Source organism: Pseudoclavibacter sp. RFBI5 (assembly GCF_002931395.1).
Taxonomy (GTDB): Bacteria; Actinomycetota; Actinomycetes; order Actinomycetales; family Microbacteriaceae; genus Pseudoclavibacter.
Map to the genome: position 1 here is coordinate 1,021,025 of NZ_PSYA01000010.1, position 113,163 is coordinate 1,134,187.

At 68.7% G+C, this 113,163-nt stretch carries 107 protein-coding genes and 1 tRNA gene (2 of these 108 only partly in view); 32 read left to right on the forward strand and 76 right to left on the reverse strand.

The window, feature by feature from the left end; translation table 11 throughout:
* Window positions 1-700 carry the 3' end of a DEAD/DEAH box helicase gene (locus C5E06_RS11660; protein ID WP_104306948.1) on the forward strand. 812 nt of this gene lie to the left of the window's left edge, so 700 of the gene's 1,512 nt are visible here — the last part of the coding sequence; its start codon lies beyond the left edge, outside the window; the stop codon is at window positions 698-700.
* A gap of 106 nt (window positions 701-806) precedes the next feature.
* Here the strand turns inward: C5E06_RS11660 and C5E06_RS11665 are convergent, their stop codons facing one another.
* On the reverse strand, window positions 807-1,676 hold the full coding sequence (locus tag C5E06_RS11665; protein WP_104306949.1) for a PHP domain-containing protein: 870 nt from the start codon (window positions 1,674-1,676) through the stop codon (window positions 807-809).
* A gap of 86 nt (window positions 1,677-1,762) precedes the next feature.
* Between C5E06_RS11665 and C5E06_RS11670 the strand changes: the two genes are divergently transcribed.
* Window positions 1,763-2,818, forward strand: a complete 1,056-nt coding sequence (locus tag C5E06_RS11670; protein ID WP_104307279.1) for an endonuclease/exonuclease/phosphatase family protein — start codon at window positions 1,763-1,765, stop codon at window positions 2,816-2,818.
* Between the two features lie 67 nt (window positions 2,819-2,885).
* Complete coding sequence (locus C5E06_RS11675; RefSeq protein ID WP_374953234.1) at window positions 2,886-4,466, forward strand: aminopeptidase P family protein; 1,581 nt, start codon at window positions 2,886-2,888, stop codon at window positions 4,464-4,466.
* Window positions 4,467-4,487: 21 nt separating this feature from the next.
* Here the strand turns inward: C5E06_RS11675 and C5E06_RS11680 are convergent, their stop codons facing one another.
* Window positions 4,488-5,261: a general stress protein gene (locus C5E06_RS11680; protein WP_146081376.1), complete on the reverse strand. Its 774-nt coding sequence runs from the start codon at window positions 5,259-5,261 to the stop codon at window positions 4,488-4,490.
* Between the two features lie 96 nt (window positions 5,262-5,357).
* Here C5E06_RS11680 and C5E06_RS11685 point away from each other — a divergent pair, with 96 nt between their 5' ends.
* From C5E06_RS11685 to C5E06_RS11695, 3 genes are read left to right on the forward strand one after another with little or no spacing between them, the layout of a single operon-like run.
* Window positions 5,358-6,698, forward strand: a complete 1,341-nt coding sequence (locus C5E06_RS11685) for a magnesium transporter MgtE N-terminal domain-containing protein (RefSeq protein ID WP_104307281.1) — start codon at window positions 5,358-5,360, stop codon at window positions 6,696-6,698.
* Window positions 6,685-7,362 carry a DUF1003 domain-containing protein gene (locus C5E06_RS11690; protein ID WP_104306951.1) on the forward strand — a complete coding sequence of 226 codons (678 nt, stop codon included), beginning with the start codon at window positions 6,685-6,687 and terminating at the stop codon, window positions 7,360-7,362. The genes C5E06_RS11685 and C5E06_RS11690 overlap by 14 nt, the downstream gene beginning before the upstream one ends.
* Window positions 7,363-7,367: 5 nt before the next feature.
* Entirely contained in the window at window positions 7,368-8,492 is a 1,125-nt protein-coding gene (locus tag C5E06_RS11695) for an Mrp/NBP35 family ATP-binding protein (protein WP_104307282.1), read from the forward strand.
* Window positions 8,493-8,557: 65 nt separating this feature from the next.
* Here the strand turns inward: C5E06_RS11695 and C5E06_RS11700 are convergent, their stop codons facing one another.
* The gene (locus C5E06_RS11700) at window positions 8,558-8,977 is read right to left on the reverse strand and encodes a Sec-independent protein translocase TatB (RefSeq protein WP_374953235.1); all 420 of its coding nucleotides are present in this window, start codon (window positions 8,975-8,977) and stop codon (window positions 8,558-8,560) included.
* Between the two features lie 135 nt (window positions 8,978-9,112).
* Between C5E06_RS11700 and C5E06_RS11705 the strand changes: the two genes are divergently transcribed.
* Window positions 9,113-9,742 (forward strand): O-methyltransferase, encoded by a 630-nt coding sequence (locus C5E06_RS11705; protein WP_104298557.1) that lies wholly within the window; start codon window positions 9,113-9,115, stop codon window positions 9,740-9,742.
* A 101-nt stretch (window positions 9,743-9,843) separates the two neighbouring features.
* Here C5E06_RS11705 and C5E06_RS11710 read toward each other — a convergent pair whose 3' ends face one another.
* Complete coding sequence (locus tag C5E06_RS11710) at window positions 9,844-10,014, reverse strand: DUF3117 domain-containing protein (protein WP_082775374.1); 171 nt, start codon at window positions 10,012-10,014, stop codon at window positions 9,844-9,846.
* A 217-nt stretch (window positions 10,015-10,231) separates the two neighbouring features.
* On the opposite strand from C5E06_RS11710, the gene C5E06_RS11715 reads away from it, so the two are divergent.
* A complete protein-coding gene (locus C5E06_RS11715; protein WP_104298556.1) occupies window positions 10,232-10,828 on the forward strand; it encodes a superoxide dismutase in 597 nt (198 codons plus the stop codon).
* A gap of 92 nt (window positions 10,829-10,920) precedes the next feature.
* Here the strand turns inward: C5E06_RS11715 and C5E06_RS11720 are convergent, their stop codons facing one another.
* Window positions 10,921-12,183, reverse strand: coding sequence for a hypothetical protein (locus C5E06_RS11720; protein WP_104306953.1), 1,263 nt, complete (start codon window positions 12,181-12,183; stop codon window positions 10,921-10,923).
* Window positions 12,165-13,295 carry a succinyl-diaminopimelate desuccinylase gene (dapE, locus tag C5E06_RS11725; protein WP_104306954.1) on the reverse strand — a complete coding sequence of 377 codons (1,131 nt, stop codon included), beginning with the start codon at window positions 13,293-13,295 and terminating at the stop codon, window positions 12,165-12,167. Before dapE ends, C5E06_RS11720 begins: the two co-directional genes overlap by 19 nt.
* 75 nt (window positions 13,296-13,370) lie before the next feature.
* On the opposite strand from dapE, the gene dapD reads away from it, so the two are divergent.
* Entirely contained in the window at window positions 13,371-14,354 is a 984-nt protein-coding gene (gene dapD, locus C5E06_RS11730; protein WP_104306955.1) for a 2,3,4,5-tetrahydropyridine-2,6-dicarboxylate N-succinyltransferase, read from the forward strand.
* A gap of 191 nt (window positions 14,355-14,545) precedes the next feature.
* On the opposite strand, the gene C5E06_RS11735 is transcribed toward dapD, so the two are convergent.
* The 6 genes from C5E06_RS11735 to C5E06_RS11760 form a co-directional block, all read right to left on the reverse strand.
* Window positions 14,546-15,880 carry a citrate synthase gene (locus C5E06_RS11735; RefSeq protein ID WP_104241601.1) on the reverse strand — a complete coding sequence of 445 codons (1,335 nt, stop codon included), beginning with the start codon at window positions 15,878-15,880 and terminating at the stop codon, window positions 14,546-14,548.
* Window positions 15,881-16,010: 130 nt separating this feature from the next.
* Window positions 16,011-17,141 carry a succinyldiaminopimelate transaminase gene (gene dapC / locus C5E06_RS11740; RefSeq protein WP_104306956.1) on the reverse strand — a complete coding sequence of 377 codons (1,131 nt, stop codon included), beginning with the start codon at window positions 17,139-17,141 and terminating at the stop codon, window positions 16,011-16,013.
* Window positions 17,138-17,464, reverse strand: a complete 327-nt coding sequence (gene fdxA, locus C5E06_RS19625; protein WP_104241603.1) for a ferredoxin — start codon at window positions 17,462-17,464, stop codon at window positions 17,138-17,140. Before fdxA ends, dapC begins: the two co-directional genes overlap by 4 nt.
* Before the next feature lie 14 nt (window positions 17,465-17,478).
* Window positions 17,479-17,931 (reverse strand): hypothetical protein, encoded by a 453-nt coding sequence (locus C5E06_RS11750; RefSeq protein ID WP_104306957.1) that lies wholly within the window; start codon window positions 17,929-17,931, stop codon window positions 17,479-17,481.
* Window positions 17,932-17,976: 45 nt separating this feature from the next.
* A complete protein-coding gene (gene typA / locus C5E06_RS11755; RefSeq protein WP_104241605.1) occupies window positions 17,977-19,893 on the reverse strand; it encodes a translational GTPase TypA in 1,917 nt (638 codons plus the stop codon).
* A gap of 107 nt (window positions 19,894-20,000) precedes the next feature.
* Window positions 20,001-21,794 carry an ABC transporter ATP-binding protein gene (locus C5E06_RS11760; protein WP_104306958.1) on the reverse strand — a complete coding sequence of 598 codons (1,794 nt, stop codon included), beginning with the start codon at window positions 21,792-21,794 and terminating at the stop codon, window positions 20,001-20,003.
* A gap of 80 nt (window positions 21,795-21,874) precedes the next feature.
* Between C5E06_RS11760 and C5E06_RS11765 the strand changes: the two genes are divergently transcribed.
* Window positions 21,875-22,480, forward strand: a complete 606-nt coding sequence (locus C5E06_RS11765) for a hypothetical protein (RefSeq protein ID WP_146081377.1) — start codon at window positions 21,875-21,877, stop codon at window positions 22,478-22,480.
* A 44-nt stretch (window positions 22,481-22,524) separates the two neighbouring features.
* Here the strand turns inward: C5E06_RS11765 and C5E06_RS11770 are convergent, their stop codons facing one another.
* The 3 genes from C5E06_RS11770 to C5E06_RS11780 form a co-directional block, all read right to left on the reverse strand.
* Window positions 22,525-23,664: an ABC transporter permease gene (locus C5E06_RS11770; protein WP_104306960.1), complete on the reverse strand. Its 1,140-nt coding sequence runs from the start codon at window positions 23,662-23,664 to the stop codon at window positions 22,525-22,527.
* A 14-nt stretch (window positions 23,665-23,678) separates the two neighbouring features.
* Complete coding sequence (locus C5E06_RS11775) at window positions 23,679-25,253, reverse strand: ABC transporter permease (RefSeq protein ID WP_104241609.1); 1,575 nt, start codon at window positions 25,251-25,253, stop codon at window positions 23,679-23,681.
* Window positions 25,254-25,406: 153 nt separating this feature from the next.
* On the reverse strand, window positions 25,407-27,275 hold the full coding sequence (locus C5E06_RS11780; RefSeq protein ID WP_104241610.1) for an ABC transporter family substrate-binding protein: 1,869 nt from the start codon (window positions 27,273-27,275) through the stop codon (window positions 25,407-25,409).
* Between the two features lie 189 nt (window positions 27,276-27,464).
* Here C5E06_RS11780 and C5E06_RS11785 point away from each other — a divergent pair, with 189 nt between their 5' ends.
* Window positions 27,465-28,271, forward strand: coding sequence for a CPBP family intramembrane glutamic endopeptidase (locus tag C5E06_RS11785; protein ID WP_104306961.1), 807 nt, complete (start codon window positions 27,465-27,467; stop codon window positions 28,269-28,271).
* Window positions 28,272-28,332: 61 nt separating this feature from the next.
* Here the strand turns inward: C5E06_RS11785 and C5E06_RS11790 are convergent, their stop codons facing one another.
* The 7 genes from C5E06_RS11790 to C5E06_RS11820 all read right to left on the reverse strand — a co-directional run bounded on the left by C5E06_RS11790 (window position 28,333) and on the right by C5E06_RS11820 (window position 36,607).
* Complete coding sequence (locus C5E06_RS11790; protein ID WP_146081378.1) at window positions 28,333-29,019, reverse strand: hypothetical protein; 687 nt, start codon at window positions 29,017-29,019, stop codon at window positions 28,333-28,335.
* Between the two features lie 5 nt (window positions 29,020-29,024).
* On the reverse strand, window positions 29,025-31,163 hold the full coding sequence (gene malQ, locus C5E06_RS11795) for a 4-alpha-glucanotransferase (RefSeq protein ID WP_104306963.1): 2,139 nt from the start codon (window positions 31,161-31,163) through the stop codon (window positions 29,025-29,027).
* The gene (locus C5E06_RS11800; RefSeq protein ID WP_104306964.1) at window positions 31,160-31,585 is read right to left on the reverse strand and encodes a Rieske (2Fe-2S) protein; all 426 of its coding nucleotides are present in this window, start codon (window positions 31,583-31,585) and stop codon (window positions 31,160-31,162) included. Before C5E06_RS11800 ends, malQ begins: the two co-directional genes overlap by 4 nt.
* An 80-nt stretch (window positions 31,586-31,665) precedes the next feature.
* Window positions 31,666-33,066, reverse strand: a complete 1,401-nt coding sequence (locus C5E06_RS11805) for an MFS transporter (protein ID WP_104306965.1) — start codon at window positions 33,064-33,066, stop codon at window positions 31,666-31,668.
* 160 nt (window positions 33,067-33,226) lie between these two features.
* On the reverse strand, window positions 33,227-33,637 hold the full coding sequence (locus tag C5E06_RS11810; protein ID WP_104306966.1) for a VOC family protein: 411 nt from the start codon (window positions 33,635-33,637) through the stop codon (window positions 33,227-33,229).
* A gap of 122 nt (window positions 33,638-33,759) precedes the next feature.
* Window positions 33,760-35,325, reverse strand: a complete 1,566-nt coding sequence (locus C5E06_RS11815) for a cryptochrome/photolyase family protein (protein ID WP_258067585.1) — start codon at window positions 35,323-35,325, stop codon at window positions 33,760-33,762.
* A gap of 31 nt (window positions 35,326-35,356) precedes the next feature.
* Window positions 35,357-36,607 (reverse strand): NAD(P)/FAD-dependent oxidoreductase, encoded by a 1,251-nt coding sequence (locus C5E06_RS11820; RefSeq protein ID WP_104306967.1) that lies wholly within the window; start codon window positions 36,605-36,607, stop codon window positions 35,357-35,359.
* 129 nt (window positions 36,608-36,736) lie between these two features.
* On the opposite strand from C5E06_RS11820, the gene C5E06_RS11825 reads away from it, so the two are divergent.
* On the forward strand, window positions 36,737-37,099 hold the full coding sequence (locus C5E06_RS11825) for a TraR/DksA C4-type zinc finger protein (protein WP_104306968.1): 363 nt from the start codon (window positions 36,737-36,739) through the stop codon (window positions 37,097-37,099).
* Between the two features lie 6 nt (window positions 37,100-37,105).
* Here C5E06_RS11825 and C5E06_RS11830 read toward each other — a convergent pair whose 3' ends face one another.
* Together C5E06_RS11830 and C5E06_RS11835 are read right to left on the reverse strand one after the other, a co-directional pair.
* On the reverse strand, window positions 37,106-37,465 hold the full coding sequence (locus tag C5E06_RS11830) for a DUF2695 domain-containing protein (protein WP_104241620.1): 360 nt from the start codon (window positions 37,463-37,465) through the stop codon (window positions 37,106-37,108).
* A gap of 69 nt (window positions 37,466-37,534) precedes the next feature.
* Complete coding sequence (locus tag C5E06_RS11835) at window positions 37,535-37,933, reverse strand: VOC family protein (RefSeq protein WP_104306969.1); 399 nt, start codon at window positions 37,931-37,933, stop codon at window positions 37,535-37,537.
* Window positions 37,934-38,112: 179 nt separating this feature from the next.
* Between C5E06_RS11835 and C5E06_RS11840 the strand changes: the two genes are divergently transcribed.
* Window positions 38,113-38,547, forward strand: coding sequence for a hypothetical protein (locus C5E06_RS11840; RefSeq protein ID WP_104306970.1), 435 nt, complete (start codon window positions 38,113-38,115; stop codon window positions 38,545-38,547).
* 52 nt (window positions 38,548-38,599) lie between these two features.
* On the opposite strand, the gene C5E06_RS11845 is transcribed toward C5E06_RS11840, so the two are convergent.
* The 3 genes from C5E06_RS11845 to C5E06_RS11855 all read right to left on the reverse strand — a co-directional run bounded on the left by C5E06_RS11845 (window position 38,600) and on the right by C5E06_RS11855 (window position 43,285).
* Window positions 38,600-39,211: a dihydrofolate reductase family protein gene (locus C5E06_RS11845; protein ID WP_104306971.1), complete on the reverse strand. Its 612-nt coding sequence runs from the start codon at window positions 39,209-39,211 to the stop codon at window positions 38,600-38,602.
* A gap of 67 nt (window positions 39,212-39,278) precedes the next feature.
* Window positions 39,279-41,051 carry an HSP90 family protein gene (locus tag C5E06_RS11850; RefSeq protein ID WP_181062964.1) on the reverse strand — a complete coding sequence of 591 codons (1,773 nt, stop codon included), beginning with the start codon at window positions 41,049-41,051 and terminating at the stop codon, window positions 39,279-39,281.
* Window positions 41,048-43,285: a hypothetical protein gene (locus C5E06_RS11855; protein ID WP_104306973.1), complete on the reverse strand. Its 2,238-nt coding sequence runs from the start codon at window positions 43,283-43,285 to the stop codon at window positions 41,048-41,050. The genes C5E06_RS11850 and C5E06_RS11855 overlap by 4 nt, the downstream gene beginning before the upstream one ends.
* Window positions 43,286-43,437: 152 nt before the next feature.
* On the opposite strand from C5E06_RS11855, the gene C5E06_RS11860 reads away from it, so the two are divergent.
* Window positions 43,438-44,631 carry a N(5)-(carboxyethyl)ornithine synthase gene (locus C5E06_RS11860; protein WP_104306974.1) on the forward strand — a complete coding sequence of 398 codons (1,194 nt, stop codon included), beginning with the start codon at window positions 43,438-43,440 and terminating at the stop codon, window positions 44,629-44,631.
* Window positions 44,632-44,671: 40 nt separating this feature from the next.
* On the opposite strand, the gene C5E06_RS11865 is transcribed toward C5E06_RS11860, so the two are convergent.
* From C5E06_RS11865 to ychF, 4 genes are read right to left on the reverse strand one after another with little or no spacing between them, the layout of a single operon-like run.
* A complete protein-coding gene (locus C5E06_RS11865; protein WP_104306975.1) occupies window positions 44,672-45,412 on the reverse strand; it encodes a mismatch-specific DNA-glycosylase in 741 nt (246 codons plus the stop codon).
* A gap of 49 nt (window positions 45,413-45,461) precedes the next feature.
* The gene (locus C5E06_RS11870) at window positions 45,462-45,782 is read right to left on the reverse strand and encodes a HigA family addiction module antitoxin (protein WP_104298535.1); all 321 of its coding nucleotides are present in this window, start codon (window positions 45,780-45,782) and stop codon (window positions 45,462-45,464) included.
* Window positions 45,757-46,038 carry a type II toxin-antitoxin system RelE/ParE family toxin gene (locus C5E06_RS11875; RefSeq protein WP_104241628.1) on the reverse strand — a complete coding sequence of 94 codons (282 nt, stop codon included), beginning with the start codon at window positions 46,036-46,038 and terminating at the stop codon, window positions 45,757-45,759. The genes C5E06_RS11870 and C5E06_RS11875 overlap by 26 nt, the downstream gene beginning before the upstream one ends.
* Window positions 46,039-46,071: 33 nt before the next feature.
* Complete coding sequence (gene ychF / locus C5E06_RS11880) at window positions 46,072-47,145, reverse strand: redox-regulated ATPase YchF (protein WP_104242123.1); 1,074 nt, start codon at window positions 47,143-47,145, stop codon at window positions 46,072-46,074.
* Between the two features lie 68 nt (window positions 47,146-47,213).
* Between ychF and C5E06_RS11885 the strand changes: the two genes are divergently transcribed.
* A complete protein-coding gene (locus tag C5E06_RS11885) occupies window positions 47,214-47,843 on the forward strand; it encodes a 3'-5' exonuclease (RefSeq protein ID WP_258067587.1) in 630 nt (209 codons plus the stop codon).
* Between the two features lie 30 nt (window positions 47,844-47,873).
* Window positions 47,874-49,097, forward strand: coding sequence for a DNA recombination protein RmuC (locus C5E06_RS11890; protein ID WP_104306976.1), 1,224 nt, complete (start codon window positions 47,874-47,876; stop codon window positions 49,095-49,097).
* A gap of 167 nt (window positions 49,098-49,264) precedes the next feature.
* Here the strand turns inward: C5E06_RS11890 and glpX are convergent, their stop codons facing one another.
* Window positions 49,265-50,197, reverse strand: coding sequence for a class II fructose-bisphosphatase (glpX, locus tag C5E06_RS11895; RefSeq protein ID WP_228496858.1), 933 nt, complete (start codon window positions 50,195-50,197; stop codon window positions 49,265-49,267).
* Window positions 50,198-50,429: 232 nt separating this feature from the next.
* Between glpX and fbaA the strand changes: the two genes are divergently transcribed.
* From fbaA to C5E06_RS11925, 6 genes are all read left to right on the forward strand, one after another.
* Entirely contained in the window at window positions 50,430-51,455 is a 1,026-nt protein-coding gene (fbaA, locus tag C5E06_RS11900; protein WP_104241631.1) for a class II fructose-bisphosphate aldolase, read from the forward strand.
* Window positions 51,452-51,898: a DUF6264 family protein gene (locus C5E06_RS11905; protein WP_146080500.1), complete on the forward strand. Its 447-nt coding sequence runs from the start codon at window positions 51,452-51,454 to the stop codon at window positions 51,896-51,898. The genes fbaA and C5E06_RS11905 overlap by 4 nt, the downstream gene beginning before the upstream one ends.
* 219 nt (window positions 51,899-52,117) lie before the next feature.
* Window positions 52,118-53,389 (forward strand): exodeoxyribonuclease VII large subunit, encoded by a 1,272-nt coding sequence (xseA, locus tag C5E06_RS11910; RefSeq protein WP_194678057.1) that lies wholly within the window; start codon window positions 52,118-52,120, stop codon window positions 53,387-53,389.
* Complete coding sequence (locus C5E06_RS11915; RefSeq protein ID WP_104241634.1) at window positions 53,386-53,622, forward strand: exodeoxyribonuclease VII small subunit; 237 nt, start codon at window positions 53,386-53,388, stop codon at window positions 53,620-53,622. The genes xseA and C5E06_RS11915 overlap by 4 nt, the downstream gene beginning before the upstream one ends.
* Window positions 53,622-54,269 (forward strand): DUF4245 family protein, encoded by a 648-nt coding sequence (locus tag C5E06_RS11920; protein ID WP_104306978.1) that lies wholly within the window; start codon window positions 53,622-53,624, stop codon window positions 54,267-54,269. The genes C5E06_RS11915 and C5E06_RS11920 overlap by 1 nt, the downstream gene beginning before the upstream one ends.
* A 62-nt stretch (window positions 54,270-54,331) precedes the next feature.
* Window positions 54,332-55,732, forward strand: coding sequence for an aspartate ammonia-lyase (locus C5E06_RS11925; protein WP_104306979.1), 1,401 nt, complete (start codon window positions 54,332-54,334; stop codon window positions 55,730-55,732).
* 98 nt (window positions 55,733-55,830) lie between these two features.
* Here the strand turns inward: C5E06_RS11925 and C5E06_RS11930 are convergent, their stop codons facing one another.
* The 3 genes from C5E06_RS11930 to C5E06_RS11940 form a co-directional block, all read right to left on the reverse strand.
* A complete protein-coding gene (locus C5E06_RS11930) occupies window positions 55,831-56,457 on the reverse strand; it encodes a prepilin peptidase (RefSeq protein ID WP_104306980.1) in 627 nt (208 codons plus the stop codon).
* Between the two features lie 102 nt (window positions 56,458-56,559).
* Complete coding sequence (locus C5E06_RS11935) at window positions 56,560-57,879, reverse strand: PhoH family protein (RefSeq protein WP_258063787.1); 1,320 nt, start codon at window positions 57,877-57,879, stop codon at window positions 56,560-56,562.
* 258 nt (window positions 57,880-58,137) lie between these two features.
* Window positions 58,138-58,914: an isoprenyl transferase gene (locus C5E06_RS11940; RefSeq protein ID WP_374953192.1), complete on the reverse strand. Its 777-nt coding sequence runs from the start codon at window positions 58,912-58,914 to the stop codon at window positions 58,138-58,140.
* A gap of 70 nt (window positions 58,915-58,984) precedes the next feature.
* Here C5E06_RS11940 and C5E06_RS11945 point away from each other — a divergent pair, with 70 nt between their 5' ends.
* Complete coding sequence (locus C5E06_RS11945; RefSeq protein ID WP_258063140.1) at window positions 58,985-59,725, forward strand: hemolysin III family protein; 741 nt, start codon at window positions 58,985-58,987, stop codon at window positions 59,723-59,725.
* On the opposite strand, the gene C5E06_RS11950 is transcribed toward C5E06_RS11945, so the two are convergent.
* Together C5E06_RS11950 and mca are read right to left on the reverse strand one after the other, a co-directional pair.
* Window positions 59,722-60,075, reverse strand: coding sequence for a hypothetical protein (locus C5E06_RS11950; RefSeq protein WP_181062965.1), 354 nt, complete (start codon window positions 60,073-60,075; stop codon window positions 59,722-59,724). The genes C5E06_RS11945 and C5E06_RS11950 overlap by 4 nt on opposite strands.
* On the reverse strand, window positions 60,072-60,953 hold the full coding sequence (mca, locus tag C5E06_RS11955; RefSeq protein WP_104241640.1) for a mycothiol conjugate amidase Mca: 882 nt from the start codon (window positions 60,951-60,953) through the stop codon (window positions 60,072-60,074). The genes C5E06_RS11950 and mca overlap by 4 nt, the downstream gene beginning before the upstream one ends.
* Before the next feature lie 109 nt (window positions 60,954-61,062).
* Here mca and C5E06_RS11960 point away from each other — a divergent pair, with 109 nt between their 5' ends.
* Both C5E06_RS11960 and greA read left to right on the forward strand, forming a co-directional pair.
* Window positions 61,063-61,503: a DUF4307 domain-containing protein gene (locus tag C5E06_RS11960; RefSeq protein WP_104241641.1), complete on the forward strand. Its 441-nt coding sequence runs from the start codon at window positions 61,063-61,065 to the stop codon at window positions 61,501-61,503.
* Between the two features lie 67 nt (window positions 61,504-61,570).
* A complete protein-coding gene (gene greA, locus C5E06_RS11965; RefSeq protein ID WP_104241642.1) occupies window positions 61,571-62,056 on the forward strand; it encodes a transcription elongation factor GreA in 486 nt (161 codons plus the stop codon).
* Window positions 62,057-62,143: 87 nt separating this feature from the next.
* Here greA and ilvA read toward each other — a convergent pair whose 3' ends face one another.
* From ilvA to C5E06_RS11995, 6 genes are all read right to left on the reverse strand, one after another.
* The gene (gene ilvA, locus C5E06_RS11970; protein ID WP_104241643.1) at window positions 62,144-63,391 is read right to left on the reverse strand and encodes a threonine ammonia-lyase; all 1,248 of its coding nucleotides are present in this window, start codon (window positions 63,389-63,391) and stop codon (window positions 62,144-62,146) included.
* Window positions 63,388-64,620: an AI-2E family transporter gene (locus C5E06_RS11975; RefSeq protein WP_104241644.1), complete on the reverse strand. Its 1,233-nt coding sequence runs from the start codon at window positions 64,618-64,620 to the stop codon at window positions 63,388-63,390. The genes ilvA and C5E06_RS11975 overlap by 4 nt, the downstream gene beginning before the upstream one ends.
* A gap of 40 nt (window positions 64,621-64,660) precedes the next feature.
* Window positions 64,661-65,230 (reverse strand): LemA family protein, encoded by a 570-nt coding sequence (locus C5E06_RS11980; protein ID WP_104241645.1) that lies wholly within the window; start codon window positions 65,228-65,230, stop codon window positions 64,661-64,663.
* 39 nt (window positions 65,231-65,269) lie between these two features.
* A complete protein-coding gene (gene lipA / locus C5E06_RS11985; RefSeq protein WP_104241646.1) occupies window positions 65,270-66,262 on the reverse strand; it encodes a lipoyl synthase in 993 nt (330 codons plus the stop codon).
* A complete protein-coding gene (gene lipB / locus C5E06_RS11990; protein ID WP_104298526.1) occupies window positions 66,259-66,906 on the reverse strand; it encodes a lipoyl(octanoyl) transferase LipB in 648 nt (215 codons plus the stop codon). Before lipB ends, lipA begins: the two co-directional genes overlap by 4 nt.
* A 99-nt stretch (window positions 66,907-67,005) precedes the next feature.
* Window positions 67,006-67,374 (reverse strand): hypothetical protein, encoded by a 369-nt coding sequence (locus C5E06_RS11995; protein WP_104241648.1) that lies wholly within the window; start codon window positions 67,372-67,374, stop codon window positions 67,006-67,008.
* A 478-nt stretch (window positions 67,375-67,852) separates the two neighbouring features.
* Between C5E06_RS11995 and C5E06_RS12000 the strand changes: the two genes are divergently transcribed.
* Complete coding sequence (locus C5E06_RS12000; RefSeq protein ID WP_104241649.1) at window positions 67,853-69,349, forward strand: ATP-binding cassette domain-containing protein; 1,497 nt, start codon at window positions 67,853-67,855, stop codon at window positions 69,347-69,349.
* A gap of 49 nt (window positions 69,350-69,398) precedes the next feature.
* On the opposite strand, the gene C5E06_RS12005 is transcribed toward C5E06_RS12000, so the two are convergent.
* The 7 genes from C5E06_RS12005 to hisS form a co-directional block, all read right to left on the reverse strand.
* Complete coding sequence (locus C5E06_RS12005; protein ID WP_104306981.1) at window positions 69,399-70,214, reverse strand: shikimate 5-dehydrogenase; 816 nt, start codon at window positions 70,212-70,214, stop codon at window positions 69,399-69,401.
* Window positions 70,215-70,358: 144 nt separating this feature from the next.
* Window positions 70,359-70,436: transfer RNA gene (locus tag C5E06_RS12015), tRNA-Leu, on the reverse strand.
* A gap of 52 nt (window positions 70,437-70,488) precedes the next feature.
* Window positions 70,489-72,015 carry an NAD(P)/FAD-dependent oxidoreductase gene (locus tag C5E06_RS12020; RefSeq protein ID WP_104241651.1) on the reverse strand — a complete coding sequence of 509 codons (1,527 nt, stop codon included), beginning with the start codon at window positions 72,013-72,015 and terminating at the stop codon, window positions 70,489-70,491.
* A 51-nt stretch (window positions 72,016-72,066) separates the two neighbouring features.
* A complete protein-coding gene (locus C5E06_RS12025) occupies window positions 72,067-72,597 on the reverse strand; it encodes a DUF501 domain-containing protein (RefSeq protein ID WP_258063141.1) in 531 nt (176 codons plus the stop codon).
* Between the two features lie 70 nt (window positions 72,598-72,667).
* Window positions 72,668-73,378, reverse strand: coding sequence for a septum formation initiator family protein (locus C5E06_RS12030; RefSeq protein WP_146081379.1), 711 nt, complete (start codon window positions 73,376-73,378; stop codon window positions 72,668-72,670).
* Between the two features lie 119 nt (window positions 73,379-73,497).
* Complete coding sequence (eno, locus tag C5E06_RS12035; protein ID WP_104241653.1) at window positions 73,498-74,778, reverse strand: phosphopyruvate hydratase; 1,281 nt, start codon at window positions 74,776-74,778, stop codon at window positions 73,498-73,500.
* A 188-nt stretch (window positions 74,779-74,966) separates the two neighbouring features.
* The gene (hisS, locus tag C5E06_RS12040; protein WP_104241654.1) at window positions 74,967-76,283 is read right to left on the reverse strand and encodes a histidine--tRNA ligase; all 1,317 of its coding nucleotides are present in this window, start codon (window positions 76,281-76,283) and stop codon (window positions 74,967-74,969) included.
* Between the two features lie 25 nt (window positions 76,284-76,308).
* On the opposite strand from hisS, the gene C5E06_RS12045 reads away from it, so the two are divergent.
* A complete protein-coding gene (locus C5E06_RS12045) occupies window positions 76,309-77,559 on the forward strand; it encodes a winged helix-turn-helix domain-containing protein (RefSeq protein WP_104306983.1) in 1,251 nt (416 codons plus the stop codon).
* Window positions 77,560-77,681: 122 nt separating this feature from the next.
* Here C5E06_RS12045 and C5E06_RS19630 read toward each other — a convergent pair whose 3' ends face one another.
* The 6 genes from C5E06_RS19630 to C5E06_RS12075 all read right to left on the reverse strand — a co-directional run bounded on the left by C5E06_RS19630 (window position 77,682) and on the right by C5E06_RS12075 (window position 84,987).
* The gene (locus tag C5E06_RS19630) at window positions 77,682-78,530 is read right to left on the reverse strand and encodes a MazG nucleotide pyrophosphohydrolase domain-containing protein (RefSeq protein WP_104306984.1); all 849 of its coding nucleotides are present in this window, start codon (window positions 78,528-78,530) and stop codon (window positions 77,682-77,684) included.
* Window positions 78,531-78,532: 2 nt separating this feature from the next.
* The gene (mfd, locus tag C5E06_RS12055) at window positions 78,533-82,147 is read right to left on the reverse strand and encodes a transcription-repair coupling factor (protein WP_374953236.1); all 3,615 of its coding nucleotides are present in this window, start codon (window positions 82,145-82,147) and stop codon (window positions 78,533-78,535) included.
* Window positions 82,148-82,219: 72 nt separating this feature from the next.
* Window positions 82,220-82,657 (reverse strand): D-aminoacyl-tRNA deacylase, encoded by a 438-nt coding sequence (gene dtd, locus C5E06_RS12060; RefSeq protein WP_104306985.1) that lies wholly within the window; start codon window positions 82,655-82,657, stop codon window positions 82,220-82,222.
* Entirely contained in the window at window positions 82,654-83,247 is a 594-nt protein-coding gene (pth, locus tag C5E06_RS12065) for an aminoacyl-tRNA hydrolase (RefSeq protein WP_104306986.1), read from the reverse strand. Before pth ends, dtd begins: the two co-directional genes overlap by 4 nt.
* A gap of 131 nt (window positions 83,248-83,378) precedes the next feature.
* Window positions 83,379-83,978 (reverse strand): 50S ribosomal protein L25/general stress protein Ctc, encoded by a 600-nt coding sequence (locus C5E06_RS12070; RefSeq protein WP_104241659.1) that lies wholly within the window; start codon window positions 83,976-83,978, stop codon window positions 83,379-83,381.
* A gap of 175 nt (window positions 83,979-84,153) precedes the next feature.
* Window positions 84,154-84,987, reverse strand: a complete 834-nt coding sequence (locus tag C5E06_RS12075) for a hypothetical protein (RefSeq protein WP_104241660.1) — start codon at window positions 84,985-84,987, stop codon at window positions 84,154-84,156.
* A gap of 212 nt (window positions 84,988-85,199) precedes the next feature.
* Between C5E06_RS12075 and gndA the strand changes: the two genes are divergently transcribed.
* Window positions 85,200-86,672, forward strand: coding sequence for an NADP-dependent phosphogluconate dehydrogenase (gene gndA / locus C5E06_RS12080; protein WP_104306987.1), 1,473 nt, complete (start codon window positions 85,200-85,202; stop codon window positions 86,670-86,672).
* A gap of 252 nt (window positions 86,673-86,924) precedes the next feature.
* On the opposite strand, the gene C5E06_RS12085 is transcribed toward gndA, so the two are convergent.
* The 7 genes from C5E06_RS12085 to C5E06_RS12115 form a co-directional block, all read right to left on the reverse strand.
* A complete protein-coding gene (locus C5E06_RS12085) occupies window positions 86,925-87,779 on the reverse strand; it encodes a formate/nitrite transporter family protein (RefSeq protein WP_104241662.1) in 855 nt (284 codons plus the stop codon).
* Window positions 87,780-87,928: 149 nt separating this feature from the next.
* On the reverse strand, window positions 87,929-88,642 hold the full coding sequence (locus C5E06_RS12090) for a sirohydrochlorin chelatase (protein WP_104307287.1): 714 nt from the start codon (window positions 88,640-88,642) through the stop codon (window positions 87,929-87,931).
* A gap of 27 nt (window positions 88,643-88,669) precedes the next feature.
* Window positions 88,670-89,851, reverse strand: a complete 1,182-nt coding sequence (locus C5E06_RS12095) for a uroporphyrinogen-III synthase (protein ID WP_104306988.1) — start codon at window positions 89,849-89,851, stop codon at window positions 88,670-88,672.
* Window positions 89,848-91,083, reverse strand: coding sequence for a uroporphyrinogen-III C-methyltransferase (cobA, locus tag C5E06_RS12100; protein WP_104306989.1), 1,236 nt, complete (start codon window positions 91,081-91,083; stop codon window positions 89,848-89,850). Before cobA ends, C5E06_RS12095 begins: the two co-directional genes overlap by 4 nt.
* Window positions 91,080-91,469 carry a nitrite reductase small subunit NirD gene (gene nirD / locus C5E06_RS12105; protein WP_104301068.1) on the reverse strand — a complete coding sequence of 130 codons (390 nt, stop codon included), beginning with the start codon at window positions 91,467-91,469 and terminating at the stop codon, window positions 91,080-91,082. Before nirD ends, cobA begins: the two co-directional genes overlap by 4 nt.
* Complete coding sequence (gene nirB, locus C5E06_RS12110; RefSeq protein WP_104307288.1) at window positions 91,466-94,051, reverse strand: nitrite reductase large subunit NirB; 2,586 nt, start codon at window positions 94,049-94,051, stop codon at window positions 91,466-91,468. The genes nirD and nirB overlap by 4 nt, the downstream gene beginning before the upstream one ends.
* Window positions 94,052-94,341: 290 nt before the next feature.
* Window positions 94,342-95,286, reverse strand: coding sequence for a GlxA family transcriptional regulator (locus C5E06_RS12115; RefSeq protein WP_104306990.1), 945 nt, complete (start codon window positions 95,284-95,286; stop codon window positions 94,342-94,344).
* 140 nt (window positions 95,287-95,426) lie between these two features.
* On the opposite strand from C5E06_RS12115, the gene C5E06_RS12120 reads away from it, so the two are divergent.
* A complete protein-coding gene (locus C5E06_RS12120; protein ID WP_104306991.1) occupies window positions 95,427-96,074 on the forward strand; it encodes an isochorismatase family protein in 648 nt (215 codons plus the stop codon).
* Between the two features lie 4 nt (window positions 96,075-96,078).
* Window positions 96,079-96,930, forward strand: coding sequence for a Cof-type HAD-IIB family hydrolase (locus C5E06_RS12125; protein WP_181062966.1), 852 nt, complete (start codon window positions 96,079-96,081; stop codon window positions 96,928-96,930).
* Window positions 96,931-96,967: 37 nt separating this feature from the next.
* Here C5E06_RS12125 and C5E06_RS12130 read toward each other — a convergent pair whose 3' ends face one another.
* The 5 genes from C5E06_RS12130 to C5E06_RS12150 all read right to left on the reverse strand — a co-directional run bounded on the left by C5E06_RS12130 (window position 96,968) and on the right by C5E06_RS12150 (window position 101,796).
* Complete coding sequence (locus C5E06_RS12130) at window positions 96,968-98,026, reverse strand: magnesium and cobalt transport protein CorA (RefSeq protein ID WP_104241670.1); 1,059 nt, start codon at window positions 98,024-98,026, stop codon at window positions 96,968-96,970.
* A gap of 149 nt (window positions 98,027-98,175) precedes the next feature.
* Complete coding sequence (locus tag C5E06_RS12135; protein ID WP_104306993.1) at window positions 98,176-99,117, reverse strand: alpha/beta hydrolase; 942 nt, start codon at window positions 99,115-99,117, stop codon at window positions 98,176-98,178.
* A gap of 206 nt (window positions 99,118-99,323) precedes the next feature.
* Window positions 99,324-99,506 (reverse strand): hypothetical protein, encoded by a 183-nt coding sequence (locus C5E06_RS12140; protein WP_104241672.1) that lies wholly within the window; start codon window positions 99,504-99,506, stop codon window positions 99,324-99,326.
* 126 nt (window positions 99,507-99,632) lie between these two features.
* Window positions 99,633-100,130 (reverse strand): Asp23/Gls24 family envelope stress response protein, encoded by a 498-nt coding sequence (locus C5E06_RS12145; RefSeq protein ID WP_104306994.1) that lies wholly within the window; start codon window positions 100,128-100,130, stop codon window positions 99,633-99,635.
* Window positions 100,131-100,257: 127 nt separating this feature from the next.
* The gene (locus C5E06_RS12150; RefSeq protein WP_219820201.1) at window positions 100,258-101,796 is read right to left on the reverse strand and encodes a GMC family oxidoreductase; all 1,539 of its coding nucleotides are present in this window, start codon (window positions 101,794-101,796) and stop codon (window positions 100,258-100,260) included.
* A 368-nt stretch (window positions 101,797-102,164) separates the two neighbouring features.
* On the opposite strand from C5E06_RS12150, the gene C5E06_RS12155 reads away from it, so the two are divergent.
* The gene (locus C5E06_RS12155; protein WP_104306996.1) at window positions 102,165-103,601 is read left to right on the forward strand and encodes a cytosine permease; all 1,437 of its coding nucleotides are present in this window, start codon (window positions 102,165-102,167) and stop codon (window positions 103,599-103,601) included.
* A 218-nt stretch (window positions 103,602-103,819) separates the two neighbouring features.
* Here the strand turns inward: C5E06_RS12155 and C5E06_RS12160 are convergent, their stop codons facing one another.
* The 7 genes from C5E06_RS12160 to C5E06_RS12190 all read right to left on the reverse strand — a co-directional run bounded on the left by C5E06_RS12160 (window position 103,820) and on the right by C5E06_RS12190 (window position 111,673).
* Window positions 103,820-105,826: a primary-amine oxidase gene (locus C5E06_RS12160; RefSeq protein ID WP_104306997.1), complete on the reverse strand. Its 2,007-nt coding sequence runs from the start codon at window positions 105,824-105,826 to the stop codon at window positions 103,820-103,822.
* Window positions 105,827-105,918: 92 nt separating this feature from the next.
* On the reverse strand, window positions 105,919-107,412 hold the full coding sequence (locus C5E06_RS12165; RefSeq protein WP_104306998.1) for an aldehyde dehydrogenase family protein: 1,494 nt from the start codon (window positions 107,410-107,412) through the stop codon (window positions 105,919-105,921).
* Window positions 107,413-107,603: 191 nt separating this feature from the next.
* Entirely contained in the window at window positions 107,604-108,086 is a 483-nt protein-coding gene (locus C5E06_RS12170) for a hypothetical protein (protein WP_146081380.1), read from the reverse strand.
* 15 nt (window positions 108,087-108,101) lie between these two features.
* Window positions 108,102-109,283, reverse strand: a complete 1,182-nt coding sequence (locus tag C5E06_RS12175) for a M20 family metallopeptidase (RefSeq protein ID WP_104306999.1) — start codon at window positions 109,281-109,283, stop codon at window positions 108,102-108,104.
* Window positions 109,276-109,947: a DUF1028 domain-containing protein gene (locus tag C5E06_RS12180; RefSeq protein ID WP_104307000.1), complete on the reverse strand. Its 672-nt coding sequence runs from the start codon at window positions 109,945-109,947 to the stop codon at window positions 109,276-109,278. The genes C5E06_RS12175 and C5E06_RS12180 overlap by 8 nt, the downstream gene beginning before the upstream one ends.
* A complete protein-coding gene (locus tag C5E06_RS12185) occupies window positions 109,944-110,378 on the reverse strand; it encodes a RidA family protein (RefSeq protein ID WP_104241681.1) in 435 nt (144 codons plus the stop codon). Before C5E06_RS12185 ends, C5E06_RS12180 begins: the two co-directional genes overlap by 4 nt.
* Window positions 110,375-111,673, reverse strand: coding sequence for an NAD(P)/FAD-dependent oxidoreductase (locus C5E06_RS12190; RefSeq protein WP_104307001.1), 1,299 nt, complete (start codon window positions 111,671-111,673; stop codon window positions 110,375-110,377). Before C5E06_RS12190 ends, C5E06_RS12185 begins: the two co-directional genes overlap by 4 nt.
* A 289-nt stretch (window positions 111,674-111,962) precedes the next feature.
* On the opposite strand from C5E06_RS12190, the gene C5E06_RS12195 reads away from it, so the two are divergent.
* A complete protein-coding gene (locus C5E06_RS12195; protein WP_228496611.1) occupies window positions 111,963-112,892 on the forward strand; it encodes a LysR substrate-binding domain-containing protein in 930 nt (309 codons plus the stop codon).
* Window positions 112,893-112,918: 26 nt separating this feature from the next.
* Here C5E06_RS12195 and C5E06_RS12200 read toward each other — a convergent pair whose 3' ends face one another.
* Window positions 112,919-113,163 carry the 3' end of an aldo/keto reductase gene (locus tag C5E06_RS12200; RefSeq protein ID WP_104241683.1) on the reverse strand. 775 nt of this gene lie beyond the right edge of the window, so the window shows 245 of its 1,020 coding nt (coding positions 776-1,020); the start codon falls outside the window, past its right edge — the gene reads right to left on this strand; the stop codon is at window positions 112,919-112,921.

Genomic DNA, 113,163 nt, shown 5'->3' on the forward strand with positions numbered 1-113,163 from the left:
CGTGCACGGCGACCTCAACCAGGAGCAGCGCGAGCGTGCCATGGCCGCGTTCAAGGCCGGCAAGAAGGACGTGCTCATCGCGACCGACGTCGCGGCCCGCGGCATCGATGTCGACGATGTCTCGCACGTCATCAACCACACCATCCCGGAAGACGAGAAGGCCTACCTCCACCGAGTCGGCCGCACGGGGCGCGCCGGCAACACGGGCATCGCCGTGACCTTCATCGACTGGGACGACCTGCACAAGTGGGCGCTCATCTCGAAGGCACTCGAGCTCGGTGCAGAGGAGCCCGTCGAGACGTACTCGTCCTCGCCGCACTTCTACGCCGACATGCGCATCCCCGAGGGCACGAAGGGACGCATCGCTGCGCCGAAGCGCGAGGTGCAGTCGCCCGGCAGCCGTCACACCGGAGAACGCGGCGGAGAACGCAGCGGAGAACGCGGCGGAGAACGCAGCGACCGTGGCTCCAGCTCACGAGGCTCCGCCGATCGTCCGGCTCGCTCGCGCTCGCGTCGCCGCAGCGACGACGCAGCTGCGGCTCCGGCCGAGACCGCGCCGCGCACGGAGTCGACGGCCGCCGGCGAGCAGCCTGCTGGCGAGGCCGGGGCAGAGCGTCCGGCTCGGCGCCGTCGCCGCCGTCGTGGCGGGTCCGGCAGCGAGTCCGGCGCCCCGCGCCAGGGGTCCCAGGCCAGCGAGTAGCGTTCGAGGCACGAACCGCGCAAACGGCGCCGAGCATCCGCTCGGCGCCGTTTGCCGTCTCGCACGGAGGGTCGTCGTGTCCGGCCGGCGGAAGGCGAGTCGGCGGCTACAGCCCCGCGCCGCGCACGGGTTCACTCCCCGTGGCCTGCTCGATGATGCGCCGCAGCTGCCCGAGCTCGGTCGTGTTCTCTCCGAGCCGGTTGGGCTTTCCGGTCCCGTGGTAGTCGCTGGATCCGGTGATGATCAGATCGTGCCGCTCGGCGACCTCGAGGAGGATCGCTCTGCTGGCTGCGTCGTTCTCGCGGTGCCCGACCTCGAGGCCGCCGAGGCCCGCCTCGATCAGGCCCTCGAGGGTCTCCGTGTCCATGCCGCGCCTCCCCCTCGATCCCGGGTGCGCGAGGACGGGTACGCCGCCCGCACGGCGAATGAGCTTGACCGCGTCGAAGGGGCTCGGGGCGTAGTGCGCCACGTAGTAGCCGCCGCGCCAGTGGAGGATCGTCTCGAAGGCGGCGACTCGGCTCTCGACGAGGCCCTTCGCGACCAGCGCGTCGGCGATATGCGGCCGACCCACCGTCGCGCCAGGCTCCGTGACGGCGAGGACGTCGTCCCAGCTGAGGTCGTGGTCACCGCCGATCATCTGCACCATGCGCTCGGCTCGCGAGACACGCGACTCGCGGACCTGCTGCATCTCGGCGAGCATGACCTCGTCTGCGGGATCGATGAGGTAGCCGAGCACGTGCACGCTGGCGTGGTTGAGCTGCGAGGAGAACTCGATGCCCGGGATGAAGGTGATGCCCACGTCGAGCGCGGCGGCCCGGGCCTGTGCCCAGCCTGCCGTCGTGTCGTGGTCGGTGAGCGCGACTGCCTCGAGGCCGGCTCTCGCCGCCTGCCGGATGACCTCCCCTGGCGCCTCGGTCCCGTCGGAGACCACCGAGTGGGTGTGGAGGTCGATGCCTGGCTTGTCGAAGGTGGTCATGCTCCGATCAAAGCACAGGGCTCGGATGGGCAATCGCCATGCGCCTCCCAGCCTCCCCTGTCGACGCAGACTACGCTGGGGCGGTCATGCCGAGTACCTCACCACCACGCAGAAGATCCTCGATCGCCGGTTACCGGGCGGCGGGGCTCGTCCTCGGGCTCATCGCGCTCGCGGCGGCGGTCGTGCTCGGCTGGCCCCAGCTCCTGGACCTGCAGCGGTCGCCGCTTGTGGCCCAGGCGATCTCCTTCAGGCTTCCCGTGGCGATCGGCGCGACGGCGATCATGCTGCTGCTCCTCATCCCGGTCCTGGCTTCCCGCAAGGCACGTGCGGTGCTCGGGATGACGACCCTCGTCATCGCGATCTTCGTCGCGTCGACGGCGGCGGTGCTCGTCGACCGGGGTCTCGGCTCCCCCGTCGCGGGGAGCGATTCGCCGGGGAGCATCAACATCCTCAGCTGGAACACCCGCGGCGATGCGCCCGGATCTCCTTCGATCGCCGAGCTGGCCGTCGAGGTCGGCGCCGATGTCGTGGTGCTGCCCGAGACGACGGAGGAGCTCGGCGTGGAGATCGCGGCCCAGATGTCCGAGGCGGGTTCCCCGATGTGGGTGCACACGCACACGGTCGACGAGGACTACAAGGCGACCTCCACGACGCTGCTCATCTCCCCTGACCTCGGCGACTACGAGGTCGTGACCGATCGGGGCGACACGAGCACGCTGCCGACCGTCATCGCGGTGCCCGTGGATGGCGACGGGCCGACGATCATCGCGGCGCATCCGGTCTCCCCGACTCCCGGCAACATGAACGCGTGGAACGCCGACCTCGAGTGGCTCGCCCAGCAGTGCTCGAGCAACACGATCATGGCGGGCGACTTCAACTCGACCCTCGATCACCTCTCCGGCCTCGGGGTCGACGATTCGAGCCAGCTCGGTGCCTGCGCTGACGCAGCGCTCGCGACCGGCAATGGGTCCGTCGGCACGTGGACGGCAGGTGTGCCGCCGCTGCTGGGCGCGAACATCGACCGCGTCATGGCGACGAGCGAGTGGAGCGTCACGGGCTTCGAGGTCCTGCTCTCCCGTGACACGGCGGGCAGCGACCACCGTCCCGTCTTCGCGCAGCTGACCCCCTCCTCCTCGGGCTGAGCCTGTCTGCTCTCGTGGTTCGGTCCTGCTGACCGCGCCACCCAGTTTTCCGCGCGAGAATGTGGGGGTGACTACTTCCGACCGCGCCAGCACACTGTCCGCCGCAGCCTCCCCCGCCGTCGCTCCAGCGACCGATGAGGCTGCCGAGACCGCAGAAGGCGTCAAGCCCGGCGAAGCGCCAGCGAACGAGAACGAGAACCGCAGCACGACTCCGAAGAGCGACGCCTTCCGCGCGCAGATCATGCGCGGCTGGGCAGACCGAGACGAGCCCCTTCCGGAGGCTCGGGTCTCCGTCCCGACTGCCGCCGGCCACCGCGAGGCGATCTCGGCCCGGCACCGCGGGGCGCGACTCGTCGTGCCTGCGGGAAGCCTCAAGCAGCGCTCCAATGACACCGACTACCGCTTCCGCGCTCACTCGGCCTTCTCGCAGCTGACCGGATGGGGTTCCGACGCGGAGCCCGGGGCCGTCCTGGTCCTCGATCCGGTCGACGACGGGCACGAGGCCACGGTCTACTTCCGGGAGCGTGCCGGCCGCGACAGCGATGAGTTCTACGCGAACTCCGAGATCGGCGAGTTCTGGATCGGGCCGCGCCCGTCGCTCGCGCAGACCGCAGCCGACCTCGACGTAGCTGCCCGCGATCTCAGCGAGTTCTCCGAGCTCGGCCTCGTGACGGACGCCCGCACCCTGGTGCTTCGCGAGGCGGACCCGGACCTGACAGGGCGCGTCGACGAGGCTCGGCGCACCATGTCGCTGCCCGACGCCGAGTTCGACGCCCTGCTCGCGGAGGACGCGCTCCTGGCTCAGGACCTCAGCGAGCTGCGGCTCGTCAAGGACTCCTACGAGGTCGCCCAGATGCGAGAGGCCGTCGCCGCGACCGCTGCCGGCTTCGACGACATCGTCGGCTCCCTGGCGAGGGCGGCTCAGCACCCGCGTGGCGAGCGCATCGTCGAAGGCGTCTTCCAGGCGAGAGCCCGCCTCGAGGGCAACGACGTGGGCTACGACACGATCGCCGCCTGTGGCAGCCACGCGTGCATCCTGCACTGGACGAAGAACTCGGGAGCCGTGAACGCGGGCGAGCTGATCCTGGTGGATGCGGGAGTCGAGGTCGACTCGCTCTTCACCGCGGACATCACGCGCACGATCCCCGTCGCTGGCCGCTTCTCCGAAGAGCAGCGCCTGGTCTACGAGATCGTGCTCGAGGCCGCTGACGCGGCGCTGGCGATCGTCCGCCCTGGCATCACCTTCCGCACCATCCACGACACCGCGATGGAGGTCATCGCGGCGCGGACGCAGGAGCTCGGGATGCCGCTGGGCGTCGAGGGCATCGACCCCGCTGAGCAGCTCTACCGCCGCTACATGGTGCACGGCACGAGCCACCACCTCGGCATCGACGTGCACGACTGCGCGAAGGCGCGGCGCGAGCTCTACCTGGACGGCGTGCTCGAGGCCGGCATGGTGTTCACGATCGAACCGGGACTCTACCTGCAGCCCGACGACCTGACGGTGCCCGAGCAGCTCAGGGGCATCGGCGTGCGCATCGAGGACGACATCCTCGTGACCGCCGACGGAGCGGAGAACCTCTCGCGCGGCATCCCGCGCACCGTCGACGAGGTCGAGGCCTGGTTCGCGAGTCGCAACTCCGACTAGCTCAGGTCCGGGCCGCCCGGTTCAGGACTGCGCGCTCGGACCGGAGCGGTCTTCCGCGGCCTGCTTGGCTCGCCGCTCGCGCTCGAGGCGACGCATCTCCGCCTGCGCCTCCGAGTAGGTGCGACGGGGTGCCGCCGGCTCCTGCGTCTCGGGAGTCGGTGCATCCTGACCGGCCGGTGCCGGCTCTGCACCGGGAGTGTGCGCGGCGGCGGGGGCCTGCTGAGATGCCCCCGGGGCGAGCGGCGCTGGACGCGCAGCAGAGGCGGGCTCACCTGGTGCCTGCTGGGCTGGCGTCACGCCGACTGCCCCCTGCGGCGTTCCAACGAGGCCACGCGCCTTCGCCGCGTGCTCACGGGGAACGACGACGTCGAAGTGGGTCGCGACGACCTGCATGACCGACGTGAACTGCCTGCGCTGCGGGTTGAGCGCGTAGCCGATGACGCTCCAGATCACGGAGAAGCCGATCGCGACCGGGAGGATCGCGATGAGCGTCTCGAAGCCGACCCCCGGCGTGATGATGAGCACGAGGAGCCCGACGAAGAGGCCGAGCATCACGCCCGTGCCGACGGCGCCGAGCGCGGCCTTGCCGAACGACATGCGGCCCGTGACGCGTTCGACGGTGCGCAGGTGGCTGCCCAGGATGGAGACGGTCGAGACCGGGAAGTCCTGCTTCGCGAGACCGTCCACGACGGCGCGGGCAGCCTCGTAGCTGTCGAGGCTGGCGATCACGTCTCCCTCGGGAACCTTGGGGAACCGGCTGCGGGCGCCACGTGTCGTCGTGCCTGGGGTTGTCATGCCGTCATTCTCTCAGGACGTGCCTTGGAATGGCGGCGGACCGGACACATGTTCGCTGTTGGCTGGCGAGCCGCCCGCGGCGACTACCATTGGCCCGTGAGCGTCTCCAAGGTCTTTACAGCGCGTCTTTCCGCGTGCCCCGTCTTCGACGAAGACGGCGACCGGATCGGCAAGGTCCGCGATGTCATCGTCGAGTACCGCGCGGCACATTCTCCGCGCGTCAACGGGCTCGTCGTCGAGACGAAGGGCAAGCGCCTGATCTTCATCCCCATCCGCCAGGTGGAGTCGATCGGGTCCGGTCAGATCGTCGTGAGCGGCGAGATCGACTCCCGGCCCTTCGTGCAGCACGGGCAGGAGGTGCGTGTCCTCGCGGACCTCGCCGACCGCGCCGTCACGTTCAACGACGGCACGGCATCCGGGACCATCGAGGACGTGCAGATCGAGGAGGACGCGCAGGGGAACTGGAGCGTCGGCCAGCTCTTCGTGCGCCTGCCCCGCAAGAGCAAGCAGCTGTTCGGGACGGGTCCGACCCGTTTCGCGCCATGGGGAGAGGTCACTCCTGAGCTCACGATCGGCGAGCAGCAGGCGGCGACGCAGTTCCTCACCGCCCACTCCGACATGAAGCCGAGCGACTTCGCCACCGCGCTCCTCGACCTGCCGGATGCACGCCTCAAGGAGGTCGTCAGCATGCTGCCAGACGAGCGGCTCGCGGACGTGCTCGAGGAGATGCGCGAGTCCGACCAGGTCACGATCATCGAGTGGCTCGACGAGGAGCACGCGGCCGACGTGCTCGACCGCATGCAGCCAGACGACGCCGCCGACCTCGTCGCGAAGCTCGACGCGGTCAAGAGCGAGGCGCTCCTGCAGCGCATGGACCCGGAGGAGGCCGAAGAGGTTCGCATGCTCCTCGAGTTCGCCCCCGACACCGCTGGCGGGCTGATGACGACGGACCCGGTCATCCTGCCCGGCGACGCGACGGTCGCCGAGGCGCTGGTGCTCATCCGCCGCAAAGACCTCCCCGCGGCACTCGCGACGAGCGTCTTCGTGACCCTCTCCCCCTACGAGCCGCCAACGGGCCGTTACCTGGGCCTCGTCCACTTCCAACGGCTCCTCAGATATCCCCCGCACGAGCGACTCGACACGATCCTGGACCGCGAGATGGAACCTGCTCCCACGACGATGCGCGACGCCGAGGTGGCGCGTGTCCTCGCGAGCTACGACCTCGTCGCGCTTCCCGTCATCGACGACGCGCACCGCCTCGTCGGCGTCGTGACGATCGACGACGTCCTCGACCACCTCCTGCCGGAGGACTGGCGTCAGGTCGACGCCGAGGGCGAGGTCGTCCCCAGTCGCGTCTCGCAGCGCGTCGGCACCAAGCGTGTCGTCACCGCCCCCGCCAACTCTCCAGCCGCCCGGAGGACTCATGGCACGTCGTGAAGACGGTCTCGAGCGCCCCAAGGTGAAGGGCCTCCATCTCCGACGCCCTCGGCCGAAGCCGCGGCGGGACTCCCGAGACTCGCGCGATTCGCGCGGGGATGACTCGGAGAAACGCGACCACGACCGGAGCGACGCATTCGGCCGGGGGATGGAGGCGTTCGCGCGTGCCATGGGCACGCCGGCCTTCCTCGTTGGCCTCTCGCTCTTCGTCGTGTTCTGGGTGGTGTGGAACTCGATGGCCCCCATCGAGCTGCGCTTCGACTCCGCTGACCTCGGCTTCATCGCCTTGACCCTCATGCTGTCGCTGCAGGCCTCCTACGCTGCCCCCATGCTGCTGCTCGCGCAGAACCGGCAGGACGACCGCGACCGAGTGCAGATCGCCCAGGACCGGCAGCGGGCGGAGCGCAACTCCGCCGACCTCGAGTACCTGGCGCGCGAGATCGTGGCCCTCCGAGTGCTCACGAAGGACCTGGCGTCGAAGGACTTCATCCGTGCCGAGCTGCGTGCCCTGCTGGAGGACATCGAGGACCTCGACGACCCAGACGAAGAGGGCTCCGAGACCATCTCGCGCGAGCAGCAGCGGGTGAGCGACTCGGCGAGGCGCCGCGCCGAGGCGATCCGAGACAGGAAGCGCGCAGCCAAGTCGGCAGAAGAGTCGGTGTGAGCGACGTGACGACCGCCGACGGCATCTGGAGCGCGCTCGCTGGCGTCAACGACCCCGAGCTTCGCAGACCGGTCACCGAGCTCGGGATGATCGAGCGCGTCGACGAGCGCCCAGACGGGTCCTTCGAGGTCGAGCTGCGGCTCACGATCGTCGGGTGCCCGGCGGCGCGTCAGATCGAGCGGGAGGTGCGCTCCGCGATCGAGTCGGTCGTCGACGACACCGGATACGATCTCGAGATCGGCGTCATGACGCGCGAGCAGCGGACGGCCCTCACCGAACGGCTGCGGGGCTCCCGCGCTGGCCGCGTGCATCCCTTCGGTCGCGACTCGCTGACGCGCGTCATCGCCGTCACGAGCGGCAAGGGGGGCGTCGGCAAGTCCACGGTCACCGCGAACCTCGCCGCCGCCTTCGCACGGCGCGGACTCAACGTCGGCCTCATCGACGCCGACGTCCACGGCTACTCCATCCCCGGCCTCTTCGGGCTGGGGCACGACGTGGCACCGACGCGGATCGGGGACATGATCGTGCCCCCTGAGTCGCACGGCGTGAAGCTCATCTCGATCGGCATGTTCCTCGGCGACGATGCTCAGGTCGTCGCGTGGCGCGGCCCGATGCTGCATCGAACGATCGAGCAGTTCCTCACCGACGTCTACTTCGGGGATCTCGACGTGCTGCTGCTCGACCTGCCGCCTGGTACCGGCGACATCGCGATCTCGCTCGGCCAGCTCCTCCCGAGCGCCGAGGTCCTCGTCGTCACGACTCCGCAGGCGGCTGCCGCCGACGTCGCCTGGCGCTCCGGGGCGCTGGCCAGGAAGACCGGGCAGCGGGTCGTCGGCGTCATCGAGACGATGTCGCCGTTCGCCTCGCCGGACGGGGGCCGGGTCGCGCTCTTCGGCGAAGGCGGAGGGCTGGCCGTCGCAGAGCGCCTCAGCGCGGAGGGCGACGCGGTCGCCTTGCTCGCCGAGGTGCCGGTGAGCCAGACGCTCCGCGAGTCTGGCGACGCCGGCACTCCCCTGCTGCGGGCCGAACCGACGGAACCTGCAGGCGAGGCGCTCCAGCGCGCGGCGGACGCCCTGCTCGCTCAGCCTCGCGGACTCAGCGGTCGAAGGCTCCCAGTCTCGCTCGTCTAGGCTCCCGAGCTCGTCCGTCTCCTGGTCGAGTGGCCGGTGCCTCGGCGTCTCGGATGGGACTCAGATCAGGTGGCTTCGGCGTCGAACGGCACGGGACCGACGATCGATGCGGACGGCTGTGCGCTCGAAGCCCAGCTCGGTCGCGAGGCGCTCCCCGGCGCGGCGGCGGCCGCGGCTGCTCCGGCTGCGAGAGTCGCGGCGCTCGCAGCGGCAGACGCAGAAGCGCCATTCACGGGGGAAGGCTGAGGCGCAGCAGGCTCATCCTCGGCGAGAAGCGCGTCGCGGATGATGCGGCGAGGGTCGTACTGGCGAGGATCGAGCTTGCGCCAGTCGACATCGGCGAAATCGTCGCCCATCTCCTCTTTCATGCGCGACTTCGCGTTCGTGGACGCGCCACGAAGCCACTTGACCGCATCAGCGAGACGCTCGGCAGCTTTCGGGAGCTTGTCGGGACCGATGATGAAGGCCGCGATAATGCCGATCAACAGCAACTTCTCAAACGTCAGCCCAAACACCGTCCCATCATAGGGTCTGCGATGCGCCGACACCTCACCCCGGGAGCCCAGAACCCGGATGCGGGAATCGGACTCCGGGACCTCGCCCGCCGCTAGTCTTGAAGAATGTCTGAACTGGAGCTCAGCTCGCGCTACATCAACGAGCGAATCGTGGACGATGCCCTCGTCCGGGATGCTCGTCAGCTGACGCTCGAGCTGGGACTGCCGCTCCCCTCTGCCGCAACCGCGGCTCACCTGACGTTCCTCGCGGCCGCGACGGGAGCCGCCACGATCATCGAGATCGGGACCGGCGCGGGGGTGCTCACGCACGCGGTCTGGCGCGGGGCGCCGAGCTCGACGATCACCTGCATCGACGCCGAGCCCGAGTACCTCGGGCACGCGCGGCGTCTGCTGATCTCGGCGGGGGCGCGTGGCGCGAGCCTCCGCTTCATCACGGGTCACCCACAGGACGTGCTGCCTCGGATGACCGAGGGCGGCTACGACCTGGTCGTCATCGGAGGCGACATCGCGCACATCGGCGCGCATCTGCAGCATGGGCTGCGCCTCATCCGCCCCGGCGGCACGATCGTCGCCCTCGGTGCGCTCAACGGCGGGAAGGTCGCTTCACCGGCCCGACGCGACGCGCTGACGAGTGGCCTGCGCGCCCTCTACTCCGAGTTCGATCTCCAGGAGGATCTGCGCCTGGCTCTGCTGCCGCTCGACGGTGGCATCCTCCAGCTCACGAAGCTGCGCTGAGCGCGGCACGCTGCACGCCAAGGCGCTGGATTCAGACACGAGGAACGAAGAAGAAGGGCGCCGACCATGGTGGTCGACGCCCTTCTCTCCGTGCGAATCGGCTATTCGCCGACGACTGCGCTCAGCGCGTCGCGAAGCTCGCGGGCCTCGTCGTCGTTGACGGACACCACGAGGCGCCCGCCACCCTCTAGGGGTACACGAACGATGATCAGCCGTGTTTCGCGGATGGCTTCCATAGGTCCGTCACCAGTACGCGGTTTCATCGCGGCCATAATTGCGCCTCCAAGATTTGTGCAGTGTCTCCCTAGTATCCCAAATTCGCGGACCGAGTGTGCATTCGGCCCTCCGGAATGCGCAAAGTCGTGGATCAAATTCGGTCCGACTTGCGAGGAAACGGCGAGGGGAACGGCCAGAACCGAGGTGTAGCGTCGAATTTCGTTGGCGTCGATGGCGCCTTCTGTCCTGGCCAGATGATCGAAAGGACCTCACGTGGCTGAATACACGCTTCCCGACCTCCCCTACGACTACGCGGCACTCGAGCCCCACATCTCGGCACGCATCATGGAGCTGCATCACGACAAGCACCACGCGACCTACGTGAAGGGCGCCAACACGGCACTCGAGCAGATCGCCGAGGCGCGCGACAGCGGCAACCTCGCGAACATCAACAAGCTCGAGAAGGATCTCGCCTTCAACCTGGGCGGACACGTCAACCACAGCGTCTTCTGGACCAACCTCTCGCCGGAAGGCGGGGAGCCCGCTGGTGGCATCAAGGATGCGATCGACGAGCAGTTCGGCGGTCTCGAGAAGTTCCAGGCGCAGTTCACCGCCGTGGCGCTCGGCGTGCAGGGCTCCGGCTGGGCCGTGCTCGGCTACGACCAGACGGGTGGCAACCTCACCACGTTCCAGCTCTTCGACCAGCAGGGCAACATCCCGTTCGGGGTCACCCCGCTGCTGCAGCTCGATGTGTGGGAGCACGCCTACTACCTCGACTACCAGAACGTTCGGGCCGACTACATCAAGGCCTTCTGGAACATCGTGAACTGGGAGAACGTGGGCCAGCGCCTCGACGCGGCACGCGGCTGACGCGACTGACGCGACCCCAGCGCTCAGCACAGACGGCGATCGCCGCATCCGGTGATGGATGCGGCGATCGCTGCGTGTGGGGGCCGGACCGACTACGCGGGGGTCCAGTCGCCCTCCACGGTGTACCAGCAGACGTAGAGCCAGAGGAGCTGCCCGACGAGCATGAGCACGACGACGCTCACCCGGTAGAGCGGCGACTTGGGGATCGCGACGGCGCCGAGGATCGGGAACATCGGCATGAGCAGCCGGAACGTGCTCGACTGGGGGAAGAACACGGCGAAGAGGTACGTGAAGTAGCTGAAGAGCCAGATGCGGATCTCGATGCCGAGCCTGCGCATGATCGGAAGCGCGATGGCGCCGACCACGACGATGACGAAGAGCACCACGATGATCGCCCCGATCGGCTGGCCGAACCAGAACGTCGAGCCGTGGAACCACCCCGTGAACGGCTCCAGCTCGATGGGCCCCGTGTAGTGGATGCGCCAGGCGAGCTCCGTGTCGATGTACGCGGATGGGACTCCGGTCACGGCCCAGGCGATGAGTAGCCAGCCGAAGCCCGCGACCGCAGAGAGCAGCCCGGCGGCCATGACCTTGATGACCTCAGGGCGTGGGAACGCCTCGCGACCCTTGGCGTGCATCCACCAGCGTGCCAGGAAGTAGAGCCCCAGCGTCATGGCCCACGCGAGCCCAGTCGGGCGTGTGAACGAGGCGAGCACGATGACGGGAAGCATGACCAGCCACTGGCGCTTGATGAGCAGGTACAGCAGCAGCGCGACGAAGAAGCTCTGCGCGCTCTCCGCATAGCCGAGCTGGAGCAGGGGGCTCGTCGGAGCGATGCAGAAGAGCAGCGTCGCGAACGCGGTGGTGCTCTTGTCGACCACAAGCGCGAGGGTCCGGTTGAAGACCCAGGCCGCCGCGAACCCGAACGCCGTCGCGACGAGCACGGACGCCACTTCCCACGGCAGCGTCGTCGCCACCATGAGCCCACGGACCAGGACCGGGTAGAGCGGCATGAAGGCCCACGCGTTCTCGGTGACCTGCCCCTCGTCGTTTCGGGGCAGCTCGCTCGAGTAGCCGAACGGCCCACCGGTTCCGATGCGCTCGAACCAGGCCGAGTCCCACAGGTTCGAGAAGGTCCACAGGTCGGGGTTCGCCGGCGACTGCCAGGTCTCCTGCTGCTGGGATGCGAAGGCCAGCAGGAAGACGGTCGTCACGACCCGCGTTCCGAAGAAGATGATGGCGACCTGCGCCAGGGCCGGGAGGCGGCTCCAGTAGTACGAGAAGTACGTCGGCCTGGTGTCCGCGGCGATCGTGAACTCCTCGCGGCCCGTCCTCGCTAGCGTGAGGTCAGCCATGTCCGCAGCCCCTCCTCGACTCGCGTGATCTCGGAGAGCAGCACACGTTCGTCGTCGGCGTGCGCCTTGAGCGGGTCGCCAGGGCCGTAGTTCACCGCTGGGATGCCGAGCGCCGAGAACCTGGCCACGTCCGTCCACCCGTACTTGGGCTTCGCCTCGGCACCGACCGCCTCGAGGAATCCGCGCGCCAGAGGGGCGTCGAGTCCCGGCCTGGCTGCGGGAGAGCGGTCGACGAAGTCGAGCTCGAAGTCACCGAACCACGCTCTCAGCTTCGCCTCGGCTTCATCGAGCGTCTTGTCCGGGGCGAAGCGGTAGTTGACGTGCACGACGCACTCGTCGGGGATCACGTTGCCGGCGACCCCGCCAGAGATGCGGACGGCATTGAGCCCTTCCCGATACTCGAGGCCCTCGACGGGCACCGTCGCAGGCTCGAATGCCGCGAGCCGCTCGAGGATGGGCGCCGCCTTGTGGATGGCGTTCTCCCCCACCCACGCGCGTGCCGAGTGGGCGCGCTTCCCTCTGGTCCGGATGTCGACGCGGATGGTGCCGTTGCAGCCGCCCTCGACCTCGCCCTTCGTGGGTTCGCCCAGGATCGCGAAGTCGGCGGCCAGGAGCTCCGGCCGAGCATCCGCGAGCAGCCCCAGCCCGTTCAGCTCGGACGCGACCTCCTCGTTGTCGTACCAGATCCAGGTCACGTCGACGGCGGGCTCCACGAGCTCGGCTGCGAGCCTCAGCTGCACGGCGACGCCGGCCTTCATGTCGACCGTGCCACGCCCCCAGAGGTACTCCCCAGACGGCGTATCCGGCACATCTGCCGCGGCCTGCTCGGGCGAGAGGACCTCGAGCCGCGTCGGGAGGTTCTCGTTGATCGGCACGGTGTCGATGTGCCCCGCGATCGCGACCCGCTGAGCGCGCCCGAGCGAGGTGCGCGCCACGATGGTGTTGCCGAGCCGCTGCACCTCGAGATGCGCGAACGGCGCCAGCGCGGCCTCGATGGCGTCGGCGATCGTCGCCTCGTCTCCGGAGACAGAGGGAATGTCACACAGCAGGCGCGTGAGCTCGGTGGAGGGTCGCGTCAGGTCGAGGGCGTCGCCACTCGCGAAGGAAGACATGGGTTCAAGCCTAAGTGCTCGGCAAGAGCACAGCGCGGTGCCCGCGCGGGCCCTTCCCTGGGTAGCCTGGAGCGCATGACCAACGATGCACCCACCTCCCACGACCAGCGGACAGCTTGGGGCGACGGCCTCGCCACGATGACGAACGACGGACAGGTGCTCGATGCCTGGTTCCCGACCCCCGCGCTCGGCCCGCTGCCAGAGGGCCGCGACCCGCACATCTCTCCCGCCAGCTTCGCGGCGCTCTCCTACGACGACGAGCGTCGCCAGGTGCAGGTCAGCCCGGTCACCGTGACGGTGCGGCTCGATGAGCCCGTCGAGAGCGTCGTCGACGCCTACCTCCGCCTGCACCTCCTGAGCCACCTCATCGTCGAGCCGAACAGCATCAACCTCGATGGCATCTTCGGCCACCTGCCGACCAACGCCTGGACCAACGTCGGCCCCATGCGACCCGACCTCGCCGCCTCGTCGCGCGCGATCCTCCAGCGCGAGGGCATCCAGGTCTACGCGATCGACAAGTTCCCACGCCTCCTCGACTACGTGATGCCGGCGGACGTGCGCATCGCCGACGGCGGACGGGTCCGTCTCGGCGCGCACCTGGCACCAGGCACGGTTGTCATGCACGAGGGCTTCGTGAATTTCAACGCCGGCACCCTCGGCCGCTCGATGGTGGAAGGGCGCGTCTCGCAGGGCGTGATCCTCGGAGCAGGCAGCGACATCGGCGGCGGGGCATCCATCATGGGCACGCTCTCCGGCGGCGGCAAGGAGCGCATCCGCATCGGCGAGCGCGCCCTGCTCGGCGCGAACTCCGGGATCGGCATCTCGCTGGGCGACGACTCGATCGTCGAGGCCGGCCTCTACGTGACCGCCGGAACCAAGGTCTCGCTCATCGGCCAGAGCGACCCCGATGGCCAGATCGGCGAGCCGCAGTCGGTCAAGGCGTCGGCGCTCTCCGGTGTGCCGAACCTGCTGTTCCGACGGAACTCGGTCAATGGCGCGGTCGAGGCCCTGGCGCGGACCGGGGCTGGCATCCAGCTCAACGACGCCCTGCACGCCTGACCCGAATGCCTTCGGACTGACCCTGTGGTCAGCAGCCCGGAGACAGAACAACACTCCCCGCTGGCCACCTGTCGTGCGGCTCGAGCGGGGAGTGTCTTGTTCGATCAGCGTAGAACGCGTGCCGTCGCAGCGGAACCCCTCACAGGGGATTCCAGGCTGCGGCGGCACGCGTCACCTGCGCGGGTCTGACGTCAGAGCAGCTGGAAGCCGCGGTTCTCCGGGTAGTGGCGCTCGGCCTCACCCGTGTAGAGCTGCTGCGGGCGCCCGATCTTGGTCTTGGCATCCGCGTTCGCCTCACGCCAGTGCGCGAGCCAGCCGGGGAGGCGCCCAATGGCGAACAGCACCGTGAACATGCGCGTCGGGAAGCCCATCGCCTTGTAGATGAGGCCCGTGTAGAAGTCGACGTTCGGATACAGGCTTCGCTCTTTGAAGTAGTCGTCGTTCAAGGCGACCTGCTCGAGCTGCGTCGCGAGCTCCAGAAGCGGGTCGTTGACGCCGAGCGCGGCGAGCACCTCGTCCGCAGACTCCTTGACGAGCTTCGCACGGGGGTCGTAGCTCTTGTACACCCGGTGCCCGAAGCCCATGAGGCGCACGCCGTCTTCCTTGTTCTTGACTCGCTCGACGAAGCGGTCGACGCCCTCGCCGGATTCCTGGATCTGCGCGAGCATCTTGAGGACGGCCTCGTTGGCGCCACCGTGCAGCGGGCCATTGAGGGCGCTGATGCCAGCGGAGATCGAGGAGTACATGTTCGCCTCGGTCGAGCCGACGAGACGCACGGTCGAGGTCGACGCGTTCTGCTCGTGGTCGGCGTGCAGGATGAGGAGGCGCTCGAGCGCCTTCGAGAGCACGGGGTTGACCTCGTAGGGCTCCGCGAGGTTGCCGAAGTTGAGCTTGAGGAAGTTGTCGACGAAGTCGAGCGAGTTGTCCGGGTACAGGAACGCCTGGCCGATGCTCTTCTTGTGCGCGTAGGCGGCGATGACCGGGATCTTCGCGAGGAGGCGGATGGTCGACTGCTCGACCATCTCGGGGTTGTGGACGTCGAGGGAATCCTCGTAGTACGTCGAGAGCGCGTTGACGGCGCTCGACAGCACGGACATCGGGTGCGCGTGCGGCGGCAGTGCCGTGAAGAAGCGCTTGAGGTCCTCGTGGAGGAGCGTGTGGTGGCGGATGCGGTCGGTGAAGTTCTCGTACTCCGACTCGGTCGGCAGCTGGCCGTAGAGCAGCAGGTACGCGACCTCGAGGAAGCTCGACTTGGAGGCGAGCTCCTCGATCGGATACCCGCGGTAGCGGAGGATGCCGTTGGCACCATCGATGTACGTGATCGCCGACTTGGTCGACGAGGTGTTGACGAAGCCCTGGTCGAGCGTGGTGTACCCGGTCTGCTTCATGAACGTCGAGATGTCGACCGCGTCAGCGCCCTCGGTGGCGCGCAGAACCGGGAACTCAGCAGTCCTGTCGCCGATCCTGAAGGTGGCTGAGTCCGCCTCATTCCGGTGGGCCTCAGCCTGCTTGTGCTGTTCAGTCACAGATCCTCCTCGAGCGGGTGGGGGATGCTCCCCGGCGAGCACGCAGAACGCGCAGTGTTCTCATAGCCTAATCGGTCGACCAGGTGACTATGCGAATCCACAATGAAACTCGCGATGTGCTGTTCGATACCTACTGAGCTTGCGCGGAATGGTCAGGACTGGCCGCGATGAGGCGCCGCGCGGCCTCGTCGACGTGCGCATCCGTGGCCGTCAGGGAGACTCGGACGTGCCGTCCGCCGGCCTCGCCGTAGAAGACCCCGGGACCCGCGATGATGCCGAGCTCTGCGAGCTCCTCGATCGTTGCCCAGGAGTCGTCGCCCTTGGTGCCCCACAGGTAGAGTCCCGCCTCGCTGTGCTCGATGCGCAGCCCCCACGCTTGGAGCGCGGGAAGGAGCACCTCTCGGCGACGGAGGTAGCGGTTGTACTGCTCGACGGCATGCTCGTCGTCGCCGAGCGCAGCCACGACGGCCGCCTGCACCGGGGCCGGGACGATGAGCCCCGCGTGCTTGCGTGCCGTGAGCAGGCGCGAGATGAGCTGCGGGTCACCCGCGACGTAGGCCGCCCGGTAGCCCGCCAGATTCGACCGCTTCGAGAGGGACGAGCACGCGAGGATGTTGCTGAGATCTCCACCCGTGACCCGCTCGTCGAGGATGCTCGGGATGCGCTCCCCCGACCAGTCCCCCCAGCCGAGTTCCGCGTAGCACTCGTCGTTGATGATGACGGCGCCCAGCTCGCGAGCACGGGCGACGGCTGCCGCGAGTTCCTCGACGCCGAGCACTCGGCCGTCGGGGTTGCCTGGGCTGTTGAGCCAGATGAGCCTCGTCGATTCCGGCCAGGCTGCGGGGTCGTCGCCCGCGAAGCCCTGGGCTCCGGCGAAGACCGCGCCGATCTCGTACGTCGGGTAGGCCCGGGCAGGGTAGACGACCGTGTCGCCCTCGCCGAGTCGCAGGAAGAAGGCCGTCGTCGCGACGAACTCCTTCGAGCCGACCGTGAGCATCGCGTTCGAGCGCAGCAGGCCGCTCACGCCACGGCACCGCGCGAACCAGGCGACGACGGCGTCCCTGGCTTCCGGTGTGCCGATCGTGGTCGGGTAGGAGTGCGCGTCTGCGTGCTCCCGCAGCGCCGCGCGGACCACCTCAGGCGTCGGGTCGACGGGAGAGCCGATCGAGAGGTCGAGGGCACCATCCGGGTGCGCGTTCGCCTGGTCGATGTAGGGCGCCAGCTGGTCCCAGGGGTAGTCGGGCAGCTCGCCGAGCGTCACGCGCCCTCTCCCTGCGGTTCGAGCGCCGCGATGACCGGGTGGTCGTGGTGGATGACGCCGACCTTCGCCGCTCCCCCTGGCGAGCCGATCTCGGAGAAGAAGTCGACGTTCGCGGTGTAGTACTCGCTCCACTCCTCGGGCAGGTCGTCCTCGTAGTAGATGGCCTCGACGGGGCAGACGGGTTCGCAGGCACCGCAGTCGACGCATTCGTCGGGGTGGATGTAGAGCATCCGATCGCCCTCGTAGATGCAGTCGACGGGGCACTCATCGATGCAGGCCCGGTCCTTCACGTCGACACAGGGAAGGGCGATGACGTAGGTCACTGAGGTGACTCCTCCTAGCTCGGTTGCGATCTCTCATCGTACTCGCCGCCGCCGGTCGCCGTTCGCGATCGGCGGCTCGGCAGGGCCGGCCAGAACGCGCAGCCCGCCGCGACGAGGGACGCAAGGGCGAGCCAGGCGAGGCCGACCACGTCGCCGACCACGACGACGCTCGAGCCCGGATTCCAGACGCCCAGGCCGACGACCGCGACGATGACCCCGACAGCGAACCCGGTGCTCATCCACCGGTCGACGAGGTACAGGCGCAGGCCGATGCCGAGGCACAGGATGCAGGCGAGGCCGAGCACGATGCCCACCCAGAGCGTCGTCTCGAAGAGCTCGACGCGGCCACGGTGGAGGAACGTGGTCACGGTGCCGACGATGAGGCCGAAAAGCGCGTAGAGCAGCGCCCCGAGGATGCGTTCCCCGGTTCGCTGCTCTGCGGCAGGCTGTTCGATGACTTCCGTCATACGACCTTACTGTTCACGTGTTGCCGTGCGAGGGCGCACGCGCAACTACTGCTTCTTGGCGCGCGAGGTGGCACGCGCACGCGCGTTGCCGTCGAGGAGCAGCTTGCGGATGCGGATCTTCTCGGGCGTGACCTCGACGCACTCGTCCTCGCGGGCGAACTCGAGGCACTCCTCGAGCGTGAGCTGGCGAGAAGGCGTCATCGACTCGAACGTGTCCGCGTTGGCGGAACGCATGTTCGTGAGCTTCTTCTCCTTGGTCACGTTGACGTCCATGTCGTCGGCGCGCGAGTTCTCGCCGATGACCATGCCCTCGTAGACCTCTTCGGTCGGCTGCACGAAGAACGACATGCGCTCCTGCAGTGCCTGCATCGCGAACGGCGTCGCGACTCCCGCGCGGTCGGCGACGATCGAACCCGAGATACGGGTCGTGATCTGGCCGGCCCACGGCTCGTAGCCGTGCGAGATGGCGTTCGCGATACCGGTTCCACGCGTGCTCGTCATGAACTCGCTGCGGAAGCCGATGAGGCCTCGCGACGGGATGATGAACTCCATGCGGACCCAGCCCGTGCCGTGGTTCGACATCGACTCCATGCGGCCCTTGCGCGCGGCGAGGAGCTGCGTGATGGCGCCGAGGTGCTCCTCCGGCGAGTCGATCGTGAGGTGCTCGAACGGCTCGTGGGTCTTGCCGTCGACGATCTTCGTGACCACCTGCGGCTTGCCGGCGGTGAGCTCGAAGCCCTCGCGGCGCATGTTCTCGATGAGGACGGAGAGCGCGAGCTCGCCACGGCCCTGGACTTCCCAGGCGTCCGGGCGTCCGATGTCGAGGACGCGGATCGAGACGTTGCCGATGAGCTCGCGGTCGAGGCGGTCCTTGACCATGCGCGAGGTGAGCTTGTGGCCCTTGACCTTGCCCATGATGGGCGAGGTGTTCGTGCCGATCGTCATCGAGATGGCGGGCTCGTCGACCGTGATGCCGGGAAGCGGACGGATGTCCTCCGGGTCGGCGATCGTCTCGCCGATCATGATCTCGGGGATGCCGGCGACGGCGACGATGTCACCGGGGCCAGCGGAGTCGGTGGGGACGCGGTCGAGCGCCTTCGTCTCGAGCAGCTCCGTGATGCGCACGTTGTGCACCGAGCCGTCGTTCTTCACCCAGGCCACGTTCTGGCCCTTCTTGAGCGTGCCGTTGAAGACGCGCAGCAGAGCGAGACGACCGAGGAACGGCGAGCTGTCCAGGTTCGTCACGTGCGCCTGCAGCGGCGCCTCCGGGTCGAAGGCCGGCGGCTGGATGTGCTTGAGGATCGTCTCGAAGAGCGGCTCGAGGTCGTCGTTGTCCGGCAGCTCGCCGTCGGCGGGCTGGTTGTGCGAAGCGGCACCAGCACGGCCCGAGGCGTAGAGGACGGGCAGGTCGAGGAGCGCGTCGATGTCGAGATCGGGCGCCTCATCGGCCATGTCGGAGGCGAGACCGAGGAGCAGGTCCTGGCTCTCGGCGACGACCTCGTCGATGCGCGCGTCCGGACGGTCGGTCTTGTTGACGCACAGGATGACCGGGAGGTTCGCGGCGAGCGCCTTGCGGAGCACGAAGCGGGTCTGCGGGAGGGGCCCCTCGGAGGCGTCGACGAGGAGGACGACACCGTCGACCATGGACAGGCCGCGCTCGACCTCGCCACCGAAGTCGGCGTGGCCAGGGGTGTCGATCACGTTGATCGTGATCGGGCCATCCGTGGCGTGCTTCCCCTTGTAGGAGATCGCCGTGTTCTTGGCGAGGATGGTGATGCCCTTTTCACGCTCGAGGTCGTTCGAGTCCATGACTCGGGCTTCGGTCGAGTTGCTGTCGTGCTCGCCAAACGAGCCCGTCTGCTTCAGCATGGCGTCGACGAGGGTCGTCTTGCCGTGGTCGACGTGCGCCACGATGGCGACGTTACGGAGTTCAGAACGGTGGGCGACAGGCACAGCAGTCATTCAAGGGTGCTTTCATTTGAGAAAAGGGCAGTTCATCCTACGTCACGGAGGACACGCCTCCCGACCAGCGTGAGATCGCCCCCACGCTGGCCGAAGTTTCTATCGAGTCACTGGCCGGATTCCCGCTCCTCCGCCTCGGCGCGCAGGATGTCCTCCTGCTGCGCCGAAGGAGCATCCGAGGCCACGATGTCGTCGCCGAGGACCTCGGCCGTGACCGCGCCCTCGGTTGCGCGCTTGAGCGCGGCCCGCTCGGCTCGGCGGATCGCCTGCTCGTCGGGGTCCGGCACCGGCACGGCGGCGACGAGGCGCTGCGTGTACGGGTCCTGCGGAGCACGGAGGATCTGGTCCGTCGGCCCCTGCTCCACGATCTTGCCGTGGTTCATGACGATGACCCGGTTCGCCAGCTGGTCGACGACGGCCAGGTCGTGCGTCACGAACAGCACGGCGAACTGCAGCCGCTGCTGGATCTCGACGAGCAGCTCGAGCACGCGCTTCTGCACCGACACGTCCAGGGCGGAGGTGGGCTCATCGGCGACGAGGAGCTTCGGCTCGAGCGCCAGAGCGCGGGCGATGCCGATGCGCTGACGCTGTCCGCCGGACAGCTCGTTCGGGTAGCGGTTGCGGAACGAGCGGGGAAGCTCGACCTGGTCGAGCAACTCGCCGACTCGCGCCTCGATCTCCGCCTTCGTCAGCTTCTTCTCGAGGATGAGCGGCTCCGCGATCGACTGCCCGACGGGCCACCTCGGGTTGAGCGACGAGCCCGGGTCCTGGAAGACGATGCCGATATCGCGGCGCACCTTCGCGAGGTCGTGCCTCGAGACCCCGTTCAGCTCGACGCCGTTGAGCTTCATCGAGCCGGCCGCGACCGGCAGCAGTCCGACGACCGCGCGAGCGACCGTGGTCTTCCCCGATCCCGACTCTCCGACGACGCTCACGATCTCGCCCGGGTAGATCTCGAAGGTCGCGTCCTCGACGGCCTTGAACGCGGGGACGCGGCCCTGCTTCGGGTACTCGATGTCGGCGTTCTGCACGACGAGCGCCGGCTCGCCCGTGAACTCGCGCGCATCCAGCCCGCTCGCCTCTCCTGTGCCCAGGTGCGGAACCGCGTCGAGCAGCGTCTTGGTGTAGGCGTGCTGCGGGTTCTTGAAGATCTCTCGCACGGTGCCGCGCTCGACGATCTCGCCGCCCTTCATCACGATGACGTTGTCGGCGATGTCGGCGACCACGCCCATGTCGTGCGTGATGATGACGATCGCCGAGTTGAGGCGCTCGTGCAGCGACCGCATGAGCTCGAGGATCTCGGCCTGGATCGTCACGTCGAGGGCCGTCGTCGGCTCATCCGCGATGAGGAGGTCCGGGTCGCAGCTGAGCGACTGCGCGATCATGGCCCGCTGGCGCTGTCCGCCGGAGAGCTGGTGCGGGTACGAGTCGAACGCCTTCGCCGGGTTGGGCATCTCGACGAGACGGAGGAGCTCGAGCGCGCGCTCCTTGGCGGCGTTCGGCGTCATCGTGGGGTTGTGGATGCGCAGCGCCTCGGAGATCTGGAACCCGATCGTCAGCACCGGGTTGAGCGCCGTCATGGGCTCCTGGAAGATCACCGCGATGTCGTTGCCTCGAGCGCGGCGCAGCGTCGACTGCGGCGCCCCGATGAGCTCGGTGCCGTTGAGCTTCGCGCTGCCGGAGGTGCGCCCGTTCTTCGGGAGGAGGTCGAGGAGCGTCATGGACGACACGGACTTGCCGGAACCCGACTCGCCGACGATGGCGAGCACCTCGCCCGGCCGGACCACGTAGTTGATGTCCTTCGCGGCGGTGACCCAGTCGCCGCCGACCCAGAACTCGACGCTCAGATCCTGGACCTCGAGGATCGGCGTCGCGTCGTCTTTGCGTGAAGTCGTGCTCATGAGCGTGCCTCCCGGTGGGCTGCGGTTGCAGCGCGTGCTGTCTGGGGTGTGGGCCGTGCGGCCTCTGCGAGAATGGGCGGGTGTCCGAGCGAACCGTTCTCCGCCCCCGTATGGGTCTTGTCGTCTACGGCGTCATCGCCGCGATGGCGCTCGTCGCCGTCATCTCCGTGATGATCACTCCGGGAGCCGAGCGGCACCTGCTCTCGGTGCTGCCGCTGCCCATCCTGGCCCTCGGCCTCGGATGGATCACCCTGGTGAGCCCGAGCGTCGTCTTCACGGACGATGCGCTCGAGGTGAACAACCCGCTCAAGAAGACGGTCGTGCCCTACGGGCAGATCGAGCTCGTCGAGACGACGCGCGGCTTCACCGTCACGACGCAGGAGGGCAAGGTCAGCGCGTGGGCCGCTCCCCCGCCCGACCGACTCAGCGCTGAGCGCATGGACCCGCGCGATCCGCTCCTGTGGAAGGACCCGCGCCGGCTCACGGACGAGTCCCAGAGCATCCGCACGAGCGCGGCTCCCGGAACCTACTCCGGCGACGCCGCCGTGAACCTCACGCATCGCCGGGCTCAGCAGCAGCGAGACGCTGGAACGCCGATCGGTCCGGTCGTGCGCACCCAGAACGTGCTGAACACGGTGGTGCTCATCACGACGGTGCTCGTGGTCGGCGCGCTCATCGCCATCTAGCCCGGCGAGGACCAGGCGAGGGGCGCGCTCTGCGACGAGGCGCGTCACGCATCCGCCTTGCTCGCGTCACCCGTGCTCGTGTCGCCCTTGGTGGGGCGGCCGTCGCGCGAGGTGAGCGTGCGCCACATGCGCGACCAGGTGCCGTTGCCGGGGATCTTGCGCTGGCGCGGGTCGAACGCGTCGCGCAGTCCGTCGCCGATGAAGTTGATGCACAGCGCGATGGCGACGATGAAGGCACCCGGGAACCAGAACAGCCACGGGCGAGTGGCGAACGCACCCTGGTACTCCTGCACGATCTGGCCGAGCGAGACGTCTGGCGGCTGGATGCCGAAGCCCAGGAACGACAGGTTGGCTTCGAGGATGATCGCCGCGCTCATGAGCAGGGTCGTGGAGACGATGACCACGCCGAGGGCGTTCGGCAGGATGTGGCGGAAGATGATGCGGCGCCCCGATGCACCGGCGACCCGCGCGGCGTCGACGAACTCGCGCTCTCGGAGCGTGAGGAACTCTCCGCGCACGAGGCGGGCGAGCGACATCCAGCCGACGAGACCCAGCACGACGGCGAGCGAGACGGCACCGTAGGCCCGGAGGACCTCGTTCTGGCCGGCGAGCTGGCCGAGGACGGCCGCGAAGACGAGCGTCGGGATGACGAGGAAGAGGTCGGTGACGCGCATGAGCAGGTTGTCGACCCAACCGCGGTAGTAGCCCGCGATGCCGCCGACGATGATGCCGATGACCGCGGCGAGGATGCCGTAGATGAACATGACCGTGAGCGACTGCTGCGTTCCGCGCATGACGCGGGCGAAGATGTCGCGGCCGATCTCGTCCTGACCGAACGGGTGCGAGCCCCAGTCGAACAGGCTCACGAAGGTCGGGTTGCCGCCGTTCTCGATGGGGGCGATGGAGTTCCAGTCGTAGGCCCACCAGCCGGGGACCTGGATCTGCGTGAACTTGCCCTCGGAGAAGTCCCACCACGGCACGACGATGCCGACGGAGGTGAAGACGAGCAGCACGATGACCAGGAGGACGGCGGTCGAGACCATCGCTCCCGTGTGGCGCACGAACCGGCGCCAGACGATCTGGCCCTGGCTCAGGCCGATGGTCTCTCGCTGCTCGATGGTCAGCTCGTCCCCGGGGCCGTGCGGCTGGGGTGAGGTGATCTCAGTGAAGTTCGGAGTCGTCATAGCTCAGCCCTCTCTCAGCTCAGGCGGATTCGCGGGTCGAGGACGGAGTACAGGATGTCGGCGATCAGGTTGAAGATCACCGTGAGGGCGGCGGTCACGAGGACGTAGCCCATGAGCGGGTTGAGGTCGACGTTGCGCAGCGACTCCGAGAAGATCGAGCCCATCGCCCTCCAGCCGAAGATCTGCTCGGTCACGATCGCGCCGGAGATGATGGCTCCGACGTCGGCCGCGACGATCGTGGTGATCGGGATGAGCGAGTTGCGCAGTGCGTGGCGCATGACCACCGTGCGCTCCGGCAGGCCCTTCGCGCGAGCGGTCCGCACGTAGTCCTGGTTCATGATCTCGAGCAGGCTCGACCGGGAGTACCGGCTGTAGCTCGCGATGGAGATGACCATGATCGCGATGGTCGGCAGCAGCAGGTGCGTGAAGCCGTCGAGCATCTGCAGCCAGATGGACGGGTCGGAGCCGAGCTGCGGGCTGGATGCGCCGACCGTCGCGATCGGTCGCCCGCCGGTCTGGTCGTAGTAGCCGGACCAGGTCTGCATGACGCGGTCGATGACGAGCAGCAGCGAGACGACGAAGCCGACGATCGCCGCATTGCCTGCGACGTTGCGCTTGTCGAGGCCGCCGAAGAACTTGCCGGCGAAGTAGGCGATGGCGGTGAAGGCGACGATGAGGACGATCGGGAACCAGGCGCCGATCTCGTTCGTCATCGCGAACTGCAGCGGGTACCAGAGCGCTCCCCCGACGACCGCGACCGCACCGGTGACGATGAGGTTGCGGCGGTGCGAGAGGCCGACGGTCAGCGCCGCGGTGATGAGCACCGTCGCGAGCCCGAGGAAGATGATCAGCACCGTGCCGAGGCCCGGGTTGCGGAACCAATCGAGCAGCTCCATCCCGAACAGGATCGCGATGCTGCCAGCGGTGCCGGCGCCGAACACGATGGCTCGCGTCTTTGCGGGCCCCCCGATGATCGACATGAAGATGAAGCCGATGACCACGCCGATGAGCAGCAGCATCGGTATCGGTATCTGCGGGGCCTGCAGGAAGTCGTTGAAGCCGATGGCCATGTACTGCTTCAGCAGCACGGCGACGAAGAAGATCGGCAGCGAGTACGTGAGGAACGACAGGAACGTCACCGTGTAGTCGTAGCCCGAGTACTGGCGCAGAGCGGTCGTCACGCCGACGGCGACGCCGATCACGACGGCGATGAGCGTCGCGGCGGTGACGAGCTGCAGGGTCTGGCCGACCGCCGAGGCGATGAGCGGTCCAACGTCCTGGCCGACGATGTTGACGCCCATGGAGAAGTTGTTGCCGAGGAAGCCGAACAGTCCGTTCGGGTCATCGAAGGTCGGGATGAAGAACCCGAGGATGCCACCGAGCCAGAGGAAGAAGCGGGCTGGGGCGGGCACATCCAGTTGCAGGAGCTCCACGCGCGCGGCGATGAGCTGCTCCTTGTTGGGAGCCGTGGACTCCAAGATGTCCGCGAGCGGGTCCTTCGAGATCGCGACGAGGTTGTACACGATGAAGAGCGCGCCAAGCAGGATGAAGATCGACACGAAGAGGCGTCGGAGGGTGAATCTCAGCACAGAGGTGTCCTGTTCTGGAGGAGGCATTCGGCCGGGGTGTGGCCGCGAACAGACGAGGCGGGAGTCCCGCAGTCGAGAAGACTACGGTACTCCCGCCGTCGCTTGGTCTGACCGCGCGGCGGTCAGCGCGTCGAGAGCTCGACGCTGGTGTGACTACTCAGCGGCTTCCACGGGTGCCCACTCCCAGGCGTTCCAGAAGTACTGCGGGGAGAGGAATCCGGGCTTGACGTTCGCGACCTGGTCGCTCCAGGCGACCACGCCGGGGAACTGGAAGATCGGCACGGACCAGGACTTGTCCATGATGATCTTCTCGGCGTCGACGAGCTTGCCCTGAGCCTCAGCCGGGTCGAGGGTGACCTCGACGTCCTTGAGGATCTGGTCGAGCTCGGGGTCGCTCCAGCCGTAGTAGTTGTTGATGCCGCCCGTGATGTAGTTCGGGGACGGCTCGCCGACACCGAGACCCTCGGACTGCCATCCGAAGAGGGCTGCGTCGTAGGCGTCGGTCTGCGTCGTGAGCACGGTGGACCAGTCCTCGGCGCTCGCGTCGACGATCGTGAAGCCGGCCTTCTCAGCCGAGGCCTTGATGAGCTGCAGCTCCTGCTGGCGGCGCGGGTTCGACGATGCCGTCATGAAGCGGACGGACGGGTTGGCAACGCCGGCCTGCGCGAGGAGGCCCTTGGCCTCTTCGATGGCCGCGTCGTCGCCCGAGTAGCGGTCGACGCCGCTGGCGGCGACGGAATCCTCGTAGCCGTCGGCTCCGGGGAGGAACACGAGCGAGTCGCGGGTGGTCGCATCCGGTGCGATCGGCGTGATGAGCTTCTCGACGATCTCCTGGCGCGGGATCGTGAGCAGGAAGGCCTCGCGGATCTGCTGGGCCTTGGCCTCGTCGCCGCCGTAGGTTGCGGGGTCGAAGACGCCGCCGTTGGCGACCTGGAGGTCGACGTGCTCGTAGGTGCCCTCGAGCGAGGACTCCCACTCGATGCCCTCGGTGGCCTCGAGCTGCTGCAGGAGGTCGGTCGTCGGCTGGCCGGAGACGATCTGGACTTCACCGTTCTGGAGCGCCTGCACCTGTGCCTGCGGGTCCGGGATGAAGCGGATCGTGATGGTCTCGTAGTGCGGCAGCGGGCCCCACGTGTAGTCCTCGCGGGCCGTGAGCGTCACGTACTGGTTCTCGACGAGATCCGTGATCGTGTACGGGCCGTTGGAGAGCGTCTTCTGCGGCTCCTCGGGCATCGAGGTGTAGTCGTAGCCCGTGCGGTACTCGGACGCGACCTTGCCGAGGAAGGCGGTGTCGTTGTCGTTGACGGCCGTGATGAAGGCATCCTTGGCGGCCTGCGCGTCGTCGTACTCGCCCGGGTAGGCGAGCTGGACGGTGCCGTGTGCCGAGATCGCCGTCGTGTCCGGCGCGAACATGGTCTTCCAGTCGGCGTACGGCTGGTCGTAGACGACCGTGAACGACTTGTTGTCGTCGGCCAGCGTCGGAACTGCCGATGCGAGATCGAGCTGGAGGCCGGGAGCCGGGTCGGTTCCCCAGTAGACGCCAGCGTCTGCGGCCGCGTCGATCGCGTCCTGGTTGGTGACGTTGCCCTCGTCGTCGTACTCGGCCTCTGGGACCTCGCCGGCGGAGCGGTGCGTCGTGTTGGCAGCCCAGGTGAGGAGCAGGTCGGCGCCGTCGAACGGCGTCCCGTCGCTCCAGGTCACCGCGTCGTTGACCGTGTACTTGATGGTGAGCGGGTCGCTCGAGACCTCTTCGACCGTGCCGAACTCAGTGTTCTCCACGAGCTCAGGGGTCGGGTCGTAGTCGATGAAGCCGTCCGACGTGACGTGGACGATGTTGGCGTTCGCCGCGGCGTTGTTGGCCGAGGTGTTGACGTTGAACGCGAAGAACGGATCGTTCCAGGCAACCGTGATGGCGGAGCCACCGACGATCTCCGGATCGCGGTTCGGGGCGGAGCAGCCAGCGAGCACCAACGCGCTTGTGGCGACAATGGCTCCCGTGGCGATAACTCGTGATGTCCTCATAGGACCTCCTTGGGGGAAACATGGGGGTGTGAGCGTCGAAGATCCACGGACTCTGTGAATTCTCGACAAATACCCGTTGAACCTACGCCCCCGCGCGCGCGCCCTCTTGCCAATTCAGAAGATTGTTACGCACACGAAACGGGTCTTGTTCATCTCACACAAGCCCTTCGGCGTTCGTAGACTGCCGACATGTCACATTCGCGCATTGACGTCACGGTCAGTGAAGGCCCCTCACTCCTGGACCGTTCCGCGCGCATCCGCACGCGGTGGGAGATCTGGATCGTCCTCGCGCTGGCGATCCTCCCGTCCAGCCTCTACGCCATCATTTCGCTCGCCGAGCGGGCCACCCGCGACACAGCCATCGCCGACCAGACCACCACGCTGAACGCCTCCCGCGACGCCAGGCCGCTCTTCGACGCGCTCCTGCAGCTCATGAGCGTCGCCACCGACCTCGTCCCCGTGGCGCTCGTTATCTGGCTGCTCTGGACACCCACGGTCTCCGGCTTCCGGAGGCTCGGTCTGGATGCGCGCCAGCCGGTCCGCGACGTGGGCCATGGTCTCCTGCTCGCCGCCTGCATCGGCATCCCCGGCATCCTGTTCTACCTGGCGACGCGGGCCCTCGGCCTCACGCTCTCGGTCGAGGCGAGCGCCCAGGAGATCACCTGGTGGACCGTGATCCTGCTGCTGCTCGCCGCGCTGCGAGCGGCACTGCTCGAGGAGGTCGTCGTCGTCGGCTACCTCGTGACGAGACTGCGTGAACTCGGGTGGGCGACGTGGCAGATCATCGTCGCCTCGTCGCTGCTGCGCGGTTCCTACCACCTGTACCAGGGGCCGGGAATGGCCATCGGGAACGTGGCCATGGGCGCGCTGTTCTCGTGGTGGTTCCTGCGCAGGGGGCGCGTGGGTGGGCTCGTGGTCGCCCACTTCATCCTCGATGCCGTCTCGTTCCTCGGCTATCCCCTGGCGGCGGCACTCCTCCCCCAGCTCTTCACCTGAGCCCGCGGTTGGAGCGATTCGCAGGCATCCCTTGCGTCCCCTCGTCAGAGCGTGAGGGGCGTCACTGCATGAGGTTGACGTAGCGGAACGTCTGCTCGCCGTACTCCCAGACGACGTCGAACTTCTTCTCGGGCACGTCGAAGACGAGGTAGCCGGATTCCGTACCGACCCCGTACTCGCGCTGCTCCACCGACCCGTCCATGCAGTCCTCTGCGATGGAACCGCCGAGACGCGACTCGGAGTTCTGCTCGAGGAGCTGCAGGTCGTTCAACCCGAAGACGGGCCCGTAGCCCCCGCCGTCATGCTCTGCCCCCAACGCGCCGTAGCCTTCGACCTGCAGCTGGATGGCCACGTAGCTCCCCTTCGCCTTCGGCGCGTCCGCAGCGAGGCATTTCACGCCGAAGGAGACCCCCGTCACCGTGAAGCGGCCGACGGGCTCTCCGCTCGCGCCGAGGACGGTCGCCCACTGCCCACGGGTGAAGCGCAGCTCGCCGTCGACCGGCTTGGGGTTCTCGTTCTCGGCCACGCGCGGCGCCGCCACGACCTGCACGTTCACGGGGCTCGAAGTGGCCGTGGGAACCGGCGTCGCCCCCGGGGTGGCGATCACGTCGACCGCCTCAGCCGGGCCGGGAGAGGGCTCGGGCCACGCCGGCGAGCAGGCGGAGAGCAGCAGCAGCAGGATGCCGAGCGCCCCGACCAGGAGGCCGCCCCGACCCCGCCGGGACCGCCAGCGGTCGACGCGCCTCATGGAGATCACTCAGATCTGGCCGAGGAGGCCGCGATCCTCGCCGCCAGCGGCGAGGCGAGCAGCTCCTCGAGCAGCACCAGACGACCACTCGCATCCGTCATCGGGACGCGCCAGTTCGGGTACTCGTCGGCCGTGCCCGGCTGGTTCACGCCGCGGCGGTCACCGGCCAGATCGGAGACCCCGACCCCGAAGAGCTGCGCCGAGGAGGCCGCCAGGTACTCGTGGAGCGCGACGACGAGATCCTCGTTGGAGGGCTCCTCCCCCACCAGACCCGCCGTCCGGAGGCGGTCCACGACCTTCGAGATCGTCTCGGTCTCCTCGGCCCTCGCCTCTTCGACGGAGCCCTCGAGGAGGCCGAGGCGCTCGCGAACGTCAAGATGCTCGAGAGCCAGGAACCCGGCCGTCGGCGGCAGATCATGTGTCGTCACCGTCGCCAGGCAGGCGCGCCGGTAGTCCTCGGCGGCGAGTGGGACACCGTCTTCTTCCCATTCGAACCAGAGCACCGAGGCGCCGAGCATGCCCCGCTCAGCCAGTGCATCCCGAGCCTCGGGCGGCACCGTGCCGAGATCCTCGCCGATCACGACGGCGCCGGCGCGCTCGGCCTCGAGCGCGAGGATGCCAAGCATGGCCTCCGCGTCGGTGCGCACGAAGCAGCCGTCCTTCGCGGTATTCCCCTCCGGGATCCACCAGAGGCGGAAGAAGCCAAGGATGTGGTCGATGCGGACGGCGCCCGCGTTGCGGAAGACGGCGCGGAGCATGTCCCGGTACGGCGCGTAGCCGAGCTCGGCGAGCATGTCGGGGCGCCACGGCGGCTGTGACCAGTTCTGACCGAACTGGTTGTACTGGTCGGCAGGGACCCCGACCGTCACGCCACGGGCCATCGCCGCACCGAACGACCATGCGTCCGCACCACCGGCATGCACGCCGACGGGGAGGTCGTGCACGACTCCCAGCGACATCCCGGCGGCCCTGGCCTCGGACTGCACCCTCCTCGCCTGCACCTCGAGGAGGCACTGGAGCCACACATGGAACTCGGTGTCCTCGGCGTGCGCGATGGCGAACGGGAGCACCTCGGCTCCGTTGGCCGTCGCCAGCTCGCGCGGCCACTCGCGGGAGTCGCGGCCATGGACGCTCGAGATGGCGCAGAAGACGCCGAACCGCTCGAGTGGCTCACCCGAGGCTCGTCGGAAGTCATCGAATTCGTCGTCGACCACGTTCGCCGACCGCCAGGCCTCGAAGAGCGCGCGCAGAGCGGGTTCCTTCAGCGCCCAGGCCTCGTCACGGTCGATCGTGTCGATGCCGTTCCCGACGATGGCCGCGGCTGCGAGCCCCGAGAGGAGCTCGATCGTCGAGGCTGGGAGCGGCGCGCGCTCTGCGACGAAGACGGCAGCCCAGTCGATGTTGAGGATGAGGGGGTCGACGAACTGCCTCGAGGTCGGCAGGTACGGGGACGGCTCGAGCGGTGAGACCGGAGGGTTCGCGTTCAACGGGTTGACGAGCACGAAGTCGGCATCGCGCTCAGCTCCCCAGGCGGTCAGCACCGAGAGATCGCGGAGGTCGCCGATGCCCCAGGACGTCGAGGAGCGCAGCTGGTACAGCTGCGTGAACAGTCCCCAGGAGCGCTGCTCGGGCCATGGCGTGGTCGTCGGCACGACGATGAGCGTGCCCGAGTCCGCCTCTTCCACGGCGGCAGCTCCCTCGCCGACGCTGGCGGCGATCGAGTGCCAGCCCGTCGGCAGGTCGGTCGGCACGGCGAACGTGGCTCGCCCGACGAGCGCGCCGTCGATGCTGCGCGGGTCGACCCAGTTGTCGAGCTGCTCGAGCTGGCGGACGGTGCCATCCTCGAGCCGAACCTCTGCGGTGACGGCGCTGCCGTGCGGCACGTGGATGAAGACGCTCGCGGAACTCCCCGCGCGCACGGTCGTGCAGGCGGGCACCGTGCGCCGCCACGGACGCTCCTCGAAGGCGACGGTCGATGCGGCCACCTCGTCATCGGTGTTCGCCGACAGCCCGAGCGCATCGAGCACCGCCGCCAACGTCTCCGGCGACACCTGCTCCTTCTCGCCCCGCCAGCCCCAGTACTCGACTTCCAGGCCGGCGTTCGACGCGAGGTCGCGGATCGCCTCGATGTTGGTGATGCTCACGAGTATTCGACCTCAGTTTCGGTGACGGTGACGGTGCGCGGGGCGAGGGCCTGGTTGGCTGGTCCGGAGACGGGCTCGCCGGTCCTCGTGTCGTAGTGGCTCGAATGGCATGGACAGATGATGTGCTCAGCGGTGACCTGCGAGACCGGGCAGCCCTGATGCGTGCAGATCGAGCTGAAGGCGAAGAACTCGCCAGCCGCCGGCTGCGTGATGACGGTCTCGGTGGCTGCGACGATGGCCCCACCGCCCACGGGCACCTCGGTGAGCGGGATGGATCCGCTCGCCGCCGCAGCGGAACCGCCAGCGCCTTCGCTGTCTGGCCCTCCGCAGGCAGCGAGCAGCGCCGCCGTCGCGATTCCTCCGCCGACCGCCGCGCTTCCCCGTATGACCCCGCGTCGTGAAGGATCCTGTCGTTCGCTCACGGCTCCAGGCTAGTCGGCGACCGCCTCGGTCGAGCTGCGGCGCGCGCGGTCCGCGCACGGAGCACGGGCTTCGCGCAGCGCTACTCCTCGAGTTCGGTGCCCATGAGCTCGGGAAGGGTGAATGCCGCCGCGGCCGCGAGGAGGAAGGCCGCCGAGAACACGCTGAAGACGAGCACGCCTCCGCCGGCGGCCAGCATGACGGGGACAAGCAGCGGCGCGATGATCGACGCGATCCTGCCGAAGCCGGCCGCCGCCCCCGTTCCGGATGCCCGCAGTCTCGTCGGGTAGAGCTCGGGTCCGATCGCGTACAGGGCACCCCAGGCGCCGAGGTTGAAGAACGACAGGCACATTCCTGCGGCCAGGATGGTGCCTTCCGTGGTCGCGAAGCCGAACCAGAAGGCGGCCCCCGCCGAGCCGAGCAGGAAGATCGCGAGTGTCGCCCTCCTGCCGATCCGCTCGATGAGGAAGGCGGCTACGACGTAGCCAGGCAGCTGCGCGAGCGTGATGATCAACGTGAACTCGAACGACTTCACGAGCGTGAACCCCTGGCCGACCAGCAGGCTCGGGATCCAGATGAACGCGCCGTAGTAGCTGAGGTTGATGCAGAACCACACCGCCCAGAGCGCGGCCGTCCTGCGGCGCAGCGCGGGAGCCCACAGGTCACGCCACCGCGCCGGCCGCGCGCCGGACGCCGCACTCGCGCGCTCAGCGGCCTGCGCGCGGTCCGTGGCCTCGACGGCCGACGCTTCCGGCGCATCCACCCCCGCCGACTCCTCGAACTGCCGAACTGCGCGTTCGGCCTCCCCGTATCTGCCCTTGCTCTCCAGGAAGCGCACCGACTCCGGCAGCCCGAAGCGCACGACGACCGCGTAGATCGCGGGCAGCAGACCCGTCAGCAGCGCCCAGCGCCAGCCGTCGTCGGACAGCGGGATGATGAAGGCGCCGATGAGCGCGGCGCCGATCCAGCCCACGGCCCAGAAGGCCTCGAGCAGCACGACGACTCGACCGCGGATGCGCTTCGGCGCATACTCGCTCACGAGAGTGGACGCGACGGGGAGCTCGGCCCCGAGCCCGAGGCCGACGACGAAGCGGAGCACGATGAGCGCCGCCACCGACGCCGCGAGCGCCGAGGCTCCCGTCGCGAGGCCGTAGATGAGCAGCGTGGCGGCGAAGACCTGACGCCGGCCGAGCTTGTCGGCCAGCAGACCGCCGAGGCTCGCCCCGATCGCCATCCCGACGAAACCGATGGACGCGATGAACGAGAGCGTCGTCGCGTCGAGACTCCACTGCACCGCGAGCGCGGCCATCACGAACGAGATGAGGCTCACGTCCATGGCGTCGAGCGCCCAGCCGATGCCGGAGCCGAAGAGCAGCTTCCGGTGCCTGCCCGTGAACGGGAGCCGGTCGAGGCGCTGGTTGCGCGTGAGGGGTACCTGCGGTGCTGCGGCGGCGGGGCTGTCTGCCGGGCGAGGCTCGGTCATGTGCGTATCCAAGGGTGCGGGAGTGGAGTGGACGCCTAACCGTGCCAGACGGGAAACGGCTCCACCAGTCCCCGTGCCGCAATCGGCAATGGAGCCACGTGGAGCCGAGGTGCCGAGAGGTCACACTCGGCGTTCCCCTGTGGGGGTTGGCGTCGGGTGGCTACGCCTCGGGCTCGGCCATGTGGAAGACCTCCCACAGGTGGCCGTCGAGGTCATCGAAGGCGGCGCCGTACATGCCGAACTCGTTGGCTTCCGCGGGACGGTGGATCTTCGCACCACCCGCCTCGGCCTTCGCCGTGATCTCGTCGACCTCCGCGTCGCTGCCGAGGAGCAGGGCTGTTGTGCTCTCGTGACGGTTGCCACCGAGGATCGCCTCTGCCCCCTCGGGGAGGAAGCCCTGGAAGCGCTCCGTCTGCAGCAGCATGATCGCCACCTGCTCGCTCACGACGATGCAGCTCGTGCTGTCATCGGAGAACATCGGATTCACGGTGAAGCCGAGGCCGACGTAGAAGTCGGTCGCCGCCTTGACATCGGCGACGGGGAAGTTCGGGAAGACCATGGACGCGCCCATGAGCGGCTCCTTTGCACGTGGATCATGTGATGACGGGATCTTGAGATGACGCGGTCCTCGTCGTCTCATGATCCTAGGAGGAAAATGCGGGATTCGGGCCTTGCGGTGGCCGGCTTCTCCGCTCAGCCGTCCGCGTCTGCCCCCGCTGCTGACGGACGCAGGATCTCGGCCGCGGTCGCCAGGTGCTCGGCCCGCTTCTCCGGCTCCATCCGGTCGAGGAGCGCGACGGTCATCTGGGTGCGCGGGTTCCGCGCGAACACCGCACGATGGTCGTCCACGAAGGCCCAGTAGAGGGCGTCCCACCGAGCGGTCCAGTCGCCAGCGGGCAGGTCGGACATCTTGCGCAGGTAGTTGCTGCCGGAGACGTACGGCTTGGTCGTGATGTCCGCGCCCGCCGCGAACTGGCTCATCGCGTAGACGTTCGGCACCATCACCCAGTCGTAGGCGTCGACGAACAGCTCCATGAACCAGCGGTAGACCTCGTCGGGGTGGATGCGCAGCAGCGACATGGCGTTGCCGAGCACCATGAGCCGCTCGATGTGGTGGGCGTAACCGGTCTCGAGGACACGGGAGATGACGAGGTCGACCGGCTCGAGTCCTGTCGTGCCCTGCCACCAGCCGGGGGTCAGGCGCCCGTGATGGTCCAGCGCGTTCGAGGTCCGCAGCTCTCGACCGCGAACCTGGTAGGTGGCCCGCATGTACTCGCGCCACCCGATGACCTGGCGGACGAAGCCCTCGAGGGAGGCGAGGGGTGTCTCCGTGTCGGCCGCATCGAGCGCGGCTTGGACGACCTGCCTCGGGTCCAGCAGGCCGATGTTCAGTGCCGGGGTCAGGAGCCCGTGGTTGAGGAAGGGATGCTCGCTCGAGATCGCATCCTCGTAGGGCCCGAAGTCGCGAAGCCGCTCCCGGACGAACTCCGCCAGGTGGCGTTGGGCCTCGTCGGCGTCCGTCGGCCACGCGAACGTCGTCGGGTCGCCTGGGGCATCGGGGAACTCGCTGCCGACCCACGCGATGGCCTCCTCGACGTCGGCGTTCCTAGGCTCGGCGCTGCCTGCCGCCGGCTCGTCCCCCAGGAGCGCGTCGAGGTTGAACGTCCCCTCCCGCTGCAGCACGGGATGCCCCTCGAAGCGCGCGACCTTCGGTGGAACGTATCCGCGGGGCAGCTTCTTGCGGTTCTCGGCATCGAACGACCATCGCCCGCCGAGGGGCTCACCGTCCGCGTCGAGCAGGAGTCCGAGTCGCCGTCGCTGCCAGGTGTAGAAGGCGTGCATCCGAGCATCGTTGCCGGAGAACCACGCGTCGATCTCGGCTCGCCCCGTGAGGAAGTTGGGCGACTCGAGCTCATCGTCGCCACTCCACGTGTAGCCACCAGCTTCGAGCGCGCCGAGGAGGTCGCGCTCGAGCCAGTCGTCGACCACGTCGAACCACGTGACCCGGCGGGGCGCCTCGCGGCGGATGAGCTCGGCCAGCTGCCGCTTGGAAGGCAGCTCCTTCCTGCTCTCGAGGTACTCGACGGCGAAGCCGTGCCCGATGAGCCTCTTCGCGAACCGCGCAAGGGAGGCCCGGTGGAGGACCAGCTTGTGCGAGTGGAATCGATACTGGCGGAAGAGGAGCTCGTGCTCGATCAGCACGAAGCGGGTGCCGACCGGCGCTGCGAGGTGCTCCTCGAAGAGCTGGTTCGGGAACACCAGGCGCAGACTGCCGCCCTTCCTGGCCGGCTCAGTCAAGGGACTCGGCGACTGCCGCTGCCGCTCGCTGGCCGGCGACGAGCGCACCTTGGATCGACCCCGTCTCGCGGTGGTCCCCGGTCACGACGACCCGCTCCCCCAGGAGCTGTGGCCCGCGATCCCGCAGGGGTGGCAGCTGGACCGGGAGCGTGTGCGGGATGACGTGGTGCGTGATCACCTCCCAATCCGCGGTGGAGGTCTTGTACAGGCGTGCGAGATCACGGCGCACCTCCGCCTCGCTCGCCAGCCCGTCCAGGCGATCGAGCAGGGTCGTCGCCTGCACGAGGTGCGCTCCTGCTGGGGCGTAGGAGGGCGCGACCTCCGAGATGACGGCGGTGTTCCAGATGGGCCCAGCCGGTCCCCCGCCAGCACGCGAGGCGTCGAGCAGCAGGAAGGGCCCGGTTCGCGGCGTACCCGTCGCCCGGAACCACCAGGTCGTCAGCCCGTGGGTCTTCGGCGCCGTCTGGCCTGTCACCGCGGGCAGTTCGTCGGGCGCCACCGCGACGATCGCGGCGCGAGCCAGGATGGTGCCGCGGTCTGTGGTCACCCTCACCCCGCCAGACGTCTCCTCGACGTCGCGCGCAACGGTGCCGAGCCGCACGGGTTCGTGGAGCCCCGCGGCCATCTGTGCCGGCAGCGCGCGCATGCCGTCCTTGGGGAGTCCCGGCGCGCCAAGGGCGAAGTAGCGGACGAGCTGCTTGACGTAGGCGGCAGACGAGGTGCCGCTGCTGTCGGCGAGGACACCGGCGAGGAAGGTGTCGAGCAGGTCGGTGCGGAGGCGGCCGGTGAGCCCCGCATCGTCGAACGAGGCGCCGAGCTCCTGGTCGGTGCCCGCCTGCTCCGAGTCGGGTCTCAGCAGCGTCGGGCCGAGCCACCGGGCAAGCGCGAGGAGATCGGAGAGCGGGGTGTGCGCGCTCAGTAGGGTGGGCAGCGCGTGCTGAGGGTGGCGGATCGGATGCGCGAGCGTCGTCGCCTTCTCGCCCGATCGCACGATCGCCCCGACGCCGAAGCTCTGCAGGTCGAGCGCCCCCAGGTCGACGCACTCCCTGAGTGCCGGGTAGGCGGGGTTGAGCACCTGGAAGCCCCGGTCGCAGAGGAACCCGTCGATGGCCTCGGTGCGGACTCGTCCGCCGACCTCGTCGTGCGTCTCCAGGACGACCACGCTCTGTCCACGAGACTCGAGGCTCTGCGCTGCCCGAAGGCCGGCGAGTCCGGCTCCGATGATGACGACGTCCGTGTCCATAAAACTCCGTTCGATGGCGTAGTGCGTCATTGTCCGTGAGCAACCCGGGCCGCCCCTGAGCGCTTCAGGCACTTCAGGCGCTTCGGGTTCCGTCAGGACTTCTGGCGCGTGCTGGACAAGAATGGCGGCATGGATGGAGCTGACACGCACGCGGAACGCCTGGAGGGCCTGCGGTTGCTCGCTGCAGGGCGTGTCGAGAGCAGCGCGGCCGCCCTCGAGACGCTGGTGCATGATCGTGCGTCGCTCAACGATGACGACGAGCACGACCCCGATGGGGCGCCCCTCTCGGCGGAGTGGTCGAGGCTCGCAGGCCAGTCCGACGCCGCGAAGTCGGAGCTCCGGCAGATCGAAGCAGCACTGCTGCGCATGGAAGCGGGCACCTACGGTGTCTGCGTGACGTGCGGCAGGCGGATCCCGGACCAGCGCCTGCGCGTGCGCCCGTTCGCCGAGCAGTGCGTCGCCTGCGCGGAGCGGTCGCTCCCCCGTCGCTGACCGAGGTCAGTAGGCGCTTCCGCGCTCTGTCCACCAGAGCCTGCAGGGCTGCGTCGACCCGCGACGAACGCCCAGGCAGGCTGGCAGGACCTGGGGCTCGCCCTCGCCGGCATCAGCGGCGTTCAGGAAGATCTCGCAGTCGCAGTAGGCGCCCATGCGGCCGAGTCGCTCGAGGAGCGCGGTTGCCCGCGGCGCCTGGCGCTCCTGGTACCACTTCGAGAACCGATGCGTTCCATCGCATCCGAACTCGTCGAGCTGGTCGGCGACGTAGCAGAGCACGCACTCCCCTGATCTCGGCGCAAGGAGCTCACCGGCGAGGCTCCGCACGAAGGACTCGGCTTCTCTGTCAATTCGTTGATCTGTCATGCCGACATCTTGGACCGGACCACCGACATTCTGACGGGTCACTCGCGGGGGTGGTGTGCGGGACGGCGCTCAGGACTCCCGAGACGAGAGGACGCAGAATTCGTTGCCCTCTGGGTCGCGCAGCACGACCCACGTCGTGTCCTCCGCCTGCCCCACGTCAGCTCGGCTGGCCCCGCGGGCGAGCAGCGCGTCGACGTGCGCCACCTGGCTCTCGTGCAACGGGGCGGCGAGGTCGATGTGCAACCGGTTCTTCACCGTCCGCTCGTCCGCAACCGGCACGAAGACGAGTCCCGGCCCGACCTGCTCGAACGGCACCCCCGGGTTCTCCTCGTCGAGCCACTTGGGGATGACCGCGGCCTCGTTCTCGTCCTCGAAGCTCACCTGCCAGTCGAGCGTCTCCGCCCACCAGGCCACAAGCGCACGGTGGTCGTGCGCGTCGACGACGGTCGAATACCAGCGAAGTCCCATGCGTGCCTCCTCAGACCGGCCCATCACGATCAGCCCATCCTGCTGGCCGGAGCTGGGTGCGAGCGGGATGCCGCGGGGCCTCGATGGCGGGTCCGAGCAGTTTCAGAGAAGCGCGCAGCCCCGATGGGTCGTACGTTGGTTCTGAACCACCGGTCAGGAACACGGAGAAGGAGCGCGCAATGGCGGAGAAGACGGCTGGACTGTCGAAGGACGAGCGGGACGCGGTCAAGCAGCGCGCCGCAGAGCTGCGCGCTGAGCAGAAGGCCGGGAAGAACCGCGCCGCTGGCGACGCCGCCATCCAGAAGGCCATCTCAGAGATGACAGACGAGGATCGAGTGCTCGCCGAGGGCATCGACCGCATCGTGAAGGAGGTCGCCCCGCAGCTCATGCCGAAGACCTGGTACGGGTTCCCCGCCTACACCGACGCCGACGGCAAGGTCGTCGTGTTCTTCAAGGCGGCCTCGAAGTTCACGACGAGGTACGCGACGCTCGGGTTCGAGGAGGCAGCGCAGCTCGACGACGGCGACCTCTGGGTGACGTCGTTCGCGCTCATCAGCCTCACCCCCGAGACCGAGAAGACCATCGCGGACCACGTCCGCAAGGCCGCCGGCTGAGCTGAGCCCCTCGAGGAGAGATGACGGGCAGACCCCTGCCGGCCCGGTGCGGTCAGCGCTTGGCCGACCTCCGGTAGCGGATGTGCGTCGACAGGGGCGAGTGCAGCACCTCGACGGGTTCGTAGTCGAACACCTCGACGCCGTCGAACATCCGCTCGCCGGAGCCGAGCAGCACTGGCGCGACGTCGAGCGTGAGCTCGTCGACAACCCCCGCGTTGAGCGCCTGTCGAACGGTGGAAGCGCCGCCGGCGATGTCGACGCCCTTGCCTCCAGCGGCCTCGACGGCCCTGGCGTAGGCCGCGTCGAAGCCGCCCGTGACGAAGTGGAAGCTCGTGCCGCCCTGCATCTCGATGGGGTCGCGTGCGTGGTGCGTGAGCACGAAGACCGGCGCGTGGTACGGCGGCTCGTCACCCCACCACCCGCGCCATTCCTCGTCCCACTCGCCGCGAACGGGACCGAACATGTTCCGCCCCATCACGTAGGCGCCGCGAGGTCGCATGAGCCAGCCGGTCGCGACCTCGTCGGCGTCGGTCGCCCGTGGGTCGCCGATGTGCCAGCCGTGCAGCTCGTGCCCTCTTCGGCCGAGCGGATGCTCCGCGCTCTGCTCGGGACCCGCGACGAAGCCGTCCAGGGAGATGGACATGTGGCAGGTGGTGTCGGACATCGAGAGTCCTTCCGTCGACGCGGGATCGGCCCGTGACCGCGACCCTACTCCCGGTCTCCTCGCCCTGTCACTCCCCGGAGCCCGCCGCGGCGATCAGCGTGTGCAGCGTGCTGCTGAGCAGCTCACCGTGCCGCTCGTCGAGCGTCTCGCCGGCTCGCAGCAGGCCGATGACGTACAGTCCGCTGATCGCTTCGGCACGCACGCGCTCGTCGCGCACCTGCCCGAGCGAGCGCACCGCGTCGCTCGACACGTTCATGACGAGCCTCGGCCGAGCGGGCGGCGGCGTCGGTGCGCTGAGAAGGTCCGCCCACGGGTCCGCATCCGCGTCCGCATCGGCCGGCTGACCCCGGTTCTGCTCGCTCGATGCGGCGACGAACAGGGACGGAGTGGATGCAGGGGCGAACTCCCGCAGGTCGAGATCGACCCCGAGCCGGTCGAGGACGATGCGCGCCTGCGGTACGAATCCTCGAGCCGCAGCGTCGTCATCACGCGGCTCCGGGAGCTCGTCGAGGAACGAGTGGGGGTCGAACGCCCGAACGCGCGCCGCGTGCCCACGACGCTCGCGCACCTTGCGCAGGATCTCGCTCCCGTACACGTAGGAGCCGTTCACCAGCAGCGCCTTCCTCGCGCGAAGCAGCGGCGCGAACGCCGTGAAGTCGGTCATCGAGGCGGTGTACTGCACGTCGTCCGAGATGCGCAGGATCTGGGCGAGGGTCATCGTGCCCTCGCTGGTCTCCCATGGCACGTGGCCGATCACGAGGTCGAGCATGTCGTCGTCCCCCGCCGCCATCGCGAGGATGCCCTTCGCGTGCACGTCCATGAATCGGTCGAAGCCGACGGGATCGCGCAGCGCGAAGTGCTCGATGCCCTGCCGGAGCTGCGCGCCGATCTGGGCCTTCACCTCGCCGATCGCGGACGAGTCCTGGAGTGACTCGCGGGATGCGGTCAGGGGCAGGTCGCCGCCCTCGACGGCGAGCCGCACGAAGTAGGCCCAGTTCGGAGCGAGCTGCACGTTGTCGTCGGCGACGAACATGCCGTGCGAGTAGACCGTGTCGCCGTGTCGGTTCCCGACCCGCCCCGGGCTGTCCGAGATGAAGGCGACGCCGACCACACCCGCGGTCGGGACGTCGACGGGGAGCACTGCGAGGGGCATGAACCCGAGCTCACGGCGACACCACTCGGCCGCCTCGAAGTCGGAGGTCCGCCACGGTGGCGTCCTGGTGCTGACGAGCTCCGGCGGGTGCCGGGGGGTCGTGCGCAGCGAGATCGGGATCTCAAGCAGGCTGGCGAAGCGCTCGGCGAGCAGACGCACCCGCGCCGGGTCGACCCATTCTCGGTCGTCGGCGCGAGCCTGAACGCGCACCTCGGTGCCCGCGTCCGGCAACGGAGTCTCCGCTGGTGCGATCGTGAACGTGCCGTCCGAGCTCCCAACCCAGCTCATCGTCGGCGCGTCCGCCGAGCGCGCGCTGCGCGAGCGCACCTCGATGCAATCCGCGATGAGGAAGCAGGAGAGCAGGCCGATGCCGAACTGGCCGAGGTACTGTCGGCGCACTCGGGTGAAGTCGCTGCGCTTGCTCGACGCGCCGATGGTGGCGAGCACCGACCGCATCTCCTCCTCGGTCAGCCCGATGCCGTGGTCGCGGACCAGCACGGCCCCACCGTCCTCGACCTCGACCGTGATCTCCTGGGGCACGGTCGGATCGAGCTCGCTCCTGGCGACGACCGCGTCCCTGGCGTTCTGGATGAGCTCGCGGAGGTACACGCGCGGACTCGAGTACAGGTGATGGGACAGGATGTCGACGATGCCGCGCAGGTCGACGCGGAAGCTCTCCCCGCTCATGCGGACGCCCCGAGGGAAGCGTCGCCCGCGAACCATCTCTCGCGCACCCAGGTGCTCCAGCGGTCATCGCCGTTGCGGGCATCCAGCCGGCGGGTGATGTCGGCGGCGCGCGCACGGAGGTCCGGCCCTCGAGGGTCGTCGGGGGCCGTGGCGAGCAGGGCGCTGCCGCACGCTGCGAAGATCATCAGGTCGCTCGGCGACTCGTCGACGTCCGCCAGCAGCGCGTCGATGAGCGGCCCAAGCTCGACGCCGGGTGCGGCTATCCCCTCGAGCAGCACCCATCCGGGCAGCGGACCGAACGCGTCCACGTCGCCGTCGACACTCTCGAGGATGCGGGCCAGCTCGGCCGAGGCTTCGGCCCTGTTCCCTGACCGAGCGTCCAGCCAGCACAGCCAGGCGGTCGCGGCGCGCACCTGCTCAGCGTCGCCATCCGCGAGGATCACTCTCGCGGTTGCCGCCGCGAACGCAGGCGCCGCGAACGCGGTGAGGCGGACGACTTCGAGGTCGACCGTGACCCGATCGAGCATTCGGCTCTCCGCTTCGAGCTGGGGTCCGAGTTGCTCGAGGGCGGCGCGCAGCGACGCCGTATCGCCGCGGTGGGCCGCCACCTCCGCGCGTGCGAGGGTCAGGTGGGCGGTGGGTCCCCCGGTGACCGCTCGGAGGCGCACCTCTGCCTCGATGAGCTCCTCGATCTCCGGCCACGTGACGTCGGGCGCGGCGACCGCCTGGTCGACGGTCACGGCGAAGAAGCGCTCGCCGATGGCCGCGATGGAGTCCTCGATCGCGTCCGAGTCGTTCCGAAGCTCCACCTGGGCCGCGCGGAAGTCGCGCACGAGCGTGGCGATGTCGCCCTGCTGGCCGGCGCGCAGGCCATGCAGCAGCGGCACGCAGTACCGAGTGGTGGCGCACTTCAGCTGCTCTGAGCGCGCGGAGAGCGAGGCCGCGAGGGCGTCGGCGTCCTCCGCGGTCTCGGCCGAGAGAAGGTCCATCGTGGCGCCGAGGTGCGCGACGTAGCGGTGCTTGATGGAGATGGGCGGCTCGTCCATGCTGACCGAGGCGGTGCGCGGCAGCCAGCCGGACGCGAGGATCGTCTCCGCGCGCTCTTCCACGTCACCCCAGACGTCCTCGTCATCGGCAGCCTCCGGTCGCGTCGGTGCGGGCAGGCCGGCCCACCAGAACTCGTCGAGCTCCCGCGAGTGCACGTCGGTTCCGCCGCGTCGGTCGAGCGAGGCGGCAGCCTCCTCGGCGAGCGCTCGCAGCAGCCCGCCCTCGTCCCCAGTCGGGTCGGCGAGGATGCGGTTGCGCGCCGTGGCGGCGGTGGCCTCCCAGTCGCTCCCGTCGAGGTGCAGGTTGCGGAGGGTGTGGTCGACGGCCTCGAGCGCGGCCTCCGGACGCTCCTCGAGGACTGGGATGAGGAACTCCGCGACCCCGTCCCGCGCGAGTCGGGAGGCCCCGATCCCGGCGAGGAGCTGGTCGGCGATGAGGTTCGCGTCGCTTCGACGGCCGGCGCGCACGTAGAAGAAGGCGAGCAGGATGAGGAGGGGCGTGGCGTTCTCCGCGTCGGAACGCGTGGCGTCGAACTGACTCGGGTCGATCTCGAGCATCCGCAGCCGCTGCTCGAGCGTCTCCGTCGCGCGCGGCAGATCGAAGCGCGCGACGAGCGGCAGCTCCATCTGGATGACGCCGGAGTCGTCCGGCCGCCACTCGACGCTGTTCTCGGATCGCCACCGTTGGATCCAGTCGAACGTCGCCTCGGCGTCTCCCCTGGCCGCGGAGACCACGGCTCGCGCCACGTAGACGCCCACGATGTCGGCACCGCGCTGTCGTATCTGCTGCTCGACGAGGTCGATGGCGCGGGCGATCTGCTCAAGCGACACCGCCGGGTCGTCGACGAGCGTCATGCTCGCGGTCGCGATGGAATTGAGCATGCGCCCGACGTTCTCGGGCGCGATGAGGTCGCCATGGCGGTGGATGACCTGCATGAGCCGCACGTACGCATCGAGCGCTCGGACCGCGAGTCCCGCCTTGACGAGGGTCGTGTACTGGCCGAAGCGGGCGCTCGCGATGAGGTGGGGGAACTCAGCGCGCTCGCAGTCCTCGATGAACTCGTCCCAGACCTCGAGCTTGCCCTCGTCCTCGGGAAGGTCCCAGATCGCGGAGCTGCGTTCGAAGAGAGCTTGGATGCGCTCGTGCTGCTCGGCGTCGAGCGTGGCGATCTCTGAGTACGCGATCATCTGGGCCTCCAGGCTGCGGTCTGCTTCCCGAGGTCACCGCACGCTTGGACGCTGGGGAAGGTGGCTGCCGGTCACCCTAGCGAATGTGCCTGCCCGAAATGGGCGTACTGTCAGGGCAGGAGCTGACTCTGGTTCCCCAATGATGGGATCCCATGTCGTCCGCTGTCGCCTCCACCCGTGCTCCGCTGCTCTCGCTCGGTGTCCTCGCCGACTCCTCGATGGAGAACGAACGCCGGCTTCCCCTCCACCCGCATCACCTCGATCGGATCGACGCGGATGTGCGGGCTCGCATGATCGTGGAGCGCGGCTACGGGGCCGACTTCCAGTTCGAGCCCGGCTACGTGGAATCGCGTGTCGGCAGGGTCGCCGAGCGAGCCGAGGTCCTCGCCTCCGCTGACGTGCTCCTGCTCCCGAAGCCGCAGGCTGCGGATGTCGCGGCGCTCGCGCCGGGGCGGGTGCTCTGGGGGTGGCCGCACTGCGTCCAGGACCCGGAGGTGACGCAGATCGCCATCGACAGGAAGCTGACGCTGATCGCGTTCGAGGCGATGAACCACTGGACGCCGCAGGGTGACATGAGCCTGCATGTCTTCCACAAGAACAACGAGCTCGCCGGCTACTGCTCCGTCATCCACGCGCTCAGCCTCATCGGGCTGACGGGCCTCTACGGCCCTCGCCTCAGGGCAGTCGTGATCGGCTTCGGTGCGACCGCTCGAGGCGCGGTGACGGCGCTGAACGCGCACGGCATCCACGACATCGAGGTGCTCACCCAGCGCGGCGCGGCGGCCGTGGGCTCTCCCATCCACAACGCCCACATCACGCAGCTCAACACGGATGACGGACCCACGCATCTGAGCACCGTCAGCACCGAGCAGGGCGATTGGCTGCTCCCCGACTTCCTGGCCACCTACGACATCGTCGTCAACTGCTCCTTCCAGGATGTCGCCGCGCCGTTGACCTACCTCCTCACGGAGAACCTCGCGCGGTTCTCGACGGGGAGCCTCATCATCGACGTCTCCTGCGACGAGGGCATGGGGTTCGAGTGGGCACGGCCCACGACGTTCGAGCAGCCGATGTTCACGGTCGGGCAGGGCGTCAACTACTACGCCGTCGACCACAGCCCGTCCTACCTGTGGAACTCCGCCACCTGGGACATCAGCGAGGCCCTGCTCCCGTTCCTCCGCCCCGTCCTCGAAGGCCCGGACGCATGGGCCGAGAGCACGACGCTCACCCGCGCGATCGAGATCCGGGACGGCGTGGTCCAGAACCCGAGCATCCTGGCCTTCCAGGGGCGCGATGCCGAGTACCCTCACCGCGTTGTCACCGCCCAGGTGCCGCTCGCGTCCTGACGGAGCATGCCTGGTTGTCCATGACGTGAGGGCCGCGTCATCACTCGGCAGGAAGCGAGTCCCAGACCTCTCGCCATTTGGCGGCGAGGGTGTCGATCGTCTCGTGCGCGTTCAACCCGCTGGGCTGAGGGACGACCCACAGGTCGACGTCCTCCGGCCAGCCCGGGACAGTCCCCGTCTCCTGACGCCCGAGCTTCGACTTCGGCAGGCCGAACGCGGTGCGGAATGCGGTGATCCCGGCGACGGCGACTGCGTCGGGCCGCATCTCATGCACGCGCTCGATGACTCGCCGGCCGCCATCGCGCAGCTCCGAGGGCGTCAGCTCGTCGGCACGCGCCGTCGCTCGGCCCACGAGGTTCGTGAGCGCAATGCCCCGGCGGAGCAGCTGCTGCTCGTCTGACGCAGACAGGCCGCGCGACGCGTCGACGGTGTGATCCGTAAAGCCGGCCCGGTGCAGCGATGGCCAGAATCGGTTGCCGGGCCGCGCGAAGGGGGCATTGACCGCGGCCGTCCACAGCCCCGGGTTGACGCCAACGATCAGCAGGCGCACCGTCGCGAGGTCGACGGGGAGGATGTCGTCCATCGCGTGCTCATCCGGCGTCTGGAACTGTGCCAGCTCGGCGGTCACGGGCTTGCGCCCGCCGAGTGGGGACGCGCGACGCTCCCTGGCCGGGACGTGCGAGGAATCCGGCGGTTCGATCTCGACTCCAGCTGCACGAGGCGGAGCTGGGAACGACCGCTTCACGCCATCCGAGGCATCCGGAATCACTGGGACTGGCATCCAGCGTCGACTGCGTCACCGTGCGCAGAGACACCGATCGACAGATCCGTCATGCGACCTTCAACGGTGTGATCGCGGCGACCTTGTCGCGCAGAGCCCTGCGCTCGAGCCGCAACTCGTAGTTCGACTGCAGGTTCATCCAGAACTCCTCCGACGTCCCGAAGTACCGCGCCAGTCGGATCGCTGTGTCGGCGGTGATGCCGCGCTTGCCGTGCACGATCTCGTTGATCCGACGCGGAGGCACACCGATGGACACCGCGAGCTTGTTCTGCGTGATGCCGAACCCCTCGATGAAGTCCTCCATCAGGATCTCCCCTGGGTGGATCGGCTCGATCACACCCGCGTCAGTGGTAGTCGATGAGTTCGACATCTTCCGCCCCTCCCTCTCTCCAGACGAAGCAGATACGCCACTGGGAGTTCACACGGATACTGTGTTGACCGCGTCGATCGCCAGCCAGCTTCTCCAGGCGGTTCCCCGGAGGGATCCTCAGATCTTCCGCATCTTTCGCCGCATGGATCAGCTCGAGCTTCCTCAGGGTTGCTCGTTGGACCGCCCGATCGACGCCCTTGACATACTGCTCGCGCCAGATGCGCTCGGTCTCCTTGCTCCCGAACGATCTGATCACGAGGTCAGCGTATAACGCAGAGCGTCAATAACGCTAGACGTTAAAGCGGAACTCGACGACGTCGCCGTCCTGCATGACGTACTCCTTGCCCTCCATGCGGGCCTTGCCCTTGGCGCGAGCCTCAGCGGTGGAGCCGGTCTCGACGAGGTCCTCGAACGAGATGACCTCGGCCTTGATGAAGCCGCGCTCGAAGTCGGTGTGGATGACGCCGGCCGCCGCTGGGGCCTTCCAGCCCTTGCGGATCGTCCACGCGCGCGACTCCTTGGGGCCCGCGGTGAGGTAGGTCTGCAGCCCGAGCGTGTCGAAGCCGATGCGGGCGAGCTGGCTGAGGCCCGACTCGTCCTGACCGAGCGACGCGAGGAGCTCGGCGGCTTCCTCGGGGTCGAGGTCGATGAGCTCGGACTCGGTCTGCGCGTCGAGGAAGATCGCCTTCGCCGGAGCGACCAGCGCCGCGAGCTCAGCCAGCTTCTCCTCGCTGCTCAGCGCGGCCTCGTCGATGTTGAAGACGAAGATCATGGGCTTGGCCGTCAGCAGGCCGAGCTCCTTGATGGGCTCGAGGTCGATCTTGGTGGCCGAGAGGAGAGTGCCCTCGTCGAGCGCCGCCTTCGCCTCGTTCGCCGCCTCGAGCACGGAGGAGTCAAGACGCTTCTGCTTGACCTCCTTCTCGAAGCGCGGGAGCGCCTTCTCGATGGTCTGCAGGTCGGCGAGGATCAGCTCGGTGTTGATCGTCTCCATGTCGCTCGCGGGCTCGACCTTGCCGTCGACGTGCACGACGTCGCCGTCCTCGAAGCCGCGCACGACCTGCACGATCGCGTCCGCCTCGCGGATGTTCGCGAGGAACTGGTTGCCGAGCCCCTCGCCCTCGCTCGCACCGCGCACGATGCCGGCGATGTCGACGAACGACACGGCGGCGGGCAGGATGCGCTCAGAGCCGAAGATCTCGGCGAGCACCTTCAGCCGTGCATCCGGCAGCTCGACGACCCCCACGTTGGGCTCGATCGTGGCGAACGGGTAGTTCGCCGCGAGAACCTGGTTCTTCGTGAGTGCGTTGAAAAGGGTCGATTTGCCGACGTTGGGCAGGCCGACGATGCCAAGAGTAAGAGCCACGAGCACCTATCGTACTTGCCCACCGGATGCGCCACACCCGATTCGACCGGCGCCAGGTTCGTGCCACCATGAATGACGTGACCATCGACTTCACCGCGATCGACTTCGAGACCGCCAACGGCTCCCCCGCCTCGGCGTGCGCCGTCGGACTCGTCAAGGTGCGGGACGGTGCCGTCGTCGAGCGCGCGAGCTGGCTCATCCAGCCCCCGCAGCCCCACGACGCGTTCCTGCCCTTCAACGTCCAGCTGCACGGCATCAGCCGGGAGATGACCCGCAGCGCACCGACCTGGGAGGAGCAGCTCCCCCGTCTCTTGGCCTTCGTCGGAGACGATGTGCTGGTCGCGCACAACGCCCGCTTCGACATCGGCGTTGCCGTCACGATCAGCCTTGCGACGAACACGACGCTCCCACCGCTCGCCTACTTCTGCTCGCTCCGACTCGCGAGACGCAGCTACGAGCTGCACTCCTACCGCCTCCCGGTGGCCGCGGAGGCGGCAGGGTTCACGACGCTCGTGCACCACGACCCCGTCTCCGATGCGGAGGCGAGCGCCGCCATCGTCGTCGACGTCTCGCGAAGGCTGGGAGCTGCGGAACTCGCCGACGTGTGCGCCTCGACGGGCGTCGACATCGAGCGCATCGAGCTCAGCAGGGAGCGGGAACTCGCCGCGACACTCACCGCGGCGGCCACCTTCGCCTGAAATGTCGGAGGCACCTGCGAGGGTGGATGCATGGACCTTCTCCCGCTCGTCATCGGCCTCCTGCTCGGCCTCATCGTCGGTTTCGCGATCGCCGCGATGCGGGGCGCGAACCAGCGCCAACAGCTGGCGACCGAGCTCGCGGGTGCCAGCGCACGCGCCCTCGCTGCGAGCGAGGCACGCTCCACCGCCGAGCAGCATCTCGAGGAGGTGCTCGCACGGGAACGCTCGCAGCTCGAGGCGCGCCGCACGAAGGACGTCGGCGAACAGCAGGTGCTCACGGCGCTCGCCCCGGTGAACAAGCAGCTCGAGCTCATGCGCCGTGCCGTCGCCGCCATCGAGGAGCAGCGCCTGCAGCAGCACGGCGAGCTCAGCGAGCAGCTCCGCAACCAGCACGAAGCCGACGAGCGCCTGCGGGCGACCACCGACTCGCTCGCCTCCGCGCTGCAGTCGAACCAAGCACGAGGCGTGTGGGGCGAGGCGCAGCTTCGCAACATCGTCGAGGCCTCCGGAATGATCGAGCGCGTCGACTTCGACACGCAGGTCACGCTCACCGGGGAGCAGGGCGCGGGCCGCCCGGACATGATCGTGCACCTGCCAGGGGGCAAGCACCTCGTCATCGATGCGAAGGCCCCGATGGCGAAGTACCTCGCCGCGAGCCAGCTCAGCGAACTCGGCGACCAGGAGGAGACCGCACGCCGGCGCAGCCTCATGGGCGACCACGCGAAGGCCCTCCGCTCACACGTCACCGCCCTCGCCGCGCGCGGCTACCCGACCGCGGTGCCCGGATCCCCCGAACTGGTCATCGCGTTCGTCCCCAGCGAGTCGGCACTCTCGGCCGCAGTCGCCTCCGACCCGTCGCTCCTGGAAGACGCGATCCACCGCGGAGTCGCGGTCACGTCTCCCGTCTCGCTCTGGGCCACCCTCCGCGCCATCGCCTACGCCTGGCAGCAGGACGTGCTCGAAGACCAGGCCCACGAGATCTTCGAACTCAGCACCCAGCTCCACACGCGTCTCGGCACGCTGGCCACGCACATCGACAAGCTCGGCCGGTCGCTGGCTGGTGCCACCACCAGCTACAACGCGTTCCTGGGCTCCCTCGAGACGCGAGTCCTCCCCACCGCTCGAAAGCTGGACGCCCTCAACATCGGCTCCCCCATCAGCACGCCGCGCCCCGTCGAGGAGCAGCTCCGCGGGCTCACCGCGCCCGAACTCACCGAGCATCGAGACACGCAGCCCGAGCTCACGGAGCGCTGACCCAGACCCAGCGAACGGGCGAACTCCCGGAAGAATCGCACGCGCACCGGCTCCTCAACGACAAACGCTGCCAGCCTGATGCCGCGACAGGGAATGCCGGGAACATCAGACTGGCAGCGCTTTGGCGGCAGCTCCAGAAGAAGAACTGCGTCAGCTGCGGAAAAAGATCAGAGCCACTTGTCCGCGAGGTGCTCGGCCGTCACACGACGCACAGTGCCGGAGCGGGACCGGAGCACAACCGAGTCCGTGAAGATGCGGTTGCCGGACCGGCGAACCCCGGCGCACAGTCCACCGTCGGTCACACCCGTCGCCACGAAGTACGTGTTCTCGGTGCGGACCAGGTCGTCCTGCGTGAGCACTGCGTCCAGGTCGTGCCCGGCAGCGATCGCGCGCTCGCGCTCCTCGGCGTTGCGCGGGTACCAGCGGCCCTGCAGCACGCCGCCGAGCGCCTTGATGGCGCACGCCGTGATGATGCCCTCAGGAGTGCCGCCGATGCCGACGCACATGTCGATGCGACCAGTGCCTCGCGCAGCGTTGATGCCACCGGCGACGTCGCCGTCGAGCATGAGCTGCGTGCCGGCACCCGCCGCGCGGATCTCGTTGATGAGCTCCTCATGGCGCGGACGGTCGAGCACGGCGATGACCATGTCCTCGACCGGCTTGTTCTTCGCCTTCGAGAGGGCGCGGATGTTCTCGCCGATCGGGCGGGCCAGGTCGATGACGCCGACACCCTCGGGACCCGTGACGATCTTCTCCATGTAGAAGAGGTCCTTCGGGTTGTACATCGAGCCGCGGTCAGCCACGGCGATGACGCTCAGCGCGTTCTGCCGGCCAGCGGCCGTGAGGCTCGTGCCATCGATCGGGTCGACGGCGATATCGCAGTCGGGGCCCTGCCCGTTGCCGACCTGCTCGCCGTTGAAGAGCATCGGGGCTTCGTCCTTCTCGCCCTCGCCGATGACGACGACACCGGCGAAATCGACGGTCGAGAGGAACTTGCGCATGGCGTCGACCGCCGCACCGTCGGCGGCGTTCTTGTCACCTCGCCCGATGAACGGCGTCGCCCGAATGGCCGCAGCCTCGGTCGCACGCACCAACTCCATAGCGAGGTTGCGGTCGGGGTTCGCGAAGAGCTGCCCGTGCTCCGGAGTTGAAGTGGCGGAAGATGAGGTCACAAGGGTCCCTTTCGCTGGCGTTGTGGACGTTCTCGCCGAGCAATCACACGACACCATTGCTCCGCGCCATCCGGTTCTCAACCCTAGTACGAGCGCTCGGAGAAAGTCGGCGGCCCTGGCTAGACTTCAGTCGTAAGTTCCAAGCGCTGAAGGAGCACATATGCCCATCGCAACACCGGACCAGTACGCCGAGATGCTGAACCGAGCCAAGGAAGGCGGCTTCGCGTACCCAGCGATCAACGTCTCCAGCTCGTCGACGATCAACTCCGTCCTCCAGGGTCTCACCGAAGCCGGCTCAGACGGCATCCTCCAGGTCACCACGGGCGGTGCCGACTACTTCGCCGGCCAGTCCGTCAAGGCTCGCGCCTCCGGTGCGCTCGCCATGGCGGCATTCGCGCACGAGGTCGCGAAGAACTACCCGATCACGGTCGCGCTGCACACCGACCACTGCCCGAAGGACGCGCTCGACGGCTTCGTCTACCCGCTCCTCGAGGCATCCGCTGACCAGATCAAGCGCGGCGGCGAGCCGATCTTCCAGTCGCACATGTGGGACGGCTCGGCTGTGCCGCTCACGGAGAACCTCGAGATCGCGTCGAAGATCCTGAAGCTCACGCAGGCCAACAACCAGATCCTCGAAGTCGAGATCGGCGTCGTCGGCGGCGAAGAAGACGGCGTCGCGCACGAGATCAACGAGCACCTCTACACGACGCTCGACGACGCCATCGCGACCGTCGAGGCCCTGGGCCTCGGCGACCGCGGCCGCTACATGGCCGCGCTCACCTTCGGCAACGTCCACGGCGTCTACAAGCCGGGCAACGTCAAGCTGCGCCCCGAGCTCCTCGCGGAGATCCAGGCAGGCCTCGCAGCCAAGTACGGCACCGGTGCCAAGCCGCTCGACCTCGTCTTCCACGGCGGCTCGGGATCGACCGACGAGGAGATCGCCGAGGCGGTCCGCAACGGCGTCATCAAGATGAACATCGACACCGACACGCAGTACGCGTTCAGCCGCTCCGTCGCCGACACCGTCCTGAAGAACTACGACGGCTTCCTCAAGATCGACGGCGAAGTGGGCAACAAGAAGGTCTACGACCCCCGCTCATGGGGCAAGAAGGCCGAGACCGCCATGGCGGCTCGCATCATCGAGGCCACCAAGCAGCTCGGCTCGTTCGGTCACTCGGCCGCGTGAGTGTGACGCCGGGATCCGAGCCGCAGGACTCGGTGCAGGAGGTAAAGCGGAAGAACGACCGCTTCCTCGGCATCGGGTTCCTCGTGCTCGGCCTCGTCGCCACAGTCCTGAACATGACGACGTTCACGGAGAACTCGTTGGCGGGCCAGATGGCCCTGCTCTACGAGGACTTCGGGATCAGCGGCTACGTGCGACCTGAGGGTCTCGGCTCCCTGTCCACCACCGCTGTCCTGGTACTGCCGGCGATCTACGCCCTCACGCTGTACCTGACGCTCGTCCGCTGGAAGGCCGGCAAGCGGGCGATGTGGATCCCGATCATCGGCGCCGTCGTCACCCTCATCACGATCTTCGGCTTCACGATCGCCGCGATCCTGATGCACGGTGAGCTGCTCGAAGCCATCTCGAGCGGCGCCCTGCCGACGCCGACGCCAACCTCCACGTAGGGCGTGGCGACAGCAGTCACGCTGACGTCACCACGTGCCTGCCCGGGCGAGCCACCTGGCCGCCCGGGCGGGCCGGGTTCTCCACAGCACTGAAGCATCGGCCGCCGCACGCGATATCCTCGATCTCGCATGCGGCGGCCGATGCTCTGTGCCCAGCAGCACGCTCCCTCCGCGATCGCAGCGGGAGACATCAGATTCGAGAAGAGGCACGTGGTCGTCATCCAGCCCCCGAAGTCAACGCCGGATGCGCCGTGGCCCGTCAGCGTCGTCTCAGAGCTCGTCCGCGACTGGATCGCACGCCTCGGGTCGGTCTGGATCGAGGGAGAGCTCACCGGCTGGAGCATCCGCGGTGGGCACGCCTACGGGAAGATCAAGGACCTCGACGCTGACGCAACCCTGTCGGTCACCGCTTGGCGCAGCGTCGTGCAGCGTCTCGACGGCGAGTTCAAGCAGGGCGACCGCGTCATCGCCAGCATCAAGCCCGACTTCTGGGTCAAGGGCGGCACGCTGTCGATGCAGGTCTCGGACCTCCGGCACGTCGGGCTCGGCGATCTCCTCGAGCGGCTCGAGCGACTCCGCAAGCAGCTGGCGGCAGAAGGCCTCTTCGCCGACGAGCGCAAGAAGCCCCTCCCCTTCCTGCCGGGCACCATCGGCCTCATCACGGGCCGCGAGTCCGACGCGGAGAAGGACGTGCGCCGCAACTCCGAGCTCCGCTGGCCAGCGGTGCAGTTCCGCACCATCCACACCCCCGTGCAGGGCGAGCGCACCGTTGCCGAGGTCTCGGCCGCGCTCCGCGAGCTCGACGCCGACCCCGAGGTCGACGTCATCATCGTCGCCCGAGGCGGCGGCGACTTCCAGCACCTGCTGCCGTTCAGCGACGAGAGCCTCGTGCGCCTCGTCGCGACGCTCTCCACGCCCGTCGTCAGCGCCATCGGCCACGAGGCCGACCGTCCGATCCTCGACGACGTCGCCGACCTCCGCGCCTCCACTCCGACAGACGCCGCCAAGCGCGTCGTACCGGACGTCGCGGAGGAGCTCGCCGGCGTCCAGCAGGCCAGAGCCCGCATCCTGCAGCGCATCGTCGACCGCGTGCGCAGCGAGTCCAACGCCCTCGAGTCGCTCGTCTCACGGCCAGCGCTCGCCAACCCATCCTGGATCATCGACCAACGCGGCGAGGAGCTCATGCGCGCCTCCCAACGCGGCGAAGAGCTCATCACTCGGCGAATCGACCGCGAACACGACCGGCTCGAGTCGCTGGCGAGGCACCTGCGTGGCCTCTCGCCGCAGGGCACGCTCGAGCGCGGCTACTCCATCGTCGAACGCGTCGACGGTGATGCGAAGTCGCTCGTCACCGGATGGCAGGACGCACCCGCGTCGACCGAGCTCCGCATCCGAACGGCCGATGGACGCATCTCAGCCTCGTCGCTCGGCGGCGAGGCCATCATCACACCAGGCGCCCCGGACGGCGCAACGGAGGCGAACGTAGAATGACCACCATGCAGGAACAGACCGACATCGCCGAGCTCAGCTACGAGCAGGCACGCGACGAGCTCATCTCGGTCGTGAGCCAGCTCGAACAGGGCAGCGCCTCCCTCGAGGCTTCGCTCAAGCTCTGGGAGCGCGGCGAGCAGCTCGCCGCGCACTGCGAGTCCTGGCTCCTCGGCGCCAGGAAGCGCCTCGAGGCGGCACGTCGACGCGACGACGAAGCTCTGGACGAGGCCTGATGGCCAAGCAGAAGCAGCCACCGGTCGTCGCGGAACTCGGGCGGCCGGAGACCCCGGAGGAGACGTTCGCGCGCAAGGCCGAGTCCTCGCGGCTGTACCGGAAGCGCAAGACGATCAACAACCTCGTCTACTCGCTCCTGGTGTCGCTCGGCCTCGTGCTGTTCATCGTGGCGATCGTGCCGCGCAACGACACTCCCGTGACCTTCGACGTCGATTTCGCGTCAGAGGCGCAGAGCGCGCAGGGCGACTTCGCCGTCCCGCTGGTCGTGCCTCAGGTTCCGGCGGACTGGACCGCGAACGAAGCCGAGATCCGCACAAGCGCCGACGGCGTCAGCGAGTGGTACATCGGCTTCCTGGTCGGCCCGAAGGGCGCACCCACCGAGTACGTCGGAGTCAGCCAGGGCATCGGCGTCAACCCCACCTGGCTGCTGGACGCGACGCGCGAGCGCACCCCGACGGGCACCGTGCAGGTCGGCGGCCTCGACTGGATCGAATACGACGCGACCGACCTCAGCCCGGAGGATGCAGGCAACCGGGCCTACATGCTCGTCCACGAGCAGGACGGCCAGGCCTACCTCGTCTACGGCAACAACTCCCCCGAGACGGTCACGAAGCTGGCAGAGCTGGTCGCGGCCGACCTCGACTGAGGCCAGGACTCGATAGGCTGGCTCGGACAGAGATCGGCTACCTGGAAAGGTCACACAACGTGGTGGAAAATCAAGACGAGTACCGCATCGAGCACGACACGATGGGCGAGGTCCGCGTTCCCAAGAACGCCCTCTACGCCGCGCAGACGCAGCGCGCAGTCGAGAACTTCCCCATCTCCGGTGCAGGTCTCGAGCCGGGCCAGATCGTCGCCCTCGCGCGCATCAAGCGCGCCGCCGCGATCGTCAACGCGAAGCTCGGAATCATCGAGCAGCCGGTGTCCGACGCGATCGTCGAGGCCGCTGAGCAGATCATCGACGGCAAGTACCTCGACCAGTTCCCGGTCGACGTCTACCAGACCGGGTCCGGCACCTCCTCGAACATGAACATCAACGAGGTCCTCGCGACACTCGCGACGCGCGGCCTCGGCGGCCCCGTCCACCCCAACGACCACGTCAACGCGTCGCAGTCGTCGAACGACGTCTTCCCGACCTCCGTGCACGTCGCCGTGACGGACGCGCTCCTCAACGACCTCATCCCGGGTCTCACGCACCTCGCCGAGGCCCTGGACCGCAAGGCGCAGCAGTGGGCATCCACCGTCAAGGCCGGGCGCACGCACCTCATGGACGCCACCCCGGTCACGCTGGGACAGGAGTTCGCGGGCTACGCCCGTCAGATCCGCCTCGGCATCGAGCGCGTGCAGTCGACCATCTCGCGCGTCGCTGAGGTCCCCCTCGGCGGCACCGCGACCGGCACCGGCATCAACACGCCTGCCGGCTTCTCTCAGCAGGTCATCGCCGAGCTCGCCGACAACGCGAAGCTCCCGCTCACCGAGGCCCTCGACCATTTCGAGGCTCAGGGCGCACGCGACGGCCTCGTCGAGGCCTCCGGCGCGCTGCGCACCATCGCGGTGAGCCTCATCAAGATCAACAACGACCTCCGCTGGATGGGCTCGGGCCCGAACACGGGACTCGGCGAGATCCAGATCCCCGACCTGCAGCCTGGCTCCTCGATCATGCCGGGCAAGGTGAACCCGGTCGTCCCGGAGGCCGTGCTCATGGTCGCCTCGCGCGTCATCGGCAACGACGCAGCCATCGTCTTCGGCGGAGCGTCCGGCTCGTTCGAGCTCAACGTGCAGATCCCGGTCATGGGAACCGCGCTCCTCGAGTCGATTCGCCTCCTCTCCAATGGCGTGCGTGTGCTCGCCGACAAGACCGTCGATGGCCTCGTCGCGAACGAGGAGCGTGCCCGCGCGCTCGCCGAGTCGTCGCCCTCGATCGTGACCCCGCTCAACCGCATCATCGGGTACGAGGCGGCAGCCAAGATCGCGAAGTACTCGGTTGCCAACAAGGTCACGGTGCGCCAGTCCGTCATCGACCTCGGCTACGTCGAGCGCGGCGACATCACGGAAGAGCAGCTCGACGAGAAGCTCGACGTGCTCAGCATGACCACGCCCAACCTGTAGGCGAAGAGCCGACAGCAGAAGGCCCGCCGGGAGAACCCGGCGGGCCTTCTGCGTCCCCAGAGGCCTGCGCCTCGACAGCACGAGCGCGAGCGCCGGCACTACCCGAACGGCACGGCGAGCCACAAGACGGGAAGCCAGTACCCGGCGAGCAGCGCCGGCCCGAACGCGATGCTGCGACGGCGATCCCGGGTCCGTGCCAGGACGACGACGCTCTGCACTCCCCCGATGAGGATCGCCAGCACGCCGAGGAGCACGGCGAGCGAGGGGTCGACGAGCGCCGCCGCCCAGCTGAGCACGGCCCCGAGCTTCACATCGCCCATGCCGAGGCCGCCGGTGAGCGCCAGGACGAGCAGGACGGCCCCTGCCGCGGCGCCGGTGGCGGCGGCGAGAAGATTCGGCGTTCCGTGCAGTGCCCAGTCGGCGACCCAGGCGATGAGGACCCCGAGCGCGATGAGCGCGACGAGGCGATTCGGCAGCCGGTGCTCCCGGGCATCCACCGCCACGAGTCGTGGAGTAACCGCTGCGACGGCGAGCGACGCCGGCAGGAGCTCCGGGTGCTGCGGGACCGCCGATGCCACGCCGATCACGAGCAGCGCCCCGGCGCACAGGGCCTCTCCGGCGCGCGACCACCGTGACCGCGGGACCGGACCCTGCGCGTCCGAAGCACCGCGCAGGGGATCCGGCCCCGTCCCAGTGAGAGGGTCGGCCTCCGCACGTTCTGCCATGCCCGGACACTAGTCAGATCTGGAGCCACCCGCAGAAGTTCCCCACAGGCCAGGTCGAAGCCCGACTCGGTGCAGCGCAACCGAGCCGGGCCCGCATCCCCATCACACCTCGTAGTCTCCGAGCAGCTCCGTGACAAGCGCCGCGATGTCGCTGCGCTCGGACCGCGTGAGCGTCATGTGGGCGAAGAGCTTGTGCCCCTTCAAGGTCTCGATGACCGACGCCACCCCATCGTGCCGGCCGACGCGCAGGTTGTCCCGCTGCGCCACATCATGGGTGAGCACCACGCGAGAGTTCTTGCCGATCCGAGAGAGCATCGTGAGCAGCACGTTCCGCTCGAGCGACTGCGCCTCGTCGACGATCACGAACGCGTCGTGCAGCGAGCGGCCCCGGATGTGCGTCAGGGGCAGGATCTCGAGCATCCCCCGGTCCATGACCTCGTCGATGACGTTCTCCGACACGATCGCCGACAGGGCGTCGTAGACCGCCTGGCCCCACGGGTTCATCTTCTCGCCCTGATCGCCGGGCAGGAAGCCGAGCTCCTGCCCGCCGACGGCGAAGAGCGGCCGGAAGACCATGATCTTCCGGTGCAGCCCGCGCTCGAGCACCGACTCGAGCCCTGCAGCCAGGGCGAGGGCACTCTTCCCAGTGCCCGCGCGTCCGCCGAGGGAGACGATGCCGATCGAGGGGTCGAGCAGCAGGTCGATGGCGAGTCGCTGCTCCGCAGACCGCCCGTGCACGCCGAACACGTCCAAGTCGCCGCGGACGAGTCGGACGGCGCCCTTCCCCGACACGCGTCCGAGTGCTGATCCGCGGTCCGAGTGGATCACGAGGCTCGTGTTGATGGGCAGTTCGTCGACGGTGGCGGTCGCGACCGTCTCGTCCGTGTACAGCGTGTCGAGCTCGTCCGCGCCGAGGGAGATCTCGGCGACCCCCGTGTAACCGGTGTCGCGGGCCAGCTCGGCTCGGTACTCCTCAGCAGCCAGGCCGATCGCCGAGGCTTTCACGCGCATCGGGAGGTCCTTGGACACCACCGTCACGGCGAGGCCCTCACCAGCGAGGTTCTGCGCGACGGCCAGGATGCGCGTGTCGTTGTCTCCCAGCTGCATTCCGCTGGGGAGGACGCTCATGTTCGAGTGGTTGAGCTCGACGCGCAGCGTGCCGCCTGCCTCCCCGATGGCGATGGGGAAATCGAGGCGCTCATGCTTGATGCGCAGCTCGTCGAGGAACCTGAGCGCCTGGCGGGCGAAGTACCCGATCTCCGGGTCGTGGCGCTTCTTCTCCAGCTCCGTGATCACGACCACGGGGATGACGACCGCGTGCTCCGCGAAGCGGAAGAGTGCCCTCGGATCGCTGAGCAGCACCGACGTGTCGAGCACGTAGGTGCGGGTCGAGATGGACGAGTCGGGAACCGCGACATGCACGGCGCCCCCTTCCTCGTTCTCGAGGTGGTCGGTGTTGCGCTGTGCGGGTATCACGGCAGTTCCGCTCCTTCGCCAAGCTCTCGCTCGTCGCTGGGTTACGTTCCGACCACAGGGGCACTCGGTAGGGGGAAACGAACTTCGGGAACCTGTGGCCGTTTCGATCAGGCACCGTACCTGATGGCATTAACGTACGACGGCGGGGACCACGCCACGCGCAGGCGAAAGTTAAATTTTGTGTCGTGTCTGGGAGCGTCGCGGCTACTGGCCGTAGCGTCGCTGGCGGGACGCGAAGTCGCGCAGCGCGCGGAGGAAATCGACCTCGCGCAGGTCGGGTCCCAGGGCCTCGACGAAGTAGAACTCGGAGTGCGCAGACTGCCACAGCATGAAGTCGCTGAGCCGCTGCTCACCGGAGGTGCGGATGACCAGGTCGGGGTCCGGCTGGCCGCCCGTGTAGAGGTGCTCGGCGATGAGGTCAGGCGTGAGGATGTCCGCGAGGGCCGCGACGTCGCCACCATCTGCCGCGTGTGCGCGCACGATCCTGCGCATCGCGTCGACGATCTCGCTGCGGCCTCCGTACCCGACCGCGAGGTTCACGTGCATGCCTCGACGCTGCGCCGTGTCGCGTTGCAGACGCTCGAGCGTCGCCCCGAGTCCGGAAGGGAGGTGCTCGGGAGATCCGGCGTGGTGCACCCGCCAGCGCGCGTTGTCGGCGATCTGCATCGCGAGCTTCTCGATGATGTCGATGAGCGCGTCGAGCTCTTCGCTGCTGCGGTTCTTGAGGTTGTCGTTCGACAGGAGGTAGAGGGTCACGACCTGGACGCCTTCCCGGTCGCACCAGGCGAGGAACTCCATCATCTTGGCGGCCCCCGCTGCGTGCCCCTGGGCCGCATCCCGCAACCCGAGCTGCCTGGCCCAACGCCGGTTGCCGTCGATGATCATCGCGACGTGCTTCGGCTTGGGACGACCGTGCAGAGATCGGCGCAGTCGCCTCGTGTACAGCCCGTACAGGAAGCTCCGCAGGCTCGTGGGAATCATCGACATGGTTCGAACAACGTACCGGACCACGGGTCAGATGCACGTGCACGGGGCCGCGTAGAGTGCGAGGGTGGCTTCAGAACATCACGCGGATTCGGAACTCGACTCGGGCCAGGAGCCCACCGTGCACTTGCCCCTGCTCGAAGCTGAATCGGGCGCGAGCGTCGCGGAGGCGAAGCCATCGTGGCGCGGCTGGGTGCACGCCGGCACGCTTCCCGTCTCGATCGCGGCGGGGATCGTGCTCATCGTGCTCGCCGAGGGCACGACCGCCAAGCTGGCCTGCGCGCTCTACGCGATCTGCTCCTGGCTGCTCTTCGGCATCTCCGCCCTCTACCACCGCTTCAACTGGAGCGAGAAGACGCGTGTCGCCCTCAAGCGGTTCGACCACGCGAACATCTTCCTGCTCATCTCTGGGACCTACGCGCCCATAGCGCTGGTCGCGCTGCCGCCGGAGAAGGGGTGGCCGCTGTTCGCGATCGTGTGGGGCGCAGCGCTGCTTGGCATCTGCTTCCGCGTGTTCTGGATCGGTGCCCCGCGGTGGCTGTACGTCGCCCTGTACATCGCGCTCGGCTGGGCTGCCGTCGCCTACCTCGGCGACATCGCCGCCGTGAACGTGGCCACTGTGGTGCTCATCGTCGTCGGCGGCTTGTTCTACACGGCCGGCGCCGTCTTCTACGCGCTCAAACGCCCCAATTTCTGGCCGGGGCACTTCGGCTTCCACGAGCTGTTCCACGTGTTCACGGTGCTGGCGTTCCTCAGCCAGTGGACGGGCATCCTGCTGCTCTGCATCGACCCGCCGGTCTTCGCCTAGGGCTTGGCCGCCGGGGGTTCGTGGTCGGGCTCGCGATGCTCAGGCGCCGCCTGCTCCTCGGGCTCCTGGCCGAGCTGAGGGCTCTCGGTGCCCTCGGACACCGTGCCCTCCTTCGCTGCCATCTCGGCCTGCAGCTGTTCGCGGATACGAGCCCTCGCCTGCACCCGACTCGTGCGGCGGATGAGGTCCATCACCAGGAGGCCGGTCGCGACGGCGACGAAGATGAAGACGAAGAAGCCGAGCGGGCCCGGCGTCACGTCGTCCGGGTTGAAGGGCAGCTCCTCCCCAGGCGTCGGCGCCGTCGCCGCAAGCGACAGCACCCAGGACTGGGCGGAGGCGAGCAGCATCACTCGGAGGCCTCCGCAGCGCCCTGCTTGTCGTCGTTGCGTTCGTCGACGCCCGAGAACAGGTCGGTCTCTGGCGTCGGGGCATCCACTCGGGAGTCGACGAGCTCGAAGTCGTCGTACGGGTACGCCGCGGCCTCGATGTCGCGAGGAATCGCGAAGAACCCGCTGTCAGGCGCCACCTGGCTCGCGTGCGAGCGAAGCGCCGAGTCGCGGGCGTCGAAGAACTCGTCGATCTGGATCTGCGTCGTCACGTTGCTCGGCTTGTCTCGCATCCAGGCGAGCATCTGCTCGAGGCGCTCGAGCAGCGGCGACTCGGGGTCGAGCGCCTTGATGTGCTGCAGGAGGCTGTCTGCCCGCTTCCCGTTCATGGTGCGGTCGTAGTACAGCTTCGAGATGCGCCACGGCGAGCCCAGCTCGGGGTGCGTCGCGAGGCCCGACTCCCGCCACACGCGCATCGAGATGTCGTGGGTGCGGATGTGGTCGGGGTGCGGGTAGCCGCCGTTCTCGTCGTACGTAACGAGCACGTGCGGGCGGAACTCCCTGACCAGGCGCAGCAGCGGACGCGCGGAGATGTCGAGGGGGATGCTCGCGAAGGAGTTCAGCGGCAGCGATCCGTCCTCCGAGGCCATGCCGGAGTCGACGTACCCGAGCCAGCGGTGCTCGACGCCGAGGAACTCCTGAGCGGCAGCCATCTCGACGCGCCGGAGTCCCGCCAGGTCGCGCTGGGCGTGCGAGACGGACTCGAGACCCGGGTTGAGGATGTCGCCGGCCTCGCCTCCGGTGCAGCTCACCACCATGACCTCGGCGCCCTTGGCACGGTACGCGGCGTATGTCGCGGCGCCCTTGCTGGACTCGTCGTCGGGATGGGCGTGGACCGCCATCAGTCGAAGTGTCACTGGTCTCCTCGGGGAACGTTAACCTAGACAGAGAGCCTATCTCGCGCGGCCCGCACTTTCTGGCCGCGCCCGCCCTCAGTCGAGAGGAATCCACGTGTCAGCTGAACGCGAGACCCGCGCCGACACCGCCGCCACCTCAGCTGACCTCGTCGACCGCTACGGCGCCCGCGCGCCTCGCTCGGAGAAGAAGCCGGAGCGCTGGATCTGGATGGTCGTCGGCATCTTCGTCATCGCCGTCGTCGCTTTCTGGGCGACGACGACGGTCGGCCCCGTCTCCTCCTCGGCGATCCGAGCCGACACGGTGCGCTTCTCCATCGTCGACGACGCGAACGTGAGCTTCGACTACCGCATCACCGCCCCTGCCGGAACCGAGGCGACGTGCGCGATCGAGATCCGCGACGAGCAGCAGGCGGTCGTCGGCTGGGACATCGTCGACGTCCCCGCGACCGACGAGGCCTCGCAGGTCCTCAACGCGCAGGTGCGCACCACGAAGGCAGGAACCACGGCTTTGGTGAAGGAATGCTGGTTGCCGTAGAATGGCACCAGAGGCCCTGACTCGCGTCAGGGCTTTGGTCGTATCCGGCTGCACAAGGAGTTCCAGCATGGCTAACCCATCGGTGACCTGGCTCACCCAGGAGACGTATGACCGCCTCAAGGCGGAGCTCGACGAGCTCGCTGTGAACGGTCGTGAAGAGATCGCCAAGCGCATCGAAGAGGCGCGCGAAGACGGCGACCTCAAGGAGAACGCCGGCTACCACGCGGCGAAGGACGAGCAGGGCAAGATCGAAGCCCGCATCAACCAGCTCGAGACGATGCTGAAGAACTCCGAGGTCCGCGAAGCGCCAGAAGCGTCCGGCATCGTCGAGACGGGCACCGTCGTGACGGCGAAGATCGGCGGCAAGGAGCAGAAGTTCCTCCTCGGCAGCCGCGAGATGGCGTCTCAGACCCAGCTGCGCGTCTACTCGGGCGAGAGCCCGCTCGGAGCCTCGATCCTCGGCCTCGCGATCGGCGCATCCACGAGCTACGAGGCGCCGAACGGCAACTCCATCGACGTCGAGATCACCGAGGTCGAGACCTTCCACCCGTAGTCGTTCGACGCGGCCACGCACTCGGACTCACACGAAGAGGACCTCCCGCGGGAGGTCCTCTTCTCGTTCCTGCGAGGGTGCTCGCGATCAGGGAAGCGGGGACGCGTCCCTGCTCGTCCGCGGCTGGTAGCCGAGCGCACGCAGCGCATCCATCACCTGGTGGGAGTGCTCGGTGCCTCGAGTCTCGACCGACACCTCAAGCTCGACGTGGCTCACCTGCAGACCCTTGTTGTGGCGAGTGTGCAGCACCTCGACCACGTTCGCGTTCACCTCGCTGATGGTCTTCGCGATCAGCGCGAGCTGGCCGGGAACGTCCTGCAGCTCGATGACGAGCTTCAGGTAGCGGTCAGAGGCGGCGAGGCCGCGGCTCAGCACCTTCTCGAGCATGAGCGGGTCGATGTTGCCGCCGGACAGGATGGCGACCGTGGTGCCCGCGTCCTTGATCTTGTCCGCGAGGATGGCAGCGACGGCGGTCGCACCTGCCGGCTCGGCCACGAGCTTGGCCCGCTCGACGAGGAGCAGGATGGCGCGCGAGATGTCGTCTTCCGAGACGGTGACGACCTCGTCGACGAGATTGCGGACCACCTCGAAGGTGATCTCGCCGGGCATGTCGACGGCGATGCCGTCGGCGATGGTCGGGCGAGCCTGGATCTTCACGGGGTAGCCGGCCTCGAGCGAGACGGGGAACGGCGCAGAGTTGGCCGCCTGCACGCCGATGATGCGGATGGGCCGCCCGCGCTGCTCGCCGAGGAGCTTCGCCGCGACGCTGACGCCCGAGATGAGCCCGCCGCCGCCGATGGGCACGATGATCGTGTCGACGTCGGGCGCCTGCTCGAGGATGTCGAGCGCGAGGGTGGCCTGGCCCGTGATGATGTCGGCGTGGTCGTACGGGTGGATGAACTCGGCCCCGGTGTCGACGGCGAACTGCTTGGCAGCGACGAGCGCATCCGCCACGTTGACGCCGGTCAGGACGACCTCTGCACCGTAGCCGCGGGTCGCCTGCAGCTTCGGCAGCGGAACGCCGACCGGCATGAAGATCGTCGCCTTGATGCCGAGCTCGCGGGCCGCGAAGGCGACGCCCTGCGCGTGGTTGCCGGCCGAGGCGGCCACGACTCCACGCGAGCGCTGCTCCTCGCTCAGCCGCGAGAGGCGGTACGTCGCCCCGCGGATCTTGTACGAGCCCGTGCGCTGCATGTTCTCGCACTTGAGGAGCACAGGAGAGCCGAGCTTCTCGGACAGGAACCGTGCCGAGTCGATGGGGGTCTGGGAGATGACCTGCCGCACGATTTCACGTGCGGCGACGATCTGTTCCAGCGTGATGGTGGGAGCGGTCATACCGTGCTTGCCTTCTTCTCGCGCTTGGCCTTCTCGCGCTTGGATACGGGGGTTTGCGTGATCTTCGTCGGGTCGGGGTCATCGCGCCAAGTGCCACGCGAGATGAACTGGACCATGACCTTGCCTGCCGCGACGAGGGGGACGGCGAAGACGGCGCCGGCGATGCCGCCGAAGATGGTTCCTGCGCTCACCGACAGCAGCACCGCGAGCGGGTGCAGTTTCACGGCGCTGCCCATGATGAGCGGCTGCAGGATGTGCGACTCGATCTGCATGACCGCGACGACGACGATGAGCATGATGAGCGCATTGAGGAAGCCGTTGTAGGCCAGCGCCACGGCGACGGCGATCGTGCCGGCCGAGATCGCGCCGATGTAGGGGACGAACGACGCGAGGAAGACGATCACGCCGATCGGCAACGCGAACGGCACCTGCAGGATGACGGCACCGAGGTAGATGCCGACGGCGTCGATGAGCGCGACGAGCACCTGGACGCGCACGTAGTGGCCGACCGAGATCCAGCCCCGCTGGCCAGCACCGTCGATGGCGGCGCGCGCCTTCTTGGGGAAGATCGACACGATGAAGAGCCAGATGCTGCGGCCGTCGAGGAGATAGAAGATCAGGGCGAAGGCGGTGACGAGCGTGCCGGCGAGGAAGGCGACGACATTGGAGCCGACCGAGACCGCCTGGGACGCGATGGAGTTCACGTTCGACTGCACCCAGCCGACGATCTCGCTGAGTCCCGCGTCGACTTGCTCCTCGGTGACATGCAGCGGGGAGTCTCTGAGGAACTGCAGCGCCAGCTGGTACTGAGCCTCGAGCTTGCCCAGGTCGAGGTTGAAGCCTTGCGCGAACTGGCTGACGACCAGGCTGATCAGCGTGCCGATCGCGACCAGCAGGACGATGAGCGACAGGATGAGCGCCGCCCACCTCGGGAGGCCGACACCCACGAGCCACTTCATGAGCGGTGCGAGCAGCGACGCCAGGAGCGCGGCCACGAGCAGCGGAATGACGAGGATCGATGCCTGTGCGACGAGCCACCCGAGGGGAATCAGGGCCAGCAGGATGGCCACGGTGCGCCAGGCCCAGGCCGCGCCGATGCGCAGCCCCCGGGGCACGAGCTCGTCCTCGCTCTCGTTGCGGAGCGCTGGCGTGGGGTTCTGCGCCAGGGTGGAGCCGGTTCTCGGCGATGCCGCCTTGGCGGCAGTCTCGTCGAGGTCGCGTTCGGTCATAGGCTCAATACTAGGAGCGCCCGCGGACGCTGCGATGCCATTAGAACTGCACCCGAGGGGGCTGCGAGATGGCAGCCCGGTCGGCGACCTCGAAGAAGGTCCGCTGCTCGAAGTGGAGCGGGCCCGCGACGAGGTTGTTCGGGAACACCTTCACCTTGGTGTTGTACTCGCGCACTCCCCCGTTGTAGAAGCGACGCGACGCCTGGATGCGGTTCTCCACGTCGACGAGGTCGGACTGCAGCTGCAGGAACTCGCGGCTGGACTGGAGCTGCGGGTATGCCTCTGCCGCGGCGAACACGCCGCGCAGCGAGCCCTGCACGAGGTTCTCGGCCGCGCTCACCTCTTCGGGTGTCGTCGCGCGCGAACTCGCGGCTCGAGCCTCCTCGAACGCCGCGAAGACCTTGTCCTCATGCGTCGCGAGGCCGCGCACACGCGTCTCGAGCTGCGGGAGCAGCTCCTCGCGGGCCGCCAGTTGCGTCGTGATGTCGCTCCACGCTCCGTCAACGCGGGCGCTCAGGCGCTTGAGCGAGCGGTTGGTGGCGACGACGTAGACGACTACGGCGATGACGATGAGGAGCACGGCTCCGACGGCGATCCAGACTTCGAGCATGCCGGAATGGTAACCCGCCTCGACTGCGAGACGGCGGGGTCAGCCCACCGCTTGAGCGAATTCGCTGGATGCGGAGTCCGCGAGGTGCTGAAGATGCTGCGGGATGGGCATCCCGCGGCGTCGAGCAGCCTGTGCCCAGAGTCGACCGGCGCGGTAGGAGGAGCGGACGAGCGGGCCGGCGAGCACCCCGAGGAAGCCGATCTCCTCGGCCACGGCCTTGAGCGCGATGAACTCCTGCGGCTTGACCCACCGCGCCACGGGCAGGTGCCTTGGGCTCGGCCGGAGATACTGCGTGAGCGTGATGATGTCGCAGCCCGCATCGTGAAGGTCGGCGAGCGCCTGCTCGATCTCATCGCGCTCCTCCCCCATGCCGAGGATCAGGTTGGACTTCGTGACGAGCCCCGCGGCCCTAGCCTGCGTGAGGACGTCGAGCGAGCGCTCGTATCTGAAGGCGGGGCGGATGCGCTTGAAGATGCGAGGCACGGTCTCCACGTTGTGCGCGAACACCTCGGGCCTCGAGGAGAAGACCTCTCCGAGAAGCGCAGGGTTGCCGGAGAAGTCCGTCGCGAGGATCTCGACACCGGTCCCCGGGTTCTCGGCGTGGATGCGCCGGACCGTCTCCGCGTGCAGCCAGGCGCCCTCGTCCGGCAGGTCATCACGGGCGACTCCGGTCACGGTCGCGTAGCGCAGCCCCATGGTCGTGACGGACTCCGCCACCCTGCGCGGCTCGTCGGTGTCGTAGTCGGCAGGCTTGCCCGTATCGATCTGGCAGAAGTCGCAGCGACGGGTGCACTGCGAACCGCCGATGAGGAACGTGGCCTCCCTGTCCTCCCAGCATTCGTAGATGTTCGGGCAGCCTGCCTCCTGGCAGACGGTGTGCAGGCCGCCCGCCTTGACGAGCTCCGAGACCTGCCGGAACTCCGGCCCCATCTTCGCTCTCGTCTTGATCCACTCCGGCTTGCGCTCAATGGGTGTCTGGGCGTTCCGCGCCTCGACGCGGAGCAGCTTGCGGCCCTCGGGCTTGATCGTCACGCTGCGACTCCCGCGTCGACACCGAGGTGAGCGGTGAGTAGTTCGGCCGCTCTCGGAGCAACCTCCGCGGGGGTGATCGACCGCCCGAGCTCGGCGCTCAGGGACGTGACTCCGGCGTCTGCGATGCCGCACGGCACGATGCGGCTGAAGGGCTCGAGGGAGTTGGAGCAGTTGAGCGCGAAGCCGTGCATCGTGCAGCCTTCGACGACACGGACCCCGATCGCGGCGATCTTGCGAGCACCGTGGTCGTCCTCGACCCACACGCCGGAACGGCCGTCGACCTGCACGCCCTCGACGCCGAACTCGGCGACGAGCTCGATGAGGGCCGCCTCGAGGCGACGGACGTGTGCGACGACGTCGATAGGCTCGGGCAGCTTGACGATCGGATAGCCGACGAGCTGGCCGGGCCCATGCCAGGTCAGCCGCCCTCCGCGGTCGACCTCGACGACGGGCGTGCCGTCGCTGGGCCGTTCGCTCCGCCTGGTGAGGCGCCCCGCCGTGTAGACGCTCGGGTGCTCGAGGAGGACAAGCGCGTCGCCCCGGTCTCCCCGAACGCGCTCGGCGTGCAGCCGCCGCTGGAGCGCGAGAGCCTCCGCGTAGTCGACCGTGGTGGGCTCGAATCCCGGCGTCAGCACATGCATCATGACGACAGTGTTGCATATTCTGTACGAAGTACAACAACTACTCGCCAACACGAGGGGCGCCGTCCTGGCCACCCCTCGCGCCGGCACGACCGACGCCGGTTACACCGCGATCTGCGCAGCAACCACCTTCAGCTTGTGGCGAGCCAGGGCCAGGTTGGCGCTCGTGCGATTGAGCACCAGATAGATGAACAGACCGCTCGACCCCTGCGAGTTGAGGACGTTGATGAGGTGGTACTGCGAACTCAGCGTGATCAGGATGTCGTCGATCTCATCGGCGATGCCGAGCTCGGACATCGTGCTGAGCTTCGCGCGCACGACGTTGGCGTTGCCCGCGGCGGCGATGCCGAGATCGAACGACGGATTGCCGCCCTGCGCCAGCGCCATGCCGCTTGCGTAGTCGACGATCGCGGCCCCCGTCGCGCCTTCGATGCTCAGCAGCTGGTTGATGGCCTCATCGAGTGAACTCATGTCTTGTCTCCCCCTTGTTTTTGTGTCGCCGCCTCATCGACCCCGGACCTGCAGGTCAGATGTCGTCCTGCACCATCGTCCCTGTCGAAGTGAATGAGGCATCCGACTCCCCCATGCCGACGAGACAACGATCTGCGAGCGGCGCACCGTACGCGAGCGGTCCTGCATGCTCACGGAGCGGCCACCCCGTCACGTCGGCCGTCGTCCACACGGCAGGTAGATCCGGTTCCCTCATCCGATCGACCGGCGAGAAAGGTGTCTGCGCGTGAACATCAGGCCGACGTTGTACGTGTCGGCATCAGCTGCAGATAGCAGCCGAAACGACAGTAGCGCACACCCGAGCGGTGCTCTGGCCATGCAGAGCGCCGATCTCGTATAGATTCGAGTCGTCTGAGTTCGCGGATCTCCGCGAGGGGGCAGACACGCGGAGCTGTTTCGCTTTCGGAATCAAGCTTCGCACATCTATCGAGGGGGAACGATGGAAACTCTTGTGCACCTGATCGGCGCAACGACTTCGTACGGCAACCGACAGGTGCTCCGGGCGGTCGACCTCACCCTGTATCGGGGGCAGATCGTCGGGCTCATCGGCGTCAACGGCGCAGGAAAGAGCACGCTTGTGAGCACACTCGTCGGACGCCAGCAGCTCGAATCCGGAACCATGATTCTCGGCGAGGAGCCGTACGCGCCTGCCTCACTCGCGGAGGCGCAGGCCTGCGGCGTGGGAGTGATCACCCAGAACGCGGAGCCGCCGAGGGGCCTGACGGTCGCGCAGGCGCTCTTCCGCAACACCTATCGGGCCGATGAGTCGCACGAGGCGGTTCTCGAACGCGCACGGGAACTCGTCGAGCAGACCAGCACCGAACTCGATCTTCACGCGATGATCGATGAGCTCGACCGGGGTCGTCGCGCGCTCGTCGAGGTCGTTCGCATGCTCGCCGAGGAGGCGCAGCTCGTCGTGATCGACGAGGTGGCCGTCACGCTCGCGGACCACGAGATCGCGCTCCTGCACCGAGTGCTCCGGCAGCTCGCCTCGCAGGGCCGAAGCATCCTGTACATCACGCACCGCATGGACGAGGTGCAGTCGATCGTCGACCGCGTCCTCCTGCTCCGTGACGGCACGATCGCCATCGACACCCCCATCGGCGGGCTCAGCGCCGAGGAGCTCACGGTCATGCTCATCGGCGAGCTGCCGGACGCGGAAGCGAGCCTCGCGAGCTCCGGGGAGGATGCGCACCGTGCCGCGCTCGCCGCGTTCGGCGTCGGCGACGGGCGCCTTCTGCACGGCGTCGATCTCCACGTGCGGCCGGGCGAGGTCGTTGGCGTCACGGGGACGCACGACTCGGGCGTCCGTCAGCTCATCGAGATCCTCGGTGGCGCGACCCGCCCGCAGCAGGGCCACGTGGAGCTGTTCGGGGAGCCTGTCGACCTGGCAGAGGCAGGCGTCGCCGAAGCTCACGGCGTGAGCTTCCTCGCGGACGCGGTTCCGGGGTTCGACGCCGATCGGAGCCTCATCCACGGCGTCGGCGCGACTGATGCGACCCTCGGCGCGGAGATCTCGCGGGCGAGGAAGATGATCGACCTCGTGCACCGACTGCGCATCAACACCGCGAGCATCCACACCGCGCTCGCAGAGCTCTCGGGCGGAGACCAGCAGAAAGCCGAGTTCATCCGTGCCGTCGAGCGCGGCGGCACGGTGCTCGTGCTCGCTCACCCGACGCAGGGCGTCGACGTCGGCGCACGTCGTGCCGTCTTCACCTTCCTCCACAGCCTCGCCGAGACCGGCACGGCGGTCGTGTTCCTGGGCACAGATCTCACCGAGCTGCTCAGGTGGAGCCACCGCGTCGTGGTGCTCGCCAACGGCAGGACCGCGCTCGAGGGACGCTCCGAGCTGCTCGACGAGGACATGATCGTGCACGCAATGCTCGGCGCCCAGCGCGCCGAACGAGTTGGGCGCCGAGCAGCCACGGCCACGTAGCAGGTTGGCTCGCCACCGAGACCGCGGCGCCCCGGTCCCGTCGAGCGGCCTAGAGCTCTCGAGAGAAGGCGGCCGCCCGCTCGACCTGCTCGGCGGTGATGCGCTCCCCCGTGTACTTCTCGAACTGCCTGGCCGCCTGCAGGGCGGCGACAGCGGCACCGGTGACCACGGGAACACCCTGCGCTCGTGCGAGCCTGATGAGTGGGGTCTCCGCCGGGAAGGCGACGACGTCGAACACGAGTGCAGCGGCGGCCACCTGCTCCTCGCTGAACGACAGCACGGCCTCGTCTGCCCCGGTCATGCCCAAGGGCGTGACATTGACCAGCACGAAGGCACCTGGCTCGGGGTCGGCGCGCTGCCACCGGTACCCGTACTTCTCTGCGAGGGCGGTGCCGGCGATCTCATTGCGCGCGACGACGGTCAGATCGCCGAAGCCGGCGTCCCGGAACGCCGCGACGACGGCCTTCGCCATGCCACCGGCGCCGCGCACGACCACCGGCAGCGACGAGCTGATGTCGTGCTCGGCGATGAGCTCGGCGATGGCCTCGTAGTCGGTGTTCGACGCGATGAGCCTGCCGCCGTCATTCACGATCGTGTTGACCGACTCGATAGCCAGGGCGGAAGGGTCGAGCTCGTCGACGAGCGCGATCACGGCTTCCTTGAAGGGCATCGAGACGGAGCATCCGCGGATGCCGAGCGCGGTGACACCGCGGATCGCGCCCTCGATGTCATCCGTCGTGAAGGCCTTGTAGATGAAGTTGAGACCGAGCTCCTCGTAGAGGTAGTTGTGGAACCGCGTCCCCAGGTTCGACGGCCGCGCGGCGAGCGAGATGCAGAGGGTCATGTCCTTGTTGAGAATCGGCATACGGCCAGTATCGCGGGTCGGCGCCGAGTGCGCCCCAGCAGCTGCCACGAACGCGGACACACCACAGCGACCAGACGGGTAGGACGTCGAGGTGAGGGACGCGGCGGTTGCGCGCGAAGCTCGACGCGAGCCGGAGTCGTCTCTTGGTGCCCCACCAGGGACTCGAACCCTGACCTGGAAAGATTTTAAGTCTTCTGCCTCTGCCAATTGGGCTAGTGGGGCGTACACGTCGGGGCCGCCGCATCCGAAGATGTGACGGCCCCGACGAGGTCAGCTACTTGCTGTCGCCAGCAGGCGCCTTGGCCGCGCGCGCGGCGGGCTTCGGAGCAGCCGATCCCGCTTCAGCGGCGACCTTCTCGGTCACCGTCTTGCCGCTGGTGTCCGCCGCAGGCTTCTCGGTCGAGGCGGCAGCCTTGTCGCCGCCGTGCTCGCTCGACGCGGGGAGCTTCTTCGGCGCATCCGCCTTGGCCTCGGGGGCTGCCGGGCGGGGACGCGAAGCGAACCGCTCGAAACCGGCGCGAGGCGTCTCGCGGGCGCTGAGCGAGACGAAGTCGCGGCCGAGCACGAAGTTGTTGATCCAGCCGGTGAGCACGCGGATCTTGCGCTCGACGGTCGGGATCGCCAGGTCGTGGTAGCCACGGTGGGCGAGCCAGGCGAGCACACCGGTCAGGGCGAAGGTGCCCGACTGGAATGCGCCGACGCCGATGCCGAGACCGGCAACCGCGCCCATGTTCTCGTGGTAGTAGTCCTTCGGCGTTCCGCCGCGGAGCGTCGCCACGAGGTTGGAGGCCATGAGCTTGCCCTGACGGACCGCGTGCTGGGCGTTCGGCACGCAGAAGCCGCCGACTCCACCACCGGAGAGGTCGGGGACCGCCGAGACGTCGCCGGCCGCCCAGGCGTCCTGGACGATGCCGTTGTCGCCCTCGACACGGAGGTCGGCGCGTGCCCGGAGGCGTCCGCGCTCGTCGACCGGGAGGTCGCTGTTGCTCTTGATGATCGGAGCTGCCATGACACCGGCGGTCCAGACGATGACATCGGTGGGGAACTTGTCGCCAGCCGAGGTCTCGACGACGCCATCGACCGCAGAGGTGACCTGCGTGTTGAGGTGCACCGTCGCGCCGCGCTCCGCGAGGTTCTTGATGACCCACAGTGCGGTGTCTTCCGACACCTCGGGCATGATGCGCCCGGCAGCCTCGATGAGGTGGAAGTGCACGTCGTCGAACTGCAGCGACGGGTAGTCCTCCAGCAGCGCGGTCGCGAGCGAGCGCATCTCGGCGAACGACTCGATGCCGGCGAAGCCACCGCCGACGACGACGAACGTGAGGAGGCGCGTGCGCTCCGGGCCCGGGGCCATGGTCGACGCCTTGTTGAAGTTGTCGATCATCGTGTCGCGGATCCACGTGGCCTCTTCGACCGTCTTCACGCCGATCGCGTTGTCGGCGATGCCGGGGATCGGGAAGGTGCGCGAGACGGCGCCGGCGGTGACCACGATGATGTCGTAGTTGACCGTGTACGGCTCGCCGATCTGGGGCGTGATGGTCGCCGTCTTCGTGGCGTGGTCGATGTTCGTGACCTCAGCCGTGATGACGCGCGAGCGCTTGAGGTGGCGACGCAGCGAGACGACTGCGTGACGCGGCTCGATGTTGCCGCTGATGACCTCTGGGAGGAATGGCTGGTACGTCATGTACGGCAGCGGATCGACGACTGTGACCTGGGCTTCGCCCGGGTTCAGCTGCTTCTCGAGCTGCCACGCCGTGTAGAAGCCGGCGTAGCCTCCGCCAACGATGAGAATCTTAGTCACGTACTTGTACTCCCTGCATGCGATGGTTGGGCGAGGAAAACCTTGTCAAGTCTACTCCTGCGCGTCACGGGCGAGTGCATCGCCCGGGTTCGCGCACACGCAGCGCTTCGGAGACCAGGTGGACAGCTCGAGCGCCCAGTCTCCGACGGGGTTCACTCCGGGCCCCGCGACCAGCGAATGGGCGGCCAGGGCGTGGAGGCACTTCACGCGCGTGGGCATGCCGCCGGCGGTGACACCGGCGATCTCCTCGACGACCTCGAGCGATTCGCGTTCGGCGAGGTAGCGCTCGTGTGCGGCCAGGTAGGCGACACGGAACTCCTCGTCGTCGCTCAACCGCTGCTGCATCTCCGGCATGATCTGCTCCGCCTCGATCTGCGACATCGCGATGGTCGCGGCGGGATGAGACAGGTAGTAGAGCGTGGGGAACGGCGTGCCGTCGGGCAGCCGTGGGCGCGTGACGACGACTGTCGGGTTGCCGCAGACGCACCGGGCGCCGATCCCGACGACACCCCGCATGGGGCGGCCGAGCTGCTCCCCCATGACCTCGAGGTCGCGTTCGCTGGCTACTGAGTACTCGAGCATTGGTCGCTTTCGGTTCTGCGGGCGGATGCGCTGGAGTGACGATCCGCGGGGTTCGATGTGCTTCGTGGCGCTAGTCGCCCGGGGTGGGCGCGGGTGCCGGCGCGGTGCCGGCGGTCACCATCGACTCGACGAAGCTGTCGAGCCAGCTGGCCTGCGTCTCGTGGAGCTCGGTGCTGATGTTGCTCTGCTGCTGCTTGTTGGTGGCGGGCGGGTCGAGCACGAGGTAGCTCGTGTCGCCGGGCATGACGAACAAGAGGCGCCCGCGGGCCTGCGACTGGATGTAGGCGGGGTCGCTCCACCTGTCGCGTTCCGTGGCGATCTCATCCACGCTCTGCTGCGTCTCGGTCAGCTCGGCCTGCAGCTGCGCGACGTACTGCCGCTGCGCGATGTAGCGCTGCGCGGTGGGTGCCAGCACCGCGATGCCGAGGATCACGACGAGTGCCACGAGCACGGTCGCGCCGTTCGGGCGCACGGTCGGGATGCGACGCCGTTGTTTCGACGACCCGCTCGACGACTGCGCGCGAGGCGACGACGACGGCTTGGAGCGGGACCTCGACTTCGAGGGCGAGGCCTTCGACGGGGTGGCCTTCGACGGGGTGGCCTTCGACGGGGTGGACTTCGACGAGCCCTTCGCCGCAGCCTTGGCTGGGGTGCCGCCCTTGGGCTTGGCGCTCCCGCTCGACTTCGCGTTCGCGTTCGGCCTCGACGGAGCGCGCGGCGTGGCTTTCGATTCGGCTCCCCCGCTCCGGCCCGAGCTCGACTTTCCCGTCGACTTCGCCATGCGCATCCCCCTCCCGTGTCGGCTTCCCATCATGCCGAACGGGCCGGGGACTTGCCCCGACCCGTTCGTGTGTCGCATTGATCAGCGCGGCGGTGAGCCGCGTCGACCGGCCCGAATCCCTATGCCTTGTGGCGGGGGAAGGCGCTGCGGCCTGCGTAGACGGCTGCGTCGCCGAGCTCTTCCTCGATGCGGAGGAGCTCGTTGTACTTCGCGACGCGGTCGGTGCGGGCAGGCGCACCCGTCTTGATCTGGCCGGAGTTCGTGGCGACCGCGAGGTGCGCGATCGTCGCATCCTCGGTCTCGCCCGAACGGTGCGACAGGATGGCCGTGTAGCCGGCGCGCTGCGCGAGCGAGACAGCGTCGAGCGTCTCGGTGAGCGTGCCGATCTGGTTGACCTTCACGAGGAGCGAGTTCGCTGCGCCCTCCGTGATGCCGCGCTGGAGGCGCTCCGGGTTGGTGACGAACAGGTCGTCGCCGACGATCTGCACCTTGGCGCCGATGGCGGCCGTGAGGGCCTGGTAGCCGGACCAGTCGTCCTCGTCCAGCGGGTCCTCGATCGTGACGATCGGGTAGTCGGCGACGAGCTTCTCGTAGAAGGACGTCATCTCCTCAGCCGAGACCTCAGCACCCTCGAAGTGGTACTTGCCGTCCTTGAAGAACTCGCTCGAGGCGACGTCCATGCCGAGCACGATGTCGGTGCCGAGCTCGTACTTCGTCGCGCCGATGGCCTCGACGATGAGGTCGAGTGCCGCACGCGTGTTGGGCAGGTCGGGGGCGAAGCCGCCCTCGTCGCCGAGGCCCGTTGCGTAGCCCTTGGAGTGAAGGGTCTTCTTGAGCTGGTGGTACACCTCGGTGCCCCAGCGAAGCGCCTCGCTGAAGGTCTCTGCACCGATGGGGAGGATCATGAACTCCTGCACGTCGATGCCGTTGTCAGCGTGCGCGCCACCGTTGATGATGTTCATCATCGGCACGGGGAGCACGTGAGCGTTGGGGCCGCCGACGTAGCGGAAGAGCGGGAGGCCAGCCGAGTCGGCTGCTGCCTTCGCGACTGCGAGGCTCACGCCGAGGATGGCGTTCGCGCCGAGGCGCTTCTTGTTGGGGGTACCGTCGAGCTCCTTGAGCTCCTCGTCGACGAGACGCTGGTCGCTGGCGTCGAAGAACTCGATGGCGGGGTCGATCTCGTCGATGACGGCCTCGACGGCCTTCTGGACGCCCTTGCCGAGGTAGCGGTCGGCGTCGCCGTCGCGCAGCTCGAAGGCTTCGAAGGCGCCGGTGGATGCGCCGGACGGCACAGCCGCGCGGCCGGTCGATCCGTCATCGAGCAGAACCTCGACCTCGACGGTTGGGTTGCCTCGGGAATCGAGGATCTCGCGGGCGTGGACGACGTCAATAAGGGCCACAGGATGCTCCTTGCGAATCAGTAGCGTACGGACCGCCAGAGACGCGGTCCTTCGTCAGTGTATCGGGGTCGGCGGAACGTGAGGAGGGCGCGGACGCGCTGACGTCACGAGGTGGGCGACGTGGCTTGCGACCTCCGCCCCGCGGGGATCGTGCCGAGAAGCGCTCCCCCTCGTTCGGAGGTGCCAGGCTACGAGCCCTGGAGCGCCTCGAAGCTGAGCGTCTCGGGCGCGGCGACGTGCTCGTCGCGCACGTGGGCCACGTGCGTGAACCCCTGCTCGGCGAGCGAGGCAAGAAGGCCGCGCACGTTCTTGGGCTTCTTGGCGACGCGCACGCGCGACGCTCCGGAGCGCACGACCACGCCCTTGACCTTCGCGATGTCAGCGACCGACGCTCGCTTGTCGAAGAGCAGCGCCACGGCACGCTCCTCGCCCGAGTCGGGCAGCTGCGCGAGGTCGACGATGCGCTCGAAGCCGATCGAGAACCCGCACGCCGGCACATCCTGACCAAGGAAACGGCCGATCATGCCGTCGTAGCGTCCGCCACCCCCGACCGAGGAGCCCGACTCCGGGTGCGCCGCCTCGAAGATCGTGCCCGTGTAGTAGCCCATGCCACGCACGAGGCTCGGGTCGAACACGAGCCGGATGGAGGCGCCCGCCGCGAAGGCCGCATCCGCGATCTCGACCATGCCCTCGACGACCTCGACGACGGCCGGGTCCTCCCGGAGCGCACCGGGCAGGCTCGTGAGCACCGTCGCGCGATCAAGACGGATGCCGGTCTCGAGCAGGGGCGCCCACGTGGCGAGCGCCGCCGCGAGCTGCAGCGCGGCCGTCGCGTTGAGCGTCGCGAGCTCAGCCGCCACTCCCTCTGGCCCGATCTTGTCGAGCTTGTCGATCGTGATGAGTGCGGCGCCGTGCTCGGATTCCGCGAATCCGCAGTGCACGAGCAGAGCGGTGAGCAGGCGCCGGTCGTTGACTCGGATCGTGCAGTTGTCGAGGCCGAGCTCGACGAGCGCGGCCGATGACGCGACCAGCAGCTCGACCTCGGCGAGCGCACCCGGCTCGCCGATGATGTCGATGTCGCACTGCACGAACTGCCGGTAGCGCCCCTTCTGCGGCCGCTCCGCGCGCCAGACCGGCGCCATCTGCAGGCTGCGGAATACCCCGGGCAGGGTTCCGCGGTGCGTGGCGACGAACCGCGCGAGCGGCACCGTCAGGTCGAAGCGCAGACCAAGGTCGCTCAGCGCGAGAGGGTCGCCGGCCTCGGCGGCAGCGGCAAGCGCCTCGGCGTCGAGCGCGCGCTTCATGACGGCGAAGGACAGCTTCTCGTTGTCGCCGCCGAGCCCCGAGTGCAGCCGCGCGGCGTCCTCGACGACCGGCGTCTCGATCTCATCGAAGCCGTGCCTCGTGTACACCTCGCGGATCGTCCCGAGGATGCGCTCGCGCCTGCGCTTGTCTGCCGGAAGGAAATCGCGCATGCCACGAGGCGGAGTGATCTGAGAAGCCATTGCACTATTCTCGCAGGATGATCGCATGCGACGGATTCGGGGGCGCCGCGTGACCGACCAGCTCCCCCTCATCGGTGCGGCTCAGGCCAGACGCATCGCGCTCGCGGCCCAGGGGTTCGGCGGGCGGAAGGCCGCGACCGAAGCCGGAACGCGGCAGCTGGGCTCGCTGCTCTCGCGCATCCACCTGCTGCAGATCGACTCCGTGAACGTGTGGGAGCGCAGCCACTACATGCCCGTCTTCTCTCGACTGGGCGGCTACGACAAGGCGGCACTCGACCGTCTCGCGTCCGGTCGCCAACCGCGCCTCACGGAGTACTGGGCCCACGAGGCGGCGCTGCTCCCCGTCTCGTCACTGCCGCTCTTCGGGTGGCGGATGCGCGACAAAGAGGAACGAGACCGCCGCAAGAACGCAGAGTTCCTCGAGGGCCACGCGGCGACGATCGCGTGGCTGCGTGCCGAACTCCTCGAGCGAGGCCCGCTCGCTGCCAGCGAGTTCGACCACGAGGCCAACAAGCGGCGCGGCTCCTGGTGGGAGTGGTCGGACGTCAAGATCGTGCTCGAGTACCTCTTCCGCTGGGGCGAGCTCGCATCAGCACCCCGCAAGGGCTTCGAGCGGCGCTACGCGCTGCCGGAGCAGGTGCTGCCGCCCGAGGTGCTCGGCGCCGAGGTGAGCACGCGCGACGCGGTCCGTGCGCTCACCGGCATGGCCGCCGCTGCCCACGGCATCGGCACCACGGCCGACCTGGCCGACTACTTCCGCGTGCCGATGGCGCTCACGAAGACGGCGCTCGAAGAGCTCTCCGACTCCGGCGAGGTCCTGCCCGTGCGAGTCGCCGAGTGGGGCAAGGACGGTCAGTCGGGAACGGCGTGGCTGCATCGCGACGCGAGGCGGCCACGCGGGATGGACGCGGCAGCGCTCCTCTCGCCCTTCGACCCCGTCGTCTGGTTCCGACCGAGAGCCGAGCGGATGCACGACTTCCACTACCGCATCGAGATCTACACACCCGCCGAGAAGCGGGTCTACGGCTACTACTCCCTGCCGATCCTGCTCGGCGACGCGGTGGTCGGCCGCGTCGACCTGAAGAACGACCGGCAGTCGCGCATCCTGCGCGTGCAATCGGCATGGAGCGAGGCGGATGCGCCCGCCGACATCGCCGAACGCACCGCCGTGCTGCTGCGCGATGCCGCCGCCTGGCAGCACCTCGACGACGTCGTCGTGGCCGACCGCGGCAATCTCGCCCGCGACCTGGGCGGCGCGCTCACGTCGACGAGCTGACGCAACGCCGCGGCCGGCATTCCCGCCCTCCGGGCTGCCTGCCTGCCTGCCGGCCTGGTCGAACGCTGCCCGGCGCTTCGCCCTCCAAGCCTTGCCCCGGAGGGGTATTCAACGGGCAGCGATCACCCAGGTGAGGGGTCTCGCGTTTCGGTTTCGGCTTCGGCTTCGGCTTCGGCTTCGGCCGAGCGGATGCGCGCCTCGAGTTCGCGGTTGGCGAGCCGCATCGCACGCTCGGCGTCGAGCCCCCGCGCATCCGCGTCGCGCACGAGCGCAAGCAGCGTTCGCCCCAGCGTCAGTTCCTCGTCAGGCGCGTCCCCGGTGGCTGCGCCCTCCTCTCCCACCCCGGGTTTCGGGATGACTTCCACGCTTCCGGATGGCTTGCTTTCCATCCCGAAGCGCCCAACCCATCCCGAATCGCTGGGCGAGGCGGCGGGCGAGGCAGCGGCTGAGGCGGCGGCGGGCGAGGCGGCGGGCGAGACATCGGCCGCACCGAGCTGGCGCTCCTTGCCGAGCAGCTTCTGCGCGAGCGCAAGCGCCGACATCCCTCGGGGCACGCCGTCGAGCACGCTCGTGCGGTCGCGCTTCTCGATGGCCTTGGCCTCCTGCCAGAGGCGGATGATCTCGTCGATGTCGCGGGTGGGCGTCGGCCCGAAGACGTGAGGGTTCCGGCGCACGAGCTTGTCGGCCTGCTCACGAGCGACGTCCTCGAGCGTGAAGGCGCCCTGCGCCCGCTGGGCGGCGATGTCCGAGTGGAAGAGCACCTGGAAGAGCACGTCGCCGAGCTCCTCGCGGATATCGGTGGGGTCGTCGCTCTCGAGCGCCTCTATGAGCTCCGCGGACTCCTCCGTGAGGTACTTCACGAGCGTTGCGTGGGTCTGCTCCTCGTACCAAGCGCATCCGGTGTCTCCGCGGAACGCCTCCACGACGCTGAGCAGCCGGAGCAGCTCGGGACGATCGCTCGCCTCCCTCACGGCTACTTGGCCTCCGTGTCGCTGGGGACCTCGACGACCTCGTCCTCCACCTCGAAGATGGCCTTGAGGATGCTGCGCACCCAGATGAGCATCTCCTCGTCGCTCGGCGGGTTGCCGTCGCGCCCCTCGAGGATGGGGATCGCGAGCGAGCTCGTGGCATCGACGATCTTCGACCCCGGATACATGCGCCGCAGGCGCATCTGCTTGGAGTCGCTCAGCTCGGCGGGTCCGATGCGCAGCGTCTTGCCGAACACGACGAGCTCGCCGAGGCCAGCCTTGACGGCGAGGCGGCGCAGCTTCGAGACCTCGATGAGGCGCTGCACCTCGATGGGCGGCTCCCCGTAGCGGTCCCGCAGCTCCTCGAGGACGAGCCCGATCTGGCCCGGCTTCGCGTTGGGGCTGGAGGCACTCGACAGCTTCTGGTAGGCCTCGAGGCGCAGTCGCTCACTCGCGACGTAGTCCTCGGGCACGCGGGCATCCACGGGGATCTCGAGCCGCAGCTCCGTCTGCCCCTCGGCGACCTCGCCGCGGAAGGTGTTGACGGCCTCGCCGATCATGCGCAGGTACAGATCGAAGCCGACGCCGGCGATGTGGCCGGACTGCTCGCCGCCGAGCAGGTTTCCCGCGCCGCGGATCTCGAGGTCCTTGAGGGCCACCTGCATGCCGGAGCCGAGCTCGTTGTTGGCCGCGATCGTCTCGAGGCGGTCGGTGGCGGTCTCCGTGAGCGGGCGCGTTCCGTCGTACAGCAGGTAGGCGTAGGCGCGCTCGCGTCCACGACCCACACGTCCGCGCAGCTGGTGTAGCTGGCTGAGCCCGTAGCGCTCGGCGTCGTCGATGATGAGCGTGTTCGCGTTGGCGATGTCGAGGCCGGTCTCGACGATGGTGGTCGAGACGAGCACGTCGAACTTGCGTTCCCAGAAGTCGACGATGATCTGCTCGAGCCGCGCTTCGCTGAGCTTGCCGTGCGCGACCGCGACCCGCGCTTCCGGCACCAGCTCGGCGATCTCCGCCGCCACCCGGTTGATGGATGCGGTGCGGTTGTGCACGTAGAACACCTGCCCCTCGCGCAGCAGCTCGCGGCGGATCGCGGCGGCAACCTGGCGCTCGGACTTGGCGCCCACGAACGTGAGGATCGGGTGCCGGTCTTCCGGTGGGGTCGCGAGGGTCGACATCTCGCGGATCCCCGTCACCGCCATCTCGAGCGTCCGAGGGATGGGCGTCGCGCTCATCGCGAGGATGTCGACGTTGGCCTTGAGCTTCTTGAGCGCGTCCTTGTGCTCGACGCCGAACCGCTGCTCCTCGTCGATGACGATGAGGCCGACGTCCTTGTACGCGATGGTGTCGGTGAGGAGGCGATGCGTTCCGATGACGATGTCGACGGAGCCGTCGGCGAGGCCGCGGATCGTCTCCTCCGACTCCTTCTTCGACTGGAACCGGCTGAGCGGCTTGATGGTGACGGGGAAACCCGCCATCCGCTCCGAGAAGGTCTCGTGGTGCTGGCGGACGAGCAGCGTCGTCGGCACGAGGATGACGACCTGCTTGCCGTCCTGCACCGCCTTGAACGCGGCACGCACGGCGACCTCGGTCTTGCCGAAGCCCACGTCGCCCGAGACGAGGCGGTCCATGGGGATGGGTCGCTCCATGTCGCGCTTGATCTCGTCGACGGTCTGCAGCTGGTCGGGCGTCTCCACGAACGGGAACGCCTCCTCGAGCTCGTGCTGCCAGGGTGTGTCGGGCCCGAACGCGTACCCCTTCGAGGCCATGCGGGTGCTGTAGAGCTTCACGAGCTCCACGGCGATGTCGCGCACGGCCTTGCGGGCCTTGCCCTTCGCGGCCGACCAGTCGGAGCCGCCCATCTTCGAGAGGGCGGGCGCCTCGCCGCCGACGTACTTCGTGAGCTGGTCGAGCTGCTCGGTCGGGATGAACAGCTTGTCACCCGGCTGGCCGCGTTTGGACGGCGCGTACTCGATGAGGAGGTACTCGCGCACGGTCTTGGGGGCGTTCCTGCCGCCCGCCTGGACCTCTCGCTGGCGCAGCTCGATGAACTTGCCGATGCCGTGCGTCTCGTGCACGACGAAGTCACCGGCTTTGAGCTGCAGCGGGTCGACGACCGAGTTGGCGCGTCGCCTGGCGAGCTTCTTCGGCTGGCGCGAGTCGTATCCGACGGCGCGTCCGAAGAAGTCGGTCTCGGTGACGAGCGCGAGCTTCTGGCCTGGCACCTGGACGCCCGTGGAGACGGGTGACTGGGTGAGGTAGGCGACGCCCGTCTCGAGCTCGTCGGGCAGCTCGTCGACGAGCCTCGCAGCATCGCCATGCTCGGAGAGCAGCTGGCTGGCACGCTCCACGAGGCCGGGCCCCTGGCTCGTGACGACGACGCGCCAGCCCTCCTTGAGGAGCGCTGAGACGTGCTCGATCGCGCCGTCGGCGTTGCCGGCGAAGCTGGGCACCGCGTCGCCCTCGATCTTCACGGCGAGGATCTCGCTCGCGTCGAGCTGCTCCTCCGGGATCTCCAGTGACTGGAACGGCGAGAGCGACCACCACGGCCGGGCGCCGCGAGCGTCGCGGAGGCCGGAGACGCTGAGGAAGTCGCCGGAGCTGAGGTCGATGGGGGCATCCGCACCGGCGGTCGCGGCACTCCAGGCGGCCTCGAGGAACTCGTGGTTCGTCTCGGAGAGGTGCACGGCGCGCGTCGCGACTCGTTCGGGTGAGAGCACCGCCATGGCGGCGTCCTCCGGCAGGTAGCTCGTGATCGGGACGAGCTCGCTCACGAGCGCAGGGGCGAGCGATTCCATGCCCTCGGACGGGATGCCCTCGGCGATCTTCGCGAGCATCTGCTGCAGGTTCGGGAACTCGTGCTGCATCTCGCGTGCGCGCTGGCGCACGCTCTCGGTGAGCAGCAGCTCGCGCGCCGGGGTGATGAGCGCCTCGGTGACCTCGGACTCGAGCGAGCGCTGATCCGCGACCGAGAACACGCGGATCTCGTCGACCTCATCGCCGAAGAAGTCGATGCGGAGAGCGTGCGACGCATCCGGTGGGAACACGTCGAGGATTCCGCCGCGGACGGCGAACTCGCCTCGTCGCGTGACCATGTCGACCCGCGAGTAGGCGAGGTCGACGAGCTGCAGGGCGAGGCTCGAGAGGTCGTTGCCACGAGAGCCGCGCTCGAGGCGGATGGTCGTGGCCGCATCGAGGCCGGGCAGGAGCGGCTGGAGGGCGGCGCGCACGGAGGCGAGCAGCACGAACGGCGCGGTACGCTCCCCCGCCTTCCAGTCGGTGAGCTCGCGCATGGCGCGAAGCCGGCGGCCGGTGGTCTCGACGGAGGGGCTCAGCCGCTCATGCGGGAGCGTCTCCCACGCCGGGAACTCCGCGATGTGCGCATCCGGCACGAACGTCTGCAGGTCGGCGCCGAACTGCTCGGTCTCACGGCTCGTCGCGGTGAGCACGAACAGCATCGGGGCGGCGCCGAGCTCGGTCTGGCGTGCGGCGAGGAGGTTCGCGATGAGCGGGGCCCTTGCCCCATCGACGAGCGAGAAGTCGGTGTCGCGACCGGCGCGCCCCATGGCGCGCTCGAAGGAAGGGGTGGACTGGATGGAGCGTACGAAGCCGTGCAGAGTCACTCGGGGAATTGTACGCGCCGAGGGGAAGATACTTCCTACAGTCCCCAGGCTCTCTTCTGCGCTGAGAGCGAGCTACGCGAGTTCTGCCGATTCGAGCAGCACGGTGAACGGTCCGTCGTTGACGCTCGCGACCTTCATCATGGCGCCGAACTCACCGGTCTCCACGCGCACTCCACCGGCGCGGAGGTCCGAGACGAAGGCCTCGACCAGCGGCTCGGAATGCTCGCGACCGCTCGCGAGCGACCAGGACGGGCGCCGACCCTTGCGCGCATCCCCGTACAGCGTGAACTGGCTGACGACGAGCAGCGGCGAGCCCGTATCGACGACGGACTTCTCGTCGTTCAGGATGCGCAGCCCGAGCAGCTTGCGGGCGAGCTTGGCCGCATCCGCCGCGGTATCCGCGTGGGTCACGCCGACGAGGACGAGGAGCCCGGCCTCGTCGATGCGGCCGACCGTGCGATCGCCGACCGTGACGCTCGCCTCGGTGACGCGCTGGACGACGAGCTTCACGCGCCAGCTGCCGTGTGCACTCGAAGTTGCGCGGCCTGCATGCCCTCGAGCGCGATGAGCTCGACCGCGTCTGCCGCGTCGCCGACGAGGACGGGGAGCACGTCCCGCTCGCTGCCCGCGAAGTCCTTCAGCACGAAGTCCGCGGCGTCCTGACGTCCGGGCGGGCGCCCGATGCCGACGCGCACACGCAGGTACCCGGGATCCCCCAGCGCCGCGCTGATGTCGCGCAGGCCGTTGTGACCGCCGTGGCCGCCGCCGACCTTGAGCTTCAACGTGTCGAAGGGCAGATCGAGCTCGTCGTGCACGACGACGACGTGGTCGACATCGACCCCGTAGTAGTCGACGAGCTGCGAGACGGGGCCACCCGAGGTGTTCATGTAGCCGTTCGACTTCGCCAGCACGAGCTTCGGGCCGCCGGGAGCCGTGCGCCCCTCCGCCACACGAGCGTTCGCCTTGGTGTGCCGCGAGAAGCTGGCCCCGATGCGCTTCGCGAGCTCATCCACGACGAACTGCCCGACGTTGTGACGGTTCTTCGCGTACTTCTCGCCGGGATTGCCGAGTCCGACGACGAGCCAGGTGTCTGCTGCCATGCTGCAAAGCCTTTCATGGGACGGGACGCGGCGGGCGGCGGCTCGTCCACGGATGATGGGACGCGAAAGGCGGGCAGCCGAAGCCACCCGCCTTCCGACGATACGTCGAGTCAACGACGCCAGACGAGGAACTACTCGGCCGCGGCTGCTTCTTCCTCGGCGTCCTCGTCCTCGTCCTCGCCACGAGGCGTCTGGATCGAGACGAGAGCGACCTCTTCGGCGTCCTCAGCGAGGTCGACGAGAACGGTGCCCTCGGGGAGCTTGAGGTCTTCGCGGTGGATGAGCGTGCCATCCTCGAGGCCCTCGACCGAGACCTCGATGAAGCTCGGGATAGCCGTTGCGTCTGCGGCGACGAGGATCGTCGTCGCGTCCTGGACGGCGATCGTGCCCGGGAAGGGCTCGCCGATGAGGTGCAGCGGCACGTCGACCTCGACGCGCTCGCCCTTGCGGATGACCGCGAGGTCGAGGTGCTCGATGATCTGGCGCACCGGGTCGCGCTGGACGTCGCGGACGAGCGCGAGCTGCGTGTCACCCTCGATGTCGAGCTCGATGAGCGCGTTCGCCTTGCGGATGAGCAGCATCGTCTCGTGACCCGGGAGGGTCAGGTGGCGGGGCTCGGTGCCGTGGCCGTAGAGGACCGCGGGGATCTTGCCGGCAGCACGGATCTTGCGCGCTGCACCCTTGCCGAACGATTCGCGCAGTTCGACACTGAGCTTGTTGGTCTCTGCCATGTTGTCTCCTTGATGGTGGTTCTCGACAGACTGAGGAAGCGTGTGGAGGCCCATTCAAGGACACATCACCGCGTCGATCACGGGCCTTACGGCCCCTCGCCGAAGTTCAGCCCCCCACTTTACGCCATGACGGGCGCCGCGTGGGGCCGTTCCTCGAAACCGCCGGAGCGAGCTGCTAAAAGCCAACCGCCTTGCGCCAGCCGTGGCGCCTGGCGCTGCTGACAGCAGCTCCTGCGCCCAGCATCGCGAACCCGAAGACGACGAGCTCGGCGGCGAGCAGCGAGACCGCCATGCCGGATGCCGGACCCGCGAACAGCTGGAACGTCGAGAGCTCCTCCTGCCAGAGGGGAGCCGCGACGAGCGCGGCCGTGATCTGCGCGTGCAGCAGGAAGCAGCCGAGCCCCGCGAGCACCGAAAGTGCCCCGGAGACGACCGAGCCCGTGCCGGACAGGCGCATCGTGAGGGCCATGAGGAAGAAGCCGACGGCCGCGAGCATCGTGACGAGCATCGTCCACACTGGCGAGACACCCACGCCGTCGCCGAGGAAGCTGCCCGCCGATGACGAGACGCCCGAGACGATGATCAGCACGGGGATGGCGCTGAACGCGACCACGCAGATCACGTAGAGCGGGACGGCGAGGAAGACCGAGCCGATGCGCGCCCACACGTTCGGGCTCGCCGACTCGCGGGCGCGGCCGCTTCGCGCCTCGCTGCCACGCGCATCCGCGAGACCGGACTGCTGACCGGCTCGCGGCGACCGAGCCGCTGCTGCCGGACGACCAGGTGCCGCGGGCGCGGACGCGGGAGCCGGCGGCGGAGCCTGCTGCGGGATGACGCGGGTCGACTCGTCGCTTCCCTCGTACAGGCTGGATGACGACGCCCGAGAGGTGGACGGCGTCGCGCGAGTCCGCGGCATCGCCGTCGTGGGCTGCTCATCGGTGATGGCGTCGCCGTCATCGTCTGGGCGCCCGAAATCATAGGCTCTCGTGCGGGCGTCATGGTCAGCCACTGGAGTGTCTCCTGTCTTGGTGCTCGCGGTCACGCATGCAGCCAGCTATCGTCCTGGCTGTGTGCCGAATCCGGCGCCGTTTCGTCATGTTCTGAAATGGTTGCCTCGCTCGTGCCACAAGTCAGGGTACGACTGCCCGTCGTGCAATACCGTGGAGTGTCCCGTGCATCGCCCTGACGGGAGCTCGCATCCACTTTGAAAGAGACGCATCTATGACCACTGACGCTGCCCCCTCGATCTCCTCGGAAACCGGCTCGTCCCCAAGCGCGAACATCGGCGTCGTCGGCATGGCCGTCATGGGCTCCAACCTCGCACGCAACCTCGCGAGCCGCGAGGGCAACACCGTCGCCGTGTACAACCGCTCGCCCGAGCGCACCCGCACGCTCGTCGCGGAGCACCCCGAGGCCGGGTTCGTGCCCTCCGAGTCGGTCGCCGACTTCGCGGCTTCCCTCCAGAAGCCCCGCACGGCGATCATCATGGTGCAGGCGGGCGCCGGCACCGACGCGGTCATCAACCAGCTCGTCGAGGCGTTCGAGCCTGGCGACATCATCGTGGATGGCGGCAACGCCCTCTTCACCGACACCCGCCGCCGCGAGGCAGCCGTGCGCTCCACGGGCATCCACTTCGTGGGCTGCGGCATCTCCGGCGGCGAAGAGGGCGCCCTCAACGGCCCCTCCCTCATGCCGGGCGGCACCGTCGAGTCGTACGAGACCCTCGGCCCGATCCTGCGCACCATCGCCGCGGTCGCCGAGGGCGAGCCCTGCGTCACCCACGTCGGCACCGACGGCGCCGGCCACTTCGTGAAGATGATCCACAACGGCATCGAGTACGCCGACATGCAGCTCATCGCAGAGGCCTACGACCTCATCCGCCGCGGCACCGGAAAGTCCCCCGCCGAGATCGCCGAGATCTTCGCCGAGTGGAACAAGGGCGAGCTCGAGTCGTACCTCATCGAGATCACCGCAGAGGTGCTCCGCCAGGTCGACGCCGACACGCAGCTCCCGCTCGTGGACGTCATCCTCGACGCCGCCGGGGCCAAGGGCACCGGCGCCTGGACGGTGCAGACCGCGCTCGACCTCGGCGTGCCCGTCTCCGGCATCGCCGAAGCCGTGTTCGCCCGCTCCGTGTCCTCCAAGCTCGAGCAGCGCGCCGCATCCCGCACCCTCCCCGGCCCCGACGGCTTCCAGGTCGAAGACGCCGACGGCTTCGTCGAGGACGTGCGCCTCGCGCTCTACGCGTCGAAGATCATCGCCTACTCGCAGGGCTTCGACGCCATCATCGCCGGCGCAGAGCAGTACGGCTGGGACATCAAGAAGGGCGACATCGCCGCGATCTGGCGTGCAGGCTGCATCATCCGCGCCCGCTTCCTGAACCGCATCACCGAGGCCTACGCCGAGAACCCCGAGCTCGTCGCCCTCGTCACCGCACCGTTCTTCCGCGAGGCCGTCGACACCGCGCAGGCAGCATGGCGCCGCGTCGTCGTCCAGGCAGCGCAGGCCGGCATCCCCGCCCCCGCGTTCTCCTCGTCACTGTCCTACTACGACGGACTGCGCGCCGAGCGCCTCCCCGCCGCCCTCATCCAGGGGCAGCGCGACTTCTTCGGCGCCCACACCTACAAGCGCGTCGACCGCGACGGCGTCTTCCACACCGACTGGTCCGGCGACCGCTCCGAGCACAACGCGTAGCGAGCTCGGCGAGCCGCGGAAGCAACGCGCGAGGCCCCGGTCTTCAGGCAACCGCCTGAGGGCCGGGGCCTCTCGCGTGCGCGGAGAGGCGCGGAGCTCCCCCGCTGGGCGGTGGCGGTGGCGGTGGCGGTGGGCTGAGAACAGCGCAGAAACCCGAGAAGAGTCAGCCAGAAGCAGGCTCCCGAACAAGGGAGGATGCATCTGGCTGACTCTTCCACCCGGGTGAGCGGGTCAGCCGGGTGAGCGGGCAGCTCAGACCGCGGCGGGGGCCTTCGCCTCGGTCGCAGCGAGCTTGGCGGCCACCGCTCGAGGCGTACCGGTTCGTCCGTAGGTGAAGTACAGCGGCAGGCCGACGAAGAGCAGTCCGCCGACGAGGTTGCCGACGACCGTGGGGATCTCGTTCCAGATGAGGTAGTCCAGGAGCGTGAAGTCGGCGCCGAGGAGCAGGCCAGACGGGAACAGGAACATGTTCACGATGGAATGCTCGAAGCCCATGAAGAAGAACAGCATGATGGGCATCCACATGGCGATGACCTTGCCGGAGACGCTCTTGGAGATCATGGCGAGTGCAACTCCGGTCGCGACCATGGCGTTGCAGAGCACCGCACGGACGAACAGCGTGAGCATCCCGGAGGCACCGTGCTCGGCGTAGCCGACGGTTCGGCCTTCGCCGATGTGGCCGATGGCCTCGCCCACCGCGTTCGGGGGTGTCGCGAAGCCGTTCGTGACGACGATGGCCATGAGCACGGCGATCGTGAAGGCGCCGATGAAGTTGCCGACGAACACGAGGCCCCAGTTGCGGAGCACGCCCCGGAGGGTGACACCGGGCCGCTTGTCGAGCCAGGCGAGCGGGCCGAGCACGAAGACTCCCGTGAGGAGGTCGTAGCCGAGCAGGTACAGCATGATGAAGCCGACGGGGAAGAGCAGGGCGCCGAGGAGCGGGACGCCGGTCGTCACGCTGACGGTGACGGCGAAGGCCGCGGCGATGGTGAGGAAGGCGCCGCCCATCGTGGAGCGGATGATGGTGTCGCGGGTCGAGAGGAAGATCTTGCTCTCGCCGGCATCGATCATGGTGGTGACGAGGTCGTTCGGCTTGACGTAGGACACAGGTTCCCTTTCGCTCTGGCGGTGCTCTGTGGCCGTGTTCGGCCCGGTGTCCACACGCTATTCGCGTGCAGTTTCGGCCCCGTGGCTCGTGCGGTGCGTTCTGGTTTCCATTCCCTCTCGCCTCCGTCCGCGCGCTGTGAGAAGCGCCGTCAGACGAGCGCCGCCGTGGTGACGACGGCGTCGAACCGCTCGAGGATGATCTCCGCGATGCGGTCGTCCACGCCGAGGGGCGCCGCCACGATGTCGGCTCCCGCCTCCGACACCCGGTCGTGGAAAAAGCCAGGGGTGAGGAGGTAGCTGGCGATGCTGACGCTCGCGCCGGGTCGCTGGCGCCTGGCGATATCGACGGCGGCGGGCACGCGCGGGTCGAGGGCCGCGCCGTAGCCGAGGAGCGCATCCGCACCGCCGATGCCGTTGAACTGCTCGCGCAGCTCGTGGAAGCGGGGCACGGCGGCGGCGGCCGTGGAGCCCGCGACGGCAATGACGACTCCGTCTTCGGCACTGCCGCCGGCTTCGAGGAGACGCTCCCAGAGCAGCTGCGAGAGGCGCGCGTCGGGCCCGAGCGGGGCGGCCACGGAGGTGCCGGGGCGTGCGGCGACGGCTTCGGCGATGTCGACCTGCGTGTGGAATCCGACCGTGAGCAGCACGGGCACGACTACGACGTCGGCGTCCTCCGGGAGCCCCGCGAGCACCTCGACGAGGCTCGGCTGCTGGACGTCGACGAACGCTTCGACGACCTGCACGTCGGGCCGCAGCTGCTGGGCGCGCCGCAGCAGCTCACGGATGACGGCCTGCCCGTCGGTGTTGTCCGTCCCGTGGGATGCACCCACGAGGATCGTGGGACGCGGGGGCTGCTCGTTCATCTCCGTGCTCACTCTCTTGGCCTGGGATCAGCTCGTGCGGATGCGCAGTCGGTAGCCGCGCTTCACGACGGTCTGCACGATCGCTCGGTCGCCGAAGGATTCGCGGAGGCGGGCGACGGCGACGTCGGCCGCATGGGTGGTCGTCGGGCTGCCCGGCAGCCTGGCGAGGATCTGCTCCCTCGTGACGACACCGCCCGGGTTGCCCGCGAGGAGGCGCAGGACGCGCAGGGCACCCGGCGAGAGCTCGATGACGTCGTCGCCGATGACGGCGCAGCTGGAGCGGAGGAAGAGGCGTCCCGCTTCGGTCTCGATGCCTTCGGCAGCGCGCTGCGCGTAGTGCTCGATGAGCTCGCGGATGAGCGCGCCGAGCCGTCCGCGCTTCGGGACGACGGGTTCGATGCCGACCGAGCGGAGCGGGGCGGCAGTGATGGGGCCGACGGCGACGGTCACGAGCGACCCATCGCGGCAGCGCTGACGGATCCGGTCGAGCGCGCCGCCGCTCTTCTCGGCGTCGTCCGCGTCCGCGTCGCTGGAGAACGACTCGAGCCAGGCGGAGACGCCCGGCGCCGACGTGAACACGATCGCGTCGACCTCGCCGTCCGCCGCTTTGAAGGCCCACCGCGAGAGCAGCGCCGGGTCGGCGGGTGGCCCCCACCGGTACACGATGAGGCTCTCGACGTCGGCCCCCGCGGCGAGGAACTCCTCGTCGAGTCCGTCGGCTCCCGAGCCGTGGTGCTGCAGGGCGATGCGCGCGCCCTCGACGCCTTCTGCGAGCAGGAACTGGGCGAGCTCGGCGGAGGTCTCCGACTCGGCCACCCAGTCGGCGTTGAGCCCGGCCGCTTGGATCGCCCCGCGTGCCTTCGGCCCCCTCGCGACGATGCGCGCGTGGGAGAGCACCGCGACGAGGTCCTCCGCGAGCCCGTGCGCATCCGCTGCGTCGATCCACCCTCGGAAGCCGACGCCGGTGGTGGCGACGACGATGTCCGGAGGGTTCGCGATGACGCGCTTCGTCACGTCGAGCAGGTCGGCGTCGTCTTCGACGGCGGTCATGGTGAGCGAGGGCGAGTGGCGGATGATCGCCCCGCGTCGTTCGAGGGCGGTCGCGAGCTCACCGGAGCGGCGGTCGCTCGTCACGACGACGACGACGCCTGCCAGGTGCTGTTCCTGGGGAGGGCGGGTGCGTGCACCGCTCGCTGGTGGGAGGCTCATGCTGACAGTGCGTCCTGTTCTTGGAGCGAACGAGCGGCCTGCAGGAGGCCGAACTGGGCGACTTCGCCGATGACGATGATGGCGGGGTTGGCGACGCCGACGCTGCGCGCTGTGGCGTCGATCGTGCGGAGGCTGCCGCGCGTGACGCGCTGGCGGGGCGTGTGTCCGTTCTCGACGATGGCGACGGGCATGTCGTCTCGGACTCCGGCGTCGACGAGCTCGTCGCAGATGCGGCCGAGGGCGGAGACTCCCATGAGCACCACGAGGGTGCACGTGTCGCCCTTCACCGATCTGAGGAGTTCGGCTCCGAGTCGCTGGTGGCCGGTCACGACCTGGAATGAGTTGGCGACGCCGCGGTGCGTGACCGGGATGCCCGCGGCGGCCGGGACGGAGATGGCGCTGCTGATGCCGGGGACGACCTCGACGTCGATGCCCGCTTCGTTGCAGGCGAGCACCTCCTCGCCACCCCGTCCGTAGACGAAGGGGTCTCCGCCTTTGAGGCGCACGACGACGAGCCCCTGCTCGGCCTTCTCGACGAGGATGCGGTTGATCTCGTCCTGCGGCACGGGGTGGTGCTTGGGCTGCTTGCCCACGTCGATGATCTCGACGTCGGCGGGCAGCTCGGCGAGCACCGAGCGCGGCCCGAGGCGGTCGGTGACGACGACGTCGGCCTCCGCGAGGGCGCGGCGGCCGCGGAGCGTCAAGAGGTCGGCGTCGCCGGGTCCCCCGCCGACGAGCACGACCCGCCCTGTGCCTGCACGGTGGCGGCGCAGGTCGATGTCCCCGGCGCGCAGGTTCTCGGCGAGCTGGTCGCAGATGAGGCGGCTGCGGCGCGGGTCGGCGCCCTGCTTCGAGACGACACCGATCTCGACGGCCCCGGCGTCGGAGGTGGCGGGAGTCTTGGCGCTCCCGGCGGATGCGTCGCTCGCGTTCACGCACCAGACGCGTCGCTCGTTGGCCCATTCGGCGACGAGCAGGTCTGTGGTCTGGTCGCCGGTGGCGGTGTGGACGAACCAGGCACCGTCGAGGTGGTCTGCGCGGACGGGCTCGGCGAGCCAGGTGACGAGTCCGTCGGCGACGAGCCCGCCGATCGTGCCGCCGAGTTCGGGGGCGACGATCGTGACAGATGCGCCGGCCGTGACGAACTTCTGGGCGCGTCTCGCGGAGACGGTACCCGCGCCGACGATGACGACGTCGCGGCCGGTGAAGTCGAGTGCCATGAGCGTGCTCATCGTGTGCCTCCGAGGTCGACGAGCACGGTGCCGTGCTCGATGCGCACGGGGTAGGTGAGGAGGGTGCGCTCCTCTTTGCCGACGCTGTCGAGGCATTCGCCCGTGGCGAGGTCGAAGACCTGCTTGAACATGGGCGAGGCGACGGTGAGCCGTCCGCCGCGAGTGCCGACGAGGCCACGGCTCATGACCTGCGAGCCGGAGTACGGGTCGGATTGCTGCACGGCGAACACCGACTCGTCGCCGAGGCGGAAGAGCGCGATCTGCGTTCCGTCGAGGATGGCGGCGACCCCACGTTCCGGGTGGAGGGCGCTCAGTGGGCAGACGGCGACCCACTGCGTCTGCGCGGCCGCGGCGTCGACCGTCTGCGTGTCGATGGCGATGCTCATCGTCGGACCTCCAAGGTCGTTCCTGCGATGACCGTGCCGGCGCTGCGGTCGGTGTCGTTTGCCGGGCGGAGCTGCCCTCGCTCTGGCACGTAGCCGAGCGAGGGGTCCGGTGTGGTGGGGGCGTTGACGAAGGAGACGAACCGCTCCATGACCTCGGGGTCGTTGAGCGCCTCCTGCCATTCGTCCTTGTAGTTGTCGACGTGGTTCGCGACCATGGCGTCGAGGTCCGCCGCGATGCCGAGGCTGTCCTCGAGGACGACGGCGCGGAGGGTGTCGATGCCGCCGTCGAGGTCCTCGATCCAGCGGGCCGTGCGCTGCATCCGGTCGGCGGTGCGGATGTAGTAGCCGATGAAGCGGTCGATGGCGGTGATGAGCTGCTCGTCGTCGAGGTCCTCGACGAGCAGCTCCGCGTGGCGTGGCGTGAAGCCGCCGTTGCCGCCGACGTACAGGTTCCAGCCCTTCTCCGTGGCGATGACACCCACGTCCTTCGCGCGCGCCTCGGCGCATTCGCGCGCGCAACCCGAGACGCCGAACTTCAGCTTGTGCGGCGAGCGGAGGCCGCGGAAGCGCAGTTCGAGGAAGATGGCCATGGCCACCGAGTCCTGCACGCCGTACCGGCACCAGGTGGAGCCGACGCACGACTTCACGTTGCGCAGCGCCTTGCCGTACGCCTGCCCTGACTCGAACCCGGCGTCGATGAGCTTCTTCCAGATCTCGGGCAGCTGCTCGATTCGAGCGCCGAAGAGGTCGATGCGCTGGCCGCCGGTGATCTTCGTGTAGAGGCCGTACTCCTTGGCGACGGCGCCGATCGCGATGAGCCCGTCCGGGGTGACCTCGCCGCCGGGGATGCGTGGGACGACCGAGTAGGTGCCGTCCTTCTGCATGTTCGCCATGACGTGGTCGTTGGTGTCCTGCAGGGCTGCCTGCTCGCCCTTGAGGATGTGCCCGTTGCCGAGGGACGCGAGGATCGAGGCGACGACCGGGCGGCAGATGTCGCAGCCTCGGCCCCCGTTGCCGTGCCGCTCGATGATGCCCGTGAAGGTGTGGAGGCCAGTGACGCGGACGGCATCGAAGAGCCCGGCGCGGGACATCGCGAAGTGCTCGCAGAGCGCGTTGCTTACCTCGACGCCGGTCTTCGCGAGCTCCGTGGAGAAGATCTTCTTCACGAGCGGCACGCAGGAGCCGCACGCGGTGCCCGCGTTGGTGCAGGCCTTGACGCCCGCGAGGTCGGTGCAGGCGTGGTCGGTGACGGCGCCGCGCACCGCGCCGACCGAGACGTTGTTGCAGGAGCAGACGGTGGCGTCGTCGGGCAGGTCGCCGCCGACCTCCGGCATGCCGTCGGCCGGCAGCAGGTACGCGGCCGGGTCGGTGCCGAGCTCGCGCCCGACCATCGGGCGCAGGGAGGTGTAGGCGGAGGCGTCGCCGACGAGCATGCCGCCGAGCAGCACCTTCCCGTCGTCGGACATGACGAGCTTCTTGTAGACGCCGCCAACCGGGTCGGCGTAGGTGACCTCGAGCGCGCCGGGCGACTCGGCGAAGGCGTCGCCGAAGCTCGCCACGTCGACGCCCGTCAGCTTGAGCTTCGTCGAGAGGTCGACTCCGGGGAAGGTCGCCGCTCCCCCGGTGAGGCGGTTCGCGACGACCTCGGCCATGGAGTATCCGGGGGCGACGAGCCCGAAGCACTCGCCGTCGATGGAGGCGACCTCGCCGATCGCGAAGATGTTGGCGACGGATGCTCGGCAGGCGTCGTCGACCTCGATGCCACCGCGAACGCCGAGCGCGAGCCCGGCGTCACGCGCGAGCTCGTCACGGGGCCGGATGCCGACGGCGAAGACGACGAGGTCGGCGAGCTCGGGTTCGCCGTTCGGGAAGTCGAGTCCCGCCGCGCGGCCCTCGGTGTCGAGGACGACGGCGCTGGCTCGTGAACCGGTGCGCACATCCACGCCGAGATGCTCGATGAGGAGACGGAGGGCCTCGCCGCCACCCGCGTCGAGCTGGGCGGACATGAGGTGGCCGGACGATTGGACGACGGTGCACTCGGCGCCGAGGGCGACCATGGCTCCTGCGGCCTCGAGGCCGAGGAGTCCCCCACCGACGACCGCGCCGCGGACGGTGCGGCCGAGTCGCTGTGACAACTCCGCAACCTCCGCCTTCAGCGCGACCACGTCGTGGACCGTGCGGTACACGTGCACGCCTGGCGCATCCACTCCCGCGATCGGGGGCTTCGCGGCGGCGGACCCGGTGGCGATGACGAGCTCGTCGTAGTGCTCGGTCGCGCCGAGGGAGGTGACGAGGGTGCGGGTCTCCGGTTGGATGCTCGTCACGGTCTCGGAGGTGCGGAGCGTCACGTTGGGGTGCGACCACATGAGCGGCCTGCCCAGCTCGAGGGCGGCTGGGGCGACGCCCGAGAAGGTGCTCGTGAGCTGCACCCGGTCGTAGGGTCGCCACGGCTCGTCGCCGATGACGGTGATCGCCCAGACCCCATCGGAGTCCTGCGATCGCAGCGACTCGATGAATCGGTGCGCGACCATGCCAGCGCCGATCACCACGACGTGGCGAGAGCGGGGCGCGGGGGCTGGCATGTCGTGAGCGTAGGTCTGCGATGTTTCGTCACCGTGCGGCGATTGTTTCGGGGTCATCACAGCTCGTCTCGGTGTGCTCGAGTGGGTGCGCGCATCGTGGCTCCTCCGTTGATGAACGGCGACGGGTGGTCGCTGACATGTCAGAGCGTAGAAACCGCATGTTTCACGAGGTGCGTGCTGCTGTTTCCCCGAGGCAACTTCCTTGGCACGTGCGCTCGCGGAGGGTGTGAGAAGTGAGAAACGGGAAACCGCGCTGGCGGTGCTGCTGGCATCGGCGGCGCTGTTGGGCTTCAGCGCGCGTCGAAGCGGCGCCGGTAGCTCGACGGGGTGCTGCCGAACGCGGTCGCGAAGTTCTGGCGGAACGTGACCGGGCTCCCGAAGCCGCAGAGGGCGGCGATCTGGTCGATGGCGCGGTCGCTCGTCTCGAGCAGGCGGCGGGCTTCGTCGAGGCGACGCGACCTCACCCAAGCTGCGGGGGTCGCCCCCGTCGATTCCCGAAAGGCGCGCACGAACGACCGCTGGCTCAGATGGGCGACGGTGGCGAGGCGGTCGACGCTGAGGTCATCCGCAAGGTGCTCGAGCACAAACGCGCACGTCGCAGCGATCGCTCCCCCTGAGGCCTCTGGCGGGACCGGGCGTTCGATGTACTGGGCTTGGTCGCCCTCGCGGTGGGGTGCCACGACCAGGTGACGGGCGACTCGGTTCGCGACCTCGGACCCCAGTCTGGTTCGCACGATATGAAGGCAGGCATCGATGCCGGATGCGGTCCCCGCAGAGGTCATGACGTCGCCGTGGTCGAGGTACAGGGCGGCCGGTTGGACGTCGATGTCGGGGTGGCGCCCTGCGAGCTCTGCCGTGCTCGTCCAGTGGGTGACGGCACTGCGGCCGGCGAGGAGGCCCGCGTCGGCGAGGGCGTTCGCGCCGAGGCAGAGGCCGACGATGGGGATGCCGAGGTCGTGCTGGTCCCGCAGCATCCGGGTGAGGCCCGCTGCCGGGGGAACTCCGTCCTCGATCCAGGACGGGATGACGACGATGTCGGCGTCTGCGGCACTGCTGAGTCCTCGGATGCCGCCGATCGTGTACCCCTCGGCGGTTCGGATGGACCCTGGCTCGTCGGAGAAGAGGAACGTCTCCCAGGGCGCGGCGCCGCTGCGCGCGACCTCGTCGAAGACGAGGTGGGGCACCGAGAGGTGGAAGATCGTCGCGCCATTGAACGCGTACACGGCAATTCTCATGTCCCTGCTTTCTTTGGCGTGTTTCCATCGTAGAGAGGTTTTTCTGCCAATAGCCTCCCTCGCAGCGAAGGCAGATGATGGATGCGGGCGACGCGCCGCCGCTCCAACCCACACCCCGCACCCCAATAGGAGCGCAGATCATGACCTCCCCTCGCAGAGCACTTGTCCTCGTCGACGTCCAGCTGCAGTACTTCTCCGGGCCCCTCGAGATCCATCACCCGCCCCACGCTGATTCGCTTCCTCGCATCACGGCGACGATCGACGCCGCGGAGGCGGCGGGCATTCCGATCGCCGTCGTCCAGCACTCGTCCGGAGATCAGGCTCCCGTGTTCAACCCGACGATGCCGGAGTTCGCGCTGCACCCCGACGTCGAGGCACGACGGCGGCCCGAATGGAAGGCGATCACGAAGCGCTTCAGCTCGGTCTTCGCCGAGACCCAGCTGCTCGCCTGGCTGCGGGCGGCCGACGTCGACACGGTGACGTTCGTCGGCTACATGACCAACAACTGCATCATCGCGTCTGCTGTGGCTGCTGAGGAACTCGGCATCGATGTTGAGGTGCTCTCCGACGCGACCGGCGCGATCAACCTCGCGAACAGCGCCGGTTTCGCGTCGGCGAAGACCGTGCACTCCACCCTGATGGCGCTCCTGCAGTCCAATCTCGCGGCGGTCGCGGCGAGCGGGGACTGGGCGGCGGCCGTCGAGGCGGGCCAGCCACTCCCGAAGGACAACCTGCCGACCTCGGCCGTGGCCGGTGTCGCGCGCTCGGCCCGTCAGGCTGGACAATAGTCAGGTGACGATCAGCACCACTTCTCGGCGGGCCGTGTTCCTCGACATCGACGGAACACTGACGGACGGGCTCGGCAACGTGCCACCCTCAGCGGCGGCGGCCATCCACGCGGCCCAGTCCAGGGGTCACCTCGTCTTCCTCGCGACCGGCCGGAGCCCGCTCGAGATCGACCCCCGAGTGGAGGAGATCGGCTTCGACGGCATGGTCGCGGGCGCGGGCGCCTACGTGCAGCACGCGGGCACCTGGCTCGTGGACCTGCACCTGGACGAGGCGGACGCCCGCTCGCTGGCCGCGGAGCTGGACGATCTCGGCATCGACTACAGCCTGCAGGGGCGACACGGGATGCACACGACCGAGGGGCACCGTTCGCGCATGCGGCGCCTGCTCACGGGGTTCGGCTACACGGACATCGAGAACTCGGGCCTGCGGCACCACGTCGTCGACTCCGGCCCGATGAAGTTCGACCAGACCGCCAAGGTCGTGTTCAGCAGCGACGACGAGGCCTCCTTCGATCGAGTGCAGGCCCGACTCGGGAGCGCGTACGCGATCGTCGGCGGCACCATGCCGGGCCTCGGCAACGGCGGGGGCGAGATCTCGATGCGCGGCGTCCACAAGGCGGCGGCGATCGAGGCCCTGCTCCCCGTGCTCGGCCTCGGCATGGAGGACACGATCGCCGTCGGAGACAGCGGCAACGACCTCGAGATGCTGGTCGCGTGCGGCGTTGGCGTCGCGATGGGCAACGGGACCGCCGAGGCCAAGGCTGCCGCCGACCTCGTCACCGGGGCGGTGGACGAGGACGGACTCCACGCGGCGTTCGTGCGTCTCGGCCTCATCGAGGCGCACGCAGGCCGGTGAGCTCACCGGCGGTCGGCGACACCTCGTCGGACACGGCCTAGAGCCACTTCTTCCATTTGAAGACCGACCAGAGGACGACGCCGAGCGCTAGCATCCCGAAGAGCGCGAGCGGGTACCCCCATTCGGCCTCGAGCTCCGGCATGTTCGTGAAGTTCATGCCGTAGACCGTGCCGACGAGGCTCGGGGCGAAGAGGATCGCCGCCCAGCTGGTGATCTTCTTGATCTCCTCGTTCTGGGCGATGCTCTGCTCGGAGAGCTTCTTCGTCTCCTCGCTCTGCGCGAGGCTAGCCTCCGAGAGTTCCCGCATGGCCTCGTTCTGCTGCTGCGTGACCAACGTGCTGTGCACGGTCAGGGCGTTCTCCAACAGCACTCGGAAGGAGTCGGCGCGCTCCGCGATGCGCAGCGAATGGTCGAGGACGTCTCGGTAGCGGGCGCGGAGCTCCTCGCTGGTGTTGTACTTCTCGGCGCCCCGCAGGAGCGCTTCGAGGATGGTTCGCAGCGGACTCGTCGCCCGCTGGAAGTTGATGACCTCGCCGAGGAGCTCGTAGATGCGGCGCGTGACGCGTTCGTCGCCCGCGAAGAGCTGATCCTCGATCTCGTCGATGTCGTTCTCGAGGCCGGCGGTCACGGGGGCGTATCCGTCGACGACCTGGTCGAGCACCGAGTAGAGGACAGCCTCGGGGCCGAGGCTCAGGAGGGCGGGACTCTGCTCCATCCGGTGCCGGACGTCTCCCAGCTCCGGGCGTGCCGCGTGCCTGACCGTGACGACGAACTCGGGGCCGACGAACAGGTGGATCTCGCCGAAGTGCACCGTCTCGGTGGCATCGACGTACCAGGCGGGTCGGAGCACCACGAAGAGGGTGCTGCCGTAGCGTTCGATCTTCGGTCGCTGGTGCCCGACCCGTGCATCCTCGACGGCGAGCGGATGCAGATCGAACTCCTTGGCGACCGCGTCGAGCTCCTCGTTGCTCGGCTGGAAGAGGCCGATCCAGGCCATGCCAGCGTGCTCGCGCAGCTTCTCGAACGTCTCATCGAGCGTCACCGGGGTGAAGCAGCGACGCCCCTTCACGTAGATCCCATTGTCGATCAAGGCCATGGCTGCCCTCCTAGCACGTCGGATGTCGGTGGGGCTTCCACGGCAGCTGAGCGATCAGCCGCGGACCATGGTGCCGCCCCGCCGACTGACACTACTTCCTCGCACGTCGACAACCAGCCGCCGATGCATCCACCGGCAAGCGAGAACCCTCAGAGGGAACGCGCCAGCTGCCACTCCCGGAAGTCCTGCGCGATCTCGGCGGCGTGCGTGTGGTGGAGGTAGTGCTCCCCATCCACGGGCATGACCGTGCCGTCGCTGACCTCGGCGGCCTGCCGCTCGTGGAGGCCCATCCAGTCGCCGTTGTTCGCGTTGTCGGCCTCCACGAAGAGGAGGAGCGGCAGCTGCTCCGGGAAGCTCGTGCCGAGCGCGTTCCCGAAGTTGCTCCCGAAGTGGTCCATCTCGTCGAGGTAGGTCGGGCTGAGCGAGTTCCGGTTGCTGATGAGCGTGATCTGCTCGCGAGCTTCATCGGTGTAGACGGGCTCGTCGTAGCCGACTCCCCCGATGGCGGTGATGAGTCGCATGAGGCCGAGGTTCCTGACCGCTGCGAAGAGGCCCGTCGGGAACTCCTCGTCCATGCCCGGCTGACCGGGGACGCTGGTGTCGATCCCCACGAACGCCGTCACCTCGTCGGGGTAGCGCTCGGCGAACTCGAGCCCGTAGATGCCGGCGATGGAGTGGCCCATGAGGATGTAGCGATCGACGCCGAGCTCCTGCAGCGCCGCGTGCACCTCCGCGACGACGTTCTCCGTCGTGCGCTCTCGATCCGTGCCATCGCTGAGCCCGTAGCCGAACGGCTCGACGACGATGACGCGGTGATCCCGCGCCAGGTCGTCGACCAGGGGCTGGAAGTCGAGGACCGGGGACGCCGTGCCGGAGCCGGGGAGCAGCACGATCGTGTCGGCGGCGTCGCCCGCGACGAGGACGTTCATCTGGCGACCGTCGACGTCGACCTTCTGCCCGTACTGCTCGATCCGGCCGCTCTCGATCCCAGACGCCACCGCGTGCACGACCGTCGTCGAAACCAACGCGAGCGCAACCACCGTGCATACCGCCGCAACCCCGAGCAGTGCCCTCTTCACGAACTTCTTCACTCACGCCTCTCCTGCGGCGCACCACGCGCCGACCAGATGAGTCTTCCGCTCGGACTGGCCGAGCACATCGGCCGAAGGCCTGAGTTCTGGCCTTCAGCCGATGGCGTCCTCAGGCGTGGACCGACCGAGCGGCGACCGCGACGGCCTCTGCGACGGCGGCCGGGCTCGGCCACGGGAACGGGCGGGCTTTATGCACGGACGCAGGATCAGCGTCGACGGCCGCGGCTGCTCGAGCTCCGCTTCGAGCGGGCACCGTGCTTGGACTTGCCGGACTTCTTGGACTTCGCGGTGTGCTTGGCGCGGGCGTCCGCCTGCTGCTGGCGCTTCTTCTTGGCGCTGCGCTTCTTGACGACGATTCCGAGCACGAAGGTGACGATTCGCAGGAACATGGGTGACTCGCTTTCGGGGTGTGTTAACTGGCGCGGCCTGGCCGCCGATCGGCGGCCAGGCCGGCTGAGGTGATGGGTTCCGAGGCCAGGCACCCGCTTGGAGGCGCGCTGGCTTCGTGCTGCTGACTACTGGACGCGCGCTTCTGCGGGCTCTTCCTGGTTGTCGTCGCTCGGCAGGTGCACGTCGTTGATGGTGACGTTCACCTCGGTGACCTCGAGGCCGACGATCGACTCGACGGCGCGGATCACGTCGGCGCGGACGCCGTCTGCGACATCCTGCAGCGAGACCGGGTACTCGGCGACGATCGTGATGTCGACGGCGACCTGCTTCTCGCCGACCTCGACGCTCACGCCCTGGCTCTGGTCGCTCGCGTTGAGCGCGTTGCGGATGGCGCCGATCGCGCGGGCCGCACCGCCACCGAGGTCGTAGACCCCACGGGCTTCGCGGGCGGCGATGCCGGCGACACGGGCGACGACGCTGTCCACGACGGTCGTCGTGCCGTGGGTGGAGGCGAGCTCAGTGCCCGCGTGGCCGGACGTCACGACGCTCTTCGAGGCCGAGTCCGTCTTCGGCGCTGCCACGGTGCTGGGGGTGGCGGAAGCGTTGGGGGTGACGTTCGTCATGGGATGCTCTCCTTGGTTTCGAGCCCTGGTGCCGGTGCACCGCTGTGGGGCGTTACAAGGGAGACGTGGTCCACCGCCATTGCGTCACAAAGTTCTCGAGCCTCTCGGCGAACACTCAGGGAAAAGCTCAGCGCGCCCCGGCGTCCTCGCGGATGAAGTCGACGGCGCGCTCCGCAACCGTCATGACCGTGCCGACCGGGTTCAGCGCCGGGATCGTGGGGAAGACCGACGCGTCGGCGATGCGCAGGCCCTCGATGCCGTGCACGCGCAGCCTCGAGTCGACCACCGCGAGCGCATCCCCCGCCGCGCCCATCCGTGCCGTGCAGGACACGTGGTAGACGGTCTGGTGCGTCGCGCGGAGCACTTCGGAGAGCTCCTCGTCGGACACGACGTCGGGGCCGGGGAACACCTCCCGCACGAGGTGCGAGGCGAACGGCTCCTGCTGGGCGACTCGGCGCGCGAGCTTGGCACCCTCGACGAGCATGGTCTCGTCGCGGCCGTCCGCATCGGTGAAGTACCCGTAGTCGATGGACGGGGCCACGTCGGGCGACGGGGACGTAATCCACACGCGTCCGCGACTGCGCGGCTTCGCGACGTTCGGCGCGAGCGACACGTTGTTGGCCGGGATGTCCGCGCCGAACCGCTCGGCGTGCACCGTCCAGGAGTGGAGCGGGATGTGCGTCGAGATGTCGGGAACTGCGCTCTCGGGGTCGACGCGCACGACGTAGCCGGCATCCCAGCCCGTCGCGCACACCTCGGAGCGCTCGCCGCTCGCCTCCCAGACGACGAGGCCCTCCGCGTGATCCTGGAGGTTCTCGCCGACCCCGGCCAGGTCGAGGATGGGCTCAACGCCGGCAGCTCGCAGCACCTCGGCTGGGCCGATTCCGGATCGCTGCAGGAGCGCCGGGGTGTCGATGGCACCGCAGCTCAGGACGACCTCGCGCCGCGCCGTGATCTGGTGCGCTTCGCCGCGCTCGGGCCGCACGAGGACGCCCGTGACACGGCCGCCCTCGATGGTCAGTCGCTCGACGATGGAGCTCAGCACGACCGTCAGGTTCGGCCGGTCGAGGTTGTCGTGGAGGTAGGCGCGCGAGCTCGAGGCTCGGTCGTTGTTCTCCGGGTAGTAGCCGATCTCGAAGAAGCCAGCGCCCTCGACGAACTCCTCGGCATTCCACTGGCGTCGCTGCGGCAGGTCGAGCGCCGCGGCGGCGGAGGTCACCGCATCCTGGATGTACGGATTGCGGTCAGCATCCGCGACCGGAACCATCGGCGCAGCGATCCGGTCGAAGGCCCGGCTCACCTCCTCGTAGCCCCACCCCTCGACTCCCGCCGCCGCCCACTCCTCGAGGTCGCCGCGCAGGGGACGCCAGCTGATCATGGTGTTCGCGGTCGAGCAGCCTCCGAGGATGCGCAGCCTGGCCTGACGGATGAACGAGTTGCCGCGGGCCTGCGGCACGCTGCGGTAGTCGAGGTCGTATTCGCCCTCGAGCATCTCGGCCCAGCGACGGATGCTGCCGGCTCGCGGCTCGTCGACGTCGCTGGGCCCAGCCTCGATGAGCGCGACGGTGACGCTCGGGTCCTCGCTCAAGCGCGACGCGACGATGCTCCCCGCTGTTCCGCCGCCGACGACGACGTAGTCGAACAGCTGCTGGACTTCTGCGTTCACGTGCGACTCCGCTCGGTTGATGCCGGTCTGCGACTCGGGCTCGCTCCCAGCATCCGAGCTTCGACCGTGGCGACGCAAATACGAAAGCCTGAAGACGTGCATCGCTTTCCGTGATGCAAAGTCGCCTCAACATTCCTGAAACGAATGGGAAACGTCGGGGCTCCATCCTGGGCCCCCAGTGGATGCCGCGCGATGAACGCCGCGATCCGCCACCGCGGCGCATCTCGCGAAGCGATGCGGCTGATCGCCAATCGCTATCCACCGAGGGCCGCCGCGCGGCTAGGTTCGAAGCACGCAACCGCACTCCTTCCGCCAGATCTGAGGCCAGGACTGCGACGCGGCAACGACGCCGACCCCTGGAGTTCGCCATGCCCGAAACACCCGCAACATCCGTGGTCCAATTCGAGACCAGACACATCCTTCCCATCCCCGAGAACGAGCGGACCGGATCCGTCTGGTCGCTCTTCGCGATCTGGGTCGGCATCAACATGCTGCCCCTCACCGTCGTCACCGGGGCACTCGCCAGCGGCGGATTCGGCCTCTCGATCGGCTGGAGCATCGTCGCCATCCTGACGGGCAACCTCATCGGCGCGTTCGGCGCGGCCCTCCACGCCTCCCAGGGCCCGCACCTCGGGATCCCGCAGATGCTCCAGGCCCGTGCGCAGTTCGGCTACCTGGGCGGCAGCCTCCTGGCGGCCATCGCGCTGCTCATGTTCCTCGGCTTCTTCGCGAGCATCCTCGTGGTCGCGAAGGACAGCCTCGTCGCCGTCTTCCCCTGGCTCCCCGGCTCGCTGACCATCCCCGTGCTGGCCGTCGTCGGCATCGTCATCGCGATCGTCGGCTACGACCTGCTGCAGAAGATCATGAAGGTGCTCTCGACCCTCATCGCGGTCGCCGTCATCGTCGCGATGGTCGGGCTGCTCATGAACCCGGCGGTCACCTCGCAGCGCGCCGAGGCCGGCTTCACGACGGAGGGCTTCTTCGGGATGCTCGCCATCGGCATCGTCTGGCAGCTCGCCTACGCTCCCTACGTCTCCGACTACTCCCGGTACCTCCCCAAGAAGACGGGCCCCGCGGCTGCCTTCTGGGCGACCTACCTCGGGCTCGTCCTGAGCAGCGTGTTCGTCATGGTCCTCGGCGTGCTGCTCGGCGCCGCCAACCCGGAGAACCCGCTCGGTGCGCTCGCCGAGCTGCTCGGTCCCGTCGGCATCGTCGTGCTGCTGATCTTCGGCCTGACCGCCGCCGTCATCAACGCCGCCGAGCTGTACTCGGGTGTGATGTGCGCGCTCACCGCGGCGCAATCGAGCTTCAGCCGCATCACGATCACGAGCCGCACCCGCGTGACGGCGACGATCATCTGCGGCGTCATCGCCACGCTGGGCGCGATGGCCGGCGACTCCGACTTCATGGTCGTCTTCCAGGGGTTCGTCGCGCTGCTGCTCTACGTGCTCATCCCCTGGTCCGCCATCAACCTCGTCGACTACTTCATCGTCCGAAAGGGCGAGTACGCCGTCGATGAGCTCTTCCAGCGCGACGGCGGACGCTACGGTCGCTGGAACGCCGTCGGCCTCGGCACCTACGCGCTCGGCCTTCTCGCGCAGGCACCGTTCATGATCTCCGCGTTCTACACGGGCCCGCTCGCGGCTCCCCTCGGGAACGTGGATGTCGCGTGGATCGTCGGCTTCGTCGTCAGCGCGGTCGCCTACCTGGTGCTCGTCAAGGTGACGAAGCGGGACGATGGCGACCTCGTGAGCGCGCCCGTCGCGGTGGACTCCACCGCTCCAGGGGCCGTCGCCAAGGGCTAGCCCCGCACGGAGAAGGGCATCGGGCCCGGAGCGAGTGCACTCGCTCCGGGCCCTATTCTCGGTGTCCGCGCCGCTTCTCGGTGTCAGCGCCGCTTCTCGGCGTCCGCCCCGACCCTCGGCGTCGGCCCCGGCTCTCGGCGTCGGCCCCGGCTCTCGGCCCACACGCGAAGGTGCGCCGCGCGGATCTCCGCGCGGCGCACCTTCGAGTCGTTCCTGGCCTACTCGGCGGGCATGCGACCGTACCTGCGCTCCGCACTGTGCGAGCAGCAGGAGCCAGCCCCTCGTGTCGCCCAGTCGGGCACATCCAGCGCCGGGTTGCGGTCGAAGAAGCCGTACGGCTTCAGCTGGAGGCGGTAGATGTCGACGGGCATGATCGGGAAGTCCTCCGGGCGCGGCAGGTGCGTTGGACCGAAGGAGTGCCAGACGACGATGTCTCCACCGACGACGGACTCGGCATCGTCGACATACGCGGGAAGCCCCGCGCCGCCCGCGTGCTGGTTCGGGTACTTGCCGGCCGGCCACCGCTCGTCCTCGTGGTACTTCGTGACCCACGTGTTGTGGGCGGCGAAGGTCGCTCGCTGGTAGACGCTCGACTCGGGGTCGGCGAGCAGCGTCGGCCACCCTTCGCCGAGCAGCTCGTACTCGGTCGACTTGCCGATCGCGTTGCGGCGCGCGTTCGACCCGATGTGCCAGGTCCGTCGCACCGAGCGGTCATCGTCGAAGCCGCCCTCGGTCTCGATCCGCTCGCGAGCCCACGTGAAGGCGTTGCCGTAGGGGTTCTGCTCCCCCATCGGGATGCGTCGCACCTCCGACCTGTCGACGTAGTTGTCCGGTCCGTCGACTTCCATGTCGAGCCGCGCGCAGAAGATGTGCTGGTGCACCGGCGCGAACAGCCCCGGCGCGATCTCCAGCCGGTGCGCCTCGGACGCCCCTGGCACTCCCGAGCCGTTGAACACGAGCCCGGTCGCCTTCGCCTCGACCTCGATGGTGCCGTCGAGGTACAGGTGCCAGTAGAAGCCGTAGTCGTAATTGCCGACCGTGGCGATGTAGGAGATGACGAGGCGCCGCTGCCGACGCACATCCGTTCCGTAGCCGAACTCGGTGTGCTTGTAGAGGATCGACGCGTCCTCCTCGTGCATGCAGATCGCCTGGGGCACGCGCATGGCGTGTCCGTGGTCGTCGTGGCTCATGCCGTCGAAGTAGTGGATGACGCCGAGGCAGTCGCAGCCGAGCGCAAGCGAGTTGGCGCTCTTGCCGAGGTAGTACTCGCCGGCGTCGAAGTAGCTGATCCAGTACCGGTTCCGGGAGGTGTCGCCGTAGGGCACGATCATCTCGGGAACGGAGCCGCGGTACATGATCGGTCGGCGCTCCTCGCCGTCGAGGAAGCTGAGCTGGTTGAGGACGAGCCCTTCCCGCGCGTTGAAGCCGACGCGGAACTGCCACCCCTCCCAGTCGACGAGGGAGCCGTCGACGGCGAAGCTCGGGCCTTCCGGCTGCGTGATCTCGATGGGCTTGAGCGTGGATCGCGCAGGCCCCACGTGCTCGTCGTCGTAGCGCCCTGAGGTCGCCGCGGTGACGACGTCGCCCTCGTCGAAGACGCTCACGACCTTCCCGGTCGTGAGGTCGATCGTCACGAGCAGGCCCTCGACGGGGTGCGCCCAGGCGACGTCGTCCGGGTGGTCGCGAAGGAAGGTGAGGGAGCGGATCATCCTTCGCCCGATCTCGTCCTCGTAGCCGAAGTAGCCGGGGGCCAGCGGCGAGCAGAACGCGTCTTCGATGCGATCCTCGAGGCCGCGGCGGCGCATCGCGGCCTGCCATTCCTCGCTCGACTTGGCGATCTCCATCGCACGGTCGTACTCCTCGAAGAGGTAGGCGGGCTGCCCGTAGGGGAACTCCCCGCTTGCCACCACGTCACGGGATGAGATGACGCCGGCGTCCAGGTCGACGACGTATTCGGTGGAGACGCCCGTGTCCGTCTCGAGCACGACGTACTCGACGCGGCGGCGCAGCGGGCCGCCCTCGGTGAAGCCGCGGACGAACTCCTTGTCCGGCTCGACGGGCATGACGCTCGGGAACCGGCTCTGCTCGGTGAGGAGCCCTTCGGCCTCGAGGATGGAACGGCCGCGCTCGATCTCGGTGGCGGTGAGCGGGTCGAGCGGATGCCGGACCTCGTCGAGGTGCGACACCCGCTGACCCGTGGTGTGCAGGGGTTCTGTTGTGGTCATGAGCGCCTCCTCGCGCGGAACGACGGGGACTCTCCCCGTCGGAGATCGGAAGCACCACTCGACCGTTGCGCGGTCGGGGTGCGGCACGCGGTTCAGCCGTGCTGGAACCAGGTGGTCTTGAGGCCGACGTAGTTGTCGATCGCGTGGCGGGACAGGTCGCGCCCGAACCCGGACTCGCGGAAGCCGCCGAACGGCGTCGTGAGGCCGAGCGCGTCGACGGTGTTGACCGAGACGGTTCCTGCGACGAGCCGGTCGGCGACACGGTGCGCCCTGGCGAAGTTCGAGGTCCAGACCGAGGCCGCGAGGCCGTAGGCGGAGTCGTTCGCCTGGCGGACGGCGTCGTCCTCGTCGTCGAAGGCGATGATGGTGGCGACGGGCCCGAAGAGCTCGTCGACGACCAGCGGGTGCTTCGCGTCGAGGCCTGCCACCGCGGTGGGCGCGTAGAACGCCCGCGACGCTCCGCGCTCGATGCGCTCGCCGCCGAAGAGGATGTCGCCAGCGGAGCGTCCAGCATCCACGGCACGCTCGATGTCGTCCGTATGGGACTCGTTCACGAGCGCGCCGCCGCCGGTCGACCAGTCGAGGGGATCCCCGGGAGCGTAGGACCTGGCGGCGAGCTGGAAGGCGGAGATGAAGGCGTCGAGCACGGGGCGCTGCACGTAGATGCGGGAGTTCGCCGAGCACACCTCGCCCTGGTTGTAGAAGGCGCCGAAGGCCGCCTTCTCGGCGGCGAGCTCGACCGACTCGACGTCGGCGAACACGAGGTTCGCGCTCTTGCCGCCAGCTTCGAGCGAGAGGCGCTTCATGTTGCTTTCGCCGGACGCCACGAGCAGTCGCTTCGAGACCGCAGTGGATCCGGTGAAAGTCAGGGCGTCGACGCCACGGTGCCGTGCGAGGGCTTCGCCGACCACGCGGCCGGAGCCCGTGACGACGTTCAGGACACCGGCGGGCACCCCTGCCTCGACGGCGAGCTCCGCCAGCAGGAGCGCGGTCAGCGACGACTCGGAGGCCGGCTTCAGGACGACGCTGTTCCCGACCGCGAGCGCGGGCGCGATCTTCCAGCAGGCGATCTCCATGGGGTAGTTCCACGGCGTGATGGCGGCGACGACGCCGAGCGGCACGCGCGAGACGACGGCAGTCGAGCCAGGGGGCGTCGATGGCACCTCGTCGCCGAGCTTGTCGGCGAGTTCCGCGTACCAGCGGATGGTCGCGACGGACCCGGGAACATCCACGGTCATGGACTGCCCGATCGGCTTGCCCATGTCGAGGGTCTCGAGGAGGGCGAACTCCTCGGCGCGGAGCTCGACGAGGTCCGCCCAGCGCTGCATGATCAGGCCCCGGTCGGCGGCGGCGAGGCCGCTCCACGTGCCGGCCTCGAACGAGGCCCTGGCCGTCGCGACGGCTCGCTCGGTGTCCTGCGTGGTCCCGGCGGCGACTGCGGCGAACGCCTGGGCCGTCGCGGGGTTGATGCTGGAGACGACGGCGCCGTCCGACGCGTGGGCGCGGACGCCGTCGATGAAGAGGCGCCCATCTGGCGTGAGGGACTGGGCGCGGGCGTGCCAGTCGATCGAGGTGGGCTCTTCCATCTGCGTCTCCATTCGTCGGGGGCACTCGGGTCGTGCTCTGGAATGCTCAGCGGTGTCGTCGACCCGCGCGTGGCCGAGCGACATCGCTGTCGGTGGTGCATCCACACTGCGTCACGTCGGCACATCTACCAAGCACACGATTTCGATCTACTGCATCTGCATCTTCGATGCCGACGTTGTCGCAGGCAGGCTCACCCGGCGAGCGTCGCCACGAGCATCCAGGCCACCATCGTCGCGTTGACGGCGAACGACACCTGCCCGAGCCGCGGACCCATGGCGAGGTCTCGCCACAGCAGCCCGCGTGCCGTCAGCCAGGCGAACGCCGTCGCGGCGGCGATGAGGTGCGCGAGCTGCACGCTCCCCTGGCCCCCGTGGTGCGACGACGCCATGGTCGCCTCGCCGGCGTGGCCCGCGAGGAAGCCGGCCACGAGCAGCGCGAGCATGGCCAGCTCGTCCACGAGGGCCGGCAGGTGCTGGCCGTCCCTCCGGCATCGACGGGCGGTCGCCATGCAGAGCAGGTAGATCAGCACCGCTCCCCCGACGTGCAGCATCGGCTCGTGCGCACTCACGAGGCACGGGATCATCGCGACGAGCATGACCGCGTGGTGCACCCACCAGGAGGCTCCCGGTCGTTGCCCCGCGGTCCGCGGGATGCCCCTCACCATGGTGCTCATGAGCGAGGCGGGGCGTCAGCCCTCGCCGAGGCCGTCCGAGCGGGACGCGGATGCTGCGGCGGACGCGACATCGATGACCGTCCAGGCGATCAGCACCGACGCATCCACCAGCGCACGCTCGGCGGCGGGCCCGACGCAGGCCGCTGCGAACTCCTTCTGGTGATTGGCGAAGGGCAGCGAGTCGACGCCGATGTACGGGTGGATCGCGGGGACGAGCTGCGAGACGTTGCCCATGTCGGTGGAGGCGCGGTTCATGCGACCGGCGGTCGACGGGTCGGCGAAGACCCGCCCGCGGGCGATCGCGTTGGCCGTGTACGCCGCCAGCGCCTGCTCGTCGGTCCGGAACTCCGCGTATGGCTTGCTCTCCGGCTCGATGCGCAGCGTGCTGCCGCTCGCCAGCGCCCCCGCCTCGAAGCAGCGGTTCACGCGCTCCTCGAGCCGGTGCAGCTCCTCGAGCGTGTTGGCGCGCACGTACCAGCGCCCCTCCGTGTGCTCGGGGATCGCGTTCGGCGCGAACCCGCCGACGGTCTGGATACCGTGGACGCGCGTGTCGGCGGGCAGCTGCTGTCGGAGCAGCCCGAGCGCGAGCTGCGCGATGAGGAACGCGTCGTTCGCGTTGACGCCCTCGTCCGGATACGCCGCGGCGTGCGCCGAAACCCCCTCGTAGGTGATGTGGCTGTGGGAGACCGCGAACGGCCTCGCCTCGGCGACGTCGACGGGGGCAGGATGCACCATGATCGCGAGGTCGAGGTCGGCGAACGCTCCGGCCTCGATGAGCTCGATCTTTCCTCCGCCGCCCTCTTCCGCGGGTGTCCCGTAGACGCGCACCGTCACGCCGAGCTCCTCGGCGAGCGGGAGGAGCGCGAGGCCCGCCCCGACTGCGGAGGCCGCGATCAGGTTGTGGCCGCACGCGTGCCCGAGTCCCGGGAGGGCGTCGTACTCGGCCATGATGCCGATCTTGAGCGGCCCCGTGCCGTACTCGGCGAGGATGGCCGTCGCGAAGCCGAGGTAGGCGCGCTGCACCGCGAAGCCCGCATCCTCCAGCGCCGTCGCGACCCACGCGGCAGCCTGGTGCTCCTGCCACGCGGTCTCCGGGTTGGCGTGCAGTCGCTCGGAGAGCGCGATGAGCGACGGCGCCGCCTCCGAGACGCGCTCATCTGCGCGGCGCTTGGCGTCCTCGATGCGGAGGTCACTCATCTCCGGGCACCCCATAGGAAGGAGCCGCCGTCGGGTCGATGCCGCGGGAGACGTAGTCGTCGCGCTGCGGCAGCCAGACCTCGAGGAGGTCACTGAGCTCGGCGACAGGATTGGCGTCCGTCCAGTCGACCCGAAGGTCGGTCACCCGCCAGCCAGCGGCCCGAACCACGGAGAGCCCCGCCGAGTGCACCGGCCCAGCCTCGCCGCCGGCCGCGATGGCCGCCCGCAACCCAGCGAGCAGCCGCTCCTCCAGCTCGCCCTCGGCGCTGCTGAAGGCGGCCACCATGAGGTCTGGAATCGTGGCCGCTGCGAGCATGTTTCCGCCCGCGGCGACCCCCTGGCCCTGGCGGTCGCCGAAGATGCCGAGCGCCCGGCCGCCCGAGTAGACGGCCGACCTACCAGCCGCATCCACGACCAGCAGCTGCCGGTACTCGATGTGCTCCGTCTGCGCGGTGACGGTGTCGAGCGCCTCCTGAGCCGACGCGCCCGTGCGCAGCGCCTCGAGCAGGATCGGTCCGAGCCTCGGGTCGGTCACGTTCTGCGAGTTGACGGCACCAACGCCATCTGCAAGGTGCGTGCACCGCGCGGCCACTGCAGGCGACGACGAGCAGATCGCGGAGCCGAGGGCTCCCGTCTCGTCTCTGGCCACGATGGAGAACGTCACTGGGCATCCCCGTCCGCCGGCGTGCTGATGACGGCCGTCGCGTCGATCTCGACGAGCCACTCGGGGCGCGCGAGGGCGCTCACCACGATGCCGGTCGACACGGGATGCACACCCTTCAGCCACCGCCCCATGACGCGATAGACGGGCTCCCGGTAGCGCGGGTCGATGATGTAGACGGTCACCTTCACGATGTCGTCGAGCGACGAGCCTGCCTCGTCGAGCAGCATGGCGATGTTCGCCATCGCCTTCTCTGCCTGCGCCTCGACATCGCCGATCCCGACGGACTCGCGCGACTCCAGGTCCTGGCCGATCTGCCCGCGCAGGTAGACGACTCCGCCGGCCACGACCGCCTGACAGAGATCGTTGTCGAGGTTCTGCTCGGGATAGGTCACCTTCGTGTTGAAGGGGCGGATGCGGGTGTGCGTGGTCATCGCGAAGCTCCGATCGAGGCGGGGACGGGGGTGCTGCTCGTGCTCGGTTCCGTGCGGTAGTCGGCGTAGCCGCGCTGGATCATGATCTGGTCGGCGACGTAGCTCGCGTCGTGCCAGACGCCCCAGATGAAGCTCGAGCCGCGCCGGGACTGCCAGGGCAGGCCCAGGAAGTAGATGCCGGGTTCCGTCGAGACGCCACGCTGCTGCTTGGGGCGACCGCGCTCGTCCACGGCCTCGACCGGCAGCCAGCTGTAGTCGACGGCGAAGCCGGTCGCCCAGATGATCGAGGTGATGCCGGCCTCAGCCAGGTCGAGCTGCTCGAGCGGATGCTCGACGCACTCCGGAATGGGCCCGAAGACGCGCGCTTCCGGCTCCTCAGGGAGGTCCATCCCGTTGCGCGCGATGAACGCATCCGCCTCGTCGAGGACGGACAGGTAGTTGGCGTCGCCGTCGGCGATGTTCTTCGCCAGGTCCGGCCCGAAGCTGACGACCCCGCCCTCGCAGCTGTTCGTGCGACCGACGAGCGTGATGCCGCTCGCCGCGAGCGCACGGAAGTCGACCGTGTGCCCGCCTCTCGCGCCGCTGACGGCGATCGTCACGTGCTCCGCCCCGCGAGGCGGCGCCGAGGCCTCCCACTTGCCGAGCACGCCCAGCCACCAGACGAAGTCGCGATCCCGGTAGGCGCGCGGCGGGCGGTCGTGGGGGCCGACGGAGAGGAAGACCTCCCGGCCGGAGCGGCGCAGCTCATCGGCGATCTGCACGCCGGAGGAGCCTGCGCCGACCACGAGGACCGCGCCGTCTGCCAGCTGCTCCGGGTTGCGGTACGCGCTCGAGTGGAGCTGCTCGATGCCGGTCTCGGCCGGCACGATCGCCGGGAAGACGGGGCGCTGGAATGGCCCAGTGGCGGCCACGACGTAGCGCGCATCGATCTGGCCCTCGCTCGTCTGCACGTGGAAGCCGGGAACGCCCTCGCGCCTGCGCACCTCGGTGACCTCGACTCCGCAGCGGACCGGGGCGCCGAAGCGCTCCGCGTACTGCTCGAAGTAGTCGGCCATCTGGTCCTTGGTCGCGAACGCGTCAGGCGCGACGCCCTCGATCTCCATCGACGGGAACCGGTCGTGCCAGGCCGGCCCGTTGGCGACCAGCGAATCCCAGCGGCCCGTCCGCCACCGCTCGGCGACACGCTCCCGCTCGATCACGAGGTGCGGCACCCCACGTCTCGTCAGGTGCTCGCTCATCGCGACTCCGGCCTGGCCGGCACCCACGACGAGCACTTCCGTCTCCTGGAACGACATACGAACCTCCATGCTGGCGAAGAAACTCGCTCGCGAGCCACACCCCGGCCGAAGCCGGAAGCACCTGATCGCTGGGCGGCCACGTCGTCCGCCCCGAGTGACTCCCACCAAACCCCACCGCGGAAGTGGCGGCAAATATGCGTTGCCGAGGCAGTCCATCGAATCTCTTGATGTGGGTCCGCCGTCGCCGGGAATGTCGGGGCACGAGGGCTTCTCGGCCTCCCAGAACGGCATCAGAATTAGTGAACTGCAGCGTCGCTCACATCATCAGTCGAGATACCATCCGTGCATGGCCAGATCCAGCCGCTTCGACATGACCCTCACCCAGCTGCAGTACTTCGTCGCCGCCGCGACCAAGCAGTCGATGACCGAGGCGTCCCTCGACCTGCACGTCGCGCAGTCCGCCGTCTCGACGGCCATCGCCCAGCTCGAGCGGTCGCTCGGCGTGCAGCTCTTCATCCGCCAGCGCAGCAAGGGACTCGCGCTGACGGATGCTGGCACGCAGCTGCTCCGCGACGCACAGCCGCTCCTCGCCCAGGTCGACGAGGTCGCCGACAACGTGCGCGGTCACCACACCTCCGTGCGCGGGACCCTGCGCCTCGCCTGCTTCGTCACGCTGGCCCCCTTCGTGCTCCCCAGGCTCATCTCCCGAGTCAAGGAGGAGCACCCCGAGCTGCAGATCGAGATCATCGAGGCCGATGTCGACGGCACGGTCGAGCTCCTCCTCAACGGCTCGGTGGAGGGGGCGATCGCCTACGACTTCGGGGCGGTGCACGACCTCACGTTCGACCACCTGTACGCGTCGCCGCCGCACATCATCCTGCCCGTCGACCATCACCTCGCGCAGCGGAAGCGGATCAAGCTGGCGGAGCTCGCCGAGGAGGACCTGATCCTCCTCGACATCGCCCACTCGCGCGACTACTTCCTCGGCATGCTGGCCGACGCGGGCGTGCACCCCGCCGTGCGCTACAGCTCGAGGAGCTACGAGACCGTTCGCTCGCTCGTCGCGCGCGGGCACGGGTTCTCGATCCTCAACCACCGCCCGGAGATGCCGCAGACCTACGACGGAGGCGAACTCGTCTCGGTGCCGATCGCCGAGAAGGTCGCGCCCCTCGACGTCTGCTTCGTGCGCCTCTCCGAAGTCAAGCCGAGCGCCAAGGTCCGTGTCATCGCGAAGCTCGCACGCGAGCTCTTCGGGACGACAGCCGACGCCAGCTGAAGCGAGCCCCGGCGTTCGGCCAGACGCTAGACGGAGCCATCCACGGCGAAGGGCTCGATCGCGGCGAGCTCGGCCTCGGTCAGCGCCGGCGCTTCCAGCGCGGCCACGTTCTGCTCGAGCTGCCCGACGCTCGACGCGCCGATGAGCGCGCTCGTCACCTGCGGGTGCCGGAGCACCCAGCTCAGCGCGAGCTGCGCCAGCGTCTGCCCGCGCCCCGCCGCGATGTCGTTCAGCGCGCGGGCCCGGGCGAGGTACTCGGCGTCGATTCCAT

Bases quoted from the DNA above. Each gene is read 5' to 3' on its own strand.
- C5E06_RS11980 (WP_104241645.1), bottom strand. From the start codon at position 65,230: ATGCTCGAAGTCTGGATCGCCGTCGGAGCCGTGCTCCTCATCGTCATC.
- C5E06_RS12000 (WP_104241649.1), top strand. From the start codon at position 67,853: ATGGAAACTCTTGTGCACCTGATCGGCGCAACGACTTCGTACGGCAAC.
- C5E06_RS11825 (WP_104306968.1), top strand. From the start codon at position 36,737: ATGGATGGAGCTGACACGCACGCGGAACGCCTGGAGGGCCTGCGGTTG.
- C5E06_RS11790 (WP_146081378.1), bottom strand. From the start codon at position 29,019: ATGAGGCGCGTCGACCGCTGGCGGTCCCGGCGGGGTCGGGGCGGCCTC.
- C5E06_RS12130 (WP_104241670.1), bottom strand. From the start codon at position 98,026: ATGGCCTTGATCGACAATGGGATCTACGTGAAGGGGCGTCGCTGCTTC.
- C5E06_RS11805 (WP_104306965.1), bottom strand. From the start codon at position 33,066: ATGACCGAGCCTCGCCCGGCAGACAGCCCCGCCGCCGCAGCACCGCAG.
- cobA (WP_104306989.1), bottom strand. From the start codon at position 91,083: ATGAGCACGCTCATGGCACTCGACTTCACCGGCCGCGACGTCGTCATC.
- pth (WP_104306986.1), bottom strand. From the start codon at position 83,247: ATGGCAGCAGACACCTGGCTCGTCGTCGGACTCGGCAATCCCGGCGAG.
- C5E06_RS11845 (WP_104306971.1), bottom strand. From the start codon at position 39,211: ATGTCCGACACCACCTGCCACATGTCCATCTCCCTGGACGGCTTCGTC.
- dapD (WP_104306955.1), top strand. From the start codon at position 13,371: ATGACCAACGATGCACCCACCTCCCACGACCAGCGGACAGCTTGGGGC.
- C5E06_RS11975 (WP_104241644.1), bottom strand. From the start codon at position 64,620: ATGACCGAACGCGACCTCGACGAGACTGCCGCCAAGGCGGCATCGCCG.
- C5E06_RS11865 (WP_104306975.1), bottom strand. From the start codon at position 45,412: ATGCCAGTCCCAGTGATTCCGGATGCCTCGGATGGCGTGAAGCGGTCG.
- gndA (WP_104306987.1), top strand. From the start codon at position 85,200: ATGACCACTGACGCTGCCCCCTCGATCTCCTCGGAAACCGGCTCGTCC.
- ilvA (WP_104241643.1), bottom strand. From the start codon at position 63,391: ATGACCGCTCCCACCATCACGCTGGAACAGATCGTCGCCGCACGTGAA.
- C5E06_RS12045 (WP_104306983.1), top strand. From the start codon at position 76,309: ATGCGACGGATTCGGGGGCGCCGCGTGACCGACCAGCTCCCCCTCATC.
- dapE (WP_104306954.1), bottom strand. From the start codon at position 13,295: ATGTCTTCCTTCGCGAGTGGCGACGCCCTCGACCTGACGCGACCCTCC.
- C5E06_RS11930 (WP_104306980.1), bottom strand. From the start codon at position 56,457: ATGGCAGAACGTGCGGAGGCCGACCCTCTCACTGGGACGGGGCCGGAT.
- C5E06_RS12155 (WP_104306996.1), top strand. From the start codon at position 102,165: ATGCCCGAAACACCCGCAACATCCGTGGTCCAATTCGAGACCAGACAC.
- C5E06_RS12095 (WP_104306988.1), bottom strand. From the start codon at position 89,851: ATGAGCCTCCCACCAGCGAGCGGTGCACGCACCCGCCCTCCCCAGGAA.
- C5E06_RS12070 (WP_104241659.1), bottom strand. From the start codon at position 83,978: ATGGCAGAGACCAACAAGCTCAGTGTCGAACTGCGCGAATCGTTCGGC.
- C5E06_RS12190 (WP_104307001.1), bottom strand. From the start codon at position 111,673: ATGTCGTTCCAGGAGACGGAAGTGCTCGTCGTGGGTGCCGGCCAGGCC.
- C5E06_RS11860 (WP_104306974.1), top strand. From the start codon at position 43,438: ATGTCGTCCGCTGTCGCCTCCACCCGTGCTCCGCTGCTCTCGCTCGGT.
- nirB (WP_104307288.1), bottom strand. From the start codon at position 94,051: ATGCCAGCCCCCGCGCCCCGCTCTCGCCACGTCGTGGTGATCGGCGCT.
- C5E06_RS11750 (WP_104306957.1), bottom strand. From the start codon at position 17,931: ATGACGGAAGTCATCGAACAGCCTGCCGCAGAGCAGCGAACCGGGGAA.
- C5E06_RS12025 (WP_258063141.1), bottom strand. From the start codon at position 72,597: ATGCTCGAGTACTCAGTAGCCAGCGAACGCGACCTCGAGGTCATGGGG.
- C5E06_RS11705 (WP_104298557.1), top strand. From the start codon at position 9,113: ATGTCTGAACTGGAGCTCAGCTCGCGCTACATCAACGAGCGAATCGTG.
- C5E06_RS11855 (WP_104306973.1), bottom strand. From the start codon at position 43,285: ATGATCGCGTACTCAGAGATCGCCACGCTCGACGCCGAGCAGCACGAG.
- C5E06_RS11885 (WP_258067587.1), top strand. From the start codon at position 47,214: ATGAATGACGTGACCATCGACTTCACCGCGATCGACTTCGAGACCGCC.
- C5E06_RS11720 (WP_104306953.1), bottom strand. From the start codon at position 12,183: ATGGCTGACCTCACGCTAGCGAGGACGGGCCGCGAGGAGTTCACGATC.
- C5E06_RS12185 (WP_104241681.1), bottom strand. From the start codon at position 110,378: ATGACCACGCACACCCGCATCCGCCCCTTCAACACGAAGGTGACCTAT.
- C5E06_RS11665 (WP_104306949.1), bottom strand. From the start codon at position 1,676: ATGACCACCTTCGACAAGCCAGGCATCGACCTCCACACCCACTCGGTG.
- C5E06_RS12195 (WP_228496611.1), top strand. From the start codon at position 111,963: ATGGCCAGATCCAGCCGCTTCGACATGACCCTCACCCAGCTGCAGTAC.
- mca (WP_104241640.1), bottom strand. From the start codon at position 60,953: ATGGCGGTCCACGCCCATCCCGACGACGAGTCCAGCAAGGGCGCCGCG.
- C5E06_RS11840 (WP_104306970.1), top strand. From the start codon at position 38,113: ATGGCGGAGAAGACGGCTGGACTGTCGAAGGACGAGCGGGACGCGGTC.
- C5E06_RS12160 (WP_104306997.1), bottom strand. From the start codon at position 105,826: ATGACCACAACAGAACCCCTGCACACCACGGGTCAGCGGGTGTCGCAC.
- C5E06_RS11890 (WP_104306976.1), top strand. From the start codon at position 47,874: ATGGACCTTCTCCCGCTCGTCATCGGCCTCCTGCTCGGCCTCATCGTC.
- C5E06_RS12005 (WP_104306981.1), bottom strand. From the start codon at position 70,214: ATGCCGATTCTCAACAAGGACATGACCCTCTGCATCTCGCTCGCCGCG.
- C5E06_RS11810 (WP_104306966.1), bottom strand. From the start codon at position 33,637: ATGGGCGCGTCCATGGTCTTCCCGAACTTCCCCGTCGCCGATGTCAAG.
- C5E06_RS11820 (WP_104306967.1), bottom strand. From the start codon at position 36,607: ATGGACACGGACGTCGTCATCATCGGAGCCGGACTCGCCGGCCTTCGG.
- C5E06_RS12090 (WP_104307287.1), bottom strand. From the start codon at position 88,642: ATGAACGAGCAGCCCCCGCGTCCCACGATCCTCGTGGGTGCATCCCAC.
- C5E06_RS11870 (WP_104298535.1), bottom strand. From the start codon at position 45,782: ATGTCGAACTCATCGACTACCACTGACGCGGGTGTGATCGAGCCGATC.
- fbaA (WP_104241631.1), top strand. From the start codon at position 50,430: ATGCCCATCGCAACACCGGACCAGTACGCCGAGATGCTGAACCGAGCC.
- C5E06_RS11710 (WP_082775374.1), bottom strand. From the start codon at position 10,014: ATGGCCGCGATGAAACCGCGTACTGGTGACGGACCTATGGAAGCCATC.
- C5E06_RS11690 (WP_104306951.1), top strand. From the start codon at position 6,685: ATGGCACGTCGTGAAGACGGTCTCGAGCGCCCCAAGGTGAAGGGCCTC.
- C5E06_RS12115 (WP_104306990.1), bottom strand. From the start codon at position 95,286: ATGAGAATTGCCGTGTACGCGTTCAATGGCGCGACGATCTTCCACCTC.
- C5E06_RS11760 (WP_104306958.1), bottom strand. From the start codon at position 21,794: ATGAGCACGACTTCACGCAAAGACGACGCGACGCCGATCCTCGAGGTC.
- C5E06_RS11770 (WP_104306960.1), bottom strand. From the start codon at position 23,664: ATGACGACTCCGAACTTCACTGAGATCACCTCACCCCAGCCGCACGGC.
- C5E06_RS11835 (WP_104306969.1), bottom strand. From the start codon at position 37,933: ATGGGACTTCGCTGGTATTCGACCGTCGTCGACGCGCACGACCACCGT.
- C5E06_RS11780 (WP_104241610.1), bottom strand. From the start codon at position 27,275: ATGAGGACATCACGAGTTATCGCCACGGGAGCCATTGTCGCCACAAGC.
- C5E06_RS12030 (WP_146081379.1), bottom strand. From the start codon at position 73,378: ATGGCGAAGTCGACGGGAAAGTCGAGCTCGGGCCGGAGCGGGGGAGCC.
- C5E06_RS11940 (WP_374953192.1), bottom strand. From the start codon at position 58,914: ATGATTCCCACGAGCCTGCGGAGCTTCCTGTACGGGCTGTACACGAGG.
- C5E06_RS11850 (WP_181062964.1), bottom strand. From the start codon at position 41,051: ATGAGCGGGGAGAGCTTCCGCGTCGACCTGCGCGGCATCGTCGACATC.
- glpX (WP_228496858.1), bottom strand. From the start codon at position 50,197: ATGGAGTTGGTGCGTGCGACCGAGGCTGCGGCCATTCGGGCGACGCCG.
- C5E06_RS11830 (WP_104241620.1), bottom strand. From the start codon at position 37,465: ATGACAGATCAACGAATTGACAGAGAAGCCGAGTCCTTCGTGCGGAGC.
- nirD (WP_104301068.1), bottom strand. From the start codon at position 91,469: ATGAGCATCGCCATCGACACGCAGACGGTCGACGCCGCGGCCGCGCAG.
- C5E06_RS12165 (WP_104306998.1), bottom strand. From the start codon at position 107,412: ATGGAAGAGCCCACCTCGATCGACTGGCACGCCCGCGCCCAGTCCCTC.
- greA (WP_104241642.1), top strand. From the start codon at position 61,571: ATGGCTAACCCATCGGTGACCTGGCTCACCCAGGAGACGTATGACCGC.
- C5E06_RS11995 (WP_104241648.1), bottom strand. From the start codon at position 67,374: ATGAGTTCACTCGATGAGGCCATCAACCAGCTGCTGAGCATCGAAGGC.
- lipB (WP_104298526.1), bottom strand. From the start codon at position 66,906: ATGATGCATGTGCTGACGCCGGGATTCGAGCCCACCACGGTCGACTAC.
- C5E06_RS11915 (WP_104241634.1), top strand. From the start codon at position 53,386: ATGACCACCATGCAGGAACAGACCGACATCGCCGAGCTCAGCTACGAG.
- C5E06_RS12175 (WP_104306999.1), bottom strand. From the start codon at position 109,283: ATGAGTGACCTCCGCATCGAGGACGCCAAGCGCCGCGCAGATGAGCGC.
- C5E06_RS12140 (WP_104241672.1), bottom strand. From the start codon at position 99,506: ATGTTCCTGCGAATCGTCACCTTCGTGCTCGGAATCGTCGTCAAGAAG.
- C5E06_RS11920 (WP_104306978.1), top strand. From the start codon at position 53,622: ATGGCCAAGCAGAAGCAGCCACCGGTCGTCGCGGAACTCGGGCGGCCG.
- C5E06_RS11680 (WP_146081376.1), bottom strand. From the start codon at position 5,261: ATGACAACCCCAGGCACGACGACACGTGGCGCCCGCAGCCGGTTCCCC.
- C5E06_RS12145 (WP_104306994.1), bottom strand. From the start codon at position 100,130: ATGACGAACGTCACCCCCAACGCTTCCGCCACCCCCAGCACCGTGGCA.
- C5E06_RS12170 (WP_146081380.1), bottom strand. From the start codon at position 108,086: ATGAGCACCATGGTGAGGGGCATCCCGCGGACCGCGGGGCAACGACCG.
- C5E06_RS11785 (WP_104306961.1), top strand. From the start codon at position 27,465: ATGTCACATTCGCGCATTGACGTCACGGTCAGTGAAGGCCCCTCACTC.
- C5E06_RS11670 (WP_104307279.1), top strand. From the start codon at position 1,763: ATGCCGAGTACCTCACCACCACGCAGAAGATCCTCGATCGCCGGTTAC.
- typA (WP_104241605.1), bottom strand. From the start codon at position 19,893: ATGACTGCTGTGCCTGTCGCCCACCGTTCTGAACTCCGTAACGTCGCC.
- hisS (WP_104241654.1), bottom strand. From the start codon at position 76,283: ATGGCTTCTCAGATCACTCCGCCTCGTGGCATGCGCGATTTCCTTCCG.
- C5E06_RS12120 (WP_104306991.1), top strand. From the start codon at position 95,427: ATGACCTCCCCTCGCAGAGCACTTGTCCTCGTCGACGTCCAGCTGCAG.